This window comes from Paenibacillus sp., assembly GCF_035645195.1.
Classification (GTDB): Bacteria; Bacillota; Bacilli; order Paenibacillales; family YIM-B00363; genus Paenibacillus_AE.
Genome location: NZ_DASQNA010000033.1, coordinates 57,672 through 173,014 on the forward strand (window position 1 = coordinate 57,672; position 115,343 = coordinate 173,014).

Consider the following 115,343-nt stretch of genomic DNA (forward strand, 5'->3'; position numbering starts at 1 on the left):
TACAATGGGGCTCTCCTGTAGGATGTCGCAGGAAAGCGCGTGATCGACGGGTATTGGCTGGAGGAGGGGATTGCGAACGAAATCGTCGCCATCGGGAGAAACCATGGGGTTTCGCCGTACCTCTTTTTGCTGGACGCCGATCAACGCGAGCGCGTATACCATGAGAAGTTGGTTTCTTTCGGTATGCTGGAATTTCGGAAAAGCCGCCGGAACGATCCTCGGTTCCGCCAGGTAGAAACGGTCGAATGCTCGAAAGACGAATGTACATTGGCGCTGACGTATATCGACGAACTGGACCGATTGCTGCCGTTCAAAGAGGAAGCGGAAGCGGCTTTCGGCGGCCGGCTGCACTGCCATCTAATGAAAGATTACTATATCGAGAATCAGTATTTTCTAGAGTTCGGGCACCCGCTTGCGTCTAAGTCGGAAGGCTTACAGTTGTGGGCGAAGCATATGGGGGCGGATCCGGCGGAAATTTGCGTATTCGGGGACCATGTGAACGATCTTGGCCTGTTCGAAGCGGGTGGAAGAAGAATCGCGGTCGCGAATTCGCATGAGGAAATTTTAAAGCTCGCCGATGAGGTCATCGACAGCAACGACGAAGACGGCGTGGCGAAATATATCGATAGATTTATGATAAGGCAGTTAAAGAAGTAATTTACTTGCCTTGTAAGCCTCTGGTAAAATCTTGCTAAGAAATTCGGAGGGAAGGAACGGCTTTCAAGGCGCACGCCATTCCAAGCACATCGTGAGGTGGGAGACGAATGTTATTTTATGTCGGGTTGCTGACGATCGGCCTAGCGATTTGGTATGTATTCAAAGAAATCGACATCGAATATCCGTTTTCCAGGGCCGTGCTGATGATTATCGTGTTGAATTTGATCGGCGGAATGAGCTTGGTCGAGAATATCGCCTTGAACATGGATCCTGTCGCGAACGACGGCTTATTCCTCTCCAATGCGGTCGTGAAGCTCATCCTTCGCGAAGACGGGTGGTCGCAAGAGTTGTACCGGCAGGCATTCCAGCATTCGGTTCAGATTACCTTCGGACTTCTCTTCCTTTATATTGTTGCGCTGGTTTTCGAATCCCGGCGGAAGACGCAGCGCGCGATCGGCTAACCGGAATGCGAACAACGAGGAGGCGCTATGATGCCGTATATTAACCTTCAAATTACAAAGGGCGCGACACGAGAGCAGAAAGAACAAGTCGTAAGGGAGTTTACAGACACGTTGGTGCGCGTGTTAGGGAAAAAGCCGGAGCACACGCATATCGTAATTCAGGAAATCGAAGAAGAAAACTGGGGCTTCGCCGGCATGCTGACGGACGATTACCTGAAGTCGCTGAACCGGAAGGTCGATTGATGCGGGACGGAAGACGCAGGCTTCGAGACGCTGCGGGGAGCAACGGGAATATACGAGCCGGATGGAAACAGGGGGAAACGTATGACGGAAATTAGGAAGGTTTCGACCGGTTCGCCGTGGGAGCCGGTCGTCGGTTATTCCCGCGCCGTCCGAGTCGGGAACGTCGTCGAGGTAGCGGGAACGACGGCGATGAAGGACGGGGAGATCGTCGGGAAAGGCGACCCGTATCAGCAAACGGTCCACATACTCCGCACGATCGAAGAAGCGCTGCGCCAAGTCGGCGCCCGGCTGGAGGATGTGGTGAGGACGCGCATGTACGTGACCGACATTTCGCAATGGGAGCAAATCGGCAAAGCGCACGGCGAGTTTTTCCGAAACATTCGCCCTGCCGCGACGATGGTGGAAGTGAAAGCGCTGATCGATCCGGAGCTGCTCGTCGAAATCGAAGCGCAAGCGATCGTGCGCGAGGGCGGCAGGGGCTGAAGGGCGGGACCGCGAAGTGAAGCGGGTCGATATCGTGTAAGGGCTGGTGAACGCGATGTCCGAGGAGATCATCATTTGCGAATATAGCGACGAATGGCCGCGCTCGTTTCGGGACATCGGGTCGAGGCTGCGAGCGTCGTTAGGGGAGGCCGCGCTTCGCATCGACCATATCGGCTCGACCGCTGTGTCGGGACTCGCGGCGAAACCGGTCGTCGACATCCAAATTACGGTTCGCCGGTTGGAGCCGATCGAGGCGTACAAAGCGGCGGTGGAAGCCGCCGGCTTCGTGCACAGGCCGGAGAATCCGGATTTGACGAAGCGGTATTTCAGGGAGTCGCCCGGAGACCGCAGAACGCATATCCACGTTCGCGCAGACGGAAGTTGGTCGCAGCAGTGCGCGCTGTTATTCAGGGACTACCTTCGGGTCCATCCGGAGGCTTGCGTCGAATATGCCGCAGCGAAACGAGAGCTCGCGGCCGCGTTCCGAGGCGACAGGTCGGCGTACGTCGAGGCGAAGGAGCCGGTCGTATGGGCGATCTTGCGCAAGGCGTCCGCTTGGAGCCAGCGCGTCGGCTGGACGCCGGGAGAGACGGATCATTGATCTTTCGGGGAGGGACGGCATGAGACGGATCGGCAGCGGGCGTACGGCGGACATTTTTCTGCAGCAGGACGGCACGGCGTTGAAGCTGTTTCGCGCAGGGGTTCCGGCCTGGGCGGTGCAGGACGAATACTACAATGCGTTGGCGGCGTATCGGCGGGGCATCCGGAGTCCCGAGCCTCGGGGCATCGCGGCGCTCCTCGGGCGGCGGGGGATCGTCTACGAGTACGTCCCCGGAGAGACGCTGCTGCGCGCCATGATGTCGGGGCACGGATTCGACCGCAACCCGGCGCGGACGATGGCGATCGTTCATCGCGAAATCCACGCGCAGTCGGGAGAGGGCATGAGACGGAAGCAGAAAGACGTCATGATCCGGCACATTCGGAACGCCGCCGACCTGTCCGCCGAGGAGAAGGACGGCATCGTCCGGAGGCTGTCCGAGCTGCCCGACGGCACCAGCGTCTGCCACGGCGATTTCCACCCCGATAACATCGTGGTCGGCGGGAGCGTGCGCGTCATCGATTGGATGACGGCCGTCGTCGGCAGCCCGGCGGCGGACGTCGCTCGGACGATGCTTCTGTTCGCGTACGGTACGATGCCCGAGGAAGCGCCGGATGAGGCGAAAGCGTTCATCGAGCGGAATCGGAAGCGGATGAAGCATGAATACGCGGCGCAATATGCGGCGCTGTCCGGCATAAAGCCGGATGAAGTCGAAAGGTGGATGCTGCCCGTCGCCGCGGCGCGGCTGGACGAACGGATTCCGGCGAGGGAGCGGTCGGAGCTGCTGCAGCTCGTCAGAACGCTGCTTCGCACATAACCGGGCGATTACGGAATATGGTTGCCCGTTAGAACCAATACGGCAACGCCATGGAGGCGCTCCTCTATGGCGTTGCTTTTTTAGTTCTTGTGGGTCAAATTGGAAACGGAAAGAGGAATTGGAGCCTAGCGTATCGTAATTAATAGATAAGGTTTTCCGGGAGGTGAGCGCTGCACTCATTCTTCGTGTCGAACGAATAGGTCGTGGACGGTATCCGCGTAATTGGCGATGTTGTTTCCGCGCTTGCGGTGTCGCACTGGTTTTGGTTCAGAGTAAACGGTAAGGGCTGGGATGAGAAAGATGAGCGACGCTGCCGTTGTTTTAGTAAAGCCTAGCATGGAATATCGGGAAGAGTATCTCTCTTTTTATACAGAATGGAAGGCGTCCGGCGAAGAGATGGTGCCGTGGGTGATCGAACGCGAACCGACCGATTTCGAATCGATGCTCGCGTTTCTATCAAATCACGAGAGAGGCGTCGAGTTGCCCGACGGATGGGTGCCGGATTCGACCTTGTGGCTGGTCGACGAACGAGGCCGGGTGATCGGCGCGGTCAATATCCGGCATCGCTTGACGGAATGGCTGCTCCGCGCGGGCGGCCATATCGGGATGGGCATTCGACCTTCGGAACGGCGCCGCGGCTACGGCAAGGCGATGCTCGAGCTGGCGCTGGCGGAGGCGAAGCGGCTCGGCATCGAGCGGGCGCTGCTCGTGTGCGATGCGGACAACGCCGCCTCCGAGCGCACGATCGTCGGCTGCGGCGGCGTCCGCGACGAGGATTTCGTCGAAGCGGACGGCAGGGTCTTCAAACGATATTGGATTCGGACGTAATTCGGCAGCTGCAAGAGGAGGATGTCGGCATTCGGGAGCAAACTACGTTTCAAAAATCCAAGGAGGGAACATTATGAAAACGGAAGTACGCGTGCAGGATGCTTTGAAAGCGGTTGTCGTCAACTCGAAACATCGAATGATCAGCCATTATCTTCCGAAACTGTTGATTTGTTTGGGCGAGCTGGACGATCCTATGCTGTGGTTCAAAGACCGGGAGAGCAACTCGATCGGCGGAATCGTGCTGCACATCTTGGAGCATGTTCGCAGTAATCGGGAATGGGCTGCGGACGGCGCAGTATCGTTCTCGACGGGCATCGAGGACTATTTTCCGGAACCGGACTTCTCGTGCGAAGAGCTGATGGACATCGTCAGCCGCGAATTCCGGGCATGGGGAGACGCGCTGGCGGCGGCCGATCCGTCGCGCATTCCGATCCATTCGCTGCTCCACTTGGTCGAGCATACGGGGTATCATTTGGGCCAAATCGTCGACCGCGCTCAGCGGTATTCGGGGAGCCGCTTCCAATTTTTCCAGAGCGGCATTAACGAGAAGGCATTGCTAGCGGCGATCGAACGAGATTTATAGAGTCGGCCGGCGATCCCGTTCGCCCGCTCCGTTCCGGAACGACTTGCCCGGGACAAGACGGAAAGTTCGTGGTAAACTCAATTCGTCGGTCACCGGATCGGCGATTTCTTCTTGCAAACGTACTGGCAAACGAACGTCTGTAACTGTATTCTTTCTCTACTCATCGGATATGGTATCCTTTCATAGGGAAGTGGAACGACATGGCAAGCCATGATGAGGTGTACGCCGCGCAAGCGGAACTGTACGACGCTATGATCCGCAGGCAGCCCGACGTGTCCGTGAAAATAAGAGACATTCGCCCGTACCGCGGCCTTGACGTACTGGATTTGGGTGCGGGGACGGGCCGGCTGTCCGTGCCGCTCGCGATGGAAGCGAAATCGCTCGTCTGCACGGATGCGTCGCGATCGATGCTGGACGTGCTCGAGCGGCGGCTTACGGAGAGCGGGGCGCCGAACGTGTGGACGACAGTCGAGGCGGATCATCGCCGGCTGCCGCTGCCGGATCATTCGTTCGACCTCGCGGTGTCGGGATGGAGCGTCTGCTACTTGGCGTCCTCGAGCCGCGCCGAATGGAAGAGCGATCTGGAGCGGGTGCACGCCGAGCTGTGCCGGGTCGTTCGTCCGGGCGGGACGATCATGCTGTTCGAAACGATGGGCACGGGCACGGCGACGCCGAATCCGCCGAACTTCTTAACGGATTATTACGGGGAACTCGTCCAAACTTACGGGTTCGCGCACGACTGGTTCCGGGCCGACTACCGGTTCGACAGCGTCGAGGAGGCGAAGCGGCTGACCGAGTTTTTCTTCGGAAGCGAGCTGGCGGCGGCGATCGAAGCGAACGGATGGTCGACGGTGCCGGAATGCGCCGGCGTATGGTGGAAGACGGCATCATAACTCATAACTTCGTTCAAGAAAGCAGGCGGAATATTTGATCTTGGAGACGGCCGTATTGCACGTCATACCTGGGCAGGACGACGAGTTCATCGAAAATTTCAAGGCGGCGTCGAAGATCATCGCAAGCATGCGAGGGTATCTCGGGCACGAGCTGCAGAAATGTTTGGAGCGGGAGCATCAATATTTGCTGCTGGTGCGCTGGGAGCGGCTGGAGGATCACACGATCGGGTTTCGGCAGTCGGAGCCGTATCGGGAATGGAAGCGGCTGCTGCACAGGTTCTACGATCCGTTCCCCGTCGTCGAGCATTACGAGAACATCGATATCGAGTAACGAAAGGGCGGAACGTCGGTGTTGCGGAGCAGGGAGACGTCCGAGCATTATGTTTGGGGCGACGGCTGCGACGGCTGGCGGCTTGCGGACCACGGCCGGCTCAGCGTGATCGAGGAGCGCATGCCGCCGGGCACGTCGGAGATTCGCCATTACCATGCGGCGGCGATGCAGTTTTTCTACGTGCTGCGAGGGGAACTCCACATCGAACTCGAAGGGCGAACGTTCGCGCTTCGCGAGCGGCAAGGTTTGGAAGTCGCGCCGCTGCGCCCTCATCAAGTCATGAACCGCGGGGCGGAGCCGGCGGAGTTCTTGGTCGTGTCGCAGCCGGCGACGAAGGGCGACCGTTACGAAGCGAAGGCGGAGAGGAGCGGAATCGATTGAGGATCTTTATTGTTGACGCATTTACTGATCAACCGTATAAAGGAAATCCGGCGGCCGTCTGCGTGCTGGATCGGGAACGGCCGGAACGGTGGATGCAGCGCGTGGCGAACGAAATGAATTGCTCCGAAACGGCGTTCGCGCTGCGAATGGGCGATGAATATTCGCTCCGGTGGTTTACGCCGGAAACCGAAGTCGATTTGTGCGGCCACGCGACGCTCGCGACCGCCCATCTGCTGTGGGAGGAAGGGCTTCACGAGGGAGACGAAATCGCGTTCCATACGCGCAGCGGCCGGTTGACGGCCGAACGGGACGGCGAATGGATCCGGCTCGATTTTCCGGCGGACCCGGCGGTTCCGGCGGAGGCGCCGGAGGACCTGACGGAAGGGCTCGGCTCCGCCGCGCTCGTCTATGTCGGGAAAGGCGGCACCGATCTCGTCGTCGAGCTCGAGGACGAAGCGGCCGTCGCGCGGCTGCGCCCGAACTTGCACGCGTGGAAGCGGCTTGACGCCAGGGGCGTGTTGGTGACGGCGCGGTCCGGCAGGCCGAACGTCGATTTCGTGTCTCGGTGCTTCTTCCCGGCGATCGGCATCGACGAAGATCCCGTGACCGGCTCCGCGCACTGCACGCTGGGGCCGTACTGGGCGGCCAAGCTGGGGAGAACGGAGCTGACCGCAATGCAGCTGTCCGCTCGCGAAGGGCTGCTTCGCCTTCGCGTCGGTACGGAGCGGGTTCAACTAACGGGACGGGCGGTCACGACGCTGCGCGGCGAGCTGGCCGCGGAACGGCTGTGAAGGGCGCGGCGATGCCGTTTAACGGGCTGCCTTTGCAGACGGAACGATTGCTGCTTCGGCCTTATACGCGCGAGGACGTCCCCCAGCTGCATACGGTGCTGTCCGATCCGGAGACGATGCGGTATTGGCCGGCTCCGTTCACGGAGGATCAGACCGCCCAGTGGGTCGAGCGAAGCTTAGGTTTGTATGCCTCAGGTTTGGGGAGGTTCGCGATCGTTCGGCAGGCCGACGGGGCGCTGATCGGCGACGCGGGGCTGCTGCATCTCGAAATGGACGGCGTCCTAGAATACGATGTCGGGTACATCGTGGCGGCGAACGAATGGAGGCGAGGCTACGGCTTCGAAGCGGCGGCGGCCGTCGTCGCATACGGATTTCGTACGCTCGGGTTGGATCGGCTTTGCGCCAACATGCCCGCAGCGCACAGCGCTTCCCGCAGATTGGCCGAAAAACTCGGCATGCGGCTCGAAAAGATTTACGCGAATGAGAGAAATCGCGGCATTGAAACTTGTTTGTACGCGAAACGAAACGAGACATCATGACACGGAACGGGCGGGAACGACGAATGGCGAATATTGAGGTGCGGCAGGCGACGATCGGCGATTTGGCGGAAGCCGCGGCGCTGTTTAACGAATATCGGCAGTTTTACGGGCAGCCTTCCGATCCGGACGGCGCGCAAGCGTTCTTGTACGAACGCTTCGTGCATCTGGAGTCGGTTATTTTTTTGGCGAAAGCCGGAACGGAGCGGGAAACCGTCGGCTTCATGCAGCTGTATCCGACGTTCTCCTCCATTTCGATGCAGCGCTCTTGGATTTTGAATGATTTGTTCGTAGCGGCCAGCGCCCGCGGTCAAGGGGCGGCGCAGGCGCTGCTGGACGCGGCGGCCGCTTACGCCCGGCAAACCGGAGCGAAGGGACTGGCGCTCAGCACCGCTCCCGACAACGTGATCGCGCAGCGGCTGTACGAAAAAAACGGATTCGAGCGGGACGCGGAATTTTACCATTATTTTTTGCGGGTGTGAGACGATGCGCGGCGAAACGCGGTTTACGGCGAATTACGACCGGTGGATGGAGCCGCTCGAACGAAGGTGGTTCGGCGCGATCCGCGCCGAGCTGCTGCGCCATGCGGCGGGAAGGACGCTCGAGATCGGCTGCGGCACGGGCGTCAATTTCCCGTATTATCCGAAGGAAGTCGAGCTGACGGCGATCGAGCCGAACGCCTCGTTCCGGGAGCGCGCCGAACGCCGCGCGCAGGCCGCAGGCCGCCCCGTCCGCATCGCGGACGCGCCGGCGGAGCGGCTGCCGTTCCCGGACGGCGCCTTCGACACGGTGGTCGGCACGCTGGTGTTCTGCACGATTCCCGATCCGGCGGAGGCGCTCCGCGAGGCGGCGAGAGTATGCCGGCCGGGCGGGAAGCTGCTTCTGTTCGAGCACGTGCTGCATCGCAGAGCGGCGCTGGCGGCGCTGCAGCATGCGCTGACGCCGGCATGGCGACGGCTGTGCGACGGCTGCCGCTTGAATCGAGACACGGTGCGGCTCGTTCGCGAGGCGGGTTGGGCGCTGGAATGGAAGGAAGCGCATTTGGGGGACGTGTTCGTCGCGTTGTCTGCCGCGCGCCGCGGTGTCGAAAAACGTTGAAACGAGGAAATCCTTGCGGTTGCTCGGGAAATAATGGTGGAGGAGCGGGGGAAATGATCAATGAAGCTAACGATTCGGACGGATCGGCTGACGCTTCGCACGCTCGACGAGGCTGCGGCGGACGATGTGCTCGCTTTCGAGGAGCGCAATCGGGAGCATTTGAAGCCATGGGAACCCTGGCGCGACCCTGAGTACTATACGTATCGGCATCAACGCCTTTTGCTGGAAGACGACTGCAAACAAATGAACGAGGGCCGGCTGCTTCGGCTCTGGATATGTAAAGACGATCGAATCATCGGATCCGCCGCGCTCAGCAACATCGTGCGGGGCGCTTTTCAATCTTGCCACCTGGGTTATAAGATCGACGCGGAAGAAGCCGGGCGCGGCTATATGACGGAGGCGGTGCGCGCTCTCGTCGAGATCGGGTTCGAGACGATGAAGCTGCATCGGATCGAGGCGAACATCATGCCGCGGAACGCAGCGTCGCTGCGGGTCGTCGAGAAGCTGGGCTTTCAGCCGGAGGGGCTCGCGCGTAAATATTTGAAAATCAACGGCGTTTGGGAGGATCATATCCATATGGTGCTTCTGAACGAACGATTCGAATAAATTTGAAAGAAGCGGTAACGCGAGAAGGAGACGAACACGATGAACGACGACCGAGTCGACCTGCCTCGCGCAGAGGAAGGCGCCGTGCGCTGGGAGTCGCTTCGGGAATGGAGCGTCGAGCGGCTCTCGGGCGTCGTTCCGGCGCTGTTGGAGCGATTGAAGGAGCCGGATGCGGACGAAGCGGCGTCGCTGCTGCTGCGGCTGGAATACGAACTCGTACCTCATTTGCAGTCGGTGCTTCGCTCCGGCGACGCCCGGCGGAAGGCGGCCGCGCTGGAGCGCGTCGTCCGACGAATGCCGAAGGAGGTCGGGCTGGAGCTGACGTCCGAGCTGATCGCGCTCGCGATGAATCCGTCGGAAGAGGACGCGGGAGAGGGAGTCGACGAATTGGCGGAGGAGGCGCTCGCCGCTTGGCTGTGACGTCCGGCGGCCGCCGCTTCGGTGCCAGCGTCCGGCGCGGAAGGTTGCAAAAGCCCGATTTTCGCGTAAAGTATGATATTAGGGTTCAAGCAAGAGCTGCGTTTGAATTGAACAAGAAGTCGGGTGACGAAGACGATGGCGATCGCCGTTTTTGATTCCGGGATGGGCGGCCTTACGGTGCTTCACGAAGCGATGGGGCGGATCCCCGGGGAAACCTTCATTTATTATGCGGATACGCTGCACGTTCCGTACGGCACGAAGCCGAAGGAATTCGTCAGAGACTGCGTGCTGACGTCCGTCCGCGCCATCATGGAGCAGCCGGAGCCGGTCCGCGCGGTCGTAGTCGCGTGCAATACCGCGACGAGCATCGCGATCGGGGCGCTGCGGGAGACGTACCCGGATATTCCGATCATCGGCATGGAGCCGGCCGTGAAGCCCGCGGTCGAGCTGATCCGCGGCAGCGGCAAACGCGTGCTCGTCACGGCGACGCCGTTGACGCTGCAGGAGTCGAAGTATCACGAGCTGGTGAAACGCGTCGACGATCAAGCGATCGTCGATTCGCTGCCGCTGCCCGAGCTGGTCCGGTTTTGCGAAGAGCTGCGGTTCGAAGGGGAAGAGATCGAAGCGTACTTCCGGGAACGATTCGCAGGGCTGCGCCTCGCGGATTACGGAACGATCGTGCTCGGGTGCACGCATTTTCCGTTTTACCGACGCGCGCTCGCCCGTGTACTCCCGAGCCACATCCGCATGATCGACGGAAGCCGGGGAACGGTGAAGCGGCTGCGGGAGGTGCTCGGCGCTTCGGAGAAGGCGGAGAACGGCAAAGGCGGCCTCCGGTTTATGAGCTCCGGCGGCGGCGCGGAATACGAGACGAAGCTGCAAACCGCGCTTCGGCGGTACGACGAGATGGTCCGGGAAGCGGAGGCGGAGGCGAAGCGATGAGGGACAGCAAAGAGAGGTTCGGAGAGCGTGTCGAGCACTACGTAAAATACCGTCCCGGGTATCCGGCGGAGGCGCTCGACTTCCTGTACGGCGAGCTCGGCTTCGCGGACGCGGAGCTGATCGCCGACGTCGGCGCCGGTACAGGCATCTTCGCGAAGCTGCTGCTCGAGAGGGGCAGCGCCGTGGCGGCGGTCGAGCCGAACGCAGAGATGCGCCGGGCGGCGGAAGCCGCATTGTCCGGCTGGGATCGGTTCCGCGCGGTCGACGGCTCCGCCGAGCGGACGACGCTGCCGGACGGCTCGGTCGACGGCATCGTCTGCGCGCAGTCGTTCCATTGGTTCGACATCCCCGCGGCGAAGCGGGAATTCGCCCGCATCTTGCGGCCGAACCGATACGTCGCGCTCATCTGGAACCGGCGCAAGCCCGACGCGGATCCGTTCGCGCAGGAATACGAGAGTCTCCTGCAGCGCTACAGCCGGGATTACGAGATCGTAAAGCACGATAAAGTGGAAGACGGGCAGCTCGAGTCGTTCTTCCGGGACGCGAAATACGGCAAGCGGTCCTTCCCGAACCGCCAAACGTTCGACGCCGAAGGGCTGCGAGGACGCGCGATGTCGTCGTCCTACTGCCCGCTTCCGGGGGAACCGAATTTCGAGCCGCTGATGAACGGGCTCGACGCGGCGTTCGAGCGGTGGCAGCGAGACGGCGCGGTCCGTTTCGAATACGAGACGAACGTGTACTACGGCTTCGTCTAACAGCGATGCAAGCCCTCCCGGCCGCGGCCGAAGAGGGCTTGCATTGCTTTCGCGTCACGCGTGGCGGCGGATGACCGCTTGGTACGCGGGCTTCGGCCGCAGGCCGACGAGCTTCTCGAGCGCTTCTCCGTCTTTGAACGCGAACACGGTCGGCATGCTCAGGACGCCGAACCGCTCGGCAAGCTCGGGGGAGGCGTCGACGTCGACGGAATAAATGTCCGCCGCCTCTCCTTCTTCCTCGGCGAGCTGTTCCAAAATCGGAAGCAGCGTCCTGCAAGGGGGGCACCACGCGGCGGAAAAGTCCACCAGCGTCAGCTTCGAGCTGTGAATCGCGCCTTCGAACGCCTCGGCGTTCAAGCTTCTTAAGGTCATGTTCGTTCCTCCTGTTCCGATGCCGACGACTCCCTTCGAATCGCTTCGATCCGCTCGATCAAATTGCCGCGGATGGCGAGCAGCTTTTCGATCTGGTCGTCGATCTCTTTCAGTTTCGATTCGTATACGGGCATGATTTCGCGGCAGAACGCTTCTTTATTTTTGAGGACGCAGTGCAGAAAGCCGACGATTTGCTCCGTCGACAGGCCGAGCCGCAAGTACAGCTGGATCGTGCGCACCTGCTCCACCGCGAACGGCGAGTAAACGCGGTACCCGTTCTCCGTGCGCTCCGGCTGCAGCAAGCCTTGTTCTTCGTAATAACGAAGCGATCTGAGGCTGACGCCCGTCGCTTTGGACAATTCCCCGATTTTCATACGCTCCTCCTTCTGCGCTTTCCGCCCGCAGCTTCATCGTAAACCCTGACATCGGTGTGAAGGTCAATACCCATTTTTTCGCCATGGACCCGGGCACAATCCCCCTTGTGCGCGATTTTCGCGTGTGGTATACTTTTCAAGTGATGTTGTCGATACTGCGGAATTAGGAGAGTGGGGAAACCCACTCTTTACGTTTTCCATAGAGGAGGTTTGATTGTGAGCGCATCGGGAGTGCAGCAAGCGGTTGCCGATCTGGTGACGCCGTTCCTGGAGCGGGAGGGGTTCGAACTGGTCGAAGTGGAGTATGTCACCGAGGGCGGAAACCGGTATCTGCGGGTGTACGTGGACAAAGAAGGCGGCATCGACATCGACGAGTGCGGACGAATCAGCGAGTATTTAAGCGAACAATTGGATCAGCAGGATCCGATCTCCGACGCTTACATATTGGAAGTATCCTCTCCGGGCGCGGAGCGCCCGCTCAAGAAGCCTGAGGATTACCGCCGGGCCGTGGGCAAAGACGTGTACATTACGACCGTGGAGCCCGTCGAAGGGAAGCAAGAATTCGAAGGCCCGCTCGTCGCGTACGACGGCGAAACGGTAACCGTTAAGGCGGGCAAGAAGGGCAAAGGCAAAGAAGTCACGTTCGGAGTGGACAAAATCGCCAGCGCCCGCCTCACTATCATTTTCTAACTGGGGACGAAAGCGGAAGGGGGAATGACTTTCCAATGAATACGGATTTTATCGAAGCATTGGCGGAAATCGAGAGAGAGAAAGGGATCGGCAAAGAGGTGCTTATCGAAGCGATCGAAGCCGCCCTGATTTCCAGCTATAAGCGGAATTTCAATACGGCGCAAAACGTGCGCGTCGACATTAACCGGCTCACGGGCGTCATTCGCGTATACGCGCGGAAGACGGTCGTCGACGAAGTGCTCGATCCGCGCATGGAAATTTCGCTGTACGCGGCTCGGGAGATCAACCCGAACTATTCGCTGGACGATATCGTCGAGATCGAGGTGACGCCTCGCGATTTCGGCCGCATCGCGGCCCAAACCGCGAAGCAGGTCGTGACGCAGCGCATCCGCGAGGCCGAACGCGGACTCATCTATAACGCATTCGTCGACAAAGAGGAAGATATCGTCACCGGCATCGTGCAGCGGATGGATACGCGCAACTTGTACGTCGACCTCGGCAAAGTCGAAGCGGTCATGCCGCTGACGGAGATGATGCCGACGGATAAGTTCAAGCTGAACGACCGGATCAAAGGCTACATTACCCGCGTCGAGAACACGACGAAGGGGCCGCAAATCGTATTGTCCCGCACGCATCCCGGTTTGCTGAAGCGATTGTTCGAGCTCGAGGTGCCGGAAATTTACGACGGCGTCGTCGAAATTCGTTCCGTCGCGCGCGAAGCGGGATTCCGTTCGAAAATCGCCGTTTTCTCGCGTAACGACGACGTCGATCCGGTCGGCTCCTGCGTCGGTCCGAAGGGCGCGCGCGTCCAGACGATCGTCAACGAACTGCGCGGCGAGAAGATCGATATCGTGCGCTGGAGCGAGAACGTCGAGGAGTTCGTCGCGAACGCGCTCAGCCCGTCGAAGGTCGTCGAGGTGAAGGTGCTCGAAGACGAAAAGACGGCGCGCGTCATCGTCCCGGATTACCAGTTGTCGCTGGCGATCGGCATCAAAGGGCAAAACGCGAGGCTTGCGGCGAAGCTCACGGGATGGAAAATCGATATCAAAAGCGAAACGCAGGCGGAAGAGGAATTCGGTCGTCCGCGCACGGAAGAGGCGCTGCCGCAAGATTCCGCCAGCTTCGATTAAGGGCTACGGCTAAAGGGAGGTGATGGTCGTGAGAGTTCGGCGCGTACCGTTACGCAAATGCGTCGCTTGTCAGCAAGGCAAACCGAAGAAAGAGCTCATTCGTATCGTTCGTACGCCGCAAAGCGAGGTGCTCATCGACATCACCGGCAAAAAATCGGGCCGCGGCGCGTACCTTTGCGGACAGGTTTCCTGCTTTACTTTGGCAAAGAAAAGCCGCGCACTCGACCGGGCGCTGAAAGTCCCGGTCGGCGACGACGTGTACGATACCCTCGCTCAAGAATTCATCCGGGTGGAAGACGAGTTTCGCGCATACCAAGCGGCTCTGCCCGACGAAGAGGAAGAAGGCGAAGTCACCGGATGAACGATCGAGAGCGGACGTTGTCCTATCTTGGGCTGGCGCTGCGGGCCGGCAAACTGGCCAGCGGGGACGAAGGCGTGATGAAGGCGGTTCGCAGCCGTACGGCTTGCATCGTGTTCGTCGCGAGCGACGCTTCGGACAACGCAAGAAAGAAATACCGGGATAAGTGCGAATATTACGGCGTGCCGATCAGCGACGTCTTCGACCGGCGGGAGCTTGGGCAAAGCGTCGGCAAGGCGGAGCGGGTCGTGGTCGCCGTTACGGATAAGGGGTTATCCGAGCTTGTCCGCAAGAGCTTGGCAAAACATGCGGAGGTGGGGTTTCATTGAGCAAAACCGATAACAAATTGAGAGTATACGAATATGCGAAATCATTGAACATGAGTAGTAAGGAGATCATTACAATATTGAAGCGACTGGATATTCCGGTCAATAATCATATGAGTGTTATGGAAGATAATGCGGTTTCGGCGGTGGAAAAGTTCTTCAAAGACGTGAAGGCGAACGCCGCGGCGAAACGCGCAGCGGAGACCCAGGCCCATGGGTCCGGAGCAAACAGCGGGGGTGCATCTGTGACGACGGGCACAAAAGATCAATCGACACCAAGAAGAGATGACAACAGAGGAAATCAGGAGCGCTCGCAAGGCGACCAAGGTCAAAATCAGCGCTCGCAAGGGGATCGCCCGCAGGGCGACCGCGCGTACAACAGCAATCCGCGCCCGCAGGGCGACCGTCCGCAAGGGGATCGTCCGCAAGGCGACCGCCCGCAGGGCGATCGCGGCGGCTACAACCGTCCGCAAGGCGACCGTCCGCAGGGCGATCGCGGCGGCTACAACCGTCCGCAGGGCGACCGTCCGCAGGGCGGCGGCTACAATCGCCCGCAGGGCGACCGTCCGCAAGGCGGCGGCTACGGCAACCGCCCGCAGGGCGACCGTCCGCAAGGCGGCGGCTACGGTAACCGCCCGCAGGGCGACCGTCCGCAAGGCGGCGGCTACGGCAACCGTCCGGGCGGCGACCGTCCGCAGGGCGGCGGCTTCGGCGGTCGTCCCGGTCAAGGCGGCGGGCGTCCGGGCCAAGGCGGCGGACGTCCGGGCCAAGGCGGCGGACGTTTCGGCGGCGCGGCGAAAATTCCGGCACCGCCGGTCGACACGCGCACGCAGGCGCAGCCGACGCGCGAGCGGGACCGCGACAAGGACAAGGAACGCGATCGCGATCGCGTGAACAAGTTCTCGGACGGCGAGTTCAGCGACGGCAAGGGCCGCAACAAGCGCAAAGGCGGAAAGTTCGGGAACGGTCGGAAAAATCAGCAGCCTTCGCGTCCGAAAGTCGACAATACGCCGAAGAAAATTATCGTCCGCGGCAACATGACCGTCGGCGAAACGGCGAAGCTGCTGCATAAAGACGCTTCCGAAGTCATCAAGAAGCTCCTGTTCATGGGCACGATGGCGACGATCAACCAAGAGATCGACATCGACATCATCCAGCTGCTTGCGGCGGAGTTCGGCGTCGAAGTCGAAGTGAAGATCGCGGAAGAGATCGACAACTACGACGAAATCGTCGAAGTCGACGACGAAGCGGACTTGGTTGAGCGCCCGCCGGTCGTTACGATCATGGGCCACGTCGACCACGGCAAAACGACGCTGCTCGACGCGATCCGGGAGACGAACGTCGTCTCGGGCGAAGCCGGCGGCATTACGCAGCATATCGGCGCGTACCAAGTCGAGGTTAACAACCGGAAAATTACGTTCCTCGATACGCCGGGCCACGAAGCGTTCACGTCGATGCGCGCGCGCGGCGCTCAGGTGACGGACATTACGATTCTTGTCGTCGCCGCGGACGACGGCGTCATGCCGCAGACGAAAGAGGCGATCTCCCACGCGAAAGCGGCGGGCGTGCCGATCATCGTCGCGGTGAACAAAATCGATAAGCCGGATGCGGATCCGGACAAAATCAAGCAGGCGCTCACGGAATTCGAGCTCGTTCCGGAAGAGTGGGGCGGCGACACGATTTTCGTGAACATTTCCGCAAAACAGCGCACCAATCTCGACCAGCTGCTGGAGATGATTCTCCTCGTAGCGGACGTGCAAGAATACAAGGCGAACCCGAACAAGCGGGCGCGCGGCACGGTCATCGAAGCCGAGCTCGACAAGGGCAAAGGCGCGGTCGCTCGCGTCCTCGTTCAGAACGGTACGCTCAAGGTCGGCGATGCGCTCGTCATCGGCAACAGCTTCGGCCGCGTCCGGGCGATGGTCAACGACAAAGGCCGCCGCGTGAAGGAAGCGGGCCCGTCGACGCCGGTCGAAATTACCGGCCTCACGGAAGTGCCGCAAGCGGGCGATCCGTTCATGGTGTTCGAGGACGAGCGGAAGGCGCGCGAAATCGCCGAATCCCGGACGTCCAAGCAGCGCCAAGCGGATTTCGGGGCGAATTCCCGCGTCTCGCTGGATGACCTGTTCAGCAAGATCAAGGAAGGCGATCTGAAGGAACTGAACGTCATCATCAAGGGCGACGTGCAAGGTTCGGTCGAAGCGCTCAAAGGCTCGCTCGAGAAGATCGATGTCGAAGGCGCGCGCGTGCGCATTCTGCACACCGGCGTCGGCGCGATCACCGAGTCGGATGTCACGTTCGCGTCGGCATCCAATGCGATCGTCATCGGCTTCAACGTGCGTCCGGAGCCGGCCGCGAAAGCGACGGCCGATCAGGACGGCGTCGACATCCGACTGCACCGCATCATCTACAACGTCATCGACGAGATCGAATCGGCGATGAAAGGCTTGCTCGATCCGATCTTCAAAGAGGTCGTACTCGGCCAGGCGGAAGTGCGCAACGTATTCAAAATCACGAAAGTGGGCACCATTGCAGGGTGTATGGTGACGCAAGGCAAGATCGCGCGCAACGCCGAGGTTCGCGTTATTCGGGACGGCGTCGTCGTTCACGAGGGCAAGCTGGACTCCCTCAAGCGGTTCAAGGACGATGCGAAAGAAGTGGCGCAAGGCTACGAATGCGGTATCGGCATCGACAAGTTCAATGATGTTCGAGAAGGCGACATCATCGAAGCGTTCGTGATGGAACCCGTAGAGAGGTGATAACGCATGGCTAAAGTCCGTGTCGGACGCGTGGGAGAACAGCTGAAGAAAGAGCTTAGCCAGATCATCCAGATGGAATGGAAGGATCCCGGCATCGGGTTCGTGACGGTGACGGGCGTGGACGTAACGAACGACTTGTCGCAAGCGAAGGTGTTCATTAGCGTCTTAGGCAGCGACGAACAGAAGGAAGCTACGCTGAAGGCGTTCGCCCGAGGCAAAGGGTTCCTCCGTTCCGAACTCGGCAAGCGGATGCGGCTTCGGCACGTGCCCGATCTGCTGTTCCAATTCGACACCTCGATCGAGTACGGCAGCCGCATCGAAAAGCTGCTCGAAACGATCAACACCGAGGCGGATCGGCCATGAACGCGACGTTCCGTCCGGAAGCGTACCAAGAGGCGCTGCGCCAGGCGGCGGCATACATCCGGGACGGCGACGATTTCCTCGTCGTCTCCCACTTGTCGCCGGACGGCGACGCGATCAGCTCGACCAGCGCGATCGGGTTCATCCTGCAGGCGCTCGGCAAAACGTATACGTTGATCAACGAAGGCAGAACGCCGGAAAAATATAAACACTTGCTGGGAGGGCAGCCGATCGTCGATTACGAACGAGAGGCGCCCAATCGGCGTTTCGAACGCATCATCGCCGTCGACTGCGCGGATTTCGCGCGGATCGGCGCGGTACATAACGTATTTTCCGACAACGCGGCGCTGCTCAATATCGATCATCATCCGACGAACGACGACTACGGCGCGATCAACCTGATCAAGCCGACGGCCGCGGCGACGGTCGAGATCATTTACGAGCTTGCGGAGACGCTCGGGATCGCTTGGACGAAGCCGCTCGCGACGTGCATTTACGCGGGACTGTTGACCGATACCGGCGGGTTTCGGTATTCGAACACGACGCCGCAAGTCATGGCGGTCGCCGAACGGATGCTGCGGCACGGGGCGGAAGGCGCGGCGCTCGCGGAGCAGCTGCTGGAGACGATGACGTATCCGCAGATGATGCTGTTGAAAGAGGCGCTGTCGACGCTGACGTTCACCGAGAACCGGAAAATCGCTTGGCTGTCGGTGACGAAAGAGACGCTGGACAAGCTCGGCGCGGCGGAGGAAGATACCGAGGGGCTCGTCAACTTGCCGCGCAACGTCGCGGGCGTCGAAGTCGGATTGCTGTTTAAGGAAAAAGCGCCCGGCACCGTGAAAGTGAGCCTTCGTTCCGCGGGGAATGTGGACGTGTCCCGTCTCGCGAAATCGTTCGGCGGCGGCGGGCACGTACGAGCGGCCGGCTGCACGATAAGCGGGACGGTGGACGACGCGGTCCGGCGCATGGTGGAAGCGGTGAGCGAACAATTATGACGGAATGGGAAGGCGTATTTCCGCTGTGGAAGGACGCCGGGATGACGTCGCACGACTGCGTGTCGAAAGCGCGTAGACTGTTTCGGATGAAGCGCATCGGTCATACGGGCACGCTGGATCCTGACGTTTCCGGCGTGCTTCCGCTTTGTTTGGGGCGGGCGACCCGCATCGTCGAATATTTGCAGGAGCTGCCGAAGACGTACGAGGCGGAAATGACGATCGGCTACGCGACCGACACGGAGGACGCGAGCGGCGAGACGATCGAGCGCGCTTCAGAGGTGACGGTCGGCGAAGCCGACATTCGAGCGGCGGCGGAGCGCTTCGTCGGCGACATCGAGCAGACGCCGCCGATGTATTCGGCCGTCAAGGTCGACGGCAAGCGGCTGTACGAGCTGGCGCGCGCCGGCGTGACGGTGGAGCGGAAATCGCGGACGGTGACGATACACTCCATCGACATTACCGACATTCGCCGGCAGGAGCCGTACGTCGTCGTCCGCATGACCGTCGTCTGCTCCAAGGGAACGTACATCCGGACGCTGTGCACCGATATGGGGCGTTCGCTCGGTTATCCCGCGGTGATGTCCGCGCTCGTGCGCACCGGCTCCGGGCCGATCCGGCGCGAGCAGTGCGTCACGTTCGCCGAAGCGGAGCGGCTCGCCGCGGAAGGGCGGCTTGCGGACAAGCTCGTCGGCATCGGCGAGGCGCTGGACTTTGTGCCGCGCGGCGACGTGTCGCCGGCGGCGGTCGCGCCGGCGCTGCAGGGCCGGAAGCTGTACGCGAAGGCGGTGCGGCTCGAAGCCCCGCCGCGTTCGCCGGAGGAGCTGTTCCGCCTGTACGGCGAAGACCGGCTGATCGGACTGTACCGGATGGACGAAGCCGGCGAGACGTTCGTGCCGGTCAAGCTGTTCACATAACGATCGAGGCGTGTTTGGGCGAGGAGGAAACGCAGCAACATGAACATCGTGCATCTGGCATATCCGATCGCGGAGAGCGTTCTGCGATCGGTTCCCGCAGCGGGGCAAACGATGGCGATCGGGGATTTCGACGGCGTACACCTCGGACATCGGGAGGTGATCGGCCGGGCGGTCGCGGAGGCGCGGCGGCTCGGCCTGCCGTCGTCCGTCATGACGTTCCACCCTCATCCGAGGGAGGTGCTCGGGTCGCCGCTGTATTCGACCTATCTGTCGCCTCCGGAGCGCAAGCTGGACCGGTTTCGCGAGCTCGGCGTCGATACGGTGTACATCGTCGCGTTCGATTTGACGCTCGCCGCGCTGCCGCCGGCCGTCTTCGTCGAAGACGTGCTGAAGCCGCTCGGGGCGAAATCGATCGCGGTCGGCTTTAACTTTACGTTCGGCCGCCGCGGCATCGGGACGTCGGCGATGCTGCGCGAGCTCGGGAACGGCGCGTTCGACGTGCACATCGTACCGCCGTTCCTCGTCGGAGGCGAGCGGGTCAGCTCGACGCTGATCCGCGAAGCGCTGTCGTTCGGCAACGTCGAACGCGCCGCGGCGCTGCTCGGCCGGCCTTACGAGGTCGACGGCGTCGTCGCGCGCGGCGAAGGCCGCGGCCGGACGATCGGCGTGCCGACGGCCAACGTGGCCGTGCCGGCGCACGCGGTGAAGCCGGCGAACGGCGTGTACGCCGTCGACGTCGTGCTCGACGACGGCACGGAGAAGAAGGGCGTCATGAACGTGGGGCTGAAGCCGACGTTCCACAGCGCGCTGCCCGCGCCGACGTGGGAAGCGCATCTGTTCGATTTCGAAGGGGATCTCTATGGGCGCACGCTGACGGTACGGTTCCGCTCTCATATTCGCGACGAGCGGAAATTCGAATCGGTCGGGGCGCTGGTCGAGCAAATTCGCGCGGACATCGAAGAGGCGAAGCGGCGGAATCCGTCTCCGGCATAAGTTGGAAATCGGGAGTATAAAAAGATTGTATTTCGGCTATCATCTATGATATACTACGAGACGTTGTCGAATCCGCCTAAGGCCGCATCCGGCCCGGCTCGGCAGCGATAGAACCGCAGCTTGGCGTTCCGATTCACCGACGGACGGCTAGGCTGACGGGGATCATACCAAGGAGGTGACCGAGGATGGCATTGACTCAAGAACGCAAGACGCAACTGATCGAGGAACATAAGGTGCACAGCAACGACACCGGTTCCCCAGAAGTGCAAATCGCTATCCTGACCGAGAACATCAACAACTTGACGCAACACCTGCGGGAGCACAAGAAAGACCACCATTCCCGCCGCGGTTTGCTCAAGATGGTAGGCCAGCGCCGTAAGCTGCTTGCATACCTGAAGAACAAAGATGTAAAACGGTACAGCGCTTTGATCGAAAAGCTCGGCTTGAGACGCTAACGGTCAAAAGGATACCCGAGAGCAACCGACTCTTCGCACCGAAGAAGCGGTTGCTTTTCTTTTGGGACAAGGCATGAAATGATTTACCTGAGGAAGGAAATAATACATACGATGCAGAATGTATGATAGATCGATATGAAGGAGGCAATGTATGGGACCCGGTGAAGTGAAAACAGTGCAAATGGATTTGGCGGGCCGACCGTTCACGCTCGAAACCGGCCGCTTGGCCAAGCAGGCGAACGGCGCCGTGTTCGTTCGTTACGGCGAGACGGTCGTACTGTGCACGGTGACGGCGTCGTCCGAACCGAAAGATCTCGATTTCTTCCCGCTGACCGTCAACTATGAAGAGCGGTTATACGCGGTAGGCAAAATTCCCGGCGGCTTCATCAAGCGCGAGGGCCGTCCGAGCGAGAAGGCGATTCTCGCGAGCCGTCTCACGGACCGGCCGATCCGGCCGTTGTTCCCGGAAGGCTTCCGGAACGACGTGCAGATCGTGGCGCTCGTCATGAGCGTCGACCAAGACTGCTCGCCGGAAATCGCGGCGATGATCGGGACGTCCGCGGCGCTCAGCATTTCCGACGTGCCGTTCAACGGACCGGTCGGCGGCGTTATCGTCGGACGGGTGGACGGGCAGTTCATCATTAACCCGACCGTCGAGCAGGAGGACAAGTCCGACATCTACCTCGTCGTCGCAGGCACGAAAGACGCGATCATGATGGTCGAGGCGGAAGCGAACGAGGTGCCGGAAGAGGACATCCTCGAAGCGATTATGTTCGGCCACGAGGAGATCAAAAAAATCGTGGCGCTGCAGGAGCAGTTCGTTGCGATCGCGGGCCGCGAGAAGATGGAAGTGAAGCTGCATCAGGTCGACGCCGAAGTGAATGCGGCGGTGCGCGCGTACGCGTCTGCGCGGCTCGTGGAAGCCGTCAAAATTGCGGGCAAGCAGGAGCGCAGCGACGCGATCTCCGCGATCAACGACGAGACGGTGGCTCATTTCACGGAGCAGTACGCGGACGAACCGTCGAAGCTCAAAGACGTGAAAGAAGTGTTGTACGACATCGTCAAGGAAGAAGTGCGCCGCCTCATCACGGTCGACAAGGTACGTCCGGACGGCCGCAAAATCGACGAAATTCGTCCGATCGATTGCGACGTCAGCGTGCTTCCGCGCACGCACGGTTCGGGCCTCTTCACGCGCGGACAAACCCAGGCGCTTAGCGTATGCACCTTGGGCGCGATCGGCGACGAGCAAATTTTGGACGGTCTCGATCTCGAGGACCGCAAGCGGTTCATGCATCATTACAACTTCCCGCCGTTCTCCGTCGGGGAAGCGCGGCCGCTTCGTCCGCCGGGACGCCGGGAAATCGGCCACGGCGCGTTGGGCGAGCGGGCGCTGGCGAAGGTCATTCCTTCGGAAGAGAAATTCCCGTACACGATCCGTCTGGTCTCCGAAGTGCTGGAGTCGAACGGCTCCACGTCGCAGGCGAGCATTTGCGCCAGCACGATGGCGCTTATGGACGCGGGCGTGCCGATCAAAGCGCCGGTCGCGGGCATTGCGATGGGTCTCATCAAGGAAGGCGAACACTATTCCGTCTTGACGGACATCCAAGGGATGGAAGACCATCTCGGCGATATGGACTTCAAGGTGGCGGGCACGGCGGAGGGCGTGACGGCGATCCAGATGGACATCAAGATCGACGGCATCGACCGCAACATCCTGCAAGAGGCGCTCGCGCAGGCCAAAGAAGGCCGGATGTTCATCCTGAACAAAATGCTTCAAGCGATTTCCGCGCCGCGCAGCCAGCTGTCGCCGTACGCGCCGAAAATTACGGTCATGCAGATCAACCCGGACAAAATTCGCGACGTCATCGGCGCGGGCGGGAAGGTCATCAACAAGATCATCGAAGAAACGGGCGTCAAGATCGACATCGAGCAGGACGGACGCGTCTTTATCGCCTCGCCGAACGCGGAAGCGAACGATCGGGCGAAAGCGATTATCGAAGGCATCGTGAAGGAAGTCGTCATCGGCGAAATTTACATCGGCAAAGTGAAGCGCATCGAGAAATTCGGCGCGTTCGTCGAAATTTTGCCGGGTAAAGAAGGGCTCGTTCACATCTCCCAGCTGTCCACCGAACGCGTCGCGAAGACGGAAGACGTCGTCGCCATCGGGGACTCGATTACGGTGAAGGTGACCGAGATCGATCAGCAAGGCCGCATCAATTTGTCGCGCAAAGCCGTGCTTGTCGGCGAAGGCGGCGGCAATGCGGCGGAAGGCAAGGCGCCGGTGGGACAATAAACTCCCGTCGGCTTCGCGCCCCGCGGCGCAGCCCCAAACGCATACACACCGAAAGAGCCAGAATCCCGTTCTGTCTCTTTTTTTATTGCATACATTTAGGACAAGAACGTTAAGATTGTCCGTAAGGAGTGGATACGACGGAATGAACGGGCTGTGGAAGCAGGGCTTCGTCATCGCGGCGTTTTTCGCGTTCACGTTTTTGTCCTTCAACCATGACGGCACGATCGCGCATTATTTGGCCGCGTTCGAGCCGGGCGCGTCGGCGCGCGTCGCGGAGGACGGCGACGGCGGCGGCATCGAGCCGGCGCGGCTCGCGCCGGAGCAGCGCGCGCTGTACGAGCGCATCGTGAAGGAGGCGGCGTCGCTGCGCCGCGAGCCGATCGACGCGCGCAACGATCCGGTATGGAAAGCGATTCCCGCCCTCAACGGGCGCGAGGTGGACGTCGACCGCACGTTCGCCGCGGCGATCGGGACGCGCGGGAACGATCCGATTCCGTTCGTATACCGCGACATTCCGCCGAAGGTCGCGCTGGACGACCTCGGTCCGCTGCCGATTTATAAGGGCAACCCGCGCAAGCCGATGGTGTCGCTGATGATTAACGTCGCATGGAAAGAAGAGAACATTCCGTCGATGCTGGAAACGCTGAAACGCGAAAACGTGAAGGCGACGTTCTTCTTCCTCGGCGCTTGGCTGAAGGATCATCCGGACGTGGCCAAGGCGATCGCCGCCGAAGGTCACGAGCTGGCCAACCACGCGTATTGGCACAAGACGCCGCTCAGCCAGCTGTCGGACACGGCGGTGCGGAAGGAAATCGAGAATACGCAGAAGCTGCTCGAGGAGACACTCGGCGTGAAGGCGACGCTGTTCGCGCCGCCGTCGGGCGACTACGACGCGGACACCGTGCGCGTGGCGCACGAGCTCGGGCTGCGCACCATCCTATGGACGCTCGATACGATCGATTGGAAGGAGCCGCCGCCCGAATCGATCGTGCGCAAAGTGGCGTCGCGCATCGAACCGGGTTCGCTCATTCTGATGCACCCGACGAACAGCGCGGCCGCGGCGCTGGGCGGCATCATTCGCGAGGCGAAGAAGCGCGGGTACGCGATCGGCACCGTGTCCGAGACGATATCCCCGGCTTGGCCGGCTGAGGCTTCGGTTGAGACGCCGGCGGGTTTCTGATAATATCTATCATCAGAAACGGCAATACGCATATCGATACGATTCGCGGCGCGTATAGGACAGCGCCAGGGGGAGAAGCAGTGGAAAGAAGGCAACTTAGCAACGGAATTCGCGTCGTGTTGGAAAATATGCCGACGAGCCGCTCGGTCTCCTTCGGGATTTGGGTGAAGACCGGCTCCCGCAACGAGGCGGGCCCGAGCAACGGCATCTCGCATTTTATCGAGCACATGATGTTCAAAGGAACGGAGCGCTACAGCGCGAAAGACATCGCCGACGTGTTCGACGGCATTGGCGGCAACGTCAACGCGTTCACGTCGAAAGAATATACGTGTTATTACGCGAAGGTGCTCGACGAGCATGTGCCGATCGCCGTCGACGTGCTGGCGGACATGTTTTTCCGCTCCACGCTCGCCGAAGAGGAGCTTACGAAAGAGAAGAACGTCATCATCGAAGAAATTTCGATGTACGAGGATACGCCCGATGATATCGTGCATGATTTGATCGCGAAGGCGGCGTACGGCGACCATCCGCTCGGCCTGCCGATTCTCGGCACGGCGGCGAATCTTGCGGCGATGACGGCAAGCGATTTGCGCCGGTACATCGAGACGCATTACGGCAGCGACACGATCGTCATCAGCGCCGCGGGCAACATCGGCGAATCGACACTCGAGCTGTTCGAGAAGCATTTCGGCTCCGGTGCGCAAGCCCCGCGGCCGAGCGCGGCGGAGGCGGTGCAGCCGCCGGCGTTCGCCGGAGGCCATCACTATCTCCGCAAGAAGACGGAGCAGAACCATATCTGCATCGCCATGCCGGGATGCTCGCAGGACGATCCGCTCCTGTACGCGATGATTTTGCTCAACAACGCGATCGGCGGAGGCATGAGCTCCCGTTTGTTCCAAGAAGTTCGCGAAAAGCGCGGCCTCGCGTACTCGATCTACTCGTACCATACGTCGCATATCGACAGCGGCCTGTTCACCGTGTACGCCGGCACGACGCCGAAGCAGACGGCCGAGGTGCTGGATCTGATCTACGACGTGCTGGCCGACGTGCGCGAACACGGCATTACGCCGGAGGAGCTGCGCAAGGGCAAGGAACAGATGAAGGGCAGCCTCATCATCGGGCTTGAGAGCACGAGCAGCCGGATGACCCGCAACGGGAAGAACGAGCTCATGCTCGGCAGGCTGTATACGCTGGATGAGTTGATCGAACGGATCGATTCCGTCACGATGGACGACGTCATGTCGCTCGCCGGCCGCCTATTCGGCGGCATGTGCGCCACGGCGATGGTCGGCGGCACGGACAAAGCGCTCGTCAAATGGAGGGATCGTTATGCAGCAGCCATACCGCATTGAGGTCAAACGGGAGCCGGGCAACGAAGATTTGCCGCTCCCGGTCAAAATGTCGGCGGGGGCGAGCGGATACGATCTGCATGCCGCCGTCGGCGAGCCGGTGACGCTGGCTCCGGGCGAGCGGAAGCTCATTCCGACCGGCCTCGCGCTCGCGATGCCGAACGGGCTCGAGGCGCAAATCCGGCCGCGCAGCGGCCTCGCGTTCAAGCACGGCATCACGACGCTGAATACGCCGGGGACGATCGACGCGGACTATCGCGGCGAAATCAAAGTGCTGCTCGTCAACTTGGGCAGCGAGCCGTTCGTCGTGCGCCGCGGCGAGCGCATCGCGCAGATGGTGTTCCAAACCGTGCCGGACACGGATCTCGTCGAGGTGCGCGAGCTGGACGAAACGGCGCGCGGCGCGGGCGGGTTCGGACATACGGGAGTGTAATCGCAAAGGACAACGAAAGCCGATCGGCGGAATTCCGCCGGTCGGCTTTTTTGCGTTGGGGCGCCTCTCGGAAAAGCGCGCGCGGCGCCGCCGATCGGAGACGGCCGGGCGGGTCGTGGAACCATTTCTGGGCGAATGCCATAGTATAGCACTATACCTGAGAGGCAACCGAAAGGAGCGTGTTGTCAATGCTTACCGGAACGCAGGTTGCTTTCATCGGCGGGGACGCCCGTACGCTCGAAATCATCCAGCGGCTGACGGAGCTGGACGCGACCGTAACGTTGATCGGCTTCGACAATTTAAAACAGACGTTCAGCGGGGCGACGCATGCGGAGCTGACGGAAGAGGCGTTCGCGGACGTGGACGCCGTGCTGCTGCCCGTCGTCGGCACCGACGACGAGGGAAAGATCGACGGCGTCTTCACCTCCAAAGAACTGCGATTGACGGACGCGTGTCTCGCTCGGCTGCCGAAACATGCCAAGGTATACGCCGGCATGGCGAAACCGTACTTAAAAAGTTTGTGCGCCAAACACGACATCGCCCTCGTCGAGCTGCTCGAACGCGACGACGTCGCGATCTATAATTCGATTCCGACCGCGGAGGGCGCCGTGCTGCTGGCCATACAGCATACGGACATTACGATCCACGGCTCGACGGTCGTCGTCGTCGGCTTCGGCCGCACCGGCATGACGCTCGCCCGCACGTTCCAAGGGCTTGGCGCGAAGGTGCTCGTGGGCGTGCGGAAAGACGATCATTTCGCGAGGGCGTTCGAAATGGGCTTCCAGCCGTTCCATACGGCGCAGCTTCAGCAGCATGTCGGGGCGGCCGACATTCTCTTCAACACAGTGCCGTCGTTAATCGTCACGTCCAAGGTCATCGCCGCGATGCAGCCGCGGGCGATCATCATCGATCTCGCTTCGAAGCCGGGCGGAACCGATTTCCGATTCGCCGAGCGGCGCGGGGTCAAAGCGCTGCTGGCGCCCGGGCTGCCGGGCATCGTGGCGCCGAAAACCGCGGGGCGCATCATCGCCTCGGTCGTCAGTCAATTGATTATGGAAGATTCCGCGAAACGGGGGAATGGAGTATGAATTGGAAAGGCATTACGGTCGGTTACGCATTGACGGGCTCCCACTGCACGCTGGAGGAGGTCATGCCGCAAATCAAACGATTCGTCGACGCCGGCGCGCGCGTGATCCCGATTATTTCCCATTCGGTGCAGATGACGGATACGCGGTTCGGCAAGGCTGCAGACTGGCAAAAGCAGTTGAAAGAACTGACAGGAAATGATATCATTTCTTCAATTGTGGACGCCGAGCCGCTGGGCCCTTCCAAGCTTTTGGACGTCATGGTCATTGCGCCTTGCACGGGAAATACGACGAGCAAGCTCGCGAACGCGATGACGGAAAGCCCGGTGCTGATGGCGGCGAAAGCGCAGATGCGCAATCAGCGCCCGCTCGTGCTGGCGATTTCGACGAACGACGGCCTCGGATTGAACGGAATGAACATCGCGAAGCTGCTCATTACGAAGAACATTTACTTCGTGCCGTTCGGCCAGGACGCGCCCGAAGCGAAGCCGAATTCGCTCGTCGCCCGCATGGACTTGGTGATGGAGACGTGCGAAGCGGCGCTGCAAGGCAAGCAGCTGCAGCCGATGCTCATCGAACGATTCCAGTATTCATAAGTTTATTATTCAGCAATCGCACTCATTCATCGTGCGTGCGCCTTTCCACACGTGCAGCCGTTCGGCCGCAGCGACAACGATCGAAGGAGAGATGGAGAACATGACGAAACAATATACGGTAGCCGTCGTCGGCGCCACCGGCGCGGTAGGGGAACAGCTTCTGCGGATGCTGGAGGAGCGCGACTTTCCGATCAAGCAACTGAAACTGCTGTCTTCGGCGCGCTCGGCCGGCACGAAGCTCGCATTCCGCGGGGAAGAGGTTACGGTGGAAGAAGCGACGCCGGACAGCTTCAAGGGCGTCGAAATCGCGCTGTTCAGCGCGGGCGGCGACGTCAGCAAAGCGCTGATCCCGCATGCGGTCGAACACGGCGCCGTCTGCATCGACAACACGAACGCGTTCCGGATGGATCCGGAGACGCCGCTCGTCGTGCCGGAAGTGAACGCGGACCAAATCGCCAACCACAAAGGGGTCATCGCGAACCCGAACTGCTCGACGATCCAGATGGTCGCGGCGCTCAAGCCGCTGCAGGACCGCTACGGCATCAAGAAAATCATCGTCTCGACGTATCAAGCGGTATCCGGCGCGGGCGCCCGCGCGGTGGAGGAGACGCTCCGCCAAACGCGCGAGGTATTGAACGGCAACGAAGTCAATCCGGAAATTTTGCCGGTCGGATCGCTTCCCGTCAAGCATCAAATCGCATTCAACGCCATCCCGCAAATCGATAAGTTCCAAGAGAACGGCTTTACGCTCGAGGAAATGAAGATGATTCGCGAAACGAAAAAGATCATGGGCGACGACTCGATCGAAGTGACCGCGACATGCGTGCGCATTCCGGTGCTGTACGGCCACTCGGAATCGGTGTACGTAGAGTTGAAGAGCGAATACGACCTCGAGGAAGCGCGCTCGCTGCTCGCGTCCGCGCCGGGCGTCGTGCTGCAGGACGATCCGTCCCAGCAGCTGTACCCGCTGGCGACGACGGCGGCGGGCCGTCCCGAAGTGTTCGTCGGCCGCGTTCGCCGCGACCTGAACGAGCCGAAGGCGCTCAATATGTGGATCGTATCCGACAATCTGCTGAAGGGCGCGGCATGGAACGCGGTGCAAATCGCGGAAATCGTCGCGGGCCGCAACAACGGTTAAACCCGAAGCTTATCGCTTTGCGCAGGACGGCGTGCCCATCTCGGTTATGAAAAGGGAGGTACAGCGATGCGCATTTTGGTACAAAAGTTCGGAGGCACATCCCTTTCGACCCCTGAAGCAAGAGAACACGCCATTAAACATATCGAACGCGCGCTCGCCGAGCAATACGCGCTCGTCGTCGTCGTCTCCGCGATGGGACGGCGGGGCGAGCCGTACGCGACCGATTCGCTGCTCGGTCTGATCGACGCGAACGGCGGCGTGTTGGGCGCGCGGGAACGCGACTTGCTCATGGCCTGCGGCGAAACGATATCGGCCGCGACGCTGTGCGCGATGCTGCAGTCCCGCGGACTCGAGGCGACGGCGCTGACCGGCGCGCAAGCCGGCATCGCGACGACCGAGGAGTTCGGCAACGCCCGCATCTCCGACATTCGGACCGACAGGCTGCTGTCGATTCTGAAGGAAGGCAAAATCGCGGTCGTGACCGGCTTCCAAGGCGCGGCGCCGAACGGAGACGTTACGACGCTCGGGCGCGGCGGCAGCGACACGTCCGCGACGGCGCTCGGCGCCGCGCTCCGGGCCGAATTCGTCGACATCTTCACCGACGTCGAGGGCGTGCTGACGGCCGATCCGCGCATCGTCGGAGATGCGAAGCCGCTCGACCGCGTCAGCTACATCGAAATCTGCAACATGGCGCATAACGGCGCCAAGGTCATCCACCCCCGCGCCGTCGAGATCGCGATGGAGGCGGACATTCCCGTACGCATCCGCTCGACGTTCTCCGACCATCCCGGCACGCTCGTCGCCGGACAATCGGTGCTGCGCGGCGTCGGGCCGGTCAGGGATCGCTTGATCACCGGCATCGCCCATTCGACGAACGTATCCCAAATTCAGGTGTTCGCCGAGGAAGGCCGATACGACCTGCAGCTTCGCGTCTTCAAGACGATGGCCGACAACGGCATCAGCGTCGACCTGATCAACGTTACGCCTTCCGGCGTCGCTTATACGGTGAACGCGGCCGAGGCGGATTGGGCGGTCGAACTGCTAGGAGCGCTTGGCCTCGCGCCGAAGGTCGTCAAGGACTGCACGAAGGTGTCCGTGATCGGAGGCGGCATGAACGGGGTTCCGGGCGTCATGGCGAAGATCGTCGAAGCGCTGACGGAGCAGGACGTCGGCATTTTGCAGTCGGCCGACTCCAACGCGACGATCTGGGTGCTCGTCCGAGCGGCGGACACGGTGAAAGCCGTGAACGCGCTGCACCGGAAATTTCAGCTGCACGAGCCGATTTCGAATTGACAAGGGCCTTATATCGTACGTAAGATAGGGAACAATGGATGCGTCGGCGGTCCGCTAGGGACGGACGCGGGGAGGAACGGACAAGTGGATTTCGGAAGATTGCTTACGGCGATGGTCACGCCGTTCGACGACCAATTGCAAATCGATTGGGAACGCACGGCGCGCCTTATCGACTATTTGATCGATACGCAGCGCTCCGACGGTCTCGTCATCGCCGGAACGACGGGGGAATCCCCGACGCTCTCCGACGAGGAGAAGCTGGAGCTTTTCCGCTTCGCCGTCAAACAGGCGAACGGCCGGGCGAAAATCATCGCGGGCACCGGATCGAACGATACGGCGCACTCGATCCATCTTTCCAAAGAAGCCGAAAACATCGGCGTCGACGGCATTATGCTCGTCTCGCCGTATTATAGCCGAACGTCTCAGGATGGGCTGCTCGCGCATTTCCGGGCGGTCGCGGCGGAAGTGTCGCTGCCGATCATGATTTACAACATTCCGTCGCGCACGGGCGTCAACATCGAAGCGAAGACGATGCTCGCGCTGGCGGAGACGCCGAATATCGTCGCGGTCAAGGAGTCTAGCGGCGATCTCGACCAAATGTCCGCCATCTTGGCGGGCGCGCCGTCCGGCTTCTACCTATACAGCGGCGACGACAGCTTGACGCTGCCGGTGCTCGGCATCGGCGGACACGGCATCGTCAGCGTGACGAGCCATCTCGTCGGCCGCCAAATGAAGGACATGATCGACGCTTACGTCGAAGGCCGTCCGGCGGACGCGGCGAAGCTGCACCTGCAGCTGTCCCCGATGTTCAAAGGCATGTTCATCGGCCCGAAGACGCGCATGGTCAACCCCGTGCCGGTCAAATACGCGCTGAAGCGCAAAGGCATCGACTGCGGCGGCGTCCGCCTGCCGCTCGTCGAAGCGACGCTTGAAGAGGCAGCGTTCATCGACGCGTTGGTCGACGCATACGAATAACGGCGAATTCGAGCCCGTTTGCGTTTTTTCCCTTGCAGGGGAAAGACGCGGACGGGCATCGTTTTGTTTCCGGTGGACATTCTATGAAGTAACGGCGGCCCCCCGCGACTTGTATTTCCTGTTTTTGTTCATGTATAATGGTCGTTAAGTGTGACTGGTGCGTTTTTTTTGATTTACCCTGACTTTTGCTCGGCATGGTTTGTTTTCATATAGAATCGTCGCCAAACCCAATTAAGGAGGTAACCTTGTTGTCCAAGAAAAACATAGACAAAGTAACCATTTTCGCTCTGGGCGGCGTGGGCGAAATCGGTAAAAATATGTACGTTGTGCAGTATGCCAACGATATTATCGTCATCGATGCCGGCCTGAAGTTCCCGGAGGAGGACATGCTCGGGATCGATGTCGTCATTCCGGACATTTCGTATTTGACGGAGAATCGGGATAAAGTTCGAGCGATCCTCGTGACGCACGGCCATGAGGACCATATCGGCGGATTGCCTTACGTGCTCAAGCATTTGAACGTCCCCGTGTACGGCACGAAGCTGACGCTCGGCTTGATCGAGGCGAAGCTGAAGGAAGCGAATTTGCTCGGCGAGACGAAGCGCATGCTGATCAACGCCGACAGCATCGTCCGCTTCGGCCAAATTACGGCGTCGTTCTTCCGGACGAATCACAGCATCCCGGATTCGGTCGGGATCGCGCTGGAGACGCCGGAGGGCGTCGTCGTCCATACGGGCGACTTCAAATTCGACTTTACGCCGGTAAATAATCAATACGCCGACCTGCATCGGATGGCGGAAATCGGAAGCAAAGGCGTCCTGTGCCTGCTCTCCGAGAGCACGAACGCGGAGCGTTCCGGCTTTACGCCTTCGGAGAAGACGGTCGGGGACGAGCTCGTCGAAGTGTTCCGGCGCGCGAAGCAGCGCGTCGTCGTCGCGACGTTCGCGTCCAACATTCACCGCCTGCAGCAGGTGTTCGAGGCCGCGATGCTCACGAATCGGAAAGTGACCGTGATCGGCCGCAGCATGGTGAACGTCGTGGCGATCGCGCATGAGCTCGGCTACCTCGACATCCCGGACGGCATGCTGATCGAGCCGGAGGAAGTCAACAAACTGCCGGCGGACGAAGTCGTCATTTTGTCGACGGGCAGCCAGGGCGAACCGATGTCGGCGCTGACGCGGATGGCGCGGTCCAACCATAAGAAGCTCGACATTCTTCCGGGAGACACGGTTATTATCGCGGCGACGCCGATTCCGGGCAACGAGCGGTACGTCGGGCGAACGGTCGACGAGCTGTTCCGTCTCGGAGCGCATGTCATTTACGGACCGGGATCGATTACGGGCGTTCACGTCTCCGGCCACGGCAGCCAAGAAGAACTGAAGCTCATGCTCAACATGATGAAGCCGAAGTACTTCATTCCGATTCACGGCGAATACCGGATGCTGAAACAGCACGCGAATTTGGCGACGACCGTCGGAGTAGAGCGCGAGAACATTTTCCTGCTCGACATCGGCGACACGGTCGAAATCCAGAACGGGGTGGCGCGGCGCGGAAGCAAGGTGCCGGCCGGCAACGTGCTGATCGACGGCCTCGGCGTCGGCGACGTCGGCAACATCGTGCTTCGCGACAGAAAGCTGCTCTCGCAGGACGGCATCCTCGTCGTCGTCGTGACGCTCAGCAAGCAGGAAGGCAAGATCATCTCCGGGCCGGACATTATTTCCCGCGGCTTCGTCTACGTGCGCGAATCCGAAGGATTGCTCGAAGAAGCGAACAAAATCGTATCCAACACGCTCGCTCGCCTGATGGGCGAGAACGTGAACGAATGGGCGTCGCTCAAGACGCAGGTCAGAGACGCCCTTGGACGATTCTTATATGAACAAACCAGAAGAAGACCGATGATTTTGCCGATCATCATGGAAGTGTAACGAGCGTTTCACCGCCGTTCTTGTCACCAAGCGGGCGCCTTGTCTCCACGAGACGAGGCGTTCGCTTTTTTCGTTTGCATAGTTTTCCGGCCGCTCCTTCATACTATGACGGATCGCTTCCATATACGGAATGGAGGGCTTACAGCATGGATCGGTACGAAACGTACGAAAGCAAATCGAAAGCGGAGCAGCCGGAGCCGTTCGGGGAACGGAAAAGCGCCGTCGCCGAAAACATCGTCACGCTGGGCAATCCGAATCCGCCGACGACCGAGCAGTCGAACATTTACACGATGACGATCATCGGCCAGGTCGAAGGGCATGTCGTCCTGCCGCCGCAAAACAAAACGACGAAGTACGAGCATCTCATCCCGCAGCTCGTCGCCGCGGAGCAGAACTCGAAAATCGAAGGGATCTTGGTCATTCTGAACACGGTCGGAGGCGACGTGGAGGCGGGGCTCGCCATCGCGGAGATGATCGCGTCGCTGTCGAAGCCGACGGTGACGATCGTGCTCGGCGGCGGTCACTCGATCGGCGTGCCGATCGCGGTCAGCTCCGACTACTCGTTCATCGCGGCGACCGCCACGATGACGATTCACCCGATTCGGCTGAACGGGCTCGTCATCGGCGTGCCGCAAACGTTCGAATACTTGGATAAAATGCAGGAGCGCGTCCTGCGCTTCGTCCTGACGCATTCCGGCATCTCGGAGGAAAAGCTGAAGGAGCTCATGTTCAAAACCGGCGAGCTGACGAGGGACATCGGCACGACCGTCATCGGGCACGAGGCGGTCCGATACGGCCTTATCGATGCGGTCGGCGGCCTCGGCGACGCGATTCGGGAGCTGAACCGCAGGATCGAAGAACGGCGGGCGGCCAAGCGGGCGGAAGGCGGAGAAGGCGCGCAGGTCGGAGCCGCCGCGGGCGCTGCGGGAACGACGGCCGCGCCGGGAGTTCCGGGAGCGCTCGGGTCCCCGGTAACTCCGGGGAGGGTCGAGCATTGATCCTGTATACGCCGCTGCCGTTAGAGCAAATATTTCAAGGCATCGAGGATCTGAAATCGCCTGTCGACATCGCCATGGCCGACATTACGATGCAGGTCGAGCCGGTGAGCGCCACGGAGGCGCGCATCGTTCGGCTCATCTCGCCTCGGGCCGAAGATTACCTCAATCCGGCGTACGCGCCGGGCCGCATCATCCGCTATCCGGTCTGAACATATGTTCGAAACCCCAGGAAAACTATGCTATAATGTTTTTCTGGGGGTGTTTGCGTTGGGGAAGTCTCGGAAAAAGAAGGGCAAGAAGCCCTTATCCTCCAACTTAAAATTTGAGCTGTACGGCATTCTGCTGCTGCTGTTTTCCGCGATCGCCTTAGCCCGCGAAGGACCTGTCGGCAAGTCGATCGCGTTTTTGTTTCGCGTGCTGATCGGTAACCTCGAACCGGTGCTGCCGGTGGTCTTCATGTACGTGGCCGTTTTTCATTTTATGATTCGCCGTTCGTGGCCGTCCGGCTGGTCGGTGCGAGCGACGGGCGTCGTTCTTTTCTTGCTCGGCTGGATGATTAGTTTACATAGAGGACTGTTTCTCGAGCTCATGCCCGACGGCGGGTACACCGCCGGTTGGGTCGTCCAGACGACCTGGGATCGGCTCATGAGCCATATTACGGCTGAGGGGCTCCAGTTTACGACGAGCGCCGGGGGCGGCCTGCTCGGCGGGCTGTCGTTCGCCGCTCTGTATATGCTGTTCGGCTCCGTCGGCGCGAAGCTGATCGAGTTCACGATGTACGCGATCGGCCTGCTGCTCATCACGGGCTGGTCGTACGTGCAGATGATCGGCGCGGTGCGGAAGTTCGTCGGGCGCGTGCTCGGACGAATCGGGCAGTCCGCGAAGGAGACGGCTTCCTTGCTGCGCGACCGCAGCGAGTCGTCCGCGGGAGGCGCCGTGACGAGGCGCCGGGCGAAGCCGGCGAAGGCGGGCTTCGCGCTGGACGACGACGACGAGTTCGACGAGGAGACGATGAAGCCGGAGAAGAAGCCGAAGGCATCGTGGTTCCAGCGCATTACCGGGGCGGGCCCGGCGGGGGACGGCAGCGACGCCGCGCCGGAAGCGGCGGTCCCGGTTCGGGACGAGGAGCCGGAGGAGCAGGTCGTATACCGCGCGCCGGCGGAGGACGTTCCGAGAACGGCTCCCGCGGCCGCGGCGGCGGAAGACGAAGGCCGGCACGAGCCGGTGTTCGTCGACTTCCTCGATCAGGTGCGCGAGTCGGTGCAGCGCGCCGCCGCGGAGCCGGAGCCGGAGGAACCGGCCGCCGCTGCGGGACCTGCATTGGAGCCGGCGGTCCCGGCCGCCCCGAACTCGTCCGAGGGCGGCGAGCCCGACATGGCCGAGCCGTTCGCGGCTTCGGCGAGCGCGCCGGCCGCGCCGCCGCCGAAGCCGTACGTGCTGCCGCCGTTCCACCTGCTGTCCCGCCCCGGCGGGGGCAAAGGCGGCGAATCGGCCGACGCCATCGCCCGGGAGAACGCGCGCAAGCTCGAGACGACGTTAGAAAGCTTCGGCGTCCGGGCGAAAGTGCTGCAGGTCGTCCGCGGCCCGGCCGTCACCCGGTACGAAATTCAGCCGGACGTCGGCGTCAAGGTCAGCCGCATCGTCAGTCTCACCGACGACATCGCGCTCGCCCTCGCCGCCAAGGACATCCGGATGGAGGCGCCGATCCCCGGCAAATCGGCGATCGGCATCGAGGTGCCGAACACGGAGGTATCGATCGTCTCGCTGCGGGAAGTGATGGAGACGTCGGCGTTCCACGAATCGGACGCGCGCCTCACGATCGCGCTCGGACGCGACATCTCCGGTCAGCCGATCGTCGCGAACTTGGCGAAGATGCCTCACTTGCTCGTCGCCGGCGCGACCGGCTCGGGCAAATCGGTGTGCATCAATGGCATCATCACGAGCATCTTGTACAAAGCGAAGCCGGACGAAGTGAAGTTTCTGATGATCGACCCGAAGATGGTCGAGCTCAACGTGTACAACGGCATTCCGCATCTGCTCGCGCCGGTCGTGACCGACCCGCGCCGCGCGTCGCTCGCGCTGAAGAAGATCGTCGTCGAGATGGAGAAGCGGTACGAGGCGTTCTCCAAATCGGGCACGCGGAATATCGAAGGGTATAACGCGCAGCTGATCGAGAAGGGCGAAACGCCGCTCCCGTACATCGTCGTCATCGTGGACGAGCTTGCGGACCTGATGATGGTCGCGGCGGGCGACGTCGAGGATGCGATCACGCGGCTCGCGCAGATGGCGCGGGCGGCGGGCATCCACCTGATCATCGCGACGCAGCGGCCGTCCGTCGACGTCATCACGGGCGTCATCAAGGCGAACATTCCGTCGCGTATCGCCTTCGGCGTTTCGTCGCAGGTCGATTCCCGAACGATCCTGGACATGGTCGGAGCGGAGAAGCTGCTCGGCCGAGGGGACATGCTGTTCGTGCCGGTCGGCGCGTCGAAAGCGGTCCGGGTTCAGGGCGCGTTCCTGTCCGACAACGAGGTCGAGGCGGTCGTCACGTTCTGCCGCGACCAGGAGAAAGCGCAATACCGGGAAGAGCTCGTCCCCGAAATTCAAGAGAGCGAGGACGAGGACGAAGGGCAGCTCGACGAGCTGTTCGATCAAGCGGTCGGCATCGTGCTCGAGGCGAAGCAGGCGTCCGTATCGCTGCTGCAGCGGCGCATGCGCATCGGTTACACCCGCGCCGCCCGGTTGATCGACCAGATGGAAGCGAAGGGCGTCGTCGGCCCGTACGAAGGAAGCAAGCCGCGGGAAGTGCTCGTGTCCCTTGAACAATACCAAGGCGGACGTTTGACGTCTTAGCCGCGCTTTTCCGGCCGCTCGCGAGAGCGGCCGTTCGCGTTGCATAGAACGGATTCTCCTTTCTCATACTACGTAAGGAAACAAGCGACCACCTTATGTAGAGAAAGGTTGAATCAGACGCATGCGTACTCGGCTGATCCTCGTGACCCTTTGTCTTATTGTCGGGTTGACCTTCGCTTTCCAAGCGAAACTGGACCGAAGTCTCGACGGCGCTGAGGCGGCGTTCAGCAAAACCACTCTGAAATACGGCGCCGTCGGCCAGGACGTTCGGGAGCTGCAAGGACGCTTGAAATACCTGGGCTATTATAATGGCGCGGTCGACGGAGATTTCGGCTGGAAGACGCTGAAGTCCGTCAAAACGTTCCAGTCCAGGTTCGGCATGAAAGCCGACGGCGTCGTCGGCTCGGCTACGAAGCTGAAATTATACAACGCTACGAAGAAATGGCGTCCCGGCGCGGATACGGCCGGCGGCGCGAAGGCCGGCAGCCCGCAGGGCGGCGGAACGACGGCCGCGAAGCCGAAACCGGCGGCCGTTGGCGGCGCGAAAACGATCGCCCCTTCGTCGCATCGCGGATTTTCCAGCAACGATCTGAAGATGATGGCGAACGCGGTGTACGGCGAAGCGCGCGGGGAGCCGTACGAAGGGCAGGTCGCCGTCGCGGCCGTCATTTTGAACCGCGTCGACAGCGCGAGCTTCCCGAATACGCCGTCCGGGGTCATTTTCCAGCCCGGCGCGTTCACGGCCGTCGCCGACGGGCAAATTTGGCTGACGCCGAACGAGAGCGCGATGAAAGCGGTCCAGGACGCTTTGAACGGATGGGATCCGTCCGACGGCTGTCTCTATTATTTCAATCCCGTCACCGCCACCTCGAAATGGATTTGGTCTCGCCCGCAGTACAAACGAATCGGGAAACATATTTTTTGCCGCTGAGACATACACTTCCGAAAGACCGTTGATGAGAAGAAGTAACCGCTCCGGTTGCTTCTTTTCCGTTTCGCCCCCTTTTCGTTTATAATGAGTGAGGACAACCGATATGGAAGGAGTTTCCGCCCCATGGGAACGACACGCTTTGAACGGGATGCCGTCGGCGGCATCCGCCTGCACGTGCTGCCGACCGATCGCTTTAAGACGACGGCCGTCTCCGTCTTCGTCGGAGCGCCTTTGCAGGAATCGACGGTGACGAAGGTCGCCTTGACGCCGTTCGTGCTGCGGCGCGGCAACGCAACGTATCCGGAAACGAAGTCGTTCCGCGAGGCGCTCGACGATTTGTACGGCGCCGGCTTCGGCTTCGATATTTATAAGCGCGGCGATTACCAAATCGTCAACTTCCGCATGGACATCATCCAGAACGGCTTCGCCGGCGGCGCGCCGTTGCTGCAGCAAGCCATAGCGTTTCTCGGAGAGACGCTGACGCATCCGGCGGTCGAGGAAGGCCGGTTCATCGCTTCGTACGTCGAAGCCGAGAAGCATACGGTGCAGAAAAAGCTCGAAGCGATCGTCAACGACAAAGGGCGGTACGCCGCGGAGCGCTGCATCGAAGAAATGTGCAAGGACGAGCCGTACCGGCTTCATCCGCTCGGCCGCAAGGACGACCTCCCGGCGATCGAGCCGGCGGCTTTGTATGAAGCATATAAGGAATGGCTGACGCAGGCGCCGATCGACGTATACGTTGTCGGCAACACGACGCTCGAGGAAGCGAAGCGTCTCGTCGCCGAAGCGTTTGACGTGCGCCGGGACGGCGCGCCGACGGAATACGCCGCGGCGCCTCAGCCGCGCCGGGCGGGCGAAGTGCGCACCGTCGTCGAGCGGATGGACGTCAACCAAGGCAAGCTGAACCTGGGGCTTCGAACGCCGGCCGCGTACGCGGAGCCGAATTACGCTACGGCGCTCGTGTACAACGGCATTCTCGGCAGCTTCCCGCATTCGAAGCTGTTCCTCAACGTGCGCGAGCGCGCGAGCCTTGCGTACTATGCGTCTTCCCGTCTCGACGGCCATAAGGGCATTATCACGATTTCGTCCGGCATCGAGATCGACAAATACGAGCGCGCCGTCGACATTATCAAGCAGCAGCTCGACGCGATGCGCGCCGGCGACATCAGCGATCTGGAGATGGGACAAACGAAAGCGATGATTACGAACCATCTGCGGGAAATGAACGACAGCGCCTACGAGATGATCGGATACGATTTCAATACGGTGCTCTCGGGCAAAGAGCGCACGGCCGACGCGCTGCGGGAGGAGATCGAGCGGGTGACGACGGAGGACATCGTCGCCTTCGCGCAGGGCGTCCAGCTCGACACCGTTTATTTCTTGCGCGACCGGAAGGAGGCTTGAAGCGGTGAACAAACACGAATATCCGAAGGTGAAAGAGACGGTCTATTCGGAAACGCTCGACAACGGCCTCACGGTATACGTGCTGCCGAAGGAGGGCTTTTCGAAAACGTTCGCCACGTTTTCGACGAAGTACGGCTCCGTCGACAACCATTTCTCGGTCGGAGACGAGCCGCCGATCCGCGTGCCCGACGGCATCGCCCACTTCCTCGAGCATAAAATGTTCGAAGAACCGGAAGGCGACATCTTCGCCACGTTCGCTTCGAACGGCGCTTCCGCCAACGCGTACACGAGCTTCGACCGGACCGTTTATTTGTTCTCGGCGACGGACCGGATCCGCGAAAACGTAACGACGCTGATCAATTTCGTGCAAAATCCGTATTTCACGGACGAGAACGTCGAGAAAGAGAAGGGCATCATCGGGCAGGAAATCAAGATGTACCAAGATCAGCCCGATTGGCGCGTTTACTTCGGCCTTATCGAAGCGATGTACCATAAGCATCCGGTTCACATCGACATCGCCGGCACGATCGAATCGATCCACGAAATTACGAAAGATACGCTGTACCGGTGCTATCGGACGTTCTACCACCCGTCGAATATGACGGTGTTTATCGTCGGCGGCGTCGATCCGGCGGAAATGATCGAGCTCGTCAAGGCGAACCAAGCCGGCAAAACGTTCGAGCCGCAGGGCGAAATCCGCCGCTTGTTCGAGGCCGAGCCGGCATCCGTGAAGCTTGCGCGCAAGGACGTCACGCTGCCGGTGTCGATCCCGAAATGCATGTTCGGCATCAAGGAGACGAAGGTCGGCTTCGCCGGAGCCGAGCTGCTGCGCCGCGAGGTCGTGACGAAGCTGCTGTTCGACATGCTGTTCAGCCCGAGCTCGAAGCTGTATCAGGAGCTGTATGACGAGAAGCTCATCACCGACAGCTTCGGCGCCGAATATAACGTCAGCGAGCAGTATGCGTTCTCCGTGATCGGCGGCGACACGCGCGACCCCGACGCCCTCGTCGAGCGCGTGCGTCAAGGCGTCGAAGCGTGGCGCGCCTCCGGCATTCCGGAAGAGCTGTTCGAGCGGACCCGCCGCAAAAAAATCGGCGGCTTCTATCGGATGTTCAACTCGCCGGAGGCGATCGCGGGCGAATTTACGAAGCACCGCTTCCGCGGTACGAACGTTTTCGATATATTGGAATTGTATGAGCAAGTGACATTGGACGAAGTGGAAGCTCGGCTCCAGGAGCATTTCGATTGGAACCAGCTTGCCGTATGCGTCGTTAGAAGCGAGTGAACCGCTGGGGATGAACAAATCGATTCGGGAAACGACCGTCCTCGTGACGGGCGCGAGCCGCGGCATCGGCGCGGCGATCGCGGAACGGTTCGCCACCGTCGGGATGAAGGTGGCGATCCATTATTTGGAGGCGCATGAAGCGGCCAACGAAACGGCCCGCCGCTGCTTGCGCCACGGCGCGGAGGTTTTGACGGTCACCGCGGATTTGAAATCGAAAGAACAAATCGAACGGATGCGGGAGAAGCTGCATAAGCATGGCATGTTCCCGGACATCCTGGTGAACAACGCCGGCATCTCGCATTACGGGATGCTGGCGGACGTTACCGAGCAAGAGTGGGACGACGTCATGAATGTCAACCTGAAGGGCATGTTCCTTGCGACGCAAGCGTTCATGCCCCATATGGTGACGCAAAAGTACGGCCGCATCGTCAACGTGTCTTCCGTCTGGGGCATCGCGGGCGCCTCGTGCGAGGTGCTGTATTCCACAGCCAAGGGCGGCATGAACGCGTTCACGAAGGCGCTCGCGAAAGAGCTCGCGCCTTCCGGCATCACCGTGAACGCGGTCGCGCCGGGGCCGGTCGACACGGCGATGATGAGCGGCTTCGACGCGGTCGAGAAGGAGGAGCTTGCGCAGGACATCCCGGCGGGCCGATTCGCCCATCCGGAGGAGATCGCCTCGCTCGTTTACTTCCTGGCGCTGCCCGAGTCGGGTTATATCAACGGGCAGATCATTTCGCCGAACGGCGGCTGGCTGACCTAACGCGTGAATCGTGCATAACGAACGTCCTTATCGCGAATATTAGAGATGGTCACAATCCATGAACTATTCCCAAAGGAGGACGAACGTTATCATGACGACGACCGTATTGAGCACGTACGATAAATGGAAGCAGTTTTTGGGCGAACGCGTGCAAAACGCCCGTTCCGCCGGCATGAGCGACTCCACGATTCAAAACCTGGCGAAGGACATCGGGGACTTCCTCGCGACGAAGGTCGACCCGAAGAACGACGAAGAGCGGGTGCTGAAAGAGCTGTGGGCGGTCGCCGACGAGAACGAGAAAAAAATGATGGCCGGCCTCATGATGAAGCTTGTCGACTAACGTGCGGTAAAGGCAGCAAGCCCCGTCCGGAACGCGTGCGAGTGCATCGATTCGCGCGCGACCTCCGAGGGGCTTTTCTCGCTTTTTTTCACTCGCAGGGCAGGAACGCCCGGAATTTTGTAGAATATAATCGAAATACGCGGTTTTTTTGCATTCAATGGATGGAGTGACGACGGAAGTGGAAATGAAGCAATGGTATATGGAATATAAAATTCATAAGAACCGACCGGGGCTTTTGGGGGATATCGCCTCCCTTATGGGGATGATGAACATTAACATTTTGACGATCAACGGCGTCGAGGATCGGACGCGCGGCATGCTGCTGCAAACGGACGACGACGAGAAAATCGAAATGATGGGTAAGATACTGCGAAAAGTGGATAATATAACCGTAACGGCGCTTCGGGCGCCGAAGCTCGTCGACATTTTGGCGGTGCGTCACGGCCGGTACATCGAGCGGGATTCGGACGACCGGAAGACGTTCCGCTTCACCCGCGACGAGCTCGGGCTGCTCGTCGATTTCCTCGGCGAAGTGTTTAAGCGCGAAGGCAATCAGGTGATCGGACTGCGCGGCATGCCCCGCGTCGGCAAAACCGAGTCGATCATCGCGGGGAGCGTCTGCGCGAACAAACGTTGGACGTTCGTCTCCTCGACGCTGCTGCGGCAGACGGTGCGAAGCCAGCTGTCGGAGGACGAATTCAATCCGAACAACGTCTTCATTATCGACGGCATCGTCAGCACGATCCGTTCGAACGAAAAGCACCACTCGCTGCTGCAAGAAATTATGGAAATGCCGTCGACCAAAGTCGTCGAGCATCCGGACATTTTCGTCAAAGAGTCGGGCTTCGATTACAACCGCTTCGATTACATTATCGAATTGCGCAACACTCCGGACGAGGAGATTTCCTACGAAACGTTCACGATCAACTATGAAGGATTCTAATCACGGGAGGTGACGAGGGTGTCTGACCTCGGGCAGCTGCTTCGGAAAGCGCGTACGGAACAAAACATCACCTTGGACCAATTGCAGGAAACGACGAAAATCCGCAAACGGTATTTGGAAGCGATCGAGGAAGGCAAGTTCAACATTTTGCCCGGGACGTTTTATGTTCGCGCTTTTATTAAGCAATACTCCGAAGCGGTCGGATTGGATCCGGACGAAGTGTTCCGCCTCTACGCCCATGTGATCCCGTCCGCCGATCCGGAGCCGGCAGCGGAGCCGATCCGAATGACGCGCCGCCGTTCCGTCGAACCGCCCGAGCGCGCGGGAAAATGGGCTTCGGCGCTGCTGATGATCGCGTTTCCGATTTTGATAATCGGCATTGTTTATTATTATTTATACTCGAATTGGGAAACTCGCTCCGAAGTGCTCCCGAGCGAGCCGATCACGGACAGCTCGGCTCAAGAGCAGGGCACGACGCTGCCGCCGGCGGCCGATACGGCCGAGACGCCGAACGAGCCTGCGCCGGCGCCCGTTCAGACGACCGAGCCCGAACCGGAGCCGGACGTAACGTTCGTCGAGAAATTCAAAGTCAACAAAAACGACGTGGAACGGTTCGAGGTGCGCAATGCGCCGCAAGTGTCCATCGAGGTCAAAGTAGTCGGGCCCGAGGCGTGGATCGGCGTGACGCACGCGGATACGAAGTCGAAGTATTTATATCAAGGCGGGTTGAAGCAAGGCGATACATACAGCGGGCAATTCGGACATAATACGTACCTGAACATCGGCCGGGCGAACGCGGTCGAGCTCAAGGTGAACGGCATCGCCATCGACATGGGGACGGAACCGAATCCGCGTAAATTCCAATTCGAGTTGGTCGGCGCATCGGACGGCGCGGCGGCTGAATAAAAGGTTGGGCTAGGGGTATCTTAAACGTAGCAAGCATGCCACCATCTTCTTGCGAAACGAGGGATATCCAATGACTATCAGCTGGATCGTCACGGGTCTCGGCGTCGTCGTCAGCCTGCTGGGCTGGTATTTAACGCCGGACGCCTGGGGTTACGGCATTTTCGGCTTCGGTCTGGCTCATATCGTGCTGGGCATTCTGGATATGTTCCGGGATCCGGCGCGCAGCCGTTCGTAATCGACGGAACGCGGGACACCCGCCGCTTGGGCGGGTGTCTTTTGCCGTCTTTTGGCAAGCGGCGATTTTTTTTGTATACTAATACGAAATACACTGCGTTCCGGAGGGAGAGCATCAGTCATGGCATCGGAATATTCGTTCGACATCGTCTCGAAGGTGGACATGCAGGAGCTGCAAAACGCGGTGACGCAAGCCGAGAAAGAAATCGCCACGCGCTTCGATTTCAAAGGCAGCAAAAGCAGCATTTCACTGGAGAAGGAAGCGTTAACGATCGTTTCGGACGACGATTATAAGCTGAAAAGCGTCATCGATATTTTGCAAAGCAAGATGGTAAAGCGCGGCATTTCGATCAAGAACATGGATTTCGGCAAAATCGAGCCCGCCTCGGGCGGCACGGTCCGTCAAAACGTGAAACTGAAGCAAGGGATCGGGCAGGAGGACGCGAAGAAAATCAACATCCTCATCCGCGATTCGAAGCTGAAGGTCAAGTCGCAAATCCAAGGGGATCAGCTGCGCGTCACGGGCAAAAGCAAAGACGACTTGCAGGCGGTGATCGCGCTGCTGCGCGGCGCGGATTTGCCGCTCGAGCTGCAGTTCGTCAACTTTAAATAGAGGGCCGGCTTCCCTTGCGCCGCGGCGGTTCCGCCCGGCACAGGGGATGTTTTCTTTTTGACTCCCTATTGGGCTTATATTATAATTGGCTTCGATTGGAATGGGATAACACTGGGGGATACCTTGCAATGACCGAGAAAATTAAGATGGTCACCCTTGGCTGCGAGAAAAACTTGGTCGATTCGGAGATTATGTCCGGCATCGTCGCGCAGCACGGGTTTCAGCTTGTTGAAGATAAAGAAGAAGCGACCGTCATCGTCGTCAATACGTGCGGCTTCATCGACGCGGCGAAGGAAGAGTCCGTCAACACGATCTTGGAGATGGCCGAGCTGAAGGAGACTGGCTCGCTCAAGGCGCTCATCGTGTCCGGCTGCCTGACGCAGCGGTACAAGGAGCAGCTGATGGAAGAAATGCCGGAAATCGACGGCATCGTCGGCACGGGCGATTTCGATAAAATTCATGAAATCGTCGAAGCGGCGCTGCGCGGCAGCAAGCCGGTCGCCGTCGGCAATCCGATTTTCAATTATGAGCAGGCGCTGCCTCGCAAGCTGTCGACGCCGCGATATACCGCTTACGTGAAGATCGCGGAAGGCTGCGACAATGCGTGCACGTTCTGTTCGATTCCGATCATGCGCGGGAAGTTCCGCAGCCGGTCGATCGAATCGGTTCTCGCCGAGGTCGAGTCGCTCGCGAAACAGGGCGTGAAGGAAATCTCGCTCATCGCGCAAGATTCTACTAATTATGGCACGGACCTCTACGATTCTTTCATGCTGCCGACGCTGCTGAACCGCGTCAGCGAAGTGGAAGGCATCGAGTGGGTGCGCCTCCATTACGCATACCCGGGCTTTTTCACGGACGAATTGATCGAGACGATCGCTTCGAATCCGAAAATTTGCAAGTATATCGACATGCCGCTGCAGCACAGCGAAGACCGAATCCTCAAGCGGATGCGCCGTCCGGGCCGCGGCCGCGACGTTCGGGAGCTGGTCGCGAAAATTCGCGCGAAGATTCCGGACGCCGTGCTGCGCACGTCGATCATCGTCGGCTTCCCGGGCGAAACCGACGAGGACTTCGAGAATTTGGTGTCGTTCGTCCGCGAGATGAAGTTCGACCGGCTGGGCGTCTTCACGTATTCGCAGGAAGAGGACACGCCGGCGTCGCGCCTTCCGGATCAAGTGGACGAGGACGTGAAGGAATTCCGCGCTAACCGGCTGATGGAAGTGCAGCGCGAAGTGTCGAAGGAAGCGAACGGCCGCTTTATCGGCAAGACGGTCGACGTCTTGATCGAGCGCTATGACGGCCGGAACGACGTCTTCATCGGCCGCTCGCAGTACGACGCGCCGGAAATCGACGGAGAAGTGTTCGTCACGGGCTGCACGCCGGAAATCGGCACGCTGCAGAAGGTGCGCATTACGCACTCGCTGGATTACGACTTGTCGGGCGTCGGTGTTTCCGCATGAATTTAGCGAACCGCATTACGCTGGCGCGCATTTTTCTCGTCCCGATCATCATGTTTTTTTTGCTCGTCCGCATCAATTTGCCGGAGCTCCGCTTAGGGAGCTTCTCCATTACATATAACCAAATCATCGCGACGCTCATCTTCATCGTCGCGGCCAGCACGGACGGGCTGGACGGCTATATCGCGAGATCGCGGAAAATGGTGACGAATCTCGGCAAGCTGCTCGATCCGCTCGCGGACAAGCTGCTTGTCGCGGCCGTCCTGATCTCGCTCGTCGAGATGCAGAAGGTCGACGCGTGGATCGCGGTCGTCATCATTTCGCGGGAGTTTGCGATCACGGGGCTTCGCCAGGTCGCCTTGCTCGAAGGCAAGGTCGTCGCGGCGAGCGCTTGGGGCAAGTGGAAAACCGGCGTGCAAATCACGATGATCATCGCGCTGTTGCTCAACAACTTTCCGTTTTATTTCGTCGGCGTGCCGTTCGACCTGCTGTCGAGCTGGGCGGCCGCGCTCATCACGCTCTATTCGGGCTTCGACTATTTCGTGAAAAACAAAAACGTTATCGACGACGTGAAGTAAGGAGGCGCCGATTTTTCTCGCGCCGGCGCAGCCGGCCGCGGGAGGGTCGGCTTTTTCGCTTCGTCGGCATCGCGGTAGCGGCTGTATTTATTCATTAACGTAAAGGGAGTGGACGCGGATGAAAGCGGAAATTATTGCGGTCGGCACGGAGCTGCTGCTCGGCCAAATCGTCAATACGAACGCGCAATTTTTGGCGGAACGGTGCGCGGGGATCGGCATCGACGTTTATTTCCAGACGGTCGTCGGGGACAACGTGGAGCGCATCCGTTCGGCGCTGCGCATCGCGGCGGGGCGCGCGGACGTCATCTTGTGCACGGGCGGCCTCGGGCCGACGCTGGACGACCTGACGCGCGACGCGCTCGGCGAGCATGTCGGCGCGGAGCTCGTCATCGACGAGGACGGGCTGCGCAAGATCGAAGCGTTCTTCGCCGAGCGCGGCATCGTCATGGTCGAGAGCAACCGCCGCCAGGCGCTGACGCTCGCCGGAGCGGACGTGCTGCCGAACGATACCGGCATGGCGGTCGGCACGGCGCTGCAGCATGACGGCAAGCTGTACGTGCTGCTGCCGGGGCCGCCGCGCGAGCTGAAACCGATGTTCGAACGGTACGCGATTCCGTGGCTGCGCGCGAACATGAACGAGACGCTTCCTTTATATTCGAAGTCGCTGAAGTTCGCGGGCATCGGGGAATCGGGCCTCGAGCACGCCTTGATCGACTTGATCGAGAAGCAGACGGATCCGACGATCGCGCCGTACGCGAAGGAGGGCGAAGTCATGATACGCCTGACGTCGCGCGCCTCGACCGAGGCGGAGGCGCTGGCGAAGATGGCGGACGTCGAGGCGGAAATTCGCCGGCGCGTCGGGGATCATTTGTACGCCGAGGAGGACGTAAGCTTGGACGCCGTCGTCGTGCGGCTGCTGCGGGAGCGCGGGGCGACGCTGGCGGCGGCGGAGAGCTGCACCGGGGGGCTCTTCGCCGACATGGTGACGTCGCATTCCGGCAGCTCGGAGGCGTTCGCGGGCGGCGTCGTCTGCTATTCGAACGCCGTCAAGCAGTCGCTGCTCGGGGTGCCGGCGTCGCTGCTTGCGGGCGACGGCGCCCCCGGCGCGGTCAGCGCGGAGACGGCGGCGGCGATGGCGGACGGCGCCCGCGCCCGCCTCGCGACGACGTTCGCCGTCGCGTTCACCGGCGTCGCGGGGCCGGGTCCGGCGGACGGGAAGCCGGCGGGCCTCGTCTATCTCGCCGTCGCCCAGGAGGGCCGTCCGACCGAGGTGCGCGAGCTGAAGCTGTCCGGCAGCCGCGAGATCGTGAAGCTGCGCGCCTGCCGCGCCGGCTTTTACGAGCTGTGGAAACGGCTGAAGTAGAGCGGGGCTGCGCATCGCAGTCAGGCTCTCCGTGTCCGAAGCCGCTTCTTGCGAAAAACGGACGAATCGGGTATGATCGGAGTACGGAAGAACCGTGGCAGCGCCGTGTGCCGCGGTTTTTTTGCGTCTATCGCGGATCGCGCGGATGCTTCTCTCCCCCGCGGAACGCGGATCGGCGGCGAGATCGGCGCCCGGCTTCCCTCGCGAAAGGAGGGAAATCAGGAATGTTTGTTCGCAAAATCGCGTCGAAACATCGACAATGAACAAAAAAACAGAATGTATGTTCGAAAAAATGGTTGGCAACGGAGCGAAAAGAAGGTATCATACAAGTATCAGAGAAAAGGAAGTGTTCATTGTGAGCGATCGGAAAGCCGCATTGGAGATGGCCCTTCGCCAGATCGAGAAGCAGTTCGGCAAGGGTTCGATTATGAAGCTTGGGGAAAGCACACATATGCAAGTGGAGACCGTGTCCAGCGGATCGCTCGCGCTTGATATATCGCTCGGCGTCGGGGGCTTCCCGAGAGGCCGGATTATCGAGATCTACGGGCCGGAATCGTCCGGTAAGACGACGGTCGCGCTGCATGCGATCGCCGAGGTGCAGAAGAAAGGCGGACAAGCGGCCTTCATCGACGCGGAGCACGCGCTCGACCCGGTATACGCCGCGAAGCTCGGCATCAACATCGACGAGCTGCTGCTGTCCCAGCCGGATACGGGCGAGCAAGCGCTCGAAATCGCCGAAGCGCTCGTCCGCAGCGGCGCCGTCGACATCATCGTCGTCGACTCCGTCGCGGCGCTCGTGCCGAAGGCTGAGATCGAAGGCGAGATGGGCGACTCCCACGTCGGCCTGCAGGCGCGCCTCATGTCGCAGGCGCTCCGGAAGCTGTCCGGCGCCATCAGCAAGTCGAAGACGATCGCGATCTTCATTAACCAGCTTCGCGAGAAGGTCGGCGTTATGTTCGGCAACCCGGAGACGACGCCGGGCGGCCGCGCGCTGAAGTTCTACTCGTCCGTTCGTCTGGAAGTGCGTCGAATCGAGACGATCAAGCAGGGCAACGATATGGTCGGCAACCGGACGCGGATCAAGGTCGTCAAGAATAAAGTCGCTCCGCCGTTCAAGCAAGCGGAGATCGACATTATGTACGGCGAAGGCATCTCGCGAGAAGGCAGCATCATCGACATCGGCACGGAGCTGGACATCATCCAGAAGAGCGGCGCCTGGTTCTCGTTCGAAGGCGAGCGTCTCGGTCAGGGCCGCGAGAACGCGAAGCAGTTCCTGAAGGATCATCCGGCGATCGCCGAGACGATCGAGAAGAAGGTGCGCGAATTGACCGTCGTCGGGGCGGGGCTGCCTCCGGGCGTCTCGAGCGGCGACGACGACGACGATTTCGACGAGGAAGCGGAAGCGTAAGAATCGTTCGAACGGTAAGCATACTCACGCATAGCGGAAACGCCATCTCCGGCACCCGGCCGACGCCGGGTGCCGGTTGCGTTTCCGCGGCGGAACGGCGAAGGGGGAACGGCGATGGAACGGCAAGAAGGCGTCGTCACGTCGGTCGAGCGGCAGAAGAAGCAGAGGCAGCGGTATAACGTGTTTGTCGACGAGCAGTTCGCGTTCGCCGTGCACGAAGACGTGCTGATGAAATACCGGCTGTTCAAGGGACAGGTCGTTACGGCGGATCGGCTCGCCGACATCGTTCGGGACGAGGAGCGGCAGGACGCGTATACGAAGGTAGTGAAATGGCTGGGCGGCGGGCTCCGGTCGGAGAAGGAAATCCGCGGTTACTTGTCCCGCAAAGGCTACGAAGAGGATACGGTGGACGCCTGCGTCGAACGGCTTCGGGCTCAAAGCTACGTCGACGACGAGCGGCTGAGCCGCACGCTGGCGGAGGATCGGCTGAAGCTGCAGAGCAAAGGGAAGCAGTGGATTCGCAGGGAGCTGCTGCAAAAGGGCGTCGACAAGAGCACGGTGCAGGAAGCGGTCGGCTCCATCGACGCCGGCGAGGAAGCCGCCGCGGCGCTCGCCGTCGCGCGCAAACGATGGCGAACGCTGGGCGCGGGGGACGACCCCGCTGCCGCGAAGCGAAAGCTGTACGCCTATTTGGCGCGGCGCGGCTTTTCCGCCGGCGCGGTGCGCGAGGCGGTGCGGCAGACGGCTTCCGGCGCGGACGGAAGCGACGATGAATGGGACTGGGAGTAGTCGTTGCTTGACAATATTCTTTACCCACAGCTACAATGAACTAGTATATTCACTTTCTTTTTTCGCCAATTCTTCACGAACGCGCGAGAACTAGAGACAGGATTTGTTACGAGGGCAACGTCAAACAAACTCAATACGAGCACATCATTGGGCCGTCACCCTGAAGCTCAATCGTTGTGTGGCAACGAGGAGGTGAACTGGATGCACTGGTTGATCACAGCCATCATCGCTCTCCTTGTTGGCGCAGCATGCTTTTGGATCGGTTACCTTATTCGCAAGTCCTTTGCCGAAGCCAAAATTTCGAGCGCAGAAGAAGCGGCTCGGAACATTCTCGATAATGCTTCGAAAGAAGCCGAGGCGCTGAAAAAGGAAGCGGTCTTGGAGGCGAAGGACGAGATTCACAAACTTCGCACCGAGGCCGAAAGAGACATTCGTGAACGTCGCAACGAAATTCAACGACTGGAACGAAGGTTACTGCAAAAAGAGGAAACGCTGGATAAGAAACTGGATTCACTGGAACGGAAAGAAGAGCAGCTTGCCAACAAAGAGAAGCGCGTGGAAGAAACGCAGCAGCAGATCGACGCTCTCTACCGCAAGCAAGTAGAGGAACTCGAGCGCATCTCCGGCCTCACGCAAGAGGATGCGAAACAGATGATCCTCAATAACGTCGAGAACGAAGTGCGCCTGGAAGCCGCTCAGATGATGAAGGAAATCGAGCAGCAAGCGAAAGAAGAGGCGGATAAGAAGGCGCGGGAAATCATCACCCTTTCGATCCAGCGTTGCGCGGCGGACCACGTCGCGGAGACGACGGTATCCGTCGTATCGCTGCCGAACGAAGAGATGAAGGGCCGCATTATCGGCCGCGAAGGCCGCAACATTCGCGCGTTGGAAACCCTCACGGGTATCGACCTCATTATCGACGACACGCCTGAAGCGGTGATTTTATCCGGCTTCGATCCGATCCGCAGGGAAATCGCCCGCAACGCGCTGGAGAAGCTCGTCGCGGACGGCCGCATTCACCCGGCGCGGATCGAGGAAATGGTCGAGAAATCGCGCAAGGAAGTGGACGAGCGCATTCGCGAATACGGCGAACAAGCGACGTTCGAAGTCGGCGTACACGGGCTGCATCCGGATCTGATCAAGATTCTGGGTCGCCTCAAGTTCCGTACAAGCTACGGTCAGAACGTGCTGAAGCATTCGATGGAAGTCGCGTACTTGGCCGGCCTGATGGCCGGAGAGCTGGGCGAGGACGTCACGCTGGCGAAGCGTGCCGGACTTCTCCACGATATCGGCAAAGCGCTCGACCACGAGGTCGAAGGATCTCACGTCGAGATCGGCGTCGAAATCGGCAAGAAATACCGCGAGCACCCGGTCGTCGTCAACAGTATCGCATCGCATCACGGCGATACGGAAGCGACGTCGGTCATCGCGATGCTCGTCGGCGCGGCGGACGCGCTGTCCGCGGCACGTCCGGGCGCGCGCCGCGAAACGCTCGAAACGTACATCAAGCGTTTGCAGCGGCTCGAGGAAATTTCCGAATCGTTCGAGGGCGTCGAGAAATCGTACGCCATCCAAGCCGGACGCGAAATTCGCGTCATGGTGCAGCCGGATCGAATCGACGATGCGGAGGCGTTCCGCCTCGCGAGGGATATCACGAAGAAAATCGAGAGCGAACTCGATTATCCGGGACATATCAAGGTCACGGTCATTCGCGAAACCCGCGCAGTGGAATACGCAAAATAATACGTGCAAGGCGGCTGCCCCGAAAGTCTTCATCGACTGGGGCAGCCTTTCCTTTTCTTTGGGACGTTCTTGAGGCATACTACATAACTACATACACCAACCCGCCGGCGGAGCAAGCGCGCGGCGGTTCGAGACGGGGGATCACCATGAAAGTATTGTTTATCGGCGATATCGTCGGATCGGCGGGACGACGGGCGCTGAAGGAAAACTTGCCCGCGCTAAAATCGGCGCATCGGCCCGATTTCATCATCGTGAACGGCGAGAACGCGGCCGGAGGCAAGGGCATCACCGCGGCAATCGCAAATGAATTTTTCGAGCAGGGCGTCCACGGCATTACGATGGGCAATCATACATGGGATAACAAAGACATCTTCGAGTTCATCGACGACGAGCCGAGGCTCATTCGCCCGGCCAACTACCCGGCCGGGACGCCGGGGGAAGGGACCGTGACGCTGAAGGCGGACGGCAAAGAGTTGATGCTGATCAACGTGATGGGCCGCGCGTTCCTGCCGCCGCTCGACTGCCCGTTCCGAACGCTTGACAAGCTGCTCGACAAATCGAAGAAGCGGCCGAAGGCGGTGTTCGTCGACGTGCACGCGGAGGCGACGTCGGAGAAGATCGCGATCGGCTGGTATTTGGACGGCAAAGTGTCCGCGGTCGTCGGTACCCATACGCATGTTCAGACGAACGACGAACAGCTGCTGCCGAACGGCACGGCGTACATTACCGACGTCGGAATGACCGGCTCGCGGGAAGGCGTCCTCGGGATGGAACGCGAAGCGGTCATACGCAAGTTTCTGACGCAGCTGCCGGTTCGCTTCATCGCGGACGAGGGGAAATATCAGTTCCACGGCGTCGTCGTGAACATCGACGATACGACGGGACTCGCGACGTCGATCAAGACGATTCGCATTTACGAAGGCGAATTCAAGATGCACTGAAGCGGTTCGTTCCGGCGCAGGCGAAACGACGGGATACGACATATTTCGGCGATTAGCAACATCCCCGCGCGATAGATATTGTTCCATGTGGAACTATTCAGAAAACTTTATATAATTCTGAAATATAAACCTCCTTAAGAAGGAATGATTTCCGGAGAACGCGAATATACATAGAACCGGAATGATGAAGCTTTCCCGAGGAGGTCCAATCCATGGAAGTATTAAAAGTATCAGCCAAATCGAACCCGAACTCGGTGGCAGGCGCATTGGCAGGGGTGTTGCGGGAACGGGGAGCGGCGGAATTGCAAGCGATCGGCGCGGGAGCTTTAAATCAAGCGATCAAAGCGGTAGCGATCGCCCGGGGCTTCGTGGCGCCGAGCGGCGTCGATTTGATTTGCATCCCGGCCTTTACGGACATTGTCATCGACGGGGAAGACCGGACGGCGATCAAGCTGATCGTTGAGCCCCGGTAACGAACGTACTTATCCGGGACGAGCATCCCGACATCATAAGACGAGCAGACATAGCCTCTTCTAAGAGGCTTTTTTCTTTTGCGCTCGAGCGCGCTCCGCCGCGAGGCGAATCATACGGAAAGGTGCGTGGAAACATTGAACGTATGGGATCTGCATTGCGACGCATTGAGCAAAATCATTTTGGAGCCCGAGATCCGGTTCGAAGACGACCCGAGGCTCGACGTCACCGCGAGGCGGCTGAAGAGCGGAGGCGTCCAGCTGCAGGCGTTCGCGATTTTCATTCCGGGCGCTTGGAAGGGGAGACCGTTCGAGGCGGTGCTCGCGAGCATCGACGCGTTCCAGCAGCGCATCGCCTCCCGCCCCGACGTTCTGCCGATCCGCTCGCGAGCCGACGTGGACGTGCTTCTGCGCCCCGGCGAGCAGCGAATCGGGGCTATGCTTACGCTGGAGGGGGCGGACGGCCTGGAGGGCAATCTGGCGTATTTGCGCATCGCTCATGCGCTCGGCGTTCGGACGCTCGGCCTTACGTGGAACAACGCGAATTGGGCGGCGGACGGCATCCGCGAACCGCGCGGCGGGGGACTGACGTCCGCGGGGCGGCGCCTCGTCGCCGAATGCGACCGGCTCGGCATGCCCCTCGACGTATCCCATTTGTCGGTGAAAGGATTTTGGGAGGTGCTGGATACCGCTCGGCGCCCGCCGATCGCATCGCATTCGAACGCGAAGGCGTTGTGCGACCATCCCCGCAATTTGTCCAACGATCAAATCCGGGCGTTGATCGCGGCGGGCGGCCGGATCGGCATTACGTTCGTGCCGTACTTCCTGCGCAGCGACGGGAAGCGGGCGTCGATCGACGACGTGCTGCGGCACGTCGAGCACATTTGCAGCTTGGGCGGCGCGAATCATGTCGGCTTCGGCTCCGACTTCGACGGGATCGAGGAATGGGTGGAAGGGCTCGAACACCCGGGCGGCTACCCTGCGCTCGCCGAGGCGCTGGCGAAAAGATATTCCGCGGAACAAACGGAGGGCTTTCTTAGGAAAAATTGGTTATCCTATTATCAGGCCCATTTGCCGTAGCGGACAACTTTGATTCATCTCGATTCGATATGAAAACCATCGAAAAATACTATATTTTGAGATGCTTGAAAGCACTTGCTTTTTCATGGTCATCGTCATACACTAAACACTGACCAAAAGAATGAAACGGTGTTTCATGTTTCACTTCCCATTTCACTATTTTTCGCCTCCAAAGGAGTGGACTTTTCTTGATTAGCCAATTGTCATGGAAAATCGGCGGACAACAAGGCGAGGGCGTAGAAAGTACCGACCGGATTTTCTCGACGGCTCTGAACCGTCTCGGGTATTACCTGTACGGTTATCGTCATTTTTCGTCCCGGATCAAAGGCGGGCACACCAACAACAAAATTCGAATTTCGACAAAACCGATTCGAGCGATTTCGGACGATCTCGACATTCTCGTCGCGTTCGACCAAGAAACGATCGACCTGAACTCCCACGAGCTTCGCAAAGGCGGCGTCATCGTTGCCGACGCGAAATTCAACCCCGTCGTGCCGGAAGGCGTCGACGCGCGGTTGTTCCCGGTCCCGATTACGGCGATCGCGGAAGAGCTCGGCACGTCCCTGTTTAAGAACATGGTCGCTTCCGGCGCTTCTTGGGCGCTGCTCGGCTTGCCGCTGGAAGTGTTCAATAAAGCAGTGGAAGAAGAATTCGGACGCAAAGGCCCGGCCATCGTCGAGAAGAACGTCGAAGCGGTTCGCCGCGGCGCGGAATTCGTTCTCGAACTCGCGGGCGGCTCGCTCAGCGACTTCCAGCTCGAGCCTTCCGACGGCAAAGCGAAGCTGTTCATGATCGGCAACGACGCGATCGCCCTCGGCGCGGTCGTCGGCGGCTGCCGCTTCATGCCGGCGTACCCGATCACCCCGGCCTCGGAAATTATGGAATATCTCGTCAAGACGCTGCCGAAGTTCGGCGGCACGGTCATCCAGACGGAAGACGAAATCGCGGCCGTCACGATGGCGATCGGCGCCAACTACGGCGGCGTGCGCGCCCTGACCGCTTCGGCGGGCCCGGGTCTCTCGCTCATGATGGAAGCGATCGGCCTCGCCGGCATGACCGAAACGCCGGTCGTCATCGTCGACACGCAGCGCGGCGGTCCGTCCACGGGTCTGCCGACGAAGCAGGAGCAGTCCGACATCAACGCGATGATCTACGGCACCCACGGGGAAATTCCGAAAATCGTCATCGCGCCGAGCACGGTCGAAGAGTGCTTCTACGATGCGATCGAAGCGTTCAACTTGGCCGAGAAATACCAGTGCCCGGTCATCATCGTGACCGACCTGCAGCTGTCGCTCGGCAAGCAAACGGCGGAAAGCCTCGAGCTCGATAAGATCAAAATCGACCGCGGCGCGCTCCTGACGGGCGAACTGCCGGCGCTCGAAGAAAATAAGCTGTTTAAGCGCTACGAGTTCACGGAAGACGGCGTGTCGCCGCGCGTCGTGCCGGGCATGAAGAACGGCCTGCACCACGTCACGGGCGTCGAGCACGACCAAGAAGGCCGTCCGTCCGAAAGCCCGGTGAACCGGAAGAAGATGATGGATAAGCGCCTCAAGAAGCTCGAGAGCGTGCGCATCACGAACCCGATTCACATCGACGCGCCGCACGAAACGCCGGACGTCCTCATCATCGGCATGAGCTCCCTCGGCGGCACGATCGACGAAGCGCGCGGCCGCCTCGCGGCGGAAGGCATCACGAGCAACCATATGACGGTTCGTCAGCTGTTCCCGTTCCCGACGGATTTGGTGCAGCCGTACCTCGAAAAGGCGAAGAAGGTTGTCGTCGTCGAAAACAACGCGACCGGCCAGCTGGCGGATCAAATCAAGCTGCGCGTCGGCTATGCGGACAAAGTGAAGAACTTCCTGAAATACGACGGAACGCCGTTCCTGCCATCCGAAATTCATTCCGGCTGCAAGGAGTTGTTATAAACGTATGGCAACATTTAAAGATTTCCGCAATAACATCAAACCGAACTGGTGCCCGGGCTGCGGCGACTTCTCCGTACAAGCGGCGATCCAACGCGCGGCGGCGAACGTCGGCCTCGAGCCGGAAAACCTCGCGGTCGTCTCCGGCATCGGCTGCTCCGGCCGCATCTCCGGTTATATTAACGCATACGGCTTCCACGGCATTCACGGCCGCGCGCTGCCGATCGCACAAGGTCTGAAGATGGCGAACCGCGAGCTGACGGTCATCGCCTCGGGCGGCGACGGCGACGGCTTCGCGATCGGTCTCGGCCATACGGTGCACGCGATTCGACGCAACATGAACATCACGTACATCGTTATGGACAATCAGATTTACGGCCTCACGAAAGGCCAAACGTCCCCGCGCAGCGCGGAGGGCTTCAAGACGAAATCGACGCCGGAAGGCTCGATCGAGGGCACGCTGAGCCCGCTCGAAATCGCCCTGTCCGCAGGCGCGACGTTCGTGGCGCAGTCGTTCTCGAGCAACATCAAGCAATTGACGGCGCTCATCGAAGAAGCCATCAAGCATGAAGGCTTCTCTATCGTCAACGTATTCAGCCCGTGCGTCACGTTCAACAAAATCAACACGTACGACTGGTTCAAAGAGCACATCGTCGACCTCGACGAGCAGACGGACTACGATCCGTCCAACCGGATCGCGGCCATGACGAAAATCATGGAGACGAACAGCATGCTCTGCGGCTTGATCTACCAAGACAAGTCGAAGAAGCCGTACGAAGCTCTCGTCAAAGGCTTCCAGCCGGAGGCGCTGGCGAAGCAGGATCTCACGATCACGGAAGAACAATTCCAGAAGCTCGTTGCGGAATTCCGCTAATCGAGACGCGCAAGGGCGTACGGAGACTCGAGCTCCGTATGCCCTTTTCGTTTGCAACGCATACTGAACTAGGACGGGAACGGATCCGGAAGCAAGAGAAAGGGGCGACGAAGTTGGAAGTACCGATCGGGGTATCGGCTAGACATATTCATTTGGCGCCGGAGCATATCGAGACGTTGTTCGGGGCCGGGTACGAATTGAAAGTGTTGAAACCATTGTCTCAACCAGGCCAATTCGCGGCGGAGGAGACGGTCGCCGTCGTCGGTCCGAAGGGCCGCTTCGATAAAGTGCGTATATTGGGCCCGGCGAGGGGCAGCACGCAGCTTGAAATTTCACGCACGGATGCGTTCGCCCTCGGCGTCGACGCTCCGGTGCGTCTCTCCGGGAACATCGAAGGGACGCCCGGCATCCGCATCGTCGGCCCGCAAGGCGAAGTGACGATCGACCGGGGCGTCATCGTGGCGTCGCGGCATATTCACCTGCACACAGACGACGCGGCGCGGATGAACATCAAAGACAAACAGGTCGTCAGCGTCCGGACGGAGGGCGAACGCGGCGTGACGTTCGCGAACGTCGTCTGCCGCGTCTCCGACCAGTTCGCGCTCGATATGCATATCGACACCGACGAGGCGAACGCCGCCGGCATCAAAACCGGCGACAAAGGCGTCATCGTCCCGTAAGGACAAGCCGACAACGATCCCAGCGATGGGGTCGTTTTTTTTGTGGAGATGAAGCGTAAATAAAATGGCACTGCCCGTGAAAGGATATTCATAGGATTTTCCGACCAACCTTGGGGGTGGCGTCCATGTTTTCGAAAGGGAAATTGTATAGAAGGCAAGGGGCGGAACAAACGTCCGGGGGAAGGGGAAAGGCTCCGCTGAGTCCCCGGTTGGAGGAAACGGTGCATCAAATCAAAAGCGAGATCGGAAACAGCCCGGACCTGGTCGTTCGGCGCTTCGATTTCGGCGTCGATCGGCTGCAGGTAGCCGTCGTATATTTGGACGGCATCGTAGATAAAGATACCGTGAATCGTTATGTAATCCGTTCTTTGATGATCGATATGGACGAAGAAGAACTAAACCGGCTGACCCAAGACCATAAACCGTTCGACATCATTCGGTCGAATGCGCTGACGGTGGGGCAAGTCGAGATCGCCTCGGATTGGGACGGACTCCTTCTGTCCTTGTTAGCCGGGTATACGCTTATTCTAATCGAAGGACAGACGGAGGCGCTCGCTTGCGGCACCCAAGGCGGGGAGACACGGGCCGTGTCGGAGCCGACGTCCCAGGTCGTCATTCGCGGCCCGAAGGAAGCGTTCACGGAGTCGATCGGGACGAATGTCGCTATGGTGCGCCGCAGACTGAAAACCCCTCATCTATGGGTAGAAACGATGAAGCTGGGCAAGCAAGGACATACTTCGATCGCGTTGATGTATGTCAAGGATATCGTCGACGATCAAACCGTCCAGGAGATCAAGAAGAGATTAGAGATCATCAATATCGACTACATTTCGGGTTCGGGCGAAATCGAGCAAATGATCGAGGACCAGAGCGCGACGCCGTTCCCGACGATCTTCAACACGGAGCGGCCGGATTCCGTCGTAGGCAGCTTGATGGAAGGGCGCGTCGCGATTTTCGTAGACGGTACGCCGTTCGTCCTGATCGCCCCTTCCACGTTCTTCATGTTTTTTCAAGCGGCGGAGGATTACTATCAACGTCCGGAAGTCGCGTCGGTGATACGGTTCTTGCGGTACGGGGCGTTGTTGATTTCGTTATTCGGCCCCTCGATCTATATCGCTTCGATTACCTTTCATCAAGAAATGATCCCGACGCAGCTCCTAGTCAGCTTGGCGGCGCAGCGGGAGAGCGTTCCTTTCCCGGCCTTCGTCGAGGCGCTCATCATGGAGGTCGCATTCGAAATTTTGCGCGAGGCCGGCATTCGCATGCCGCGCGCCATCGGTCAAGCGGTATCGATCGTCGGGGCGCTTGTCCTCGGACAAGCGGCCGTGGAAGCGGGGCTCATCTCGTCGGCGATGGTCATCGTCGTGGCGATCACCGGAATATCCAGCTTTTCCACGCCGTCCTACGATATCGCGCTCTCGTTCCGATTGCTGCGGTTCCTCATTATGATATCCGCAGGGTTTCTAGGCTTTTACGGTATCGCGATCATAAGCATTTTTATTCTTGCTCATATGTGCGGGTTACGTTCCTTCGGGGTCCCGTATATGAGCCCGCTGGGGCCGTTCGTTGCGGGCGATCACAAGGATACCTTCTTCCGGTTCCCGTTCGAGTCGATGTTCAAGCGCCCCCGATCCCTCCACCTGAAAAATAAGATTCGTCAGAACCCGCCTTCCGAGATGTCCGCTGAAGACGCTTCGACGGGGAAAGGAACGAAATGAAGAAACTTTGCTTCGTCGGCGTCATGTTGTCGGCGATCGCCCTGACGCTTGCCGGTTGCTGGAACAGCAAAGAGCTAACAGAATTAGCGATCGTCGTTGGGTTGGGCATCGATAAGGGAGAGGAGAAGGGAACGTACAAGGTGTCGTTCCAGATCGTCAATCCAGGCGCTATCTCCATGGGCAAGATGGGCGGCGGCGGCGGACAAACGATGCCGATCACCGTGTATTCAGGCGTCGACAATACGTTGTTCGGAGCGCTCCGGAAATCGACCCAGAAGGTTCCCCGCCAGCTGTTTTTTTCCCATATCCAGCTGCTCATCCTGGGGGAGGACTTGGCGAAGGAAGGCGTAAAGGAAGTTTTCGATTTGTTCGACCGTTCCCGAGAGCTGCGAATGAATACGCCGGTCGTCGTAGCTAGAGGGGCGAGCGCGGAAACGATGCTCAGCATCGTCACTCCGCTGGAAAACTTGCCCGCGGTCGGGATCGCGAAACGATTGGAAGTTTCCTCCGACGTATTCGCTCAAAATATCGAAACCGAGATCATGGATATCATCAAAGGCTTTTCCGGGGAAGGCGGGATCGCGATCAGCGGCGTTCAAATGATCGGGGACCCGAAAGAGGGGCAATCCCGCAAAAATACGTCGCAGACGAAGCTGCCGACCTCCATAGAAATGAAAGGGATCGGGCTCTTCAGAGAAGGGAAATTGCAGGCTTGGGCGGAAGGCAAAGCGGCAAGAGGCATGTTATGGATAAAGAATCAGATGAAAGGCACCGCGATGGACGTCGCCTGCGGCGACAAGCCCGAGGGCACCTCCATTGAATTAACGCATTCGGTAACCGACGTTAGCGTAAAGATGCGCGGCGGGCGCCCGGCGTTCCGAATTCATGTGCGCGAAGAAGGGGCGGTAACCGAGGTTCATTGCGACATCGACCTCGGCAAACACGAATCCATCGTCAAGCTGCAAAATATATGGGCGAAAGAGACGGAGAAGGAAATTCGAAAGGCGGTCGAACTCGCTCAAAAGGAAAAAATCGACGTATTCGGCTTCGGAGACGCTTTGAATCGCCAATATCCGAACGTATGGAAACAGATCAAACGGGATTGGCCGAAGACGTTCGCGGACAGCGAAGTGGAGGTCGAGGTGGAGGCGTATGTGCGCCGGACAGGAATGAGATTGAAGTCTTATTTGTAGTAAAGGAGGGCGGAACCGTGAAAGAGAACCGCGTCATCAGTCCAGGTCAGCTGTTGAACCTGATCGTATTGTTCGAGTTCGGCACCGCTTTGGTCCTTCCGATCGGACTCGAGGCGAAACAAAGCACGTGGCTGTCCGTCCTTCTCGCGCTTCCCGGGGGGATCGCGCTGTTTTTACTATATACATATTTGCTTCGGCAATTTCCAAGGACGATTTGGAGCGGCTGCATTCGCAACATCCTCGGCCGGTTTATCGGGTATCCGGTCAGCTTGATGTACGTTGCTTATTTTCTTTACGGAGCTTCCCGAAACCTAAGGGAAGCCGGCGATTTGCTCGTAACGGCCGCTTACGATCAAACGCCGCTCTTCGTGATCCATCTCGTCATGGCCGCGGCAGTCGTTTACGTATTGTATAAAGGACTTGAAGTATTTTCCCGGTTGGGGCAAGTTTATTTCATCATCATGTTGTCCCTGGGGCTGATCGGGAACGCAGCGGTGTTCGTCTCCGGCCTCGTAGACATCAATAACCTGCTTCCGATCCAAGGCGAAGGCTGGGGCAGCGTCTTTCAAGCGGCGTACCCGCATATTTGGATGTTTCCGTTCGGGGAGGTGCTTGCCTTCGCTACTATCATACCTTTTTTAAAAAAGGAGACGTCGGCGGAAAAAACCGGTATCGTCGCCCTGACGTTCTCCGGGGGCCTGCTGTGCTTATCGCATGCCATGCAGGTGGCCGTACTGGGAGCGGATGTGTACGGACGGGCGACTTTTCCGTTATTTCAGACGATCAGTATGGTCAATATCGGGGATTTCATGCAGCGCTTGGACGCAATCGTGATGCTGACCCTCATCATCGGCGTTTTTTTCAAAATGTCCGTGTACTGTTATGCCGCGATGTCAACGATGGCGGATCTGCTTCGGATGCCGGACGAACGGCCGCTCGCGCTGCCCGTCGGCGTCGTCGTGCTATACGCTTCGATCATATCGGCATGGAGTTATCCCGCTCACGCGGAAGAAGGCAAAGCAGGTATTTTCTATGTATTGCTGCCCGTTTGCGTGATCATTCCGGGGGCGCTGTTGGTCGTTCATCTCGCGCGAAAGCGGCTAGGGTTATACCGCTAGCCGCGGCGAAACGGTTTTCGACTTCCTTTTGTAAACCAAGCGAACAGCCCGGGGAACAAGGGGGCCGGAATCGTGAACGCCATGAGCGTCTTTTCTATTCCGGTCGATGCCGAGAACGCCTCTACAATGATATGGAGCGAAGTCGAGAGCTTCATCCCCCCAAAAAGGTCAAGACTCACTTGCATACCAATGGCCGACAAACCGAGAACGATGTAGGCGATCGAGATTTTCATGGCGTCCCCCGAGGATGTTTTTTTGGAATAGCGAACTTCCCTCTTAGTATGTTTAGCTATCGGATCGTTTTATGCTATAATGATTTAATGACTGTCCGAAATGAAGGATTCATACTCAAATAGATAAACGCTTGCATTCGAGGTGAGGATCGATGACGACAACGACGAAAGATTACTCGAAATATTTCCAGCCGCCTTCTTACAAGGATGCGAAGAAGCGCGGGAAAGAAGACGTTCAAGTGCTTTACGATTTCGCCATTCCCGAGGAGCTGTCGCGGTTCGGAGAAGGCAAACGATACATGATCCGCACGTACGGCTGCCAAATGAACGAGCACGATTCGGAAACGATGAAAGGCATGCTGGAAGCGATGGGCTATGCCTCGACCGACGACAAGTACGAGGCGGACGTCATTCTGCTGAATACGTGCGCCATTCGGGAGAATGCGGAAGACAAAGTGTTCGGAGAACTCGGCCATTTGAAATCGCTCAAAACCGAGAAGCCGAACCTCGTGCTCGGCGTATGCGGCTGCATGTCGCAGGAGGAAGGCGTCGTGAGCCGCATTCTGACGAAGCATCAGCACGTCGACCTCATTTTCGGTACGCATAACATTCATCGCCTGCCGAAGCTGCTGCAGGACGCCTACTACGCCAAAGAGATGGTCGTGGAAGTGTGGTCCAAGGAAGGCGACATTATCGAAAACATGCCGAAGAAGCGCGAAGGCATGAAAGCGTGGGTCAACATCATGTACGGCTGCGACAAGTTCTGCACGTACTGCATCGTGCCGTACACGCGCGGCAAGGAACGCAGCCGCCGGCCGGAAGACGTCATCGCGGAAGTGCGCGAGCTGGCGCGGCAAGGCTTCAAGGAAGTGACGCTGCTCGGGCAGAACGTGAACGCGTACGGCAAAGATTTCGAAGACATCGACTATCGGTTCGGCGATTTGATGGACGACATCCGCAAAATCGACATTCCGCGCATCCGGTTTACGACCTCGCATCCGCGCGATTTCGACGATCATTTGATCGAAGTGCTCGCGAAGGGCGGCAACCTCGTGGAGCATATCCACCTGCCCGTCCAGTCGGGCAGCACGGAAGTGCTTAAGAAGATGAGCCGCAAATATACGCGGGAGCAGTATCTCGAGCTCGTCGCCAAAATCAAGCGCGCGATTCCGAACGTCGTGCTGACGACCGACATCATCGTCGGCTTCCCGGGCGAAACCGAGGAGCAGTTCGAGGAGACGCTGTCGCTCGTCAAAGAAGTCCGCTACGACTCCGCGTACACGTTCATCTACAGCCCGCGGGAAGGAACGCCGGCGGCCGCCATGGCCGACGACATTCCGGAGGACGTGAAGAAGGACCGCCTGCTTCGATTGAACGACGCGCTGAACGAAATCAGCCGAGAGGCGAACGAGCGGCTCCGCGGTCAAGTCGTCGAGGTGCTGGTCGAGGGCGAGAGCAAGAACAACCCGGATATGCTCAGCGGCCGCACGCGGGCCAACAAGCTGGTCCATTTCCAAGGTCCGAAGGAGCTGATCGGCGAATTCGTCCACGTGACGGTGACGGAGCCGATGACTTGGTATATGAAAGGCGAACTAGCCGGAGCGGATGCGCCCGCGGCTGCCAATATGTAAAGGAGCGTTCATACTCATGGCCCATTCTCATCTGTATCGGCACGACGGACACGGGGGACACGCCTGCAGTCCGGAAGGCAAGCCGATGAAGAGCTACGATATTAAAGATTTGCTGGTGCGGGAGGACATTATGGCGAAGGCGAAGGAAGTCGCCGAGCTGCTGTCGTCCTCCGAGGAAGCGGATTTGTACCGCAAGGCGGAAAAACGCGTCAACGAACATCAAGAAATTCAACAATTGATCGCGCAGATCAAGAAGAAGCAGAAAGAAATCGTCGCGTTCGAGACGACGTTCAAGAACGCGGACATGGTGAAGAAGATCGAAGCGGAAATCGACGAGCTGCAGAACAAGCTCGACGACTACCCGATCGTCACGCAGTTCCGGCAGACGCAAGCCGATTTGAACTACACGCTGCAGCTCGTGTTCAACATCATTCGCGATACGCTGTCCGAGAATATCGCGCTGGACGATACGGCTCCCGCCGCGGCGGGCAGCAGCTGCAGCGACTGAAGCGGGCGGCAGACAAGGCTAACCGAATAGCGATTAGGAACGACGCTCCGAGCCGGGGCGTCGTTTTTTTCGTTTTGGACGCGTTCGCATTGCATGAGATGCCCCCGCGGTCCTCATACTAATCCAGATCAAGGAAACGGCAGAAGGGAGCCGCTGGGTATGCAGGATTTGCCGCAAGTCGTGGCGGACCAGTTCAAAGGGGCATCGGACTTCATTCACCGCAGGCTGCATCGGGAGCAGGCGGAGATGACGCTCATGTATATGCTGACGGTCGCCGACGAGCAAAAAATTTTCGAGCTCATCATCCACCCGTTCTACAGCACCGATATGAAAGACACGTTCGTCGATTACGTCCAAAGCATGCCGCGGCAGGTCGCGCTGAAGGACGCGAAGAAGACGGCCGCGCTCATGTCCGAAGGCTATGCGCTGCTTCTCATCGGAACGGACGTCTATTTGATCGATTTCCGGAAATTTCCGAACAGCGCGATCCGCGAGGCGACGGTCGAAACGGTCATTCAAGGGCCGCAGAACGCCTTCAGCGAGGACATCGGCACGAATATTACGCTGCTGCGGCAGCGGTATACGCGCCCGTCGCTGATGGTGGAAGGGGCGACCGTCGGGAAGGCGACGCAGACGGCGCTGACGCTGCTGTACGACAGCGCGGCGGCGAATCCGAAGCTCGTCGACGACATCAAGGAACGGATCAAAAACATCAACCTGCCGGTCGTGCAATCGGCGGGACAGATGGCGCAGCTGCTCGGGCAGCCGACGCGGACGCTGTTCCCGCAGCTCATGATTACGGAACGGCCGGACCGCGCGGCGCTCAACATTACGCAAGGGAAAGTCGTCGTGCTCATGGAGGGGACGCCGTTCGCGCTGATCGCGCCGGCGACGTTCTACGATTTCTTCGCGTCGATGGAAGATTTATACCAACAATACTTCATCACGCGATTTCTCGCGGTGCTCCGCTACGTCTCGCTGCTCGTCTCGCTGACGCTTCCCGCGGGCTACGTCGCCGTGGCCGGCTACAATCCCGAAGTGCTGCGTGCGCAGCTCGCGCTGTCGATCGCGGGCAGCCGCGTGGCGGTGCCGTATCCGGCGTTCCTCGAGGTGCTGTTCATGCTGATCGCGATGGAGCTGCTCATCGAGGCGTCGATCCGACTGCCCAAGTCGATCGGCTCGACGGCGACGACCGTCGGCGGCCTCATCTTGGGGACGGCGGCGACGGAGGCGGGACTCGTCAGCAGCATTATGATCATCATCGTCGCGACGGTCGCGATTTCGAATTTCGTCGTGCCGGTCAACTCGATGAGCTTCGCGCTGCGCGTCGCGAAATATGCGCTGCTGCTGCTATCGGCGATGTTCGGCCTGCTCGGCATCGTTCTCGGGCTCGTCGCCATGGTCGGGTACCTCGTGTCGCTCGACAGCTTCGGCCAGCCGTATTTGAAGCTGTTCGAGAACGACGACCGCGCGGAGAAAGCGACGCAGCGGCAAAACGGCAAGGCCGCGTAGGGGGACGTTATGAACCGATATTACGCGTATTTACTGTTCCTGAACATGTTGTCCAACATCGTGCCGCTTGCCGGCATTACGCTGCTCGAGCATCGGTTCGACGGCGCCGTGCCGGCGCTGCTGCTCGCCATACCCATAGGCGGAGTCTTCATCTTCGTCTTCACGAAGCTGTTCGCCCGGTTCCCGAATCAAGGATTCCCGGAAATCGCCTTCGATTCGCTGCCGAAGGCGGCCGCGGCGGGTCTCGTGCTGCTGCAGTCCGCCTTCTGGTTTATCGGCGGCGCGGTGGCGCTGCTGTACATATCCGAAGTAACGAAGCGGTTCATCAATCCGGACTTTACGCCGACGGAGGCGCTCGTTCTGTTTCTGGCGGTCGTCGTGCTGTTCGTCAATCAACCGTCGGTCAAGCTGTTGTATATGCTGGAGATCATGCTGCTCATCTCCGTCCCGCTGCTCGTACTTGTGTTGTTTAAAGCGCTGTTCAGCAACACGCTTATGACGGACAGCATGTGGGAAGTCGCCGGCCATTTCGCGGAGCTGCCTTCGCTTCTCTCCTTCAGCGCCGCGGCGTTTATGATGTCGGGCTTTATGAGCCTGACCGTGTTTAATCGCGCCATCGCGCCGAACGTCAAGAAGCCCGGATATTTGCTGGCGCTGGCGGCGATCGGGGCGATTCAGGTGCTGCTGACGTTCCTGCTGCCCGTCGGCTTCCACGGCGCGGACGGCGTGGCGGAGCTGACGTATCCGTGGTTCGTGACCGCGGATTCGCTCCGTCTGACGTACGGCTTCATCGAAAGGGTGCTGTATGTGTTTTTGCTCGCCTATGTGTTGATCAGCGTCATGTCCCTGCTCATTTTTTGGCATATCGGGCTCGAGCACGCGAAGCCGCTGCTGCCGCGCTTCATCCGTTCGCCGTCGCTTCGGGCGCTGTTCCCGTACGCGATATTGGCCGCGCTGTCGGCGGCCGTCATCGTTCTCGAGAATCGCTCCGGGCTGGCGCTGATTCGGGACGCGGCCGACGCGTGGCTCTGGATGTACGTGCCGAACGTGCTGCTCGTGCTGGCGGTGCTCGCTTGGGCGGCGTACAAAGAGCGGCAGTCGGACCGAACGGAGGGAAGCGATGAAGCCGTATCGCATTGAAGCCATCGCCAAAACGGCGCTCGCGCTTGCGCTCTTGCTCTTCGCGGGCGCCGGCTTTAACGGGTACAAAGACATCGACAAGCGGTTTTTCGTCGTGACGATGGGCATTGACGAAGGCAAAGGCGGCTACAAATACGAGGTGCTGCTGAAGCTGGCGCTGCCGCAAGCCGATCCGAAGGCGGCCAAGAACGAATTCGTGGTGCTGAGCAAGCAGTCGGATTCGATCGCGTCGGCCGTCGCGTTCATGAAATCGCAGGTCGACAAAGAATTCGACTTCGGCCATATGAAGATGGTCCTGATCGGCGACAAGCTCGCGAAACGGGATTGGTTCGGCCCGATGGACTGGTTTTTCCGCCGGCGGGATATCCAAAAAATCGCTTACGTGGCCGCGGCGCGGCCCGACGCGAGGACGGTGCTGGAGCTGAAGCCGCCGTTCGAGAACTTGCCGTCCGAATCGTTCTTTATCGCGTTCGGCGACGAAGGCACCGAAACGCCGTATATCGTTTCCGAATTTTTATTCGATTTGCTTCGTAGATTGCATGAGAGGGGCATCGATCCCGTCGTGCCGATCATCGAGCCGTTCGAGAAGCAGTTCGCCATTCAGAAAGCGTACGTGATCGAAAAGGACGGCGCGAAGCTGGAGCTGAACCCGCAGGAAACGGCGCTATACAGCATGCTGCTCAACCGCTCCGAACGGGCGACGCTCGCGGCCGGCGAAGGGAAGAACGAATTTTCGGTCACCGCCGAAGAAATCAAGCTGGAGTACGAGCTCGACGCGAAGCCGTCGCCGCCGAGAGTCCGCGTCGGCGGTACGATTCTCGGGACGCTCGAAACGGTGCCCGCGAACGCGGAGCTGGACGATCTAGGGCCGTACGAGCGGGAGCTCGAGCGGCGGATGAACCGCGAATTGGTCGCCTTCCTCGAAATGATGCGGACGGCGGGCGTCGATCCGATCGGCTTCGGCCTGCGATATCGCGCGAAACACACGAACAATAAAACGGAATGGGAGGAGTGGAAAAAGCTGTACCCGAAGCTGACGTTCGACGCTAACGTACGGGTGACCCTCGAAACGACGGGCGTCATCGAATAAGCGGCGTTGTGCTTTTTCGCCGCGTTCGCCTATAATGTAAATGTTTGGCGTATCGCAGCATCGAGAAACAGAGGGCGGAGGGGAAGGCTTATGAAGCGATCCATCGTGTTCACCGGCGGAGGGACCGCCGGCCATGTGACCGTGAACTTGGCCTTAATGCCGCATTACGTCCGGGAAGGCTGGGACGTTCATTATATCGGTTCCGCGAAAGGCATCGAACGGGAGTTAGTCGCGAACGTCCCGCAAGTCACGTATCACGCGATCGCGACGGGCAAGCTGCGGCGGTACATGGATTGGAACAACGTGAAGGACCCGTTTCGCGTCATGAAGGGCGTCTGGCAGGCGTATCGGCTGCTCGCCGCCATTCGTCCGAGCGTCGTGTTTTCGAAGGGCGGGTTCGTGTCGGTGCCGGTCGTCGCCGGCGCTTGGCTGAACCGGATTCCCGCTATCATTCACGAATCCGATTTGACGCCGGGGCTCGCGAACCGGCTCGCCATTCCGCTCGCCGCCAAGGTGTGCACGACGTTCCCCGATACGGCGAAGCATCTGCCCGCCGCGAAAGCGGTCCACGTCGGAGCGGTCGTTCGCGAGGAGCTGTTCCGCGGGGAGGAAACGAGGGGACTGTCGCGACTCGATTTCGTCCGCTCGAAGCCGGTGCTGCTCGTCATGGGCGGCAGCCTCGGTTCCCAGCGGATCAATCGGGCGGTGCGCGACGAGCTCGAGGCATTGACCGATATGTTCCAAATCGTGCACTTGTGCGGCAAAGGCAATGTCGAGCCGGCGCTCGATTCCCGCTCCTATCGGCAGTTCGAGTACGTGACCGACGAGCTGCCCGACCTGCTGGCGGCCGCCGACGTCGTCGTCTCGCGTGCGGGGTCCAACTCGATCTTCGAGTTTTTGGCGCTGAAGAAGCCGATGCTGCTCATTCCGCTGTCGCTCGCCGCGAGCCGCGGCGACCAGATCGCGAACGCGGAAAGCTTCCGAAGCCGCGGCTTCGCCCGGGTGCTGCCGGAGGAGGAGCTCACGGGGGAGACGTTCGTAACGGCGGTGCGGGAGCTGTACGAGCGGCGCGAACAATATGTTGCCGCCATGGAGCGGGAACCCGAGCGGGAACCGCTGCGTCAGCTGATCGGCCTTATCGACGACGCGGCGCGCGGGCGCTCGTAATCGAAAAACCTTCGCCCTTTCGGATACGCGGTTTTGTTGCCGCGCGCCGCTCGGAGCGAAGGTTTTTTCGGGTTAATGCGTGTAATCGGTTTTTTCCACTTCGATTTTGTTGCCGACCGATTTCGCCCAATCGAGGAATTGTTTCCCGTTCACCGTCTGCTCGCCGCGCTCGTTTTGCTTGAACGAGAATTTGCCCTGCGACTCGAGCTTGCGGATCGTATCGAAGCCGAGCCCGGTCATGCCGGCCAGCACGTCGATCGGATAGTTCGTTCCTTCGTCGAGCTCCTTCACTTTCATTTCGTATTCCATTCTGGTTACGCCCCCTGACGCTTTTCGAACGTTTGGCAGTTCGTGTCCTGGCATTCGTTGCTGTCGCGGCCTGTAATTTCGATCGCCTTCGCGACGCAAATCGCGCCTTCTCCCCAATACTCGCAGGAGGACACCGTGCACATGACGCTCGGGTTCACTTGATACGCGGGGTTGACGAGCCCCATGACGGTGCCCGCGACGTTGATGTTGTCCGCGGAACCGAGATAGTTCGCCAAGCTGCTCGCGTGGGCGAACGATTTGCACATCGTTTGCTCGACGATCATGGACATTTTCGTTTCTTCCTCATGCACGATATCGATGTTTTTCGCTCCGCAGCGGTCGCCGTACAAATAGTGCGTGCACGTGTTGACGACGCATTTCACCTCAGGCACTGCCGATCCCTCGCTTTCCAAAGTAGATAGTCGTATCGTTCCCTGAACCGGAACCGAATATAATCCTGAGTTGCGCAAATGCGGGGACGCCGGCCAAATAATCCGGAGCCGGTTCGGCTATCCTAATCGGTAAATCGACGGAAACAGACATGAGAGGAGCGTTATAACATGAGGGCGGAACGCATCGCAAGGGACGTGTTTTGGAAAAGGCTGCTGATGGTGAACGTCGTCTTTCTCGGAAAGCCCGGCGCGCGCAGCGGGGAGTGGGCGCTCGTCGACACGGGGCTGCCGTATTCGGCGGACGCGATCGAACGGGAGGCGAAGGAGCGGCTCGGGTATCAGGGATCCCCGTCCTGCATCGTGCTGACGCACGCGCATGTGGACCATGCGGGCAGCGTGCGGGAGCTCTCGCGGCGCTGGAACGCGCCGGTATACGTGCACGAACGGGAGCTGCCGCACGTGACGGGCAAGGCGGCGTATCCGACGCCGGATCCGACGGTCAGCCCGGGCTGGATCGCGAAGCTGTCGCCGCTGTTCCCGACGAAGGCGATCGATCTCGGCGGCGCGGCGAAGGCGCTGCCGGCCGACGGCTCGGTGCCGGGCCTGCCGGAATGGCGCTGGGTGGCGACGCCGGGTCATACGGACGGGCATATTTCGCTGTTCCGCGAATCGGACCGGACGCTGCTCGTCGGGGACGCGTTCACGACGGTGGAGCAGGAGTCGCTCGGCGCGGTGCTGATGCAGCGGAGCGCCGTGCACGGCCCGCCCGCGTATTTGACGACGAATTGGGAGGCCGCGCATATGTCGGTATGGGCGCTGCGGGCGCTGCGGCCGCACGCCGCCGTGCCGGGCCACGGCCTGCCGATCGTCGGGGAGATGGATTGCGGGCTGTATTTGGAGCTGCTGAGCGAGCATTTCGAAGAGATCGCCGTGCCGAAGCAAAGTAAATTTCTCGGCAAGCCTCAAACGTAAGGGCGCAGCGCGTCCGCGGGCAGGCGGAGCGGCTCCTTTGGAAGGCGGTCGAGGCGAAAATGCGGAATCAGCTCGATCGGCCGCACGGGCTCGGGTCGGTCGATAATGCCGGCGAGGGCGGCGATGTGTCCGACGAGCGCTTCGGCGCTCGCCCCGGCTTGCCGGAGCGCCGCCGCGGCGAGCGATTTTTGGCGCTTCGACAGCCGTTCGCCGTCCGCGTCGCACAGGAGCGGCACATGCGCGAAGCGGGGCGGCGTCAAGCCGAGCGCCCGGTACAGCCACAGCTGCCGCGGCGTCGAGTCGAGCAGGTCGGCGCCGCGCACGGCGTCGGTAATCGCCATGGCGGCGTCGTCGACGACGACGGCGAGCTGGTAGGCGATGACGCCGTCCGCGCGGCGCACGACGAAGTCGCCGCCGGCGCCGGGCGGGAAGACGACTTCGCCGAAGACGCCGTCGCGGAACGAGATCGGCGCGTCCACGGGGACGGCGAAGCGGAGAGCCGGGGCTTTGGCCTCGGCTCTTCGTTTGCGTTCGGCGTCGGAGAGCCCGCGGCATGTGCCCGGATACGCCGGCCCTTCGGACGCGAGGCCGTGCGGGGCGCTCGCCACCGCCAGCAGCTCGGCGCGGCTGCAGAAGCACGGGTAGAGCAGCCCCTTGGCCCGCAGCTCGTCGAGCGCGGCTTCGTACATCGCCTCGCGCTCGCTTTGCGTATAGGGGGCGTACGGTCCGCCGACGTCGGGCCCTTCGTCCCAATCGAGGCCGAACCAGCGTAAATCTTCAAGAATGAGCTCCGCCCACTGCGGGCGCGAGCGGGGCTTGTCGATATCTTCCATGCGCAGCACGAATGCGCCGCCGGCGCCGCGCGTCGCGAGCCACGCCATGAGCGCCGCGTACAAATTGCCGAGATGCAGCTGTCCGGACGGCGTCGGCGCGAAGCGGCCGCGTGTCATGAGCATCGATCCTTTCGCGTTCGTTCTACGCTCATTATACGGAGGCCGGCGGCGCGTTCGCAAACCGGGCGGACCTCTTCCCAAGTCGAATCGTTTCGTGTAAGGTAAGGTTCATGAACAACGATACGCAGGAAGGGAACGACGCAACATGACCGAACGATTGCCGATCGAGGACGCGCTGCCGGAGCTGCGCCGCGCGCTCGCGGCCGCGCCGAACGCCGTCCTGACGGCGCCGCCCGGCGCGGGCAAGACGACGCTCGTGCCGCTCGCGCTGCTGGACGAAGCGTGGGCGCGGGGCGGGCGCATCGTCATGCTGGAGCCGCGCCGGATCGCGGCGCGCGGCGCGGCGCGGCGGATGGCGCAGCTGCTCGGGGAGCGCGTCGGCGAGACCGTCGGCTACGTGACGCGCGGCGATACGAAGATCGGGCCGCGGACGCGCATCGAGGTCGTCACGGAAGGCATCTTGACGCGGCGGCTGCAGCGCGACCCCGGACTCGAGGGCGTCGCGGCCGTCTTGTTCGACGAATTTCACGAACGGAGTTTGCATGCGGACTTAGGATTGGCGTTGACTCTGCAGGCGCAGGCGCTGTTCCGCGACGATCTGCGGCTGCTCGTCATGTCGGCGACGATCGAAGCGGACGCGGTCGCCGCGCTGCTCGGCGGCGCCGCGATCGTGCGCAGCGCCGGCCGGATGTTCCCGGTCGAGACGCGGTACGCCGACCGGCGCAGCGACGCGCCCGTGGAGCGCCGGACGGCGGCGGCGGTCGTCGATGCGCTGCGGCGGCATCCGGAGGGAGATACGCTCGTCTTCCTGCCGGGCGGCGCCGAAATTCGCCGGACGGCGCAGGAGCTCTCGCGCCTCGGGCTGCCGTCTGGCGTGCGCGTCGCGCCGCTGTACGGGGCGATGCCGCCCGAGGCGCAGGACGCGGCCGTGGCGCCGTCGCCGCCGGGCGAGCGCAAAGTCGTGCTCGCCACCAGCATCGCGGAGACGAGCCTCACCGTCGAAGGGGTTCGCATCGTCGTCGACGCGGGACTCTCTCGCGTGCCGCGTTATTCGCCGCGCACCGGACTGACCGCGCTCGAGACGGTGCCGGTCACCGCCGCGTCGGCCGATCAGCGCCGCGGCCGGGCCGGCCGGGTCGCGCCCGGCGTCTGTTACCGGCTGTGGACGGAGGAGGAGCATCGGCGCCTCGCGCCGTTCGGCGAGCCGGACATCGCCGCGGCCGATTTGACGCCGCTCGCGCTCGAGCTGGCCGTCTGGGGCGCGGCGGACCCGATGGAGCTCGCGTTCCTCGACCCGCCGCCGGAGGGCGCGTATAAGCAGGCGACGGATCTGCTGCGCCGGCTCGGCGCGATCGACGAGCGCGGCGCCGCGACGGCGGCGGGCCGGCGGATGGCCGAGCTCGCCATGCATCCGCGGCTCGCCCATATGACGCTGCGCGCGGTCGAGCTCGGGCGGGGCGACCTCGCCTGCGAGCTGGCGGCGCTGCTGGAGGAGCGCGAGGAGACGGGCGCGTCCGTCGACATGCGCGAGCGGGTAGAGGCGCTCCGCCGGGGCGCCTCGCCCGCCGCCGCGCGGCAGCGGGAAGAGGCGGCGCGCCGGATGCGCGACGCCGGCATCACCCGTGCGGGCACGGACGCCGCTTATGCCGGCGAGCTGCTCGCGCTCGCCTTCCCCGACCGGATCGCGCTGCGGCGCGCGAACGGCAAGTATACGCTCGCGAACGGCCGCGGCGCCGAATTCGCGGGCGACACGCCGCTCTCGCGCGAGCCGCTGCTCGCGATCGCCGAGCTGGACGGCGCCGGCGTCGACAGCCGCATTCGATCGGCGGCGCCGCTGCAGCTCGACGCGCTGAAGCGGCTGCTCCCGGACCGGCTGCGGACGGAGGACGACGTCTATTGGGACGACGCTTCGGCGTCCGTCCGCGCGCGGCGCCGGATCGCGTTCGACGCGCTCGTGCTGGAGGAGACGCCGCTCGCTTCGCCCGACCCCGACCGCGTCCGTGCCGCGCTGCTCGCCGGGGTCGCGTCAACCGGCCTCTCGGCGCTGCCGTGGACGCGCGCCGCCGAGCAATGGCGCGACCGGGTCCGCTTCCTGCGGCGGCATGCGGGCGACGAATGGCCGGATTTAAGCGACGAGGCTTTGCTCGAGGCGCTGGACGATTGGCTCGGGCCGCATGTGTACGGTATGAAGTCGAAAGGCGATCTGCAGAAGCTGAAGCTCGTCGACGTCCTCGAATCGATGCTGACGTGGGACCAGCGGCGCAAGCTCGACGAGTGGGCGCCGACGCATCTCGTCGTGCCGAGCGGCTCGCGGCATGCGGTCGATTACGGCGATCCGGACGCGCCGTCGCTGTCGGCGAAGCTGCAGGAGCTGTTCGGCTGGGCGGAGACGCCGCGCATCGCCGGCGGCCGGGTGCCGCTGACGATCGAGCTGCTGTCTCCCGCCCAGCGGCCGGTGCAAATTACGCGGGATCTCGCGAACTTTTGGCGGGAGACGTATTTCGAAATCAAGAAGGATTTGAAGGGGCGGTACCCGAAGCATTATTGGCCGGACGATCCGACCGCCGCCGTCGCGACGCGCGGCACGAAGCCGCGGCCGGCGCCCGCCCCTTGACTGGGAGGTCGAGATCATTGGAAGACGACGTAACTTTATTGGACCGGCTCGGCGGGGAAGAGACGGTCGCGCGGCTCGTCGACAAGTTTTACGATCGGGTGGTGCGGGACGAGTCGCTCGCGCCGTTGTTCGCCGCGAGCGACATTCGCGAGGTGAAGCGGAAGCAGACGCTGTTCCTGACGCAGTTCTTGGGAGGGCCGCCCCGTTATTCCGAGGAATTCGGACACCCGATGCTGCGATACCGGCATCTGCCGTTCCCGATCACGCCCGCTCGAGCCGAAGCGTGGCTCGCCTGCATGGCCGGGGCGATGGACGACATCGGACTGCAGGGTCCGGCGAGAGAGTTTGTTTACGGCCGATTGACGCAGGTCGCCCACCACATGGTGAATACGCAGGAAGACGACAGCCCCCTCGATCGTTGAGGCGGCTGTTCGCTTTTTTGCGAGGCTGTTTCTTAAGATCTCTTAAGGTTGCACCGCAAGCGGGGCATTTCAGGCGACGATCATGTATAGTGGAATGGAAGAAAGGAGGTGTCCGGGTGAGCTATCGCATATTGATCGTCGACGACGACCGGGACATCGCCGGTTTGATCGAGATTTATTTGCGCAACGACGGATACGACACGGTGAAGGCGCACGACGGCGAAGAAGCGCTGCGGAAGCTGGAGGAGGAGGCGCCGATCCATTTGGTCGTGCTCGACATCATGATGCCGAAGCTGGACGGGCTGGCCGTCTGCCGGCGCATCCGGGAGGATCGGGCGCTGCCGATCTTGATGCTTAGCGCTAAAGCCGAGGACACGGACAAAGTGCTGGGCTTACTCACCGGAGCCGACGATTACATGGTAAAGCCGTTCAACCCGCTGGAGCTCAGCGCGCGGGTGAAGTCGCTGCTGCGCCGGGCGTACCGGCTGTCGGCCGAGGCGAGCGCGCCGGACGACGCCATCCGCATCGGGCCGCTGCGCATCGACAAGAGGACGTTCCGCGCGGACGTCGACGGCAAGCCGCTCCATTTGACGACGACCGAATTCGGCATCTTGCATTTGCTCGCGAGCTATCGCGGCCAGGTGTTCAGCGCCGAGGACATTTTCCAGCAGGTGTGGAAGGAAAAGTATTTCGATTCGAACAATACGGTCATGGTCCATATCAGCCATTTGCGGGACAAGCTCGAGCAGGAGACGGGCGATAAAATGATCGTCACCGTGTGGGGGGTCGGCTACAAAATTGACGCATAACCTCGTTCGCGCGCTCGTGCGCAAGTTTATGCTGCAGCTCGTATACAGCGCGCTCGGCTCGGCCGTCTTGACGTTCGCGACGGCGCTGCTCGCGGCGGGCGCCTATGACCTTATGATCGTCGGCGGTTTGATCCGGCTGCTGCTCGATCTGCTTCCTCCGGAAGTGTGGGCCGTCCTGGTCCTGCTCTTTTATTTCGTCGCGATTTTGGTTTGGTTCCAATGGAGGCGCTACCGATATTACGGCGAAATGATCGCCTCCGTGCGCCGCATCGCCGAGGGCCGCTTCGACGTCGAGGTGCCCGTGAAGCAGGCGGACGACTTCGGCGTGCTCGCGGCCGACATCAATTCGCTGATCGCCCGGCTGCGCGCCTCGATGGAGGAGGAGCGCCTCGCGGAGCAGACGAAAAACGAGCTGATTACGAACGTATCGCACGATCTGCGGACGCCGCTGACGTCGATTCTCGGCTATCTCGGGTTGATCGACGACGACAAATACCGAGACGAGGTCGAACTGCGCTATTACGTACAAATCGCTTACGCCAAAGCGAAACGGCTGCATGCGCTGATCGACGATCTGTTCGAGTATACGCGGATGCGCCACGGCGGATTGCCGCTGCGCAGCGCGACGTTCAACGTCGCGGAGCTTCTCGGCGAGCTGCTCGCGCAGCATCGGCTTCAGCTGGAGCGGGCGGGCGTCGAGGGGACGCTGTCGGTCCCGGAAGCGCCGGCGTTCGTCGTCGGCGACCCGGACAAGCTCGTCCGCGTGTTCGAAAATTTGCTGACGAACGCGATTCGTTACGGCAGCGACGGGAAGCGGGTCGACGTCGCCGTCCGTTCGGAAGGCGACGAGGCGGTCGTCGACGTCGTCAATTACGGCGAGCCGATCCCCGCGGCGGATTTGCCGTACATATTCGACCGGTTTTATCGGGCGGACAAATCGCGGACGGCCGCGGCGGACGCCGGCGGCTCGGGGCTGGGCCTCGCGATCGCGAAGAGCATCGTCGAGAAGCACGGCGGCTCGATCGCCGCGTTCAGCGACGCGCGCAGTACGATGTTTCGGGTGAGGCTGCCCGCCGCCCCGCCGCCCGTCCGGAAACGGAAAGCCGGCGAGTAGTCGGAGGTATTCCGATTGCATCGGTCCCCGCGGCGAATTTGGCGCCAATAGTCGGAGTTACTCCGACGAACTCAGCCCCTGCGGCGGATTTGGCGCCAATAGTCGGAGTTACTCCGACTAATTCAGCCCCTGCGGCGGATTTGGCGCCAATAGTCGGAGTTTCTCCGACGAACTCAGCCCCCGCGGCGGATTTGGCGCCAATAGTCGGAGTTACTCCGACGAACTCAGCCCCTGCGGCGAATTTGGCGCCAATAGTCGGAGTTACTCCGACGAACCCAGCCCCTGCGGCGGATTTGGCGCCAGTAGTCGGAGTTTCTCCGACTAATTCAGCCCCTGCGGCGGATTTGGCGCCAAAAGTCGGAGTTACTCCGACTACCCTCGCCCTCGCAGTTGCTTCTACGCTCCTCTCCTGCCGCAAAATCCCCCGAAGTCCGCATTTCGCCCGCACCCGTTCAATTTTTTCCGCAGCCGGTCTTCCGCAATTCCCGCCTCGAACCGCCCATGAATGAAGAATCCATTTCTTAAGAAATCTTATGATTTCCGTTAAACAGTTCTTAAACTCGGTCCGGTAAAGTAAAAACCATCGAACGACGCGCAAGCAAACGAGGTGACGAAGGGACCCGTGCGATTCGACGAAAAATTGAAGCTGCTGAAGCGGTACGAACACGCCGTGTTCGCCGCTTGCGTGCACGTGCTGACGGACGAGCGCCGGGCGATTTTGGCGTCGAAGGAGACGCTGATCGATCTGTTCCGGGACGAAGCGTTCCCGACGGCTTCCGAGGAGGAGCGGACGCGGAAGCTTCGCTCCGCCGCCGCTAAACAGTGTATTCGACTATATTCGAAGGAAAGAGGGTTCGCAAATGCAAACGTATGAGAAACAACCGACGATCGCCCTGCTGCTGGCGGTCATCCCAGGGGTCGGCCATTTGTACTGGGGCCAATACATCAAAACCGTTCTTTACGGCGGGGCGGCGCTGACGCCGCCCGCGCTGTTCGCCGCGGTCACGCTGTTCGAGGGCCGCATCATCCCGGAGCTGTTCTTCCTGGCGCTGGCCGGCGTCATCGTCGTCTGGTGCGTGAACATGGCCGACATGGCGCTGACGCTGTCCCGGGGCGCCGCCGCGACGGCCGCCGCCCCGGCGGATGCGGCGCAGCGCGATCGGGCGCTGGCGACGGCGCTGTCCCTGATTCCCGGCGCCGGCCATGCATACGCCGGCGCGCCGCGGCGCGGACAGCTGTACTTCGCCGCCGCGCTCGCCGCGCTCGCGGCGCCGCTTGCGGCCGCGATCATGTTCGGCGAGCCCGCGCTGCTGCTGCTGTGGCTCGCGCTGCCCGCGCTCATGCTGGCGGCCGCCGCCGACGCTGCCGAATCGCTCCGCCGGAAGGAGTTCGGCGCGCTCGCGGCGGACGAGACGGCGGCCGAGATGTGGCTCGCGCCGGCGGCGAACGGCGGGCGTCCCGCCGTCGCCCAATTGCTTTCGGTCGTCCCGGGAGCGGGACATGTGTATCGGGGCGAAACCGGCAAGGGGCTGCAGCTGCTGGGAGCCGCGTTGCTGCTGCTGTACGCCAAGACGGAACTGAATCTGAGCATCGCCGCGTTCGTGTTCCCGGCGCTGTGGGCGTTCGCCTTAGCCGACCTCCGGCAGAGAGCGTTCGGCGCGGCGCGGGAATCAGCGGATGTCGACGCGCCGCTGCTCACTCCGGGCGCGCAGCGGTGGGCCGGAGCGGCGTTCATCGCCGTCGGCGCGTACATGGCGATCGACCGGATCGCGCTGGACGCTCTGGCGGCCTTGCTGCCGAACGTCCATTGGCATTATGAATTCCGCCGCTGGTCGGAAGCGATTTTCGCCTCGATCGCGCTGCTCGCGGCAGGCGTCGCCCTGCTGAGCCGGGGCGGCCCTCGCCGATAACCCGCTGCCGCCGGCTTCCCGCCAAAGGAGCCGGCGGCTTTTTGGCATTCGGGCCTCGTCCTATGATATAACAGGGGAAGGAGGCGATAAGCATGGAACAATTCCAAACGTATTTACATAATTACGTCCAATTGGGCGTGCGCGTCGGCGTCAATTTGCAGCCTAGCCAGACGCTCGTCATTCAAGCGCCGACGACGGCGCTCGAGCTCGTCCGGCTCGCGGCGAAAGAAGCGTATGCGGCGGGCGCCAAGTACGTGCACGTGGAATGGAACGACGACGGTCTGACGCGGATTCGAACCGAGCTGACGCCGGAAGACGCGTTCGACATCGGCCCGTCGCTGCGCGCGCACAACTACGACCGGCTGATCGAGCGGGACGCGGCGTTCCTGTCGTTCGTCTCGGCGAATCCGGATTTGCTGCAAGGCGTCGACCCCGACCGCGTCGCCAAGGTGACGAAGGCGATGCGGGCAGCGATGCACAATTTTTACGCCGGCTTGCGCACGGACAAATTCAGCTGGAGCATTCTGGCGGTGCCGTCCGAGGTGTGGGCGAACAAAATGTTCCCGAACGAGCCGGAAGAGCGCCGCATGAACCTGCTGTGGGAGGCGGTGTTCCGGGCGACGCGGGCGGACGCGGCGGATCCGGTCGCGGCATGGATGGAGCATCTGAAGCAGCTGCAGGCGAAGAGCGACTACTTGAACGCCAAAAGGTATCGCGCGCTGCATTATACCGCGCCGGGCACCGATCTGACGGTGGAGCTCGCCGACGACCATCTGTGGGTCGCGGGGGACAGCATCAACGAGAAAGGCACGATGTTCGTCGCCAACATGCCGACGGAGGAAGTGTTTACGGCGCCGAAGCGCGGCGGCGTGAACGGCACGGTGCGCAGCACGAAGCCGCTCAATTACGCGGGCAATTTGATCGACGGCTTCGAGCTGACGTTCAAGGAGGGCAAAATCGTCGACTTCAAAGCGGACCAAGGCGAAGAGACGCTGAAGCGGCTGCTGGAGACGGACGAAGGCGCGTCCTACCTCGGGGAAGTCGCGCTCGTGCCGCACGCCTCGCCGATCTCCGATATGGGCATGATTTTCTACAACACGCTGTTCGACGAGAACGCGTCGAACCATTTCGCGATCGGCAGCGCGTACGCGTTCACCGTGCAAGGCGGCAAGACGATGTCCAAAGAGGAGCTCGCGGCGAAAGGGCTCAACGACAGCCTGACGCATGTCGACTTCATGGTCGGCTCCGCCGACATGAGCATCGACGGCATCGCGGAAGACGGCACGCGCGAGCCGTTGTTCCGGAACGGCAACTGGGCGATTTGACGACAAAAGCGGCGCAAAAAAGGCCGGCGAGACGGGGAACCCCCCGTTTCGCCGGCTTTCGCATTTATGCATTCAAAATGTCGTCGATGCGCCGCAGCTCTTCATCGCTGAAGTCCAAGTTGGACAGCGCGGCGACGTTCTCTTCGATTTGCGCCGGACGGCTCGCGCCGATCAGCGCGGACGTCACCTTGCCTCCGCGCAGCACCCAAGCGAGGGCGAGCTGCGCGAGCGACTGCCCGCGGGCGGCGGCGATCTCGTTCAGCTGCCGCGCCTTGGCGATTTTGTCCGCCGTGACGTCCTTCGCGTTCAGGAACGGCGACGTCGTCTTCGCCGCGCGCGAGTCGGCCGGAATGTCGCCGGTCAAATATTTGTTCGTCAGCAGCCCTTGCGCCAGCGGCGTGAAGGCGATGCTGCCGACGCCGTGCTCGTCGAGCGTTTGCTGCAGGCCGTTCTCGATCCAACGGTTGAACATCGAGTACGCCGGCTGGTGAATCAGAAGCGGCGTGCCGAGCTCGCGCAGGATGCGGATCGCTTCGCTCGTTTGTTCCGCCGTGTAGTTGGAGATGCCGACGTACAGCGCTTTGCCTTGACGAACGACCTGGTCGAGCGCGGCCATCGTTTCCTCGAGCGGTGTCTCCGGATCGGGGCGGTGCGAATAAAAAATATCGACGTAGTCGAGCTTCATCCGCTTCAGGCTTTGGTCGAGGCTCGAGATCAAATATTTCCGGGAGCCCCAATCTCCGTACGGTCCCGGCCACATGTAGTAGCCTGCCTTCGTCGAGATCACCAGCTCGTCGCGGTACGGCGCGAGGTCGGTTTGGATAAGACGGCCGAACATTTCCTCCGCCGAGCCCGGCGGGGGACCGTAGTTGTTCGCCAAATCGAAATGGGTGATGCCGAGGTCGAAAGCCTTCCGTACGAGGGCTCGTCCGTTCTCGAACGAATCGACGCCGCCGAAGTTGTGCCACATGCCGAGCGAGATCGCCGGCAGCTTCAGTCCCGATTTGCCGCAGCGGCGGTACGCCATCCCGTCGTAGCGGGCGGGGTTCGCGAAATATACCATAAATCAGGGTTCCTCCCGTCGCGAATTTAAGGTAACATGATCCATTATATATGGAAACGTTCTCTACTTCACTACACGTTTTCCAAAAGGAGGGGTTACGCGGTGGACGAAATACGCCGGAGGCCCCGGATCGTCGTCGCCGGCACCGGGAGCGGCGTCGGCAAAACGACGGCGACGATCGGTATTATGCGCGCGCTGCAGCGGCGAGGCTTAAAGGTTCAAGGGTTCAAATGCGGGCCGGATTATATCGACCCGACGTATCATACCGCGGTCACCGGACGGCCGTCTCGCAACGTAGACGCGTGGCTCGCGGGCGAGGACGGCGTGCGGGAGACGTTCGAGCGCGGCGCGGCGGACGCGGACGTCTCAATCATCGAGGGCGTCATGGGCATGTTCGACGGGCGCGACGTCGAGTCCGATGACGGATCGACCGCTCATATCGCCGAAGTGCTCGCCGCTCCCGTGCTGCTCGTCGTGGACGTGTCCGGCACGGCCCGCAGCGCGGCGGCGGTCGTGCACGGATTCCGGACGTTCGGAGCGGGAGGCCGCATCGCGGGAGTGCTCGCGAACCGGTGCGGCAGCCGCGGCCATTACGAGCTCGTCAAGCGGGCGGTCGAGGCGGAATGCGGCGTGCCGGTCGTCGGCTGGCTCGGCGCGGACGACGAGCTCGGCGCGCCGGAGCGCCATCTCGGCCTCGTGCCGGCGGTCGAGCGCGGCGAGCTGGCCGGCTGGTTCGACAGGCTCGCCGAAACGGTCGAACGCGGCGTCGATTTGGACGCGCTGCTGGCGCTGGCGCGAGGAGCCGAGCCGCTGCCCGCTCCGGCGAGCGAGGTGCGGCAGGGCGCCGCGGCGCAAGCGGACGGGCCCGTAATCGCGGTGGCGAAGGACGCGGCGTTCCATTTTTACTATCCGGAAAATTTGGAGCTGCTCGAGCGGCTCGGGGCGAAGCTCGTTACGTTCCGGCCGCTCGACGGGGAAGGCTTGCCCGACGAGGCGGACGGCGTCTACCTCGGCGGCGGCTTCCCGGAAGAGTATGCGGAGCGGCTGGCCGCCAACCGCCGGCTTCCGGAGCAGCTGCGCGCCTTAGCGCCGCGAGGGCTGCCGATCGTCGCCGAGTGCGGCGGCTACATGTATTTGTGCCGCTCGATCACCGACCGTTCGGGGCGAAAGTATCCGATGGCGGGCATCGTTCCGGCGGACGTCGCGATGCAGCCGAAGCTGGCGGCGATCGGCTACCGGGAAGCGACCGCCAAGCAGGACTGCGTTTTGCTCGCCGAGGGGGAGTCGATTCGCGGGCACGAATTTCATTACTCGCGCATCGTGGAGGCCGACGCTTTCCCGCGGCTGTACGAAAGCGCCGGCCGATTCGGCGCGAGCTTGGACGGATTCGCGGTTTGGAACGTCGCGGCAGGATATACGCACTTCTACTTGCCCTCCAACCCGCGGGCAGCCGAACGATGGGTCGCGGCTTGCGCCGCCTATCGGGCTACGCGCAAAGGGGGAGCGCCCGGGGCGCCTCATTCGATTTAAGGGTTTGGATTCGTTTATAATGGACGAAGCGACAGACTCGACAACGAAGGATGAGGACTATGGGCAGCAAATTTCGCTATATTCCCGCGATGCTCGCTTCCGCGCTCGCGGGCGGGGCAGCCGCGTATACGTATGCGCAGATGGAGACGACGTCCGAGCTCGGCAAGCTGGAGCGGGCGATGCAGCTGATTGAACAAAGGTACGTAGAGCCGGTCGATCGGACGAAACTGATCGACGGCGCGATCGAAGGCATGCTGCATGCGTTGGAGGATCCGTATACGACGTACATGGATCAGGAGGAAGCGGCCGCCTTCAACCAAAACATCAGCGCCTCATTCGAAGGAATCGGCGCGACGATGGAGGAGATCGACGGCCGCATCGTGATCGTCGCGCCGATCAAAGGTTCGCCGGCCGAAGCGGCCGGTCTGAAGCCGGGCGACCAAGTCATTAAGGTCGGCGACCAAAGCCTGGAAGGAATGGAAGTGCACGAAGCGGTCATGCTCATTCGCGGCAAGAAAGGCACGACCGCGGAGCTGACGATCGTGCGCGACGGCAAACAGGTGCAAGTATCGATCGTGCGCGACACCATTCCGCTGGAGACGGTGTATTCCGAGCTGCGGGAGGACGGCGTCGGCGTCATCCGCATCGCTTCGTTCGCGGAGACGACCGCGGCGGAGTACGAAGAAGCGGTTCGCAAACTGCTGAACGAAGGGATGAAAGGGCTCGTCATCGACCTGCGGCAAAACCCGGGCGGCTTGACGGACGCGGCGGAGAGCATCGCCGAAACGCTCGTCCCGGACGGCAAGCCGATCGTCCAGTTCAAAAGCAGGGGCCGCGAGCCGCAAATCACCGTATCCCAATACAACGATATCGGCCTCGGCGCCATGCCGATCGCGGCGATCGTCGACGGCGGCAGCGCGAGCGCGGCGGAAATCGTCGCCGGTGCGCTGCAGCAGTCCGCGAACGTGCCGCTCGTCGGAACGACCACGTTCGGCAAAGGGACGGCGCAGCTGAACCAGCCGTTCCAGGACGGATCGAGCATGAAATATACCGTGGCCGAGTGGCTGACGCCGAACGGCGGCACGATCCACAAAACCGGACTGACGCCGGACGTCGTCGTCGAGCTTCCGGCTTACGCCAATCTGCCGCTCGTCAGCGACGACGTGACGATGAAAGAGAACGAGTTCTCGGACAATATCAAAACGATACAGCTGATGCTGAAGGCGATCGGCTTCGATCCGGGCCGGGAGGACGGGTTTTTCGATGCCGGCACGACTAGGGCCGTCCGACGCTTCCAAGCGGCCAAAGGCATCGAGCAGACCGGCGTCGTGCAAGGGGAAACGACGCGGGCGATCATCGGGGATGTGCGCGAAGCGATCCAGGCGAACGACACCCAGTTGGAACAGGCGGCGAAGCTGGTTCGCGAGCGATTCCAATAAATATATCTTAATGTACAAGGGAGAGAGTACAGGATGCCAAGCTTGGATATGCCGCTGGAACAATTGAAACAATATATGGGGAGAAGCCCGAAGCCGGACGATTTCGATGCGTATTGGGCCGAAGCGCTGCAGGAGCTCGACGCGACCGCGCCCGAGCCATTGATCGCGCCGAGCGCGTTCCAGCCGCCGAACGCCGAATGCTTCGACCTGACGTTCACCGGGGTGCGCGGCGCTCGCATCTACGCGAAATATTTGCGGCCGAAAGGCGTATCCGCTCCGCATCCGGCCGTGCTCCAATTCCACGGATACACCGGCAGCTCGGGCGATTGGTCCGATAAGCTGAGCCTCGTCAACCTCGGTTTCTCCGTCTTCGCCATGGACTGCCGCGGACAAGGGGGCAAGTCCGAGGACGTCGGCGGCGTCAAGGGCAACACGATGCGCGGCCAATTCATCCGCGGCCTCGATTCCGGCCCGAAGGATTTGCTGTTCCGGCACATCTTCCTTGACACGGCGCAGCTCGCCCGCGTCGCGATGTCGATGCCCGAAGTCGATGCGGAGCGAATCGGCGTGCAGGGCGGCTCGCAGGGCGGCGCGCTCGCCCTCGTCTGCGCGGCGCTCGAGCCGCGCATCAAGCGCTGCGTCTCCGTCTTCCCGTTCTTAAGCGATTACAAGCGCGTATGGGAAATGGATCTTGCGAAGGATGCGTACGAAGAGCTGCGCATGTATTTCCGCCTGTTCGATCCTCGTCACGAACGGGAGGACGACATTTTCCGCACGCTCGGTTATATCGACGTGCAGTATTTGGCGGAGCGCATTCAGGCCGAGGTGCTGATGGGCATCAGCTTGATGGACAACATTTGCCCGCCGTCGACGCAGTTCGCCGCATACAATCGAATTCGTTCGACGAAAAGTCATATCATTTACCCGGACTTCGGACACGAAGGCTTGCCGGGCTTTAACGACGACGCGTATTTGTTCCTATCCAAGTTATAACGGCAGCTAGAGGCGTATAAATGAACGGCGAACTACCGACCTTACCAAGGGGGTGGTTTTCCGATGAATCGAGCGATGATTACGGGCCTCAGCACCATCGCTGCCGCCCAAGCGTTGAAGCTGCCGATCGAGTACGCGGCAAGAGGCAAGTGGGATTGGTCGACGCTGTTCCGCACCGGCGGCATGCCCAGTTCGCACTCCGCGGGCGTCGCGTCCTTGGCGACGTATATCGCCCTCAAGAAAGGCGTACCCGCCGTCGATTTCGCCATCAGCGCGCTGTTCGGACTGATTGTCATGTATGATGCGATGGGCATTCGGCGCCGCGCCGGCGAAATGGCGGTGGAGCTGAACGAGTTGGATGCCAGAGTCGAAGAGCTGGCCGACCAGCATCCCGGGACGTACCACCGAGAGAAGCGGGCGCGGCTGAAGGAAGAGCTCGGCCATCTTCCGCGGGAGGTGGCGGTCGGAGCGCTGCTCGGCATCGCCGCGGGATGGCTCAGCCGCGCGCTGGAGCGCAAATAACGTTGCAATGAACGGTCCCCTTAATGGGGGCCGTTCGTTTTTGTGCCTGCTTCCTTCTCCCTACACGTCGTGTTATAGTAATGCTACATATTAGAGAGATACGAAAAGTCGAGGAGGGGGACGCTCTGCAATCGCCATTGCTGCATATCGGCGTAGACGCCGGGGGAACGCTCGTCAAAATCGCCTGCGAGCACGAGGACGGCGCGATATCGTTCCGGAAATTTCGAAGCTCCGACCTAACGCAGGCGGCTGAATGGGTGGATGCGCAGCCGCTGCGAGGAAATTTGTGCCTTACCGGAGGCAAGGCCGGCTTATTCCAAGCGTTGATTCGGCGGGAAGCCGGCCATGTAATCGAATTCGAGGCGACCTGCAGCGGAGCGAAATGGCTGCTCTGCCGGGAAGGCATTGCGCTGCCCTCGTTTCTGCTGACGAACGTCGGCACGGGGACGTCCATTCATTACGTGGACGAGCATACGCATTACCGCGTCGGCGGCACGGGCGTCGGCGGCGGAACGATTCTCGGCCTCTCCGCGCTGACGACGGGCATCGACGATTTCGAGGAGATCGTCCGTCTGGCCGCCGCGGGCAGCCGGGACGACATCGATTTGACGGTCGGCCATATTTACGAAGGCGCGACGCCGCCGATCCCGGGCGAGCTGACGGCGAGCAATTTCGGGCGTTGGCTGCAAACGGGAGGGAGCCGTCGCAAGGAGGATGTGCTGGCGTCGGTCATCGGGCTCGTCGGCGAGACGGTGGCGACCGTCAGCGTGCATGCGGCCGGGCAGAGCGGTGCGGCATGCGTGCTGTACATCGGCTCTTCGTTCGTTCGCAACGAGCTGCTGCGCCGCGTCGTGGCGGGGTATACGGAGCTTCGCGGCTCCCGTTCGCTGACGCTGCCGGACGGGGAATTCAGCGGGGCGGTCGGGGCGCTGCTGTCGGCGCGAAACGCCGATGCGCAGGTGCCGCTCGCTTGCGGGCCGGAGGGGCGCTGACGCCCTGACGCGCGCCTACGGGCAAACGGCGGTTTTGAAAATAATGGTTGACACTGGAAGACATACGGCGTATAGTAACTCAAGGGAAAACATTCCCAAACTAATTTTTGGAAAGGGTGATGGAACATGTTGACGATCGCAACGGCCGCAATGAACGCACGTCCGAACACAATTGCATTCGCTTCACTTGGCTCCATCGTACCCGGAAGCGCGGCGCTGATTCGGTAATCAGCCGCACGCTTGTTGAGAGTATGGGATTTCAGCCACGGTGAACGAATGTTCGCCGTGGCTTTTTTACGTCCAAAAACGAAAGGAGCGATCATCAAATTATGCGAGAATCCGAAACAATGACGCCGCCGAATGCCGCATGGTCCCCGTCTCAAACGTTGGTAAAGTACTACAATAAAACAAGAAAACGAAGGTGAACGTTATCATGGAATGGATGTACGTCGCGGAGCAATTGGCCTCCGAAAAGCATATGGCATTGGAAAAAGAAGCGCGCATCGCGCGTCTTGCGAAGACGGAAGGTCGTCCTTCGCGGAAGCGGGCGTTCGCATTTAAGCTGTGGAACGTCGAAGTGACGGTCCGCACGGTGCGAAAATTGAGCTAATCGAAACATCCGGCGGCGCCGGGACCCGCAGCGGTCCCTGCGCCGCTCGCGTGTTCTTATCGGCCGAAAATCGGCGCGTCCCGGCGCGCCCGAGATATGGTACAATGACGCATGAAGACTTGCCGCCCCTCCATGGCGCTCGGCCTCGAGAGGACGGCATAAAATCAGACAGCTTAGAACAACGGAACGGGAAGTGGAGAAACCTTGAAACTCGGGGTTGGATACGCCGTGATGGCGTACGTCGCATGGGGCTTGCTGCCCTTATATTGGAAATGGTTCGATACGCTGTCGGCCGGCGTCCTGCTCGGCCATCGCATCGTCTGGTCGTTCGCGTTCGTCGTCGTTCTGCTGCTTGCGGCGAATCGGGGACGGCTCGCCTCGGTCAAACCGAAAACGAGAGCGGAGCTGCTCGCCATGATCGCCGCTTCGGCGCTGATCAGCGTCAATTGGCTTATTTTTATTTATGCCGTGAAGTACGGCCATGTCGTAGAAGCAAGCTTGGGCTATTACATCAATCCGCTGATGAACGTCGTGCTGGCCGTTTTCTTCTTGAAGGAAAGGCCGACGCCCGTGCAATGGACCGCGATCGCGCTGGCCGCCGTCGGCGTCGCCTCCTTGACGGCGACGTACGGCAAGCCGCCGTGGATCGCGCTGACGCTCGCGGTCTCGTTCGCGCTATACGGCTTGGTCAAGAAGAAAACCGCCGCGGGACCCGCGGAAGGATTGTTCTGGGAGACGGCGTTCGCGCTGCCGGCGGCGGCCGTATATTTGGCGTTCGCGGGAGGCGCCGCCGCTCCGCTGGAATCGCCGTCCGGCTGGGCGCTGCTGTTGTCCGGCGCGGCGACGACGCTGCCGCTGCTTTGGTTCGCCGCGGCGGCGAAGCGGCTTACGCTGACGACGATCGGACTGATCCAATATTTATCGCCGACGATGACGCTGGCGATCGGCGTACTGCTGTTCCGCGAGCCGTTCACGTCGACGCATCTGTGGAGCTTCGCGTTCATCTGGGTCGCGCTGGCGCTGTACACGGCAGCGTCGCTGCGGCGAATGAAGCTGGCGGCGGGATAAAAAATAAAACTATCGGGGTGGGCGCATGGCCAAACGAATCGGTATTTTTTGTATCGTGTTATCCTTCGCGTTGTACGCATTGCTGCTGGCCGTGCCGTTTCTGCCCGCCGGCTCCTCCGGCAAGGCGGGCGCCGCCGCGGCGCTCGTGATCGCGGGAGAGGTCGCGTTTTGGATCGGGGGCCTGCTGCTCGGAAGAGAAGTCATTAAGAAATATCGGAGGTTTCTCTCGCCCGCAGCTTGGGCGAAGCGAAAATCCGCCGAAACGCAAGGAGAGAAGGAACAAACATGACGATTCGCGACGCGGAGAGAGAGGATCTCGTCTCGATTACAGACATCTACAACGACGCGATATTACATACGACCGCGGTATACGACTACGAGCCGCATTCGCTTGACAGCCGCATCGCCTGGTTCGAGAACCGGCGTTCGGGAGGGTTTCCCGTCATCGTGTACGAGGTCGGAGGTGCGGTCGCCGGCTTCGCCTCCTTCGGTCCGTTCCGACCTCACCAAGGGTACCGGTATACGGTCGAGCACTCCTTGTACGTGCATCGGGAATACCGGAAGCGGGGCATCGGCCGAGCGCTGCTGGAACGACTCATCGAGCTTGCGGAGTCTTCAGGATACGCGGTGCTCGTCGGGGGCATCGACGCGGCGAACGTGGAGAGCATCCGCCTTCACGAACGGTTCGGCTTCGAGCATGCCGGCACGATACCGAAAGCCGGCTGCAAATTCGGACGTTGGCTGGATTTGGCGTTTTATCATCGCCAGCTGCGGGGGCCGGCGTCCCCGTAATGCGTTCGGGTAACCGGAGACGATTAGGGCAGTCTATTCGGAAAGAGTGGAGGGATCGGTCTTGTCGATCTGCGAGCATCGACCGGTCGCGCTCGTAACGGGCGCCTCGGCGGGGTTCGGCCTGCATTGTTCGATCGAGCTGGCGAAACGCGGCTTTCTCGTCGTCGCGGCGATGCGGGATCCCGCCGGCCGGGGCGCCGCGCTGACGCATATGGCCGCGCGCGAAGGCGTCGGGGAGCGCATCGCAGCGGCGAAGCTCGACGTCACCGATGCGGAACAGATCGAGGGCGTCGTGCGCGGCGTCGTCGAACGATACGGCCGCATCGACGTTCTGCTGAACAACGCGGGCTATGCGCAGGGCGGCTTCGTCGAGGATGTGCCGCTCGAGTCGTTCCGCGAGCAGTTCGAGACGAACGTATGGGGATTGATCGCGATGACGAAGGCGGTCCTGCCGTATATGCGGGAGCGGCGAAGCGGCACGATCATCAATATGAGCAGCGTGAGCGGCCGCCTCGGCCTGCCCGGCTTCGCGCCGTATGCGGCGTCGAAATTCGCGGTCGAAGGGTTCAGCGAAGCGCTGCGGCTCGAGCTCCGGCCGTTCGGCGTCCACGTCGTGCTGATCGAGCCGGGCTCGTATCGGACCGATATTTGGGCGAAGGGGTTCGCCCGGATGGCCGGGGACGAGACTTCGCCGTACGCCTCGATGCTCGAGCGCGTGAAGCGGGCCGCGGAGCGGTCGGCGAGGGCGGGCGGCGACCCGCGGGACGTCGCTCGGCTGGCGGCTCGCGCCGCGTCGGCGCGCCGTCCGAAGCTGCGCTACGCGCTCCCCGCCTCGGCGGCGCTGCTGCCCGTCGCCAAAGCGCTTCTGCCGTGGTCCTTAATCGAACGGGCGATCGGCCGGGCGCTGAGATAGAACGTATGAGAAAAGACCGCGCGATTTTTCCGCAGAGGGAGGATCGCGCGGTCTTTCATTATGGTTGCAGGTTTACAGTACGTTCCGGGCCGTTACGTAATGATTGGACCAAAAGCCGGAGCGAAGGTTCGAAACGCCGACGCCGTCGAAGCTCGGGGACGCGTGAATGAACTCGCCGTCGCCGATGTACATGCCGACATGGTTGATTCTCCCGTCGTCGTTCGTATCGAAGAAGACGAGGTCGCCGATGCGCAAGTTCGACTTGCGGACATAGCTGCCTTCTTTCGCCTGCTGGCGGCTGGACCGCGGCAGATCGACGCTGTGCTTGCGGAAAACGAATTCCATGAACGAGGAGCAGTCGACGTATTTGTTATTGGTGTTCCAAGGCTCGGCACCCCACTTGTAATCGAAGTCGCCGTTATACGACTTCGCCGTGGCGGCCAATCTCGTTCTAAGGTTGGTGCCGCTTGCCGCGGTTTCGCCGCTCGTGCCGGCGCCGCCTCTGTAGTCGGTATATTTGTCGGATGCGGAAATGTATCCGATCGTGCCGCTCTTCGTCTCTACTTTCAGCCAGTTTCCGGATGCTTCGCTAATGACGTGAACGTCTTCGCCTCTTTTAAGCATGCGGTACACTTTGCCGGACAAGCTGGGTTTCGATCTCAAGTTCACTCCGTACGTTACTTCCGTTTCGTAGCTTGCCGCCGCCGAAACGGACGACGCCAACAACAACGTACCTGCTAACGATGCGAGGAAAATCGAGAGTTTTCGCATCCCATCACCTCCGCCTACAAGGATAACCCAAGCCTAAAAGGCGGCGGGAGGGTCCAAATTATGCCAACTTTCGGATTCAACCGACAAAAGCTGGTATGGTACAATGGAAAAAACGCGGCATGAACGCAAATTTCGAGACATGTGTCGCTTTTGTGAACGGAGGGGATTCGGTGTCGGAACGATTGACGGAGCAGGACATCGAACGGAGGCTTGCCGCGTTACCCGGTTGGTCGCTGGAAGACGGCAAATGGCTGGTGAAAAAGGCGCGGTTCCGCTCGTATTTGGACGGCGTCGACTTCGTCTCGCGGGCAGCCCGCGCGGCGGAGCGGCTCAATCATCATCCGCTGATCGCGATCGACTATAAGCTCGTAACGCTGCGCCTTACCTCATGGCGGGCGGGAGGCATCACGGAGCTCGATTTCGAGGCGGCCGCCGCATTCGACCGCGAACTGCCGGGGGAAGGCGGAGCCGAGTCCGCGGAATAACGACATCTCAGCGCCAGGCGGCCGAATCTTCGGCCGCTTTTTTCGCGCGCGTGTCGGGAACCATTTTTCCCCAGCCTGTAACCTTCGGCCGTCCCGTGCGTCTAATGTAAGAAGTACGAAAGAAACGGACAAAGGGGTTTGGAGAATTCGTGCAAACACATTGGATTACGCATGCCGCCCGATGGACGATCGCGGCGGCCGTCGCCTTAGCGGTTTGTTGGACGAGCGTCTTCGGGGCGGCCGCCGGCGCGGACGCGGCGAGAGAACCGCTGCAAGTATCCGTCGAAGCAGGGTACGGCGGCAGCGCCAAGGAAGGCCGATGGTTTCCCGTGAAGGTGACGCTCTCGAATCCCGGCGACGACGTGTCGGGAGAATTGGCCTTGTATTCGGAGGGCGAGAGCGGCAATGTCGCCTACGCGAAAGCGGTCGATCTGCCGCGGGGCAGCACGAAAACGGTATGGTTCGCGCTTCCGGGGCGACCTTCGCATGTAGGCGGACAGCATCTCGTTTTCCATGAAGGGGGCGTCGAGCGCGGGAAGGAAGTGCCGTTCGCGCAAGGCAAAGCGTCGGTCGCGCCGTTGATGGCACCGGCGGACGCGCTGTTCGTCGGCGTGCTCGCCCGCGACCCGGATACGCTCAATTTCCTCACGTTGTTCAATCAACGGGGCATGCAGGTGGACACGACGCATTACACGGTCGATTCGTTCCCTTGGGACGCGACGATGCTCGACGGCCTCGATGTCGTCGCGATTAACGACGCCGCCGTCGATACGCTGACCGAAGCGGAGGCGTCCGAGCTGCGGGCGTGGGTCGCCCGCGGCGGCCGGCTTCTCCTCGCCGGCGGAGCGGGCTTTGCGAAAGCGGCGGCGCTTTCGGCGCTGTCCCCTGTCGATGTGACCGGAACGGCGGCGGTGACGGCGCTGCCTTCGTTCGAGGAGGCGGCGGGCGAGCGGCTCGCGTTCGCGTCCCCGTTCACCGTGTCCGCGGGCACCGTCCGCGAAGGCGAGACGCTGTTCGAGGAGGACGGGATCCCGCTCGTCGTGACCGATCGATACGGATCGGGCCAAGTGACGTACATCGCATACGATTTGGCGCTGCAGCCCCTTGCCTCATGGAGCGGCAATTTGAAGCTCTGGGAGCGCATATTAGAAGGCTCGCTTCCGTATGGTTCCGGAGCGCAGCAAGGGAAGTACGTGTATATGGACGGTACATGGGAAATGGAGCGGGCGCTCGATTATTTCCCGCAGTTCGTCCCGCCGGCGTTCGGCTCGTTGGCGCTTTTGTTTTTGCTGTACGCGGTGGTGATCGGGCCGCTGTTGTACTTCGTGCTGAAGAAGCTGGATCGCCGCGAATGGGCATGGTTCGCCATCCCGGCGCTCGCGATTGCGACGAGCGGGATCATTTACGGCGTCGGCGCGTCCGGCCGCGGGAACGCGCTGGCGCAAACGCTCGCGATTCAAGAGCTGGACGGCGAAGGCGGAGCGACCCGGACGGCGTCGTCGTCGGTGTTCGTGCCGAACGGCGGGCGTTATTCGCTTCGATGGGAAGGGGAACGCGCCGTCACGGTCCATCGGTGGAACGAAGGCGTCGGCGCAGGGAACGGCGGCGAGGCCACCGCGATCGTCCGCGCCGACGCGGATCGCACCGCGGCCACGTTCCGCAACGTGCCGTATTGGTCGATCAAGAAAGCGTATGTCGCGGAAGAGACCGTTCCGGACGCCGGCGCGATTACGTATTCGCTTCGCCTCGAAGCGGGCGCCATCGTCGGCGAGGTCGCGAACGAGACGCCTAATGATCTATACGAAGCTGGCGTGCTGTACGGCGATCAATGGGCGAGAATCGGGGAGCTGCCGCGCGGCGAACGCCGGACGTTCCGCCTCTCGATCGGCGCCGTTCAGATGGCGCATTCCGACCTCGGCGGCATCGTGCTGCCGTACGGCGGCAGCGACGAGCAGCTGCGGGAACGCGCGCTGCTGAACGTCTACGCCGATACGCTGCGCAATCGCGCTCGGGGCGGCGCCGCAGCCGCGCCGGTGTTTCTCGGCTTCGCCCGCGGCGACGATCCGTTGTTCGCCGTGGAAGGAATCTACGCGGACGCGACGCGCATCGATTTGTACGCGCAGCCGCTCGCCTTCGATTATGAACAGAACGGCAGGCTGATGATTCCGGGCGGCGCCGTGCAGCCGTACGTGGAGAGCAGCAGCTTGACGTATGGGCATGGGTACGGCACCGGCAGCATCGACGCCGGCGCCGGCAGCTTCGTCCTCGCGTACCGGCTCCCGCAGCGCGCGAATTGGGCGTACGAGAAAGTGACGCTGAACGGAAGCGTCCAGGCACCGTTCTCGCTCGAGCTGTGGAATGAGCGAAAGCAAGCGTGGGAGCCGCTCGCCGGAGCGCAGGCGGAGCTCGAAGGGGAGCGGCTCGCCGAGGCGCTGACGTCCGACGGACGGATCCGTTTGCAAGCGTCTAGCAACCAGGGCGGCGTCTTCATGTTCCCGCAGCTGGCGGCGGAAGGGAGAGTATTGCCGTGATCGACATTCGGGATTTGACCAAAACGTTCGGCGGGTTTACCGCCTTGAACGGGTTGACGCTGTCCGTGGAGAAAGGGACGGTGTTCGGGTTCGTCGGCCCGAACGGCGCCGGGAAGTCGACGACGATGTCGATTCTCGCGACGCTCCTGCTGCCGACATCCGGCACGGCGAAGGTCGCCGGCGTCGACGTGACGGAACGTCCGCACGAGGTGCGGCGGCTGATCGGATATATGCCCGATTTCTTCGGGGTGTACGACAATTTTAAGACGACCGAGTACTTGGATTTCTACGGTGCGAGCTACGGCATTCCGCGCGCGGAGAGGGCGAAGCTCATCCCGGAGCTGCTCGAGCTCGTTAATTTGGCGGATAAGGCGGACGTTTACGTCGATTCGTTGTCGCGGGGGATGAAGCAGCGGCTGTGCCTCGCGCGCTGCCTCGTGCACGATCCGGAGCTGCTCATTCTCGACGAGCCGGCGTCCGGTCTCGACCCGCGCGCCCGCATCGAAATGCGCGAAATTTTGAAGGAATTGAAAGCGATGGGGAAGACGATCCTTATTTCTTCGCATATTTTGCCGGAGCTCGCCGAGATGGTCGACGAAATCGGAGTCATCGAGAACGGCGAACTGCTGGCGAAAGGGAAAGTGACCGACATCCAGCAGCGCATGCGGGCGAAGCGGGTGCTGCACGTCCGCCTGCTCGAGCGCGAAGCGGAAGCGGCCGCGATGCTGAAAGAGCAGCCCGACGTCGCGTTGGTGCAGCAGGACGCGTCCGGCATTCACGTCCATTTCGCCGGCGCCGACGAGGGGCAGTGGCAGCTGCTGGAGCGGCTCGTGGCCGCCCGGTTCAAAGTCGTCTCGTTCAGCGAGGCGCAGACCGATTTGGAGGACGTGTTCCTCGAAATTACGAAAGGAGCGCGAACATGAACCTTCGGTCGCGATGGATCAACCCTGTGCTGGAGAAAGAGTTTCGGCTGCGCATGCGAACGGTCCGTTCGCCGCTCGCGCTGCTTGCGTACCTTGCGGTCATCGGGCTGCTGGCGTTCGCTTATTTGTACGTGGAATCGCAGAACCGCGGGCCGAACGGTTTTACGCCGGAGGCGAGCCGATTTTTGTTTTATTTCTTGAGCGGCGCGCAGATGGTGCTCGTCTGCTTCATGGCTCCCGGTCTTACGGCCGGCGTCATCAGCGGGGAGCGGGAGAAGCAGACGCTCAGCATGCTGCTCACGACGCAGCAAAGCTCGGCCGCGATCATTCTTAGCAAGCTGGCGGCTTCGCTCAGCTTTATGCTCTTGGTCGTGTTTACGACGCTGCCGATTTACAGCATCGTGTTTTTGTACGGCGGCATTTCCCCGGCTCAGCTGCTGTCGGTCTTCGGCTTTTACGTGCTCGTCATGCTCATGCTCGGCTCGCTGGGCGTCATGTTCTCGACGCTGTTCCAACGAACGGTCGTCGCCGTGATCGTGACGTACGGCAGCGGTCTGTTCCTGTACGTGCTTACGGGGCTAGCCGCATTGTTTCTTATGGCGGTGTCGGGCGCGCAGCTGCGGTACGAAGCGGGGTTCCTGCTCGGCTTGAATCCGCTCTCGGCCATGATCGGGCTGTTCGAGCCGAGCTTTACGAACGAGTTTTTCCGAGGATCGCTCGCCGGTTTGCAGATGTGGCATATTTTCGTGTCTTCGCATCTCGTCATCGCGGCGTTCGCCGTCTGGACGGCGGTGCGAAAGCTGCGTCCGGCCGCGCGCGGCCGCAAGACGGCTCAGCCTGCTTCCGAGCCGTCTGCGAAGTGATCGCTGCCGATCGATTAAGCTGTATGCGCATGGGGGGAGGGGAAGGTTTATGTCATCGGCGGCCGAGCGATTCGTGAAGCTTGTTGCCGGCGTTCGCGGACGACTGATGAGGCAGCGGCTCGTCCGATATGCGGCGCGCGGGTTCGCGGCCGGCGCGGCGGCGGCCTGCGCGCTCGGCGCGGCCGGCTTCGCGCTGCCGATCGCGCATTATCGGCTGGCGGGAGCGCTGCTGCCTGCGGCGTTCGCTTTGGCGGGCGCGGCGGCCGCCTGCTTCCGCCGGCCGACGCTCGAGGACGCCGCGCGGGCGATGGACCGCCGCGGCGGTCTCGAGGAGCGAATCGCGACGGCGCTCGCCTACCTCGGCGACGACGGCCCGATCGCCCGGCTGCAGCGGGAGGAAGCGCTGCGGCGCGCGGAGGCGTTCGCGGCCGCGGCGCGCGAGCGGCTGCCGAATCCGCCGCTAGGGCGGACGATCGGTTCGGCGGCCGCGGCGCTGCTCGCGTTCGCGCTGCTGGCGTCGCTGCCGAACCCGATGGACGGCGAGCTCGCGCGTCGCGCGGCGGAGCGGGAGGCGGTCGCGGATATGACCGAGGAGGCAGGGCGGCAGCTCGACGAGCTTCGTTCCGCCGCGCTGCCGCCGCTCGAGCGGGAGGCGCTGGAGCGCGAGCTGTCGGCGTTGGAGGCCCGTCTGAGCGACGCTCCCGCGTCCGCTGCGGCGCTCGAAGCGCTCGAGGAGGCGTTGGAGCGGCTTCGGGACATGGAGCGGCTTGCGGCGGCGGAGGCGGCTTCGGCGGAGCGGTGGCGGGAGCTGGCGGCTAGCCATCCGGCGCTGGCGGCGCTCGCCCGGCGGGATCTCGACCGCGCGTCGGCGGATGCGGCGCTCGCGCAGCTGCGCGGCGAGGCCGCGCGGATGACGCCGGAGCAGAAGGAGCGGCTCGCCGCGGCGCTGGAGGAGCTCGCCGCCTCCGCGGCCGCGCCGGACGCCGAAGCCGAGCGCAGGCTGCGGGAGGCGCTGGAGCGCCTGGCGGCGGAAGCGCGCGGCGCGGTAGGCGCGTCGGGCGAGATGGACGCGGAGGCGCTCGCGGCGGTGCGGGACGCGCTGCTCGCGGCTGCGGCGTCGCAGGCTGCGGCGCAGCGGCTGGCGGAAGCGGCCGCGCAGGCGGGCGCGGGGCTCGCCGCGGCGGGGCTCGGCGCGGCCGAAGGGCTGTCAGCCGCGGGGGCGGCGCTGCCGGCGGATTGGCGCGCGGACGGCGCTGCCGCTCGCGCCGCCGAAGCCGCGGTCGCAGGCGCGGCGGACGGCGTCGAGACGGCGGAAGGCGGAAGCGGCGGTCAAGGCGCAGGCGGTGGAACCGGCGGAAGCGGCACAGGCAGCGGAACCGACGGAAGCGGCGCAGGCGGCGGAACCGGCGCGGGCCGCGGCACCGGCCCGGGAGGCTCCGGGGCAGGCGTCGGCGCCGGCTCGCGGGAGCTGGTCAGCACGCCGCGCGCGGCGAACGGCGGCGGCTCGCCGTCCGTCGATTCGGGACCGGTGCGCGGCGGCGGCGGCGACATTTCGGAAGGCGGCAGCGCTCCGGCGCTCGACGGCGCGGCGCGACCGTACGAAGAGGTGTTCGCGGAATACGAAGCCGAAGCGGCGCGTTCCTTGCCGCGGTCGACGCTGCCGCAAGGGATGCAGGAGCTCGTCCGCGATTATTTTACGGAAATTCAACCGAACCGGTGAACCGAGGAGGAGCCATGATCGAATCGATAGCGCAATGGGAAAAACTGCAGGAAGCCGCGGCGGCGATCCGGGAACAAATCGGCCGGGTCGTGGTCGGGCAGAAGGAAGCCGTGGAGCAGCTGCTGTGGTGTTTGTTCGCCGGCGGTCACGCGATTCTCGAAGGCATCCCGGGCCTCGGAAAAACGATGCTCGTCAAAACAGTCGCCGAGGCGGTCGATTTGTCGTTCTCGCGCATTCAATTTACGCCGGACCTCATGCCGGCCGACATCACGGGCACGAACTTGATTCAATTCGGGGAACGCGGCGAAACGTCGCACCGGTTTCAGCCGGGACCGATTTTCGGTCATCTCGTGCTGGCGGACGAAATCAACCGCGCGACGCCGAAGACGCAGAGCGCGCTGCTCGAGGCGATGCAGGAGCGGACGGTCACCGTCGGCTCCGTCACTCGGGAGCTGCCGCGCCCGTTCTTCGTGCTGGCGACGCAAAACCCGCTCGAGCAGGAGGGGACGTATCCGCTGCCGGAAGCGCAGCTCGACCGGTTCCTCGCGAAGCTGATCGTCACGTATCCGTCGCGCGAGGAGCTGAAGGAAATCGCCCTGCGCACGACGGCGGCGGATGCCCCGCAGGTTCGGAAAGTCGCCGACGGCGCGGCGATCGAAGCCATACAGGATACCGTCAAAAGGCTGCTCGTCGAAGGCGAAGTGCTCGATTACGCCGTCCGGCTCATCATGGCGACGCATCCCGCCGAGCCCGAAGCGCCGGAAGCCGTGAAGCGGTACGTCCGGTACGGCTCCGGTCCGCGCGGCATCCAGGCGCTGCTGTCGCTCGCGAAGGCGCGCGCGTTCGGCGCCGGACGAATGAACGTGTCGTTCCACGACATCGAGCAAGTCGCGCTGCCGGCGCTGCGGCACCGCATCTTCCTGACGTTCGAAGGGGAAGCGAGCGGCATGACGACGGACGCCGTGCTCCGCGAACTGCTGGCGTCGCTCGGAGGGCGCGCGTGAGCGCGGAGCGGCTCGGCCTCGACGCCGAAGCGCTCGTCCGGCTCGAACGGCTGTCGATCGCGGCGAACGTCCGCGTTCGCGGGGCGGCGCTCGGGAAGCGTCGATCGCGCCGGACGGGCTCGTCGCTCGATTTCGCCGATTATCGGCTGTACGCGCCGGGCGACGACGTCCGTCAAATCGATTGGAACGCCTATGGCCGAAGCGGCAAGCCGTTCGTCAAGCTGTTTCACGACGAGCAGGAGCTTCCGCTGCGGCTGTGGGTCGATGCATCTGCGTCCATGAACACGGGCGAAGACGCGTTCGGCGGCGGCAATAAGCTGGCGTACGCCAAACGGCTGGCCGCCTGCGTCGGGTATTTGGCGCTGTGCGGCTTCGACCGGGTGTCCGCCTTCGCGTTCGGCGGGGAGACGGCGGCGGAGCTGCCCCCGCAGCGCGGCAAAGGTTCGGCGCAGCGGCTGTTTCGGTTTCTGGCGGACGTCGAGCCGGGGAAGGAAGGCGACTTGTACCGGTCGCTGGCGCAGCCGAAGGCGCTGCCGCGCGGGCCGGGAATGACGTGGATTTTTTCGGATTTCTTGTACGAATCCGGCATCCGCGAAACGTTGAACGTGCTGCTCGCGGCGAAGCAGGAAATCGTCGTCGTTCAGGTGCTGTCTCCGGAAGAGCTCGATCCGCGCCTTGCGGGGGATGTGCGCCTCGTCGACGTCGAAACGGACGCGGGCAAAGAGGTGTCCGTATCGCCCCGAGTGCTCCGCTCGTACCGCGAGGCGCTCGAGGCGCACGTCGGCTCGCTGAAAGCGTACTGCCGCGAGCGGCATATCGCGTACGCGCTCGCTTCGACGGACGTTCCGGCGACTGCATGGGTTACGTCCACGCTGCGCGGCGCCGGCGCGCTCGCTTGATTTGACGCCGAGCAACTTTGTGAACGAAAGGAGGGATCCGCCATCCGCTTCGAGACGTTGTCCGCCCTGTGGTTCGCGCTCGCGCTGCCGCTGATCGCGTTGATGTATTTGCTGAAACGGAAATACGTCGATACGCCGGTATCGAGCCATATGCTGTGGAATAAAGCGCTGCGCGAGCTGGAGGCGAACCGCCCGTGGCAAAAGCTGCGCGCCCGGCTGCTCATGCTAATCCAGCTGCTCGCGGCCGCGCTGCTCGTTCTGGCGCTGGCGGGTCCCGCCGTCATGTCGGAGCGCGGAGGGGCGCGCCATCTCGTCCTCGTCGTGGACCGTTCGGCGAGCATGTCCGCCCGCGACGCGGCGGACGTTGACGGCGCGCCGCTCCGCCGGCTGGACGCGGCCAAGCGCAGCGCGCTCGCCGCGCTCGACGACGCGCCGCGGGACGCCGTCGTGACGCTGCTCGCCGTCGGGGAGCGGCCGGAGACGCTCGCGGAGAAGTCCGCGAACCGGAACGCGGTGCGCGAGGCGATCGAGCGGCTCGAGCCGACGTACGGCGCCGCGGCCTACCGCGAGACGCTGTCGCTCGCGGCCGCGCTGACGCGGGACGACGGCCCCGACGCGGCGATTCGATGGTTTACGGACGGACAGGTGCCGGAAGTGGTTTCTGACCTGGTCTTCGCGTCGCCCGTCGCGGTAGTCGAGCCGGAGACGGCGAACGGCGCGGGGAACGCGGCGGTGTCGCACTTCGGCGTCAAACGTAACGCGGCGGACGGCGCCGTCTCGGCCGCCGCTTCGATTCGCTATTGGGGCGAATCGCCGGCCGCTGTTCGCGCCGCGGTGTTCGCCGACGGACGGCTCGCCGCGGAGAAGCGGATCGAGGCGCGTCCGGGCGGCGCAGCGCCCGTCTACTTCGAAGGGCTGCCGCCGGCCGAGTGGTACAAATTGACCGTAGATGCCGGCGATGCGTTCGCGGCGGACGACGCGTCCTACGCGTTCCTCGCGGAGCAGCGCCCGAAGCGCGTGCTCGTCGTCGGCGACGGCAATATGTTCTTGGAGAAGGCGCTCCGGCTCGCCGGCGCGGAGGTGACGCTGGTCGCTCCGGATGCGGCGGACGCGTGGGCGGCGTCGTACCGGAACGAAAACGCGATGGACGCGATCGTCATCGACGTCGAACCGGAGGCTTGGACGCCGTCGGAAGCGTGGCGGGAGATGGCTGAAACGACGCCGGCGCTGTTCATCCGTTTCGGCTACGAGGGCCGGGAACGCGCGGCGCCAGCCGGTCCGTATACGGTCGAGACGCATCCCGCAACCCGGTATTTGTCGTTCGCGGATACGCATGTGGCCGCCGTATACGAGCCGGTGGGCGCGCCCCCGGGCAAACCGATCGTCGCTTCCCGGGAGGGCGTCCCGCTGCTGATCGCCGGGGAGGAAGCGGGAGTGCCGCGGCTGACCGTGACGTTCGCGCTGGAGGGGTCGGATTGGCCGCTTCGCACCGAGTTTCCGGTGTTCGTGCTCGGCGCGCTCGATTGGTTGACCGCGTCGCATAGCGGGAGTCTCGGAAGAGCCGTCGCCGGCGAACGGCTGTCGATCGCGTTCGCGCAGCTCGCGGCGGATGCCCGCTGGGAGCGGGGGGACCCGGCCGGGGAACCGATCCGGGCGGAGCTCGCGGACGGGAAGCCGGCCGAAGGGCAAACCGCCCCGGCCGAGCCAGGGCTGTACCGCCTCGTCGAGACCGACGAATCGGGTCGAGTGCTCGCGGCGCGTTGGCTCGATGTCGTGAGCGATCCGCGCGAATCGGCGCCCTCCGGCTTCGACGGCGCGTTCGCGCGCGGCGAGTCCGCGGAAGCGGGCGGCGCCGAGAGCGAGGAACCGCGGACGGCGGTGCCGATGTGGCGCTGGGCCGCGCTGCTGGCGCTCGCCGCCGTCGTCTGGGAATGGGGGGTGTACCGGCGTGGGACTACGACTTGAGACGCCGCTCTATTTGCTGCTGCTGCTTCCGGCTGCCTTATATTTGTATTGGGTATGGAAGTCGACCGCTCGCATGGACGGGCGCCGCCGGAAGGCCGTCCTCGCGGTGCGCGGGGCGGTCGTCCTGCTGCTCGTTCTCGCGCTCGCCGGACTGCAGACGGTCGCGGCGATCGAGCGGCAGGCGGTCGTGTTCGTCGCCGACCGCTCGGACAGCGTCGCGCGGGACGACGCGCTCGCGGCTTGGATTCAGGCCGCGTCGACCGCGAAGGAAGCCGACGACGCGGCAGGCGTCGTCTCCGCGGGGGCGAACGCGTCCGTCGAGCGGCAAGCGAGCGAAGCGGCGATAGAGCGGTTCGCGTTCGGCGGCGAGATCGACGGGCGATATACGCGATTGGACGAGGCGCTTCGACTGGCGGGCGCGCTGCTGCCCGAAGACGCGTCCCCCCGCATCGTGCTCCTCTCCGACGGGAAGGAGAACGTCGGCGACGCGGCCGCGCAGGCGCGGCTGCTTCGCGATCGAGGCGTCCCGGTGGACGTCGTGCCGCTCGCTTCCGCGCAGCGGAGCGACGCCGCCGTCGAGGCGCTGCGCCTTCCCGAACGGCTGTACAAGGGCGAGCGGTACGCGGTCGAAGCGGATATCGAGAGCACGTTCGCGGGCGAAGCGGTGCTTCGTATTTACGAGGACAACCGCGAAATCGCGAGCCGATCGATCGAGCTGACGCCCGGCGCGAACCGGTTCGTCCTGCAGGGCATCGCGTTCGAAGAAGGGCTGCATCGGTATCGGGCGGAGCTGTACGCCGAGCTCGACCAAGTGTCCGCCAACAACGCGGCGTACGGCTTCAGCCGGGTCGAAGGCCCTCCGAGAGCGCTGCTCGTCGAAGGGAGCGAGGGAGAGGCGGCGAACGTCGCGAACGCGCTCGACGCAAGCCTTATCCCCTACGAGCTCGTTGCGCCGGAGTTGCTGCCGCTCGAGTTGATCGATTACGCCGCGTACGATTCGATCGTGCTCGTAGGCGTGCCGGCGACTCGCCTGTCCGAACGGAGGATGCAATTGATCGAGCAGGCGGTTCGCGATTACGGGGTCGGCCTCGTCATGATCGGCGGCGAACAAAGCTATGGGCTAGGCGGCTATTTCCAGACCCCGATCGAACGCGCGCTCCCGGTATACATGGATTTGCGGGGCAAACGGGAGATGCCGTCGCTTGCGCTTATGCTCGTCATCGACAAATCCGGCAGCATGTCGGACGGCAAGCTCGAGCTGGCGCAGGAAGCGGCGGCGCGCACCGCGGAGCTGCTGCGCGAGCGCGACACGATCGGGGTGCTCGCGTTCGACTCCGCCCCGTGGTGGGTCGTCGAGCCGCAGCCGCTGACGGAGAAGGACGACGTCATCGAACGGATCGGTTCGATCGCGGCGGACGGCGGCACGGACATTTACCCCGCGGTGGCGGAAGCGTTCGCGAAGGCGAAGGACATCGACGCGCAGCGCAAACATATCATTTTGCTTACGGACGGCCAGTCGGCGTCGAACCAGAGCTACGAGGCGCTGGCGGAGCAAATGGTCGAGGCCGGCGTCACGCTCTCGACGGTGGCGATCGGCAACGACGCGGACCAGCGGCTGCTCGAGCGGCTCGCAGGGCTGGCGCAAGGTCGGTATTATTTTACGAACGATCAATCGACCGTTCCGGCCATCTTCAGCCGCGAGGCGGTGCTGATCTCGCGAACGTATGTCGTCGACCGCCCGTTCGTCCCCGCCGCCGCGCAGGCGCCGGATTGGCAGCCGCTGTTCGCGGGCGGCCTTCCCGAGGTGCGGGCGTACGTCGCGACGACGCCGAAGGAGACGGCGGAAGTGGCGCTCGCAAGCCCCGAGCCGGACCCGCTGCTCGCGCGTTGGCAATTCGGCGCGGGCAAGGCCGTCGCATGGACGAGCGACGCCGCCGGGAAATGGGCGCCCGATTGGGTGAGCTGGGATCGGTTCCCCGAGACGTTCGCCGGCATCGTCAAGTGGACGTTCCCGGCGTTCGGCGCGGCCCCGATGGAGGTCGAAACGAAAATTTCCGGGAACGAAGCGGACATTCGCGTCCGCGTCGGCGACGCCGATCGCGCGGAGTTTGGAAATTTAGTCGCGACGGTGACGGACGAAGCGATGAACGTACGCCAGGTGGAGCTGGAGCCGACGGCCCCGGGCGAGTACGCCGGTCGAGCGGAGCTGCTGCAGCCGGGCGCGTACTTGGCGCGGATCGAGCGATCCGGCGGCGGGACGGAGGAGGGACCGACGTCCGCGGCGGCGGTCGCCGGCTTCGTCGTCCCGTATTCGCCGGAATACCGCATCGGCGGCCGAGACGGCACCGAGGCGCTCGTACAAATCGCAGAGCTGACCGGCGGGCGGGTGCTCGATTTCGAGCGGCCGGAGGACGCGTTCGCGGCTCCGACAGAGCCGAAGCTTCGCGTCGCCGGTCTACATCGCGAGCTGCTTGCCGCAGCGCTCCTCCTGTGGGTCGCGGATATCGCGCTCCGGCGGCTGCAGCTCACGCGGACCGCGCTGCGCCGCTTCATGCCGCGGCGGAGCGCGCGCGGCGAAGCGGTCCCGCCGACGGAACAGCCCGGGGCCGCGACGGCGGCGGAGCGGCTGCGGCGCAAATTGTCGGCGGAGCGCGCCGCCCGCCCAGAGCAGCCTTCGCGGGCCGCGCATCCGTCGGCGCCCGCATCGCCGAAGGCGCAAGCGCCCGCGCACCCTGCTCCCGCGCCGCCGCCCGCACCCCCCGCGCCAGCCGCCGATCCGTCGAGTCCGGAAGCCGGGACAGATCGGATGAGCCGGCTGCTCGAGGCGAAGCGGCGCCGCGGGAGATTATAAGACAAGACCGAATCCCGGCGACCTCGCCGGGTATTTTATTTTTTATAAAAATTAAAGCGCTTTAATTCAAATTGTCGAACGTTGACGATTCTGATAAGCTTGGAAAACCTCGCTAGCCGGCGTTCGACGAGAGTGTTCGTCAGCGGAATCGACAGAAATCGGGAAAAGCAAAAAACGTCAAATGGATTCGTTGGTTTCAGGGCAAACTTGTCGAAAGACAAGGACGCAAAGCTATGGGGCTGCAGCGCGTCAACGCGACACGTAACGCCAAGCCGCCGCGATGGAGGAACGCGATCCGACGGCGGCCGAAATGAGGAGCAGCCGTATTTGATGTGGAGGTGAGAGGCGTGTCCCCAAACGAAGAGCTGTTGCAGAACGTTTTTCGGGGTATCGCCGACCCGATTGCCGTCGTTGCCGTCGAAGACGGCGGGGATTGCCGCTTGGTCGCTTGCAATCCGGCTTCGACCGAGGTCGGATTTTTCAAAGAAGAAGATATCGGCCGGCGGATCGCCGACATGTTCCCGCCGGAACTTGCCGACGAGCTTATTCACTCGTATCGCGAGTCGGTTCGAAGCCGCAAGCCGATGACGTATCAGCGGGAAGTTTCGACGCCGAAAGGGAGCATGCAATACGAAATTACTTATCATCCTTTGGTGAAGGATGACGGATCCGCGATGATCATTATTACCGTCAAAGATATCACCGAACGGGTTAAGCAGGAAAACGTCATTGAGAGCCATCGCCGCTTCATGGAATCGTTCATGGACAACATGAGCGACGCGGTGTTGATCACGGATCCCGAATCGAACATTCTTCACGTGAACGAAGGCTTCGTCCGCATGTTCGGCTGGTCGAAGGAGGAGCTGATTGAGCGCAATGTCTTTCGCATCCCGTTCGTTCCGGAACCCGAGCGTTCCGATTCCGCCGAATTGCTCGCCAAGGCTTGTTCGGGCCGGCCGACCGCCAATTTCGTCACCAAGAGACTTCGCCGCGACGGAACGGAGGTCGATGTATCGCTGTCGCTGTTCGCCGTGCCGGATGCGGAAGGGCGGCTGATCGCGTTCGGGGGCATATACCGGGACATCGCCGAGCAAATGGAGCGGGAGCGGCAGCTTGCGATCGACGAGCAGCGGTATAAGTCATTGTACGACCGCAACCCCGACGCCGTCTTCGAAATCGACCCGGAAGGCAAATTCGTCGGCGTCAACCCGCAAGGGGGCAACATCGCCGGGATGGATCCGAAGGAGCTCGTCGGCATCGAATTCGCTCGCCTCGTGCATCCCGAAGATTTGCCGGTCGCGGTCGAGCAGTTTCATAGGGTCATGAACGGGGATGTCGGCGATTTTCAAATCCGCGTGCTTCGCATCTCGGACCAATCCGTCGCGTTTATGAAAATAACGACGATGCCGATCTACGTGAACGGGGAAATCGTCGGCATGTATGGCATCGCGAAAGATATTACGGACAAGGTGCGCGCGGAGAAGGAGCTCGAAGTGAGCGAGCAGCGGTACCGATCGTTGTTCGAAAGGAACCCGGACGCCGTCTTTTCCTTCGATCCGGAAGGCAAAATCTTGACGTATAACAAACGCACAACGGAAATCTCCGGTTATACGAAGGAAGAACTGCTCGGACGTTCCATCCTGCCGTTTTGCCATCCGGACGACGTGAACTTGGTGCTGTCCATGCTGGAGCGCGTCTACCGAGGGGAAAGCGTCAATTACGAGGTCCGCATTTGGCATAAGCTGCGGAACGATTATTTCATTATGAACGTAACGAACTTGCCGGTCGTCGTCGACGGCGGCATCGTGGGCGTATTCGCGATCGCGAAAGACGTCACGCCGCTGCGGCAGGCGGAGCGGGAGCTGCAGGAGAGCGAGCAGCGATATAAATCGTTGTTCGACCATAACCCGGACGGCGTATATTCGCTCGATTTGGAAGGACATTTTCTCAGCTTTAACGAAACGATCCAAGAAATGCTGGGTTATTCGGAAGCGGAGATTGCGGGCCGTTCGTTCGCGCCGTTCGTGCATCCAGACGATTTAGCGCATGTTTGGGAACATTTCCAGGCTGCCGCCAGAGGAGAGTACCGCCAGTACGAGCTGCGGTGCATCCCCAAGCACAAAACGACCTATATGACCTTATCCGTAAAAAATTTGCCGATTTACATTAACGGCGAAATTCGAGGCGTGTTCGGCATCGCCAAAGATATTACGGAATTTAAGCAAACGCAGCAGGAGTTGATCGACAGCGAAGCGCGTCACAGGAAGCTGGTCGAGCTGTCTCCGGACCCGATCATCGTGCATCGCGACGGCAAGCTGCTGTTTTGGAACCGGGCGGCGATCGAGGTGTTCGGCGCGGGGGCCGGCGGCAAGCACGACGACGTGACGATTGCGCATTTTGTCGCTCCCGAAGATCTGGAGCGCGCCAGGGGATTCGAACGGCAGATTCATGAGGCCGGAGACTCCAAAGAACCGCAGGAATTCGTGCTTAGGCGTCTGGACGGCTCCACGTTCCATGCGGAGCTGATCGGCACACGCTTGGACTATAACGGCGAGCCTGCGACGCTCTTGATCGTGCGGGATATCACCAAACGGAAAAAGAGCGAACAGCTGATCGAATATATGGCGTACCACGACGCGTTGACGGGACTTCCGAACCGGGTGCGGTTCCGCCAATTGGTCGAAGAGAGGTTGAAGGAGCCGAACGGAGCGATGTTTTTCATCGATTTGGACCGGTTCAAATGGATCAACGATACGCTCGGCCATCGCATCGGCGATCATTTGTTGAACGAGGTGAGCCGGCGATTGAAGGTTTGCGCCTGCGGCATCGTCTCGAGGCAGGGCGGCGACGAATTTACGGCCTATTTGCCGGGCTCGGATCGCGCGCAGGCGGAGGCGAAGGCGCTGGAGTTGATCCGGAAGCTGTCGGAGCCGTATTTGATCGAAGGGCACGAGCTGTTCGTTACGCCGAGCGTCGGCATCAGCTTGTTTCCGGGGGACAGCGCTGACGTCGAATCGCTTATTCAGCATGCGGACGCGGCTTTGTACGAAGCCAAGGAAAGCGGGGGGAACGCTTACTCGTTCTTCAGCGAGGAAACCGATCGCGCCAATAGTATCAAAATGAACCTTAGCAAAGAACTGCGCAAAGCGATTGCGCTGGACGAGCTGTATCTCGTCTATCAGCCGAAATACGATCTGCAGGAGGGGCGCATCGTCGGCGCCGAGGCGCTCGTTCGGTGGAACCATCCGGAGCGGGGCATCGTGCCGCCGGACCAGTTCATTCCTTTCGCGGAAGAGACGGGGCTCATTTTACCGATCGGCGAATGGGTGCTTCGCACCGCCTGCCGCCAGACGAAACAGTGGCACGACGAGGGGCACCGCTTCAACATTTCGGTAAACTTGTCCGTCAAACAATTTTTACAAAACAATTTCGTCGAACAGATCAAAAAAACGTTGGACGAAACCGGGCTGCCGCCGTCATGCTTGAACCTCGAAATCACGGAAAGCGTTCCGATGCTCGATTTGGAGTCCTCCATCGTGAAGCTGAAGCGCGTCAAGGAGCTGGGCGTCACGATTTCGTTGGACGATTTCGGCACGGGGTATTCGTCCTTGAATTATTTGCGCCTGCTGCCGTTCGATTTCCTGAAGATCGACAAGTCGTTCATTCAAAACATGCACCAAGACGCATTCCATGCTTCGATCGTCCAATCGGTCATTACGATCGTTCATCACCTGGGAAGAAGGGTCGTGGCCGAGGGGGTCGAGACGAAGGTGCATCTTCACATGCTCGAGCAATCGGATTGCGACGAGGCGCAGGGATATTATTTGAGCCGGCCGATCGAGGCGAAAGCGTTCGAACGGCTGCTCGAGCAAGCGACGGTCCGGCGGGGAGGTTGACCTTCCGGCGAAGCGGCGCGGCAAAAGCCGGGTCGCGTTTGACTCCGAAAACGGATGAGTGCGGCGGCCGGGACCATGCGCGAACCGGGCCGCCGTTTTCGTATGCATCGCTCTCCGTCGTCGGCCGCGGATAACTCCGACCGAATTGAGCCAACCTTTCCTTGTACATACCGTACTGCTTTATTAGTAATATTGATAGTTCCTATAAAGTCCTTTTCATTGCATGCTGCCGCTACCTATGATAGGTTCAATAGAGGAAAAAATTAATGGAATCAAATTACTCGGAATTACAGACGAAAAGTGGCGAGGTGTGTTCGGTTGGTACTTCAAGTTACGAATAGTCCATTTACTCAGGAGCAGGTCGAGCTCCTGAATCGATTGCTGCCCACGCTGACGGAAGCGCAGCGGAATTGGCTCGGCGGATATTTGGCCGCGCTTCAAGGCGCGGGAGCTCCTGCCGCGGCTGGCGCTCCGGCGGCTGCGGCGCCGGCGGCGATCGCCCCGGCCGTTCCCAAAGAAGTGACGATCCTGTTCGGCTCGCAAACCGGCAACAGCCAAGGACTCGCCAAGAAGACGGCCGCGAAGCTGAAGGAACAAGGCTTCGAGGTGACGCTCTCGTCCATGGGCGACTTCAAGACGGGCGATTTGAAGAAAATTCAAAACCTGCTCATCGTCGTCAGCACGCAAGGCGAAGGCGATCCGCCGGACAACGCGATCCCGTTCTACGAGTTCCTGCACGGCAAGCGGGCTCCTAAGCTCGAAGGGCTGAACTTCTCCGTGCTCGCGCTCGGCGATACGTCGTACGAGTTTTTCTGCAAAGTCGGCAAAGACTTCGACCAGCGCCTGGAAGAGCTCGGCGGGAAGCGTCTCTCGCCTCGCGTCGACTGCGACGTCGATTTCGACGAACCGGCCGCGCAATGGATGGCGCAAGTGTCCGCCGCGCTGAACGAAGCGACGGCAGGCGGCGGCGCATCCGCCGCCGCGGCGGCTCCCGCGTTAGGCGCGGCGGCCGGGGAATCGGAATATTCCCGGACGAACCCGTTCCAAGCCGAAGTGCTCGAGAACCTCAATTTGAACGGCCGCGGCTCGGACCAAGAAACGCGCCACGTCGAGTTGTCGCTCGAAGGCTCCAACTTGACGTACGAACCCGGCGACAGCTTGGCCGTCTATCCGCAAAACCATCCTCGCCTCGTCGAGGAACTGATCGAAGCGTTCGGCTGGAACGCCGAAGAGGCGGTTCCGCTGCCGAAGGGCGGCGAAACGGCTCCGCTCCGCGAAGCGCTGACGCGTCACTATGAAATAACGGTGCTGACGAAACCGCTGCTCGAACAAGCGGCGAAGCTGACCGGGAACAGCGGTCTCGCGGAGCTGACGGCTGCGGGCCGCGAGCAGGACTTGCGCGCGTACGCGTATGGCCGCGATCTGCTCGATCTCGTTCAAGACTACGGCTTGAAAGGCGTGCCCGCGAAAGAATTCGTCTCGATTCTTCGCAAGCTTCCCGCGCGCCAATACTCGATTTCGAGCAGCCAGAAGGCGCATCCGGACGAAGTGCATTTGACGGTCCGTTCGGTTCGTTACGAGTCGCACGGCCGCAACCGATACGGCGTTTGCTCGACGTTCCTCGCGGACCGCGTCGAGCCGGGCGATACGCTGCCGGTATACGTGCACCACAACCCGAACTTCAAGCTGCCGGCCGACCCGGCGACGCCGATCATCATGATCGGGCCGGGCACGGGCGTCGCGCCGTTCCGGGCGTTCCTCGAGGAGCGCGAAGAAATCGGCGCCTCGGGCAAGTCGTGGCTGTTCTTCGGCGACCGCCGCTTCTCGACGGACTTCTTGTACCAAACCGAATGGCAGCGCTGGCTGAAAGCAGGCGTGCTGACGAATATGGACGTTGCGTTCTCCCGCGACCAAGAACAGAAAGTGTACGTCCAGCACCGGATGCTGGAGAAGAGCCGCGAGCTGTACAAATGGCTTCAAGAAGGCGCCGTCGTGTACGTCTGCGGCGACGAGAAGCGGATGGCGCACGACGTTCATGCCGCGCTCGCGACGATTTTGGAGCAGGAAGGCGGCTTCAGCTCGGACGAAGCGCTCGAATATTTGAAGCGGATGCAGCAGGACAAGCGCTATCAGCGCGACGTTTATTAATAGCGAAGTTTGAACGACCCGAGAGGAGAGAGACGCACCATGTCAGAAAATAACCTGCTCTCGCCGAACAGCGCGCCGCACAGCGACGTCGAAGATATTAAACGGCGAAGCAATTACTTGCGGGGCACGCTGGCGCAGACGCTGGAGGATCGCATTACCGGATCCATCCCCGAAGACGACAACCGTCTGATGAAGTTCCACGGCAGCTACATGCAGGACGACCGGGACTTGCGCAACGAACGGAAGAAGCAAAAGCTCGAGCCCGCGTACCAGTTCATGCTGCGCGTGCGCGCGGCGGGCGGCGTCGTGACGCCGGACCAATGGCTCATGATGGACCGCATCGCGCAAAAATACGCGAACGGCACGATCCGTCTGACGACGCGCCAATCGTTCCAGCTGCACGGCGTGCTGAAGTGGAACATGAAGGCGACGATCAAAGAAGTGAACGAGGCGCTGCTGAGCACGCTCGCCGCGTGCGGCGACGTCAACCGGAACGTCATGGCCAACCCGAACCCGTACCAATCCGAGGTTCATGAGGAAGTATACGAATGGGCGAAGCAGGTGAGCAATCACCTCGACCCGCGAACGAGAGCGTATCACGAAATTTGGCTCGACGAAGAAAAGGTGTTCGACAGCCGCGACGGCGAGGAGCAAGAGCCGATTTACGGCCCGGTTTACTTGCCGCGGAAGTTCAAGATCGGCATCGCCGTTCCTCCGTCCAACGACGTCGACGTGTTCTCGCAGGATCTCGGCTTTATCGCGATCGTCGAGAACGGCAAGCTGGTCGGCTTCAACGTCGCTGTCGGCGGCGGCATGGGCATGACGCACGGCGACACGAAGACGTACCCGCAGCTCGCGCGCGTCATCGGCTTCATCAAGCCGGAGCAAATCGTCGACGTGGCGGAGAAAATCGTTACGATTCAGCGCGACTACGGCGACCGTTCGGTGCGCAAGCACGCGCGCTTCAAGTATACGATCGACGATCGCGGCATCGAATGGCTGATCGGCGAGCTGCACGCGCGGCTCGGCTGGCAGCTCGAGGACGCGCGTCCGTACCATTTCGACCATAACGGCGACCGGTACGGCTGGGTGAAAGGCAGCGACGGCAAGTGGCATTTCACGTTGTTCATCCAAAACGGCCGCGTGAAGGACGAGGAAGGCTATCCGCTCATGACGGGGCTGCGCGAAATCGCGAAGGTGCACACCGGCGACTTCCGTCTGACAGCGAATCAGAACCTGATCATCGGCGGCGTCACAAGCCAGAAGAAGAAGAAAATCGAAGAGCTGATTAAGACGTACGGGCTAACCGACGGCGCTCAATACACGGCGCTGAAACGCAACTCGATGGCATGCGTCGCGCTGCCGACGTGCGGCCTCGCGATGGCGGAGGCGGAGCGCTACTTGCCTTCCTTGCTGGAGAAGCTCGAGCCGGCGCTCGCGGAGAACGGCCTTCGCGACGAGGACATCGTCATCCGCATGACGGGCTGCCCGAACGGCTGCGCGCGTCCGATGCTCGCGGAAATCGCGTTCATCGGCAAAGGTCCCGGCAAATACAATATGTACCTCGGCGGCGGCTTCGCGGGTCAGCGCCTCAACAAGCTGTACCGCGAAAACATCGGCGAAGACGAAATTTTGTCCGAGCTGCGTCCGATGCTGCAGCGGTACGCGAAGGAGCGCGAAGCGGGCGAACATTTCGGCGATTTCGTCATCCGCGCGGGCTACGTCAAAGAAACGCGTTCGGGATTGGATTTCCACGAGTAAGCTTCGCATTCCTGAGCCGACCGGTCGTTCCGGTCGGCTCTTCGCATGCGTGCGGACGCTGTTACGCACAACCCGCGCCCCGGGCGATGCGCGCCGGGGAAGCTAAGGGAGGGAAGCGGATGGAAAGCTTTATATACTCGCTGTCGCTCATCGCCGCAGGGCTGCTCGTCGGCAAGCTGCTGCGCGAGGCGGAACGGAGAGGGAAGACGCCGGATCGCATTTCGCTCTCTATATGGATGCAGCGGACGACCCGGTTCGTCATGTTAGGATTAAATCCGATCGTGGTGGTCGGCGTGTTTTGGAATTTGCGCGCTTTGGAGCCCGAGCTCGCCCTGCTGCCGGCGCTCGGCGTTTTTTCGCTGACCGTCGGCGGGTTGGCCGCGATCGGGTTTGCGAAGCTGCTGAAGCTGAATCGAGCGCAGACGGGCTCAATGTTCGTATCGGGGTCGTTCACGAACTTAGGCAGCTTCGGCACGTTGTTTTGTTTCGTCTTCTTCGGCGAGCAGAGTCTCGTATACGTGGCGATGTACCGGCTGCTGGAAGAACTCGTGTACTATACCGTCGGGTTCCCGATCGCCAGGCTGTACGGAACCGGTTCGCGCGGAGAGACGGTTCGGAGCGGGCTTTCGAAGCTTGTTCGCGACCCGTTCGTGCTGGTCCTCGCCGGGTCGACGCTGGCCGGCTTATGTCTCCGGGCGACCCCGTGGGAGCGGCCGGAGCTGTACGGCGGCGTCATCGATTGGATCGTGCCCGCGTCCACGGCGCTGCTGGTCGTCTCGATCGGGTACAACATGAAGTGGACGGCGATTCGGGGGTATCTGTTACCGTGCGCGTCCATCTCCGCCGTCAAGTTCGTCGTCGTTCCGCTTTGCGTCGCCGGCGCCGCCGTTTCGTTCGGCCTCGCGGGCCTGCACGACGGGCTCGCGTTGAAGGTCGTCGTGCTGCTGTCGGCGATGCCGCCGGCGTTCACCTCGCTCATCCCGCCGCAGCTGTATAAGCTGGATACGGATCTGGCCAATTCCAGCTGGCTGCTGAATTCGGGCATGATGGTGCTGGTGCTTCCGCTCCTGTATGGAGCGGTGGAGCTGCTGTAGGCAAGCCGCCTATCCCGCCCCGTCCGACGACAGCCGCGTGAACGAAGCTTTCGTCTCTTTGCCCAACAGCGCCAGCACGATAACGCCGCTCGCGAGAACGGCCGTGAAGATGCCGAAAATGGTTCCGTAGCCGAGGCGTTGTTCCATCAATGCGCCGACCATCCAAGGCGCCGCGATGCTGCCGAGACGGCCGAACGCGGCGGCGAAGCCGGAGCCCGACGCCCGGATCGGCGCCGGATAATTTTCCGGCGTATACGCGTATAGCGCTCCCCACGCTCCGAGATTGGAGAAGGACAGCAGCGCTCCGAAACACAGCATAAGGCCGACCGAATCGCTTTCTCCGAACGCGAACGCCGCGACGGCCGTCAGGAAGAGGAATAAAGACAGCGTCCACTTGCGGCCGAGCTTCTCGATCAACACCGCCGCCGCGAAATAGCCCGGCAGCTGCGCCGCAGTCATCCATAGCACGTAAGAGAAGCTTTGGATTAGGGTGTACCCTTTCTCCACGAGGATGGAAGGCAGCCAGAGGAACATTCCGTAATAGGAGAATGAAATCGCGAACCAGACGCTCCACAGCGCGATCGTCTCGTTCCGGAACGCCGAGAACAATCCGGCGGCGCTCGCGCGCTCCTCGGTTCGGCGAAACGCGGGGGATTCCGGGATATTGTTGCGGATGAAGAAGGCGTACAGCGCGGGCAGCGAGCCGATGACGACGGCCGCCCGCCACCCGTAAGTCGGCATAATATAATAAGCGATAACCGCCGCCGCGATCCAGCCGACCGCCCAGAAGCTTTCGAGCAGCACGACGGCTCGGCCGCGGTGCCGCTCCGGAGCGAATTCGTTCACGAGGGTGGAGGCGACGGGCAGCTCCGCACCCAAGCCGAGCCCCATGACGAACCGAAGGACGAGCATCGCGGCAAGGCCCGTCGCCGCCGCGCTGCCGAAGCTGGCGAGGCCGAATACGACCAAGGTCGAAAGAAACACGGGCCTCCGGCCGAACCGGTCGGCGAGCAGTCCGCCGAGCGACGCGCCGACCGCCATCCCGAGCATATTGACCGTTCCGAGCATGCCCGCTTCGCCGGGCGTCAGCTGCCATTCCCGCCGCAGCATCACGATCACGAAGGACAACAAGCCCACGTCCATGGCGTCGAACATCCACCCGAATCCCGCGGACCAAAACACCTTCCGAAATGCGCTCGTCATCGCCGTATTACGCCTCCTCGTTTCCTGCGCTGCCAAAGTATAGATTATTGTTCGCCAATGCGCTTCCCCACTATGCGCCGTCCGCAAGCCGGACAACGCGTGCCGCGAATGCCGCCATTTTTACGAATCCTTTGTACATCCTTTCGAGTTTTCGGTTTCGCGATTGACGGCAGCTAGGGCGCAGGACTATATTCGATCCGGAAGATGGAAGCGCTTTAATCGACCGAATGTTTAACTGAATGTCGATCGCGTCGACGAATGGGGGTGGATGAAAAGCTTCATCCGTACAGATGAATGAGATGGCTTGAATAGGAATTTTAAAGCAAAGGGTGACTCGAGATGAGCGCGTTATCGTTTCGAAGATTCACGCTGTTTGTTTTGGTCGTTGTGTTCGCGGCATCAACGCTGACGATCACGGGATCCGAAGCGGCTTCCGCCGCCGACGAGCCGTATCGCGATCCGAATTTGCCGGTGGAGGCGAGGGTCGACGATCTACTGGCGAGAATGACGCTGGCCGAGAAAATCGGGCAGATGGTGCAGGCGGAACGTCTGGCCGTCACGCCGGACGACGTTCGGAATTATTTTCTCGGTTCCGTGCTGAGCGGCGGCGGATCCGCGCCTGCGCCCAACGCGCCTCAGACGTGGATGGATACGGTGGACGCCTTCCAAAGCGGGGCGCTGCAGACGCGCCTCGGCATACCGATTCTTTACGGCATCGATGCCGTTCACGGCCACGGCAACGTGTACGGGGCTGCGATCTTCCCGCACAATATCGGCATCGGCGCAAGCCGCGACCCCGATTTGGCGCGCCGGATCGGAGCGGCCACCGCGAAAGAGGTCCGAGCCACAGGCATCCATTGGGCGTTCTCGCCTTGTTTATGCGTCCCGCTCAACGAGCGCTGGGGGCGGCATTACGAAGGCTTCGGCGAATCTCAAGAGCTGGTTGGCGCGATGGGTGTCGCTTATACGACAGGGCTGCAGGGGAGCCCGGGTTCGAGCGGCTTTATGCAAGGGCACCGCGTCGTCGGGAGTTTGAAGCATTGGGTCGGCGACGGCGCGACCGTCGACGGGGACGACCAAGGCAATATCGTCATGCCGGAGGCGGACTTGGATCCGTATATCGAGCCGTATCGCGACGCCATCGCGGCGGGCGCCCGAACCGTCATGGTGTCGCACAGCGGGCTGAACG

Annotated in this window: 114 protein-coding genes and 1 riboswitch (2 of these 115 cut by a window edge); of the genes, 105 read left to right on the plus strand and 9 right to left on the minus strand. The window is 61.6% G+C overall.

Annotated features, from left to right (window positions below; genetic code table 11):
* The 20 genes from VE009_RS17700 to VE009_RS17795 form a co-directional block, all read left to right on the plus strand.
* A protein-coding gene (locus VE009_RS17700) for an HAD family hydrolase (protein ID WP_325009928.1) crosses the window boundary here: on the plus strand, window positions 1-21 show its end. 195 nt of this gene lie to the left of the window's left edge; only the last 21 of its 216 coding nucleotides appear in the window; its start codon lies off the left edge, out of view; the stop codon is at window positions 19-21.
* 18 nt (window positions 22-39) lie between these two features.
* Window positions 40-657: an HAD family hydrolase gene (locus VE009_RS17705; protein WP_325009929.1), complete on the plus strand. Its 618-nt coding sequence runs from the start codon at window positions 40-42 to the stop codon at window positions 655-657.
* A 107-nt stretch (window positions 658-764) separates the two neighbouring features.
* Window positions 765-1,118, plus strand: a complete 354-nt coding sequence (locus VE009_RS17710; protein ID WP_325009930.1) for a hypothetical protein — start codon at window positions 765-767, stop codon at window positions 1,116-1,118.
* Window positions 1,119-1,148: 30 nt separating this feature from the next.
* A complete protein-coding gene (locus VE009_RS17715; protein ID WP_325009931.1) occupies window positions 1,149-1,361 on the plus strand; it encodes a 4-oxalocrotonate tautomerase family protein in 213 nt (70 codons plus the stop codon).
* A gap of 81 nt (window positions 1,362-1,442) precedes the next feature.
* Complete coding sequence (locus tag VE009_RS17720) at window positions 1,443-1,844, plus strand: RidA family protein (RefSeq protein ID WP_325009932.1); 402 nt, start codon at window positions 1,443-1,445, stop codon at window positions 1,842-1,844.
* Between the two features lie 55 nt (window positions 1,845-1,899).
* A complete protein-coding gene (locus tag VE009_RS17725; RefSeq protein WP_325009933.1) occupies window positions 1,900-2,445 on the plus strand; it encodes a GrpB family protein in 546 nt (181 codons plus the stop codon).
* A 19-nt stretch (window positions 2,446-2,464) separates the two neighbouring features.
* Window positions 2,465-3,259: an aminoglycoside phosphotransferase family protein gene (locus VE009_RS17730; RefSeq protein ID WP_325009934.1), complete on the plus strand. Its 795-nt coding sequence runs from the start codon at window positions 2,465-2,467 to the stop codon at window positions 3,257-3,259.
* 300 nt (window positions 3,260-3,559) lie between these two features.
* Window positions 3,560-4,087 carry a GNAT family N-acetyltransferase gene (locus tag VE009_RS17735; protein WP_325009935.1) on the plus strand — a complete coding sequence of 176 codons (528 nt, stop codon included), beginning with the start codon at window positions 3,560-3,562 and terminating at the stop codon, window positions 4,085-4,087.
* A 73-nt stretch (window positions 4,088-4,160) separates the two neighbouring features.
* Complete coding sequence (locus VE009_RS17740) at window positions 4,161-4,670, plus strand: DinB family protein (protein ID WP_325009936.1); 510 nt, start codon at window positions 4,161-4,163, stop codon at window positions 4,668-4,670.
* A 200-nt stretch (window positions 4,671-4,870) separates the two neighbouring features.
* The gene (locus tag VE009_RS17745; protein ID WP_325009937.1) at window positions 4,871-5,563 is read left to right on the plus strand and encodes a class I SAM-dependent methyltransferase; all 693 of its coding nucleotides are present in this window, start codon (window positions 4,871-4,873) and stop codon (window positions 5,561-5,563) included.
* A 34-nt stretch (window positions 5,564-5,597) separates the two neighbouring features.
* A complete protein-coding gene (locus VE009_RS17750) occupies window positions 5,598-5,894 on the plus strand; it encodes an antibiotic biosynthesis monooxygenase (RefSeq protein ID WP_325009938.1) in 297 nt (98 codons plus the stop codon).
* An 18-nt stretch (window positions 5,895-5,912) separates the two neighbouring features.
* Entirely contained in the window at window positions 5,913-6,275 is a 363-nt protein-coding gene (locus VE009_RS17755) for a cupin domain-containing protein (protein ID WP_325009939.1), read from the plus strand.
* Complete coding sequence (locus VE009_RS17760; protein ID WP_325009940.1) at window positions 6,272-7,066, plus strand: PhzF family phenazine biosynthesis protein; 795 nt, start codon at window positions 6,272-6,274, stop codon at window positions 7,064-7,066. Before VE009_RS17755 ends, VE009_RS17760 begins: the two co-directional genes overlap by 4 nt.
* An 11-nt stretch (window positions 7,067-7,077) precedes the next feature.
* Complete coding sequence (locus VE009_RS17765) at window positions 7,078-7,605, plus strand: GNAT family N-acetyltransferase (RefSeq protein WP_325009941.1); 528 nt, start codon at window positions 7,078-7,080, stop codon at window positions 7,603-7,605.
* A gap of 23 nt (window positions 7,606-7,628) precedes the next feature.
* Window positions 7,629-8,084 carry a GNAT family N-acetyltransferase gene (locus tag VE009_RS17770; protein ID WP_325009942.1) on the plus strand — a complete coding sequence of 152 codons (456 nt, stop codon included), beginning with the start codon at window positions 7,629-7,631 and terminating at the stop codon, window positions 8,082-8,084.
* A gap of 4 nt (window positions 8,085-8,088) precedes the next feature.
* The gene (locus VE009_RS17775) at window positions 8,089-8,700 is read left to right on the plus strand and encodes a class I SAM-dependent methyltransferase (protein WP_325009943.1); all 612 of its coding nucleotides are present in this window, start codon (window positions 8,089-8,091) and stop codon (window positions 8,698-8,700) included.
* 60 nt (window positions 8,701-8,760) lie between these two features.
* Window positions 8,761-9,306 (plus strand): GNAT family N-acetyltransferase, encoded by a 546-nt coding sequence (locus VE009_RS17780; protein WP_325009944.1) that lies wholly within the window; start codon window positions 8,761-8,763, stop codon window positions 9,304-9,306.
* A 39-nt stretch (window positions 9,307-9,345) separates the two neighbouring features.
* Window positions 9,346-9,726 (plus strand): DUF5071 domain-containing protein, encoded by a 381-nt coding sequence (locus tag VE009_RS17785; RefSeq protein WP_325009945.1) that lies wholly within the window; start codon window positions 9,346-9,348, stop codon window positions 9,724-9,726.
* A gap of 135 nt (window positions 9,727-9,861) precedes the next feature.
* Window positions 9,862-10,668: a glutamate racemase gene (murI, locus tag VE009_RS17790; RefSeq protein ID WP_325009946.1), complete on the plus strand. Its 807-nt coding sequence runs from the start codon at window positions 9,862-9,864 to the stop codon at window positions 10,666-10,668.
* A complete protein-coding gene (locus VE009_RS17795; RefSeq protein ID WP_325009947.1) occupies window positions 10,665-11,423 on the plus strand; it encodes a class I SAM-dependent methyltransferase in 759 nt (252 codons plus the stop codon). Before murI ends, VE009_RS17795 begins: the two co-directional genes overlap by 4 nt.
* Window positions 11,424-11,477: 54 nt before the next feature.
* Here the strand turns inward: VE009_RS17795 and VE009_RS17800 are convergent, their stop codons facing one another.
* Together VE009_RS17800 and VE009_RS17805 are read right to left on the minus strand one after the other, a co-directional pair.
* The gene (locus VE009_RS17800) at window positions 11,478-11,795 is read right to left on the minus strand and encodes a thioredoxin family protein (RefSeq protein WP_325009948.1); all 318 of its coding nucleotides are present in this window, start codon (window positions 11,793-11,795) and stop codon (window positions 11,478-11,480) included.
* On the minus strand, window positions 11,792-12,169 hold the full coding sequence (locus VE009_RS17805; RefSeq protein WP_325009949.1) for a MerR family transcriptional regulator: 378 nt from the start codon (window positions 12,167-12,169) through the stop codon (window positions 11,792-11,794). Before VE009_RS17805 ends, VE009_RS17800 begins: the two co-directional genes overlap by 4 nt.
* 216 nt (window positions 12,170-12,385) lie before the next feature.
* Between VE009_RS17805 and rimP the strand changes: the two genes are divergently transcribed.
* From rimP to VE009_RS18040, 47 genes are all read left to right on the plus strand, one after another.
* Complete coding sequence (rimP, locus tag VE009_RS17810) at window positions 12,386-12,859, plus strand: ribosome maturation factor RimP (protein ID WP_325009950.1); 474 nt, start codon at window positions 12,386-12,388, stop codon at window positions 12,857-12,859.
* A gap of 35 nt (window positions 12,860-12,894) precedes the next feature.
* Complete coding sequence (gene nusA, locus VE009_RS17815; protein WP_325009951.1) at window positions 12,895-13,989, plus strand: transcription termination factor NusA; 1,095 nt, start codon at window positions 12,895-12,897, stop codon at window positions 13,987-13,989.
* A 28-nt stretch (window positions 13,990-14,017) separates the two neighbouring features.
* On the plus strand, window positions 14,018-14,350 hold the full coding sequence (rnpM, locus tag VE009_RS17820) for an RNase P modulator RnpM (protein ID WP_325009952.1): 333 nt from the start codon (window positions 14,018-14,020) through the stop codon (window positions 14,348-14,350).
* On the plus strand, window positions 14,347-14,676 hold the full coding sequence (locus VE009_RS17825; RefSeq protein ID WP_325009953.1) for a L7Ae/L30e/S12e/Gadd45 family ribosomal protein: 330 nt from the start codon (window positions 14,347-14,349) through the stop codon (window positions 14,674-14,676). The genes rnpM and VE009_RS17825 overlap by 4 nt, the downstream gene beginning before the upstream one ends.
* A complete protein-coding gene (gene infB / locus VE009_RS17830) occupies window positions 14,673-17,432 on the plus strand; it encodes a translation initiation factor IF-2 (protein ID WP_325009954.1) in 2,760 nt (919 codons plus the stop codon). The genes VE009_RS17825 and infB overlap by 4 nt, the downstream gene beginning before the upstream one ends.
* Before the next feature lie 6 nt (window positions 17,433-17,438).
* Window positions 17,439-17,795 carry a 30S ribosome-binding factor RbfA gene (rbfA, locus tag VE009_RS17835; RefSeq protein ID WP_325009955.1) on the plus strand — a complete coding sequence of 119 codons (357 nt, stop codon included), beginning with the start codon at window positions 17,439-17,441 and terminating at the stop codon, window positions 17,793-17,795.
* On the plus strand, window positions 17,792-18,787 hold the full coding sequence (locus VE009_RS17840; protein ID WP_325009956.1) for a bifunctional oligoribonuclease/PAP phosphatase NrnA: 996 nt from the start codon (window positions 17,792-17,794) through the stop codon (window positions 18,785-18,787). Before rbfA ends, VE009_RS17840 begins: the two co-directional genes overlap by 4 nt.
* Complete coding sequence (gene truB / locus VE009_RS17845) at window positions 18,784-19,701, plus strand: tRNA pseudouridine(55) synthase TruB (protein ID WP_325009957.1); 918 nt, start codon at window positions 18,784-18,786, stop codon at window positions 19,699-19,701. Before VE009_RS17840 ends, truB begins: the two co-directional genes overlap by 4 nt.
* Window positions 19,702-19,740: 39 nt before the next feature.
* A complete protein-coding gene (locus tag VE009_RS17850; RefSeq protein WP_325009958.1) occupies window positions 19,741-20,694 on the plus strand; it encodes a bifunctional riboflavin kinase/FAD synthetase in 954 nt (317 codons plus the stop codon).
* A gap of 185 nt (window positions 20,695-20,879) precedes the next feature.
* On the plus strand, window positions 20,880-21,149 hold the full coding sequence (rpsO, locus tag VE009_RS17855) for a 30S ribosomal protein S15 (protein WP_325009959.1): 270 nt from the start codon (window positions 20,880-20,882) through the stop codon (window positions 21,147-21,149).
* Window positions 21,150-21,300: 151 nt separating this feature from the next.
* A complete protein-coding gene (pnp, locus tag VE009_RS17860) occupies window positions 21,301-23,442 on the plus strand; it encodes a polyribonucleotide nucleotidyltransferase (RefSeq protein ID WP_325009960.1) in 2,142 nt (713 codons plus the stop codon).
* Window positions 23,443-23,584: 142 nt separating this feature from the next.
* Entirely contained in the window at window positions 23,585-24,622 is a 1,038-nt protein-coding gene (locus tag VE009_RS17865) for a polysaccharide deacetylase family protein (protein WP_325009961.1), read from the plus strand.
* Between the two features lie 80 nt (window positions 24,623-24,702).
* Entirely contained in the window at window positions 24,703-25,974 is a 1,272-nt protein-coding gene (locus VE009_RS17870; protein ID WP_325009962.1) for a pitrilysin family protein, read from the plus strand.
* Complete coding sequence (gene dut, locus VE009_RS17875; protein ID WP_325009963.1) at window positions 25,952-26,404, plus strand: dUTP diphosphatase; 453 nt, start codon at window positions 25,952-25,954, stop codon at window positions 26,402-26,404. Before VE009_RS17870 ends, dut begins: the two co-directional genes overlap by 23 nt.
* A gap of 188 nt (window positions 26,405-26,592) precedes the next feature.
* Window positions 26,593-27,492: a dipicolinate synthase subunit DpsA gene (gene dpsA, locus VE009_RS17880; protein ID WP_325009964.1), complete on the plus strand. Its 900-nt coding sequence runs from the start codon at window positions 26,593-26,595 to the stop codon at window positions 27,490-27,492.
* A complete protein-coding gene (locus VE009_RS17885; RefSeq protein WP_325009965.1) occupies window positions 27,489-28,085 on the plus strand; it encodes a dipicolinate synthase subunit B in 597 nt (198 codons plus the stop codon). The genes dpsA and VE009_RS17885 overlap by 4 nt, the downstream gene beginning before the upstream one ends.
* Window positions 28,086-28,185: 100 nt before the next feature.
* Window positions 28,186-29,223 (plus strand): aspartate-semialdehyde dehydrogenase, encoded by a 1,038-nt coding sequence (locus VE009_RS17890; RefSeq protein WP_325009966.1) that lies wholly within the window; start codon window positions 28,186-28,188, stop codon window positions 29,221-29,223.
* 66 nt (window positions 29,224-29,289) lie between these two features.
* Complete coding sequence (dapG, locus tag VE009_RS17895) at window positions 29,290-30,516, plus strand: aspartate kinase (protein ID WP_325009967.1); 1,227 nt, start codon at window positions 29,290-29,292, stop codon at window positions 30,514-30,516.
* 84 nt (window positions 30,517-30,600) lie between these two features.
* Window positions 30,601-31,491 carry a 4-hydroxy-tetrahydrodipicolinate synthase gene (gene dapA / locus VE009_RS17900; protein ID WP_325009968.1) on the plus strand — a complete coding sequence of 297 codons (891 nt, stop codon included), beginning with the start codon at window positions 30,601-30,603 and terminating at the stop codon, window positions 31,489-31,491.
* Between the two features lie 248 nt (window positions 31,492-31,739).
* On the plus strand, window positions 31,740-33,416 hold the full coding sequence (locus tag VE009_RS17905; protein ID WP_325009969.1) for a ribonuclease J: 1,677 nt from the start codon (window positions 31,740-31,742) through the stop codon (window positions 33,414-33,416).
* Between the two features lie 146 nt (window positions 33,417-33,562).
* Window positions 33,563-34,414: a ClpP family protease gene (locus tag VE009_RS17910; protein WP_325009970.1), complete on the plus strand. Its 852-nt coding sequence runs from the start codon at window positions 33,563-33,565 to the stop codon at window positions 34,412-34,414.
* Window positions 34,411-34,623, plus strand: coding sequence for a YlzJ-like family protein (locus VE009_RS17915; protein ID WP_325009971.1), 213 nt, complete (start codon window positions 34,411-34,413; stop codon window positions 34,621-34,623). The genes VE009_RS17910 and VE009_RS17915 overlap by 4 nt, the downstream gene beginning before the upstream one ends.
* Window positions 34,624-34,681: 58 nt before the next feature.
* Window positions 34,682-37,267 (plus strand): DNA translocase FtsK, encoded by a 2,586-nt coding sequence (locus VE009_RS17920; RefSeq protein WP_325009972.1) that lies wholly within the window; start codon window positions 34,682-34,684, stop codon window positions 37,265-37,267.
* 121 nt (window positions 37,268-37,388) lie between these two features.
* Window positions 37,389-38,198, plus strand: coding sequence for a spore cortex-lytic enzyme (gene sleB, locus VE009_RS17925; protein ID WP_325009973.1), 810 nt, complete (start codon window positions 37,389-37,391; stop codon window positions 38,196-38,198).
* Window positions 38,199-38,321: 123 nt separating this feature from the next.
* Window positions 38,322-39,602, plus strand: coding sequence for an EF-P 5-aminopentanol modification-associated protein YfmF (yfmF, locus tag VE009_RS17930; RefSeq protein WP_325009974.1), 1,281 nt, complete (start codon window positions 38,322-38,324; stop codon window positions 39,600-39,602).
* 4 nt (window positions 39,603-39,606) lie between these two features.
* Window positions 39,607-40,887 (plus strand): EF-P 5-aminopentanol modification-associated protein YfmH, encoded by a 1,281-nt coding sequence (gene yfmH, locus VE009_RS17935; protein ID WP_325009975.1) that lies wholly within the window; start codon window positions 39,607-39,609, stop codon window positions 40,885-40,887.
* Between the two features lie 10 nt (window positions 40,888-40,897).
* A complete protein-coding gene (gene ymfI / locus VE009_RS17940) occupies window positions 40,898-41,647 on the plus strand; it encodes an elongation factor P 5-aminopentanone reductase (RefSeq protein WP_325009976.1) in 750 nt (249 codons plus the stop codon).
* Between the two features lie 91 nt (window positions 41,648-41,738).
* Window positions 41,739-41,987, plus strand: coding sequence for a DUF3243 domain-containing protein (locus VE009_RS17945; protein WP_325009977.1), 249 nt, complete (start codon window positions 41,739-41,741; stop codon window positions 41,985-41,987).
* Window positions 41,988-42,171: 184 nt separating this feature from the next.
* A complete protein-coding gene (locus VE009_RS17950) occupies window positions 42,172-42,930 on the plus strand; it encodes a DUF3388 domain-containing protein (RefSeq protein ID WP_325009978.1) in 759 nt (252 codons plus the stop codon).
* A gap of 18 nt (window positions 42,931-42,948) precedes the next feature.
* Complete coding sequence (locus tag VE009_RS17955) at window positions 42,949-43,836, plus strand: helix-turn-helix domain-containing protein (RefSeq protein WP_325009979.1); 888 nt, start codon at window positions 42,949-42,951, stop codon at window positions 43,834-43,836.
* Window positions 43,837-43,906: 70 nt separating this feature from the next.
* On the plus strand, window positions 43,907-44,071 hold the full coding sequence (locus tag VE009_RS17960; protein WP_324893908.1) for a hypothetical protein: 165 nt from the start codon (window positions 43,907-43,909) through the stop codon (window positions 44,069-44,071).
* Between the two features lie 120 nt (window positions 44,072-44,191).
* Entirely contained in the window at window positions 44,192-44,683 is a 492-nt protein-coding gene (locus tag VE009_RS17965; RefSeq protein ID WP_325009980.1) for a YajQ family cyclic di-GMP-binding protein, read from the plus strand.
* 128 nt (window positions 44,684-44,811) lie between these two features.
* Window positions 44,812-46,143, plus strand: a complete 1,332-nt coding sequence (rimO, locus tag VE009_RS17970; RefSeq protein ID WP_325009981.1) for a 30S ribosomal protein S12 methylthiotransferase RimO — start codon at window positions 44,812-44,814, stop codon at window positions 46,141-46,143.
* Window positions 46,140-46,718, plus strand: a complete 579-nt coding sequence (gene pgsA / locus VE009_RS17975; protein WP_325009982.1) for a CDP-diacylglycerol--glycerol-3-phosphate 3-phosphatidyltransferase — start codon at window positions 46,140-46,142, stop codon at window positions 46,716-46,718. The genes rimO and pgsA overlap by 4 nt, the downstream gene beginning before the upstream one ends.
* Before the next feature lie 118 nt (window positions 46,719-46,836).
* Window positions 46,837-48,081, plus strand: coding sequence for a competence/damage-inducible protein A (locus VE009_RS17980; protein WP_325009983.1), 1,245 nt, complete (start codon window positions 46,837-46,839; stop codon window positions 48,079-48,081).
* A 355-nt stretch (window positions 48,082-48,436) separates the two neighbouring features.
* A complete protein-coding gene (recA, locus tag VE009_RS17985) occupies window positions 48,437-49,489 on the plus strand; it encodes a recombinase RecA (RefSeq protein WP_325009984.1) in 1,053 nt (350 codons plus the stop codon).
* A gap of 114 nt (window positions 49,490-49,603) precedes the next feature.
* Complete coding sequence (locus tag VE009_RS17990) at window positions 49,604-50,278, plus strand: RecX family transcriptional regulator (protein WP_325009985.1); 675 nt, start codon at window positions 49,604-49,606, stop codon at window positions 50,276-50,278.
* Between the two features lie 201 nt (window positions 50,279-50,479).
* Window positions 50,480-52,021 (plus strand): ribonuclease Y, encoded by a 1,542-nt coding sequence (rny, locus tag VE009_RS17995; RefSeq protein ID WP_325009986.1) that lies wholly within the window; start codon window positions 50,480-50,482, stop codon window positions 52,019-52,021.
* A gap of 146 nt (window positions 52,022-52,167) precedes the next feature.
* Window positions 52,168-52,962 carry a TIGR00282 family metallophosphoesterase gene (locus VE009_RS18000; RefSeq protein ID WP_325009987.1) on the plus strand — a complete coding sequence of 265 codons (795 nt, stop codon included), beginning with the start codon at window positions 52,168-52,170 and terminating at the stop codon, window positions 52,960-52,962.
* Window positions 52,963-53,174: 212 nt separating this feature from the next.
* Entirely contained in the window at window positions 53,175-53,435 is a 261-nt protein-coding gene (locus VE009_RS18005; protein WP_006286829.1) for a stage V sporulation protein S, read from the plus strand.
* A gap of 126 nt (window positions 53,436-53,561) precedes the next feature.
* Window positions 53,562-54,512 (plus strand): dipeptidase, encoded by a 951-nt coding sequence (locus tag VE009_RS18010; protein WP_325009988.1) that lies wholly within the window; start codon window positions 53,562-53,564, stop codon window positions 54,510-54,512.
* A gap of 188 nt (window positions 54,513-54,700) precedes the next feature.
* Window positions 54,701-56,437 (plus strand): 2-oxoacid:acceptor oxidoreductase subunit alpha, encoded by a 1,737-nt coding sequence (locus VE009_RS18015; protein ID WP_325009989.1) that lies wholly within the window; start codon window positions 54,701-54,703, stop codon window positions 56,435-56,437.
* A 4-nt stretch (window positions 56,438-56,441) separates the two neighbouring features.
* Window positions 56,442-57,308, plus strand: a complete 867-nt coding sequence (locus VE009_RS18020; RefSeq protein WP_325009990.1) for a 2-oxoacid:ferredoxin oxidoreductase subunit beta — start codon at window positions 56,442-56,444, stop codon at window positions 57,306-57,308.
* Window positions 57,309-57,421: 113 nt separating this feature from the next.
* Window positions 57,422-57,988, plus strand: coding sequence for a phosphate propanoyltransferase (pduL, locus tag VE009_RS18025; protein ID WP_325009991.1), 567 nt, complete (start codon window positions 57,422-57,424; stop codon window positions 57,986-57,988).
* Between the two features lie 221 nt (window positions 57,989-58,209).
* Window positions 58,210-59,706 carry a spore germination protein gene (locus VE009_RS18030; RefSeq protein WP_325009992.1) on the plus strand — a complete coding sequence of 499 codons (1,497 nt, stop codon included), beginning with the start codon at window positions 58,210-58,212 and terminating at the stop codon, window positions 59,704-59,706.
* Window positions 59,703-60,899, plus strand: coding sequence for a Ger(x)C family spore germination protein (locus tag VE009_RS18035; protein WP_325009993.1), 1,197 nt, complete (start codon window positions 59,703-59,705; stop codon window positions 60,897-60,899). The genes VE009_RS18030 and VE009_RS18035 overlap by 4 nt, the downstream gene beginning before the upstream one ends.
* Before the next feature lie 17 nt (window positions 60,900-60,916).
* Window positions 60,917-62,017: a GerAB/ArcD/ProY family transporter gene (locus tag VE009_RS18040; protein ID WP_325009994.1), complete on the plus strand. Its 1,101-nt coding sequence runs from the start codon at window positions 60,917-60,919 to the stop codon at window positions 62,015-62,017.
* On the opposite strand, the gene VE009_RS18045 is transcribed toward VE009_RS18040, so the two are convergent.
* Window positions 62,014-62,250 carry a hypothetical protein gene (locus VE009_RS18045; RefSeq protein WP_325009995.1) on the minus strand — a complete coding sequence of 79 codons (237 nt, stop codon included), beginning with the start codon at window positions 62,248-62,250 and terminating at the stop codon, window positions 62,014-62,016. The two genes, VE009_RS18040 and VE009_RS18045, sit on opposite strands and share 4 nt — an antisense overlap.
* 152 nt (window positions 62,251-62,402) lie before the next feature.
* Between VE009_RS18045 and miaB the strand changes: the two genes are divergently transcribed.
* The 6 genes from miaB to VE009_RS18075 all read left to right on the plus strand — a co-directional run bounded on the left by miaB (window position 62,403) and on the right by VE009_RS18075 (window position 69,298).
* On the plus strand, window positions 62,403-63,881 hold the full coding sequence (gene miaB / locus VE009_RS18050) for a tRNA (N6-isopentenyl adenosine(37)-C2)-methylthiotransferase MiaB (protein ID WP_325009996.1): 1,479 nt from the start codon (window positions 62,403-62,405) through the stop codon (window positions 63,879-63,881).
* Between the two features lie 16 nt (window positions 63,882-63,897).
* Complete coding sequence (locus VE009_RS18055) at window positions 63,898-64,389, plus strand: RicAFT regulatory complex protein RicA family protein (RefSeq protein WP_325009997.1); 492 nt, start codon at window positions 63,898-63,900, stop codon at window positions 64,387-64,389.
* A 159-nt stretch (window positions 64,390-64,548) separates the two neighbouring features.
* Window positions 64,549-65,901 carry a spore germination protein gene (locus VE009_RS18060; protein ID WP_325009998.1) on the plus strand — a complete coding sequence of 451 codons (1,353 nt, stop codon included), beginning with the start codon at window positions 64,549-64,551 and terminating at the stop codon, window positions 65,899-65,901.
* 9 nt (window positions 65,902-65,910) lie between these two features.
* Entirely contained in the window at window positions 65,911-67,041 is a 1,131-nt protein-coding gene (locus VE009_RS18065) for a hypothetical protein (protein ID WP_325009999.1), read from the plus strand.
* Entirely contained in the window at window positions 67,022-68,131 is a 1,110-nt protein-coding gene (locus VE009_RS18070) for a Ger(x)C family spore germination protein (RefSeq protein WP_325010000.1), read from the plus strand. Before VE009_RS18065 ends, VE009_RS18070 begins: the two co-directional genes overlap by 20 nt.
* A 90-nt stretch (window positions 68,132-68,221) precedes the next feature.
* Entirely contained in the window at window positions 68,222-69,298 is a 1,077-nt protein-coding gene (locus VE009_RS18075; protein ID WP_325010001.1) for an undecaprenyldiphospho-muramoylpentapeptide beta-N-acetylglucosaminyltransferase, read from the plus strand.
* A gap of 72 nt (window positions 69,299-69,370) precedes the next feature.
* Here the strand turns inward: VE009_RS18075 and VE009_RS18080 are convergent, their stop codons facing one another.
* Complete coding sequence (locus tag VE009_RS18080) at window positions 69,371-69,607, minus strand: hypothetical protein (protein WP_325010002.1); 237 nt, start codon at window positions 69,605-69,607, stop codon at window positions 69,371-69,373.
* 5 nt (window positions 69,608-69,612) lie between these two features.
* Window positions 69,613-69,999, minus strand: a complete 387-nt coding sequence (locus VE009_RS18085; RefSeq protein WP_325010003.1) for a DUF1540 domain-containing protein — start codon at window positions 69,997-69,999, stop codon at window positions 69,613-69,615.
* Between the two features lie 168 nt (window positions 70,000-70,167).
* On the opposite strand from VE009_RS18085, the gene VE009_RS18090 reads away from it, so the two are divergent.
* On the plus strand, window positions 70,168-70,971 hold the full coding sequence (locus VE009_RS18090) for an MBL fold metallo-hydrolase (RefSeq protein ID WP_325010004.1): 804 nt from the start codon (window positions 70,168-70,170) through the stop codon (window positions 70,969-70,971).
* Here VE009_RS18090 and gluQRS read toward each other — a convergent pair.
* Window positions 70,962-71,921 carry a tRNA glutamyl-Q(34) synthetase GluQRS gene (gluQRS, locus tag VE009_RS18095; protein WP_325010005.1) on the minus strand — a complete coding sequence of 320 codons (960 nt, stop codon included), beginning with the start codon at window positions 71,919-71,921 and terminating at the stop codon, window positions 70,962-70,964. The genes VE009_RS18090 and gluQRS overlap by 10 nt on opposite strands.
* A gap of 148 nt (window positions 71,922-72,069) precedes the next feature.
* On the opposite strand from gluQRS, the gene hrpB reads away from it, so the two are divergent.
* From hrpB to VE009_RS18130, 7 genes are all read left to right on the plus strand, one after another.
* A complete protein-coding gene (hrpB, locus tag VE009_RS18100; protein ID WP_325010006.1) occupies window positions 72,070-74,538 on the plus strand; it encodes an ATP-dependent helicase HrpB in 2,469 nt (822 codons plus the stop codon).
* 17 nt (window positions 74,539-74,555) lie between these two features.
* Window positions 74,556-74,960 (plus strand): globin, encoded by a 405-nt coding sequence (locus tag VE009_RS18105; RefSeq protein WP_325010007.1) that lies wholly within the window; start codon window positions 74,556-74,558, stop codon window positions 74,958-74,960.
* A gap of 116 nt (window positions 74,961-75,076) precedes the next feature.
* The gene (locus tag VE009_RS18110) at window positions 75,077-75,769 is read left to right on the plus strand and encodes a response regulator transcription factor (RefSeq protein WP_325010008.1); all 693 of its coding nucleotides are present in this window, start codon (window positions 75,077-75,079) and stop codon (window positions 75,767-75,769) included.
* Window positions 75,759-76,883 carry a HAMP domain-containing sensor histidine kinase gene (locus tag VE009_RS18115; RefSeq protein ID WP_325010009.1) on the plus strand — a complete coding sequence of 375 codons (1,125 nt, stop codon included), beginning with the start codon at window positions 75,759-75,761 and terminating at the stop codon, window positions 76,881-76,883. The genes VE009_RS18110 and VE009_RS18115 overlap by 11 nt, the downstream gene beginning before the upstream one ends.
* Before the next feature lie 622 nt (window positions 76,884-77,505).
* Entirely contained in the window at window positions 77,506-77,757 is a 252-nt protein-coding gene (locus VE009_RS18120; RefSeq protein ID WP_325010010.1) for a hypothetical protein, read from the plus strand.
* Window positions 77,744-78,793 (plus strand): hypothetical protein, encoded by a 1,050-nt coding sequence (locus tag VE009_RS18125; protein WP_325010011.1) that lies wholly within the window; start codon window positions 77,744-77,746, stop codon window positions 78,791-78,793. Before VE009_RS18120 ends, VE009_RS18125 begins: the two co-directional genes overlap by 14 nt.
* A 92-nt stretch (window positions 78,794-78,885) precedes the next feature.
* Window positions 78,886-80,118 (plus strand): aminopeptidase, encoded by a 1,233-nt coding sequence (locus VE009_RS18130; protein ID WP_325010012.1) that lies wholly within the window; start codon window positions 78,886-78,888, stop codon window positions 80,116-80,118.
* A gap of 64 nt (window positions 80,119-80,182) precedes the next feature.
* Here VE009_RS18130 and mgrA read toward each other — a convergent pair whose 3' ends face one another.
* Complete coding sequence (mgrA, locus tag VE009_RS18135) at window positions 80,183-81,181, minus strand: L-glyceraldehyde 3-phosphate reductase (protein ID WP_325010013.1); 999 nt, start codon at window positions 81,179-81,181, stop codon at window positions 80,183-80,185.
* Between the two features lie 102 nt (window positions 81,182-81,283).
* Here mgrA and VE009_RS18140 point away from each other — a divergent pair, with 102 nt between their 5' ends.
* The 10 genes from VE009_RS18140 (at window position 81,284) to VE009_RS18185 (ending at window position 90,040) form a co-directional block, all read left to right on the plus strand.
* Window positions 81,284-82,711 (plus strand): cobyrinate a,c-diamide synthase, encoded by a 1,428-nt coding sequence (locus tag VE009_RS18140; protein WP_325010014.1) that lies wholly within the window; start codon window positions 81,284-81,286, stop codon window positions 82,709-82,711.
* A 59-nt stretch (window positions 82,712-82,770) separates the two neighbouring features.
* Window positions 82,771-84,150 carry a S41 family peptidase gene (locus VE009_RS18145; RefSeq protein WP_325010015.1) on the plus strand — a complete coding sequence of 460 codons (1,380 nt, stop codon included), beginning with the start codon at window positions 82,771-82,773 and terminating at the stop codon, window positions 84,148-84,150.
* A 33-nt stretch (window positions 84,151-84,183) separates the two neighbouring features.
* On the plus strand, window positions 84,184-85,143 hold the full coding sequence (locus VE009_RS18150) for an alpha/beta fold hydrolase (protein ID WP_325010016.1): 960 nt from the start codon (window positions 84,184-84,186) through the stop codon (window positions 85,141-85,143).
* Between the two features lie 63 nt (window positions 85,144-85,206).
* The gene (locus tag VE009_RS18155; protein ID WP_325010017.1) at window positions 85,207-85,665 is read left to right on the plus strand and encodes a divergent PAP2 family protein; all 459 of its coding nucleotides are present in this window, start codon (window positions 85,207-85,209) and stop codon (window positions 85,663-85,665) included.
* A 137-nt stretch (window positions 85,666-85,802) separates the two neighbouring features.
* Window positions 85,803-86,657 carry a type II pantothenate kinase gene (gene coaW / locus VE009_RS18160; RefSeq protein ID WP_325010018.1) on the plus strand — a complete coding sequence of 285 codons (855 nt, stop codon included), beginning with the start codon at window positions 85,803-85,805 and terminating at the stop codon, window positions 86,655-86,657.
* A gap of 433 nt (window positions 86,658-87,090) precedes the next feature.
* A complete protein-coding gene (locus VE009_RS18165; protein ID WP_325010019.1) occupies window positions 87,091-87,267 on the plus strand; it encodes a hypothetical protein in 177 nt (58 codons plus the stop codon).
* A gap of 204 nt (window positions 87,268-87,471) precedes the next feature.
* A complete protein-coding gene (gene rarD / locus VE009_RS18170; RefSeq protein ID WP_325010020.1) occupies window positions 87,472-88,335 on the plus strand; it encodes an EamA family transporter RarD in 864 nt (287 codons plus the stop codon).
* A gap of 25 nt (window positions 88,336-88,360) precedes the next feature.
* The gene (locus VE009_RS18175) at window positions 88,361-88,624 is read left to right on the plus strand and encodes a transporter suffix domain-containing protein (protein WP_325010021.1); all 264 of its coding nucleotides are present in this window, start codon (window positions 88,361-88,363) and stop codon (window positions 88,622-88,624) included.
* Complete coding sequence (locus tag VE009_RS18180) at window positions 88,621-89,127, plus strand: GNAT family N-acetyltransferase (RefSeq protein WP_325010022.1); 507 nt, start codon at window positions 88,621-88,623, stop codon at window positions 89,125-89,127. Before VE009_RS18175 ends, VE009_RS18180 begins: the two co-directional genes overlap by 4 nt.
* A gap of 61 nt (window positions 89,128-89,188) precedes the next feature.
* A complete protein-coding gene (locus tag VE009_RS18185; RefSeq protein WP_325010023.1) occupies window positions 89,189-90,040 on the plus strand; it encodes an SDR family oxidoreductase in 852 nt (283 codons plus the stop codon).
* 72 nt (window positions 90,041-90,112) lie between these two features.
* Here the strand turns inward: VE009_RS18185 and VE009_RS18190 are convergent, their stop codons facing one another.
* Window positions 90,113-90,811: an SH3 domain-containing C40 family peptidase gene (locus VE009_RS18190; protein WP_325010024.1), complete on the minus strand. Its 699-nt coding sequence runs from the start codon at window positions 90,809-90,811 to the stop codon at window positions 90,113-90,115.
* A 170-nt stretch (window positions 90,812-90,981) separates the two neighbouring features.
* Between VE009_RS18190 and VE009_RS18195 the strand changes: the two genes are divergently transcribed.
* The 13 genes from VE009_RS18195 to VE009_RS18255 all read left to right on the plus strand — a co-directional run bounded on the left by VE009_RS18195 (window position 90,982) and on the right by VE009_RS18255 (window position 112,951).
* A complete protein-coding gene (locus VE009_RS18195) occupies window positions 90,982-91,296 on the plus strand; it encodes a 4a-hydroxytetrahydrobiopterin dehydratase (protein WP_325010025.1) in 315 nt (104 codons plus the stop codon).
* A gap of 149 nt (window positions 91,297-91,445) precedes the next feature.
* Window positions 91,446-93,827, plus strand: a complete 2,382-nt coding sequence (locus VE009_RS18200; protein WP_325010026.1) for a DUF7408 domain-containing protein — start codon at window positions 91,446-91,448, stop codon at window positions 93,825-93,827.
* Window positions 93,824-94,750, plus strand: coding sequence for an ABC transporter ATP-binding protein (locus VE009_RS18205; RefSeq protein ID WP_325010027.1), 927 nt, complete (start codon window positions 93,824-93,826; stop codon window positions 94,748-94,750). The genes VE009_RS18200 and VE009_RS18205 overlap by 4 nt, the downstream gene beginning before the upstream one ends.
* Entirely contained in the window at window positions 94,747-95,613 is an 867-nt protein-coding gene (locus VE009_RS18210; RefSeq protein ID WP_325010028.1) for an ABC transporter permease, read from the plus strand. Before VE009_RS18205 ends, VE009_RS18210 begins: the two co-directional genes overlap by 4 nt.
* A gap of 49 nt (window positions 95,614-95,662) precedes the next feature.
* Complete coding sequence (locus VE009_RS18215) at window positions 95,663-97,333, plus strand: hypothetical protein (protein ID WP_325010030.1); 1,671 nt, start codon at window positions 95,663-95,665, stop codon at window positions 97,331-97,333.
* Window positions 97,334-97,347: 14 nt separating this feature from the next.
* Window positions 97,348-98,337 carry a MoxR family ATPase gene (locus VE009_RS18220; protein WP_325010032.1) on the plus strand — a complete coding sequence of 330 codons (990 nt, stop codon included), beginning with the start codon at window positions 97,348-97,350 and terminating at the stop codon, window positions 98,335-98,337.
* Window positions 98,334-99,236, plus strand: coding sequence for a DUF58 domain-containing protein (locus tag VE009_RS18225; protein WP_325010034.1), 903 nt, complete (start codon window positions 98,334-98,336; stop codon window positions 99,234-99,236). Before VE009_RS18220 ends, VE009_RS18225 begins: the two co-directional genes overlap by 4 nt.
* Window positions 99,237-99,293: 57 nt before the next feature.
* Window positions 99,294-101,201: a VWA domain-containing protein gene (locus VE009_RS18230; protein ID WP_325010036.1), complete on the plus strand. Its 1,908-nt coding sequence runs from the start codon at window positions 99,294-99,296 to the stop codon at window positions 101,199-101,201.
* Window positions 101,185-104,052 carry a VWA domain-containing protein gene (locus VE009_RS18235; protein ID WP_325010038.1) on the plus strand — a complete coding sequence of 956 codons (2,868 nt, stop codon included), beginning with the start codon at window positions 101,185-101,187 and terminating at the stop codon, window positions 104,050-104,052. Before VE009_RS18230 ends, VE009_RS18235 begins: the two co-directional genes overlap by 17 nt.
* A 190-nt stretch (window positions 104,053-104,242) precedes the next feature.
* A riboswitch (cyclic di-GMP riboswitch) is annotated at window positions 104,243-104,332 on the plus strand.
* A gap of 67 nt (window positions 104,333-104,399) precedes the next feature.
* Window positions 104,400-107,948, plus strand: a complete 3,549-nt coding sequence (locus VE009_RS18240; protein WP_325010040.1) for a PAS domain S-box protein — start codon at window positions 104,400-104,402, stop codon at window positions 107,946-107,948.
* A 318-nt stretch (window positions 107,949-108,266) separates the two neighbouring features.
* On the plus strand, window positions 108,267-110,096 hold the full coding sequence (locus tag VE009_RS18245) for an assimilatory sulfite reductase (NADPH) flavoprotein subunit (protein ID WP_325010042.1): 1,830 nt from the start codon (window positions 108,267-108,269) through the stop codon (window positions 110,094-110,096).
* Between the two features lie 39 nt (window positions 110,097-110,135).
* A complete protein-coding gene (cysI, locus tag VE009_RS18250; RefSeq protein WP_325010044.1) occupies window positions 110,136-111,857 on the plus strand; it encodes an assimilatory sulfite reductase (NADPH) hemoprotein subunit in 1,722 nt (573 codons plus the stop codon).
* Window positions 111,858-111,976: 119 nt separating this feature from the next.
* Window positions 111,977-112,951, plus strand: a complete 975-nt coding sequence (locus VE009_RS18255; RefSeq protein WP_325010046.1) for an AEC family transporter — start codon at window positions 111,977-111,979, stop codon at window positions 112,949-112,951.
* Between the two features lie 9 nt (window positions 112,952-112,960).
* On the opposite strand, the gene VE009_RS18260 is transcribed toward VE009_RS18255, so the two are convergent.
* Window positions 112,961-114,154 (minus strand): MFS transporter, encoded by a 1,194-nt coding sequence (locus VE009_RS18260; RefSeq protein WP_325010048.1) that lies wholly within the window; start codon window positions 114,152-114,154, stop codon window positions 112,961-112,963.
* Between the two features lie 339 nt (window positions 114,155-114,493).
* Here VE009_RS18260 and VE009_RS18265 point away from each other — a divergent pair, with 339 nt between their 5' ends.
* Window positions 114,494-115,343 carry the 5' end (the start) of a glycoside hydrolase family 3 N-terminal domain-containing protein gene (locus VE009_RS18265; RefSeq protein WP_325010050.1) on the plus strand. Its footprint extends 2,324 nt past the window's final position, so 850 of the gene's 3,174 nt are visible here — the first part of the coding sequence; it begins with the start codon at window positions 114,494-114,496; its stop codon lies off the right edge, out of view.

Excerpts from the sequence above, each read along its gene's own strand:
- VE009_RS17710 (WP_325009930.1), top strand. The coding sequence starts at position 765 with ATGTTATTTTATGTCGGGTTGCTGACGATCGGCCTAGCGATTTGGTAT.
- VE009_RS17715 (WP_325009931.1), top strand. The coding sequence starts at position 1,149 with ATGCCGTATATTAACCTTCAAATTACAAAGGGCGCGACACGAGAGCAG.
- VE009_RS17720 (WP_325009932.1), top strand. The coding sequence starts at position 1,443 with ATGACGGAAATTAGGAAGGTTTCGACCGGTTCGCCGTGGGAGCCGGTC.
- VE009_RS17725 (WP_325009933.1), top strand. The coding sequence starts at position 1,900 with ATGTCCGAGGAGATCATCATTTGCGAATATAGCGACGAATGGCCGCGC.
- VE009_RS17730 (WP_325009934.1), top strand. The coding sequence starts at position 2,465 with ATGAGACGGATCGGCAGCGGGCGTACGGCGGACATTTTTCTGCAGCAG.
- VE009_RS17735 (WP_325009935.1), top strand. The coding sequence starts at position 3,560 with ATGAGCGACGCTGCCGTTGTTTTAGTAAAGCCTAGCATGGAATATCGG.
- VE009_RS17740 (WP_325009936.1), top strand. The coding sequence starts at position 4,161 with ATGAAAACGGAAGTACGCGTGCAGGATGCTTTGAAAGCGGTTGTCGTC.
- VE009_RS17745 (WP_325009937.1), top strand. The coding sequence starts at position 4,871 with ATGGCAAGCCATGATGAGGTGTACGCCGCGCAAGCGGAACTGTACGAC.
- VE009_RS17765 (WP_325009941.1), top strand. The coding sequence starts at position 7,078 with ATGCCGTTTAACGGGCTGCCTTTGCAGACGGAACGATTGCTGCTTCGG.
- VE009_RS17770 (WP_325009942.1), top strand. The coding sequence starts at position 7,629 with ATGGCGAATATTGAGGTGCGGCAGGCGACGATCGGCGATTTGGCGGAA.
- VE009_RS17775 (WP_325009943.1), top strand. The coding sequence starts at position 8,089 with ATGCGCGGCGAAACGCGGTTTACGGCGAATTACGACCGGTGGATGGAG.
- VE009_RS17780 (WP_325009944.1), top strand. The coding sequence starts at position 8,761 with ATGAAGCTAACGATTCGGACGGATCGGCTGACGCTTCGCACGCTCGAC.
- VE009_RS17785 (WP_325009945.1), top strand. The coding sequence starts at position 9,346 with ATGAACGACGACCGAGTCGACCTGCCTCGCGCAGAGGAAGGCGCCGTG.
- murI (WP_325009946.1), top strand. The coding sequence starts at position 9,862 with ATGGCGATCGCCGTTTTTGATTCCGGGATGGGCGGCCTTACGGTGCTT.
- VE009_RS17795 (WP_325009947.1), top strand. The coding sequence starts at position 10,665 with ATGAGGGACAGCAAAGAGAGGTTCGGAGAGCGTGTCGAGCACTACGTA.
- VE009_RS17800 (WP_325009948.1), bottom strand. The coding sequence starts at position 11,795 with ATGACCTTAAGAAGCTTGAACGCCGAGGCGTTCGAAGGCGCGATTCAC.
- VE009_RS17805 (WP_325009949.1), bottom strand. The coding sequence starts at position 12,169 with ATGAAAATCGGGGAATTGTCCAAAGCGACGGGCGTCAGCCTCAGATCG.
- nusA (WP_325009951.1), top strand. The coding sequence starts at position 12,895 with ATGAATACGGATTTTATCGAAGCATTGGCGGAAATCGAGAGAGAGAAA.
- VE009_RS17825 (WP_325009953.1), top strand. The coding sequence starts at position 14,347 with ATGAACGATCGAGAGCGGACGTTGTCCTATCTTGGGCTGGCGCTGCGG.
- rbfA (WP_325009955.1), top strand. The coding sequence starts at position 17,439 with ATGGCTAAAGTCCGTGTCGGACGCGTGGGAGAACAGCTGAAGAAAGAG.
- VE009_RS17840 (WP_325009956.1), top strand. The coding sequence starts at position 17,792 with ATGAACGCGACGTTCCGTCCGGAAGCGTACCAAGAGGCGCTGCGCCAG.
- truB (WP_325009957.1), top strand. The coding sequence starts at position 18,784 with ATGACGGAATGGGAAGGCGTATTTCCGCTGTGGAAGGACGCCGGGATG.
- VE009_RS17850 (WP_325009958.1), top strand. The coding sequence starts at position 19,741 with ATGAACATCGTGCATCTGGCATATCCGATCGCGGAGAGCGTTCTGCGA.
- rpsO (WP_325009959.1), top strand. The coding sequence starts at position 20,880 with ATGGCATTGACTCAAGAACGCAAGACGCAACTGATCGAGGAACATAAG.
- pnp (WP_325009960.1), top strand. The coding sequence starts at position 21,301 with ATGGGACCCGGTGAAGTGAAAACAGTGCAAATGGATTTGGCGGGCCGA.
- VE009_RS17865 (WP_325009961.1), top strand. The coding sequence starts at position 23,585 with ATGAACGGGCTGTGGAAGCAGGGCTTCGTCATCGCGGCGTTTTTCGCG.
- dut (WP_325009963.1), top strand. The coding sequence starts at position 25,952 with ATGCAGCAGCCATACCGCATTGAGGTCAAACGGGAGCCGGGCAACGAA.
- dpsA (WP_325009964.1), top strand. The coding sequence starts at position 26,593 with ATGCTTACCGGAACGCAGGTTGCTTTCATCGGCGGGGACGCCCGTACG.
- VE009_RS17885 (WP_325009965.1), top strand. The coding sequence starts at position 27,489 with ATGAATTGGAAAGGCATTACGGTCGGTTACGCATTGACGGGCTCCCAC.
- VE009_RS17890 (WP_325009966.1), top strand. The coding sequence starts at position 28,186 with ATGACGAAACAATATACGGTAGCCGTCGTCGGCGCCACCGGCGCGGTA.
- dapG (WP_325009967.1), top strand. The coding sequence starts at position 29,290 with ATGCGCATTTTGGTACAAAAGTTCGGAGGCACATCCCTTTCGACCCCT.
- VE009_RS17910 (WP_325009970.1), top strand. The coding sequence starts at position 33,563 with ATGGATCGGTACGAAACGTACGAAAGCAAATCGAAAGCGGAGCAGCCG.
- sleB (WP_325009973.1), top strand. The coding sequence starts at position 37,389 with ATGCGTACTCGGCTGATCCTCGTGACCCTTTGTCTTATTGTCGGGTTG.
- yfmF (WP_325009974.1), top strand. The coding sequence starts at position 38,322 with ATGGGAACGACACGCTTTGAACGGGATGCCGTCGGCGGCATCCGCCTG.
- ymfI (WP_325009976.1), top strand. The coding sequence starts at position 40,898 with ATGAACAAATCGATTCGGGAAACGACCGTCCTCGTGACGGGCGCGAGC.
- VE009_RS17945 (WP_325009977.1), top strand. The coding sequence starts at position 41,739 with ATGACGACGACCGTATTGAGCACGTACGATAAATGGAAGCAGTTTTTG.
- VE009_RS17950 (WP_325009978.1), top strand. The coding sequence starts at position 42,172 with ATGAAGCAATGGTATATGGAATATAAAATTCATAAGAACCGACCGGGG.
- VE009_RS17960 (WP_324893908.1), top strand. The coding sequence starts at position 43,907 with ATGACTATCAGCTGGATCGTCACGGGTCTCGGCGTCGTCGTCAGCCTG.
- VE009_RS17965 (WP_325009980.1), top strand. The coding sequence starts at position 44,192 with ATGGCATCGGAATATTCGTTCGACATCGTCTCGAAGGTGGACATGCAG.
- rimO (WP_325009981.1), top strand. The coding sequence starts at position 44,812 with ATGACCGAGAAAATTAAGATGGTCACCCTTGGCTGCGAGAAAAACTTG.
- pgsA (WP_325009982.1), top strand. The coding sequence starts at position 46,140 with ATGAATTTAGCGAACCGCATTACGCTGGCGCGCATTTTTCTCGTCCCG.
- VE009_RS17980 (WP_325009983.1), top strand. The coding sequence starts at position 46,837 with ATGAAAGCGGAAATTATTGCGGTCGGCACGGAGCTGCTGCTCGGCCAA.
- VE009_RS17990 (WP_325009985.1), top strand. The coding sequence starts at position 49,604 with ATGGAACGGCAAGAAGGCGTCGTCACGTCGGTCGAGCGGCAGAAGAAG.
- rny (WP_325009986.1), top strand. The coding sequence starts at position 50,480 with ATGCACTGGTTGATCACAGCCATCATCGCTCTCCTTGTTGGCGCAGCA.
- VE009_RS18000 (WP_325009987.1), top strand. The coding sequence starts at position 52,168 with ATGAAAGTATTGTTTATCGGCGATATCGTCGGATCGGCGGGACGACGG.
- VE009_RS18005 (WP_006286829.1), top strand. The coding sequence starts at position 53,175 with ATGGAAGTATTAAAAGTATCAGCCAAATCGAACCCGAACTCGGTGGCA.
- VE009_RS18020 (WP_325009990.1), top strand. The coding sequence starts at position 56,442 with ATGGCAACATTTAAAGATTTCCGCAATAACATCAAACCGAACTGGTGC.
- VE009_RS18035 (WP_325009993.1), top strand. The coding sequence starts at position 59,703 with ATGAAGAAACTTTGCTTCGTCGGCGTCATGTTGTCGGCGATCGCCCTG.
- VE009_RS18045 (WP_325009995.1), bottom strand. The coding sequence starts at position 62,250 with ATGAAAATCTCGATCGCCTACATCGTTCTCGGTTTGTCGGCCATTGGT.
- miaB (WP_325009996.1), top strand. The coding sequence starts at position 62,403 with ATGACGACAACGACGAAAGATTACTCGAAATATTTCCAGCCGCCTTCT.
- VE009_RS18055 (WP_325009997.1), top strand. The coding sequence starts at position 63,898 with ATGGCCCATTCTCATCTGTATCGGCACGACGGACACGGGGGACACGCC.
- VE009_RS18060 (WP_325009998.1), top strand. The coding sequence starts at position 64,549 with ATGCAGGATTTGCCGCAAGTCGTGGCGGACCAGTTCAAAGGGGCATCG.
- VE009_RS18065 (WP_325009999.1), top strand. The coding sequence starts at position 65,911 with ATGAACCGATATTACGCGTATTTACTGTTCCTGAACATGTTGTCCAAC.
- VE009_RS18070 (WP_325010000.1), top strand. The coding sequence starts at position 67,022 with ATGAAGCCGTATCGCATTGAAGCCATCGCCAAAACGGCGCTCGCGCTT.
- VE009_RS18075 (WP_325010001.1), top strand. The coding sequence starts at position 68,222 with ATGAAGCGATCCATCGTGTTCACCGGCGGAGGGACCGCCGGCCATGTG.
- VE009_RS18080 (WP_325010002.1), bottom strand. The coding sequence starts at position 69,607 with ATGGAATACGAAATGAAAGTGAAGGAGCTCGACGAAGGAACGAACTAT.
- VE009_RS18090 (WP_325010004.1), top strand. The coding sequence starts at position 70,168 with ATGAGGGCGGAACGCATCGCAAGGGACGTGTTTTGGAAAAGGCTGCTG.
- gluQRS (WP_325010005.1), bottom strand. The coding sequence starts at position 71,921 with ATGACACGCGGCCGCTTCGCGCCGACGCCGTCCGGACAGCTGCATCTC.
- hrpB (WP_325010006.1), top strand. The coding sequence starts at position 72,070 with ATGACCGAACGATTGCCGATCGAGGACGCGCTGCCGGAGCTGCGCCGC.
- VE009_RS18125 (WP_325010011.1), top strand. The coding sequence starts at position 77,744 with ATGCAAACGTATGAGAAACAACCGACGATCGCCCTGCTGCTGGCGGTC.
- VE009_RS18130 (WP_325010012.1), top strand. The coding sequence starts at position 78,886 with ATGGAACAATTCCAAACGTATTTACATAATTACGTCCAATTGGGCGTG.
- mgrA (WP_325010013.1), bottom strand. The coding sequence starts at position 81,181 with ATGGTATATTTCGCGAACCCCGCCCGCTACGACGGGATGGCGTACCGC.
- VE009_RS18145 (WP_325010015.1), top strand. The coding sequence starts at position 82,771 with ATGGGCAGCAAATTTCGCTATATTCCCGCGATGCTCGCTTCCGCGCTC.
- VE009_RS18150 (WP_325010016.1), top strand. The coding sequence starts at position 84,184 with ATGCCAAGCTTGGATATGCCGCTGGAACAATTGAAACAATATATGGGG.
- VE009_RS18155 (WP_325010017.1), top strand. The coding sequence starts at position 85,207 with ATGAATCGAGCGATGATTACGGGCCTCAGCACCATCGCTGCCGCCCAA.
- VE009_RS18165 (WP_325010019.1), top strand. The coding sequence starts at position 87,091 with ATGGAATGGATGTACGTCGCGGAGCAATTGGCCTCCGAAAAGCATATG.
- VE009_RS18175 (WP_325010021.1), top strand. The coding sequence starts at position 88,361 with ATGGCCAAACGAATCGGTATTTTTTGTATCGTGTTATCCTTCGCGTTG.
- VE009_RS18180 (WP_325010022.1), top strand. The coding sequence starts at position 88,621 with ATGACGATTCGCGACGCGGAGAGAGAGGATCTCGTCTCGATTACAGAC.
- VE009_RS18190 (WP_325010024.1), bottom strand. The coding sequence starts at position 90,811 with ATGCGAAAACTCTCGATTTTCCTCGCATCGTTAGCAGGTACGTTGTTG.
- VE009_RS18210 (WP_325010028.1), top strand. The coding sequence starts at position 94,747 with ATGAACCTTCGGTCGCGATGGATCAACCCTGTGCTGGAGAAAGAGTTT.
- VE009_RS18215 (WP_325010030.1), top strand. The coding sequence starts at position 95,663 with ATGTCATCGGCGGCCGAGCGATTCGTGAAGCTTGTTGCCGGCGTTCGC.
- VE009_RS18220 (WP_325010032.1), top strand. The coding sequence starts at position 97,348 with ATGATCGAATCGATAGCGCAATGGGAAAAACTGCAGGAAGCCGCGGCG.
- cysI (WP_325010044.1), top strand. The coding sequence starts at position 110,136 with ATGTCAGAAAATAACCTGCTCTCGCCGAACAGCGCGCCGCACAGCGAC.
- VE009_RS18255 (WP_325010046.1), top strand. The coding sequence starts at position 111,977 with ATGGAAAGCTTTATATACTCGCTGTCGCTCATCGCCGCAGGGCTGCTC.
- VE009_RS18260 (WP_325010048.1), bottom strand. The coding sequence starts at position 114,154 with ATGACGAGCGCATTTCGGAAGGTGTTTTGGTCCGCGGGATTCGGGTGG.